The organism is Thiorhodovibrio winogradskyi, assembly GCF_036208045.1.
Lineage (GTDB): Bacteria > Pseudomonadota > Gammaproteobacteria > Chromatiales > Chromatiaceae > Thiorhodovibrio > Thiorhodovibrio winogradskyi.
In genome coordinates this window covers 2,122,264-2,237,606 of record NZ_CP121472.1, presented here as the reverse complement: position 1 = coordinate 2,237,606, position 115,343 = coordinate 2,122,264, and the positions used below count along the sequence as shown (strand labels likewise).

The following is a 115,343-nucleotide window of genomic DNA, read 5'->3' as shown; positions in this document are numbered from 1 at the left end:
GCGACCACGGGCGAGACAGTGGTGCGGAACACCATCCGTACCATCGATGCCCTGGCGCAGGAAGTGCACAATGCCTCTCAGGTGATGACAGAACTGCACGGAGACAGTGAAAACATCGGCAAGGTGCTGGACGTCATTCGCGGCATTGCCGAACAAACCAACCTGCTGGCCCTGAATGCCGCCATCGAGGCCGCCCGCGCCGGCGATCAGGGCCGCGGCTTTGCCGTGGTCGCGGATGAAGTGCGTACCCTGGCCGGCCGTACACAGTCTTCCACCACCGAGATACAGGCCACCATCGAACGCTTGCAAAGCGGAACATCCAGCGCCGTGAAGGTGATGGAAAAAGGGCGCGGCAAGGCTGGGCTAAGTATGGCTCAGGCGATCAAGGCCGGCGAGTCGCTCCAGGCCATCAGCAACGCCATCAATAATATCAGCGACATGAATGCCCAGATCGCCAGTGCCGCCGAGCAGCAGTCCGCCGTGACCGAGGAAATCAACCAAAACATTAGCAATATCGCGCTGGCCGTGGAGCAGACCGCGTCCGGATCCCATCAGATTGCAACAGCCAGCGATGAACTCTCCAGGCTGGCGGCGGAACTGCAAAACCTGGTTGGTCGGTTCAAGGTCTGAAGCACCGGGTCTGCTCACCGGGCCAGATGCCATCAAGGAGGCTGATCCGGCCTCTGGCCCGCTCCCGCCCGCCGCGTGCGTTAAGTCGTCAGTCCCCAGAGATTGGGATTGGGGTTGAGCCGAACCCGCACCCAGGGACAGATCCACGAGTGCCCAGCGAATGCAGCTGCGTGCCGAGGTGATTCGGGCCGCCGAAGCGGCCGCCCTACATTCACACGCTGGAGCGTGGGAACGAGTCAAGCTGGGTAGGCTATTGACCGTAAAGCTTTGAGATCAGAAGCTCGGCAAGCTTAATATTGGTTTCTTTGGGGTCGAGCTCCGGGAATACCTCGGGAACCCAAGAAATCATGAAGAAATGATCACCCTTGCGAATGAGCATTCGAGTCTCGGTTTTGTCTCCTAACTTGGCGTTGCCCATCAAAGCAACATCCCATCTCGGGCCTTCGATCTCGGTTGCATCGGTAATAAAGCCGACAGCTCTCTCGTATGCTTCCTGGCCGTCGGAAACATTGGCTTCAAAACGCACTTTGCTATAGGGGACGCCACCCAGGTTGTAGCTGCCAATGGGTCTTCCTTTAGACTTACTGCTGGCGGCTTCAGGAAAAACGGCAAAGCCGGTTGTTTTCATGACCGCTTCGACATCCTCCGCGGAGATGGCGTCGTCGATTGCCCATCCGTCGGGAAGAAGAATGCCGCTGTTGGACTCAGAAGCTGCCTTCCCCCCGTGCTCCGCAGAATCATTGGCGGCTGTCGTTATCGGTGCGCTTTCACCTCCGCCAGCACCGAAAGCAAAAACCGGGATGATGGCAAGTAGAACAATCAATAGTCTCATGATTTTCCCTCTTTTTCGTGATCACGCATGGCAGTGGTACTTCAGCCGCGTACAGGATACAAAAAACCCAAGGCTTGTAAAGCTTGAAAGCACAACAATTCCAAATATCGTTTTCCAGCGCCCGTTTATTGGCCCGGTTCTCAGTAGACCAGATGAAACACCCAAATTTGGAATTGCTGTGGTGTTGGCTGCCGCTTGCCGATCCGGGTACGCACACTCGATACTATAGGCTGCATCGTCACCCCAAAGGCACCTGTGCATGTCACAACCCACCGCTGGTCTGCTGGTTGGCGTCGGCGCCCTCTCGCTCGCCGCGCAGTGGTTGGCCTGGCAGGTACGCCTGCCGGCGATTGTTTTTTTGCTGCTCGCCGGTATCCTGGTCGGTCCGCTGACCGGCTGGCTGAATCCCGATGCCCTGTTCGGCGAACTGCTGTTTCCCATCATTTCCCTGGCGGTGGCGGTCATTCTGTTCGAGGGCGGCCTGACCCTGCGCCTGCACGAGCTGCGCGGACTCAAAGCGCCGGTGCGACGCCTGCTGACGCTGGGGGTGCTGATCACCTGGGCCAGCACCACAGCGCTGACCTGGCAGTTTACTGATTTATCACCGCCGATCGCGGTGCTCTTTGGCGCCATCACCGTGGTGACCGGCCCGACGGTGATCGGCCCCCTGCTGCGCACGGTGCGCCCGACCCAGCGGGTTGCTCGGGTGCTGCGCTGGGAGGGCACTGTCATCGACCCCATCGGCGCGCTCATGGCAGTGCTGGTGTTCGAGTTTCTACTCAAGGCCGGGGATGCCGGCAGCATCGGCGCCTCGCTGCTGACCTTCGCGCTGCTGCTGGTCGAGGGGGTGGCCATCGGCGCCCTGGCCGGCTGGCTGACCGGGCTGGTACTGCGCAATTATTGGCTGCCGGCCTATCTGCACAGTCTCGGCGCCCTGGTGGCGGCGATCACGGTGTTCTATCTGGCCAACCAGTTACACAGCGAGTCCGGCCTGCTGGCGGTGACGGTGATGGGGATCTGGCTGGCGAACATGCCCCGGGTGCCCCTGGATGACATTCTGCCGTTTAAGGAAACCCTGAGTCTGATGCTGATCTCCGGGCTATTCGTGCTGCTGGCCGCGCGCCTGGAACCCGCGGCCATTCTGGCGCTTGGCTGGGGGGTGGTGTTCTTGCTGCTGGGCATGCAGTTGCTTGGCCGACCGCTGGCGGTGCTGGTCAGCACCCTGGGCAGCTCCCTGAGCTGGCGCGAACGTGGCCTGCTGGCCTGGATCGCGCCGCGCGGGATTGTCGCCGCCGCGGTCTCGGCGCTGTTCGCGCTGCGTCTGGAGGAGGCCGGCCATGCCGGCGCCGAGGCGCTGGTGCCCCTGACCTTTCTGGTGATTATGTTCACCGTGATTGTGCAGAGCCTGACCGCCAAGCCGCTGGCCAAGTATCTACAGGTGCGCGAGCCGCCACCACGCGGGGTGTTGATCGTCGGCGCCAATCCGGTCGCGCGCGCCATTGGCGCGGCGCTCCAGCGCTTGGAAATCCCGGTGATGCTGGCCGATCCCAATTGGGATCACGTCGCCGAAGCGCGGCTGCGTGGCCTGCCGAGCTATTACGGCAATCCGACCTCGGAACATGCCGAACTGCACCTGGAACTCACCGGGCTGGGGCAACTGTTCGCGCTCTCCCCACGCACCGATCTCAACACCCTGGTCAGCCTAGAGCTGGGCAAGGTCTTCGGGCGCAACAAGGTCTATCGGCTGCCGCCGGGCGAGCGTGATCCGCGCCTGCCAGCGGAGATCCGCCGCCGCCACCGCCAGGACAACACCCTGTTCGGCCCCCAGGCGACCTACGCCAAGATCGCCAGTCTGCTGGCGCGCGGCGCCGAGATCCGCATCACCCGCCTGAGCGAGGAATTTGATTGGGAAGACTATCGTGCCCAGCATGGCACGCGGCTGATCGCGCTCTTTGCGCTGGATACCCAGGGTCACATCCGCCCCTTCGACGGCGGCGGTCAACTCAGGCCGGCTTCAGGCTGGAAGATCGTTGGGCTCATCGGCCCGGAGCCGGATGCGGATGCGGATGCGGATGCGGATGCGGATGCGGATGCGGATGCGGATGCGGATGCGGATGCGGATGCGGATGCGGATGCGGATGCCGACATCAAACCACAACTGTAAAATCAACGCCGTCATAGTGTTCGTCGGAGTCGAAGATGCTCCACGACACAGGCATCGACGCCTTCATCGCCCGCCGGGGCGGCGGTATCAGCCACGGCTGCAACGAGCGCGCCAACCTACGTTCGGCGGGAGGGGGCCGCGGATGGCTGGCTTCACCGCCTTGAGTTCCAGTCAACTTGGTTTATCATTTCGATACTCGATCTCCGCTTTGTTACCTTGGCTTCCTTTGTAACTTGCACTAAAACAACCCGTCATGGCCGACATACCGCACAAGGTCATACTCTCTGGCATCAAACCCGGCCAGGATCCGGCCGCGGTGCGCGAGCGCCTCGCCGCCATCTTTCGTCAGGATCCGGCCCGGGTGCGACAACTCTTGGATTCCGCGCCCGTCACCCTGAGCAAGGACAGCAGCGCTGCCAAGGCGCGCAAACTGCGCGATGCCATTCGCGCCGCCGGCGCCGTCTGTCGCACCGAGCCACCCCTGCCGAACTCGCCCGCGCCCAATACACCCCCACCCCCTGAGCGCCCGATTCTCAAGCGCTGTCCGAAATGCGGCTACGCGGCCACCCATGAGGATGATCCGCTGCTAACCGGCTTCGAGGGTCAGGGGGAATGCCCCAAATGCGGCGTCATCCCAACCAAATTCGCGGCCGCCGCCCAGGCAATGCCGCGCTTGGAACTGCCAACGCAACAGGGACCACTGGCGCCCCTGACCCAGCAACCAGGGCGAACCGGGCGTCGTCAGCCGGATTGGCGTGGCGCCCGACTCGCCTTCTTCACGCTTCTGATCGTCGGCTTACCGGGGCTGGCAATCTGGCAGATGCTCGCGTTTCTCAACAACCAAACACCCGCTCCCAGCGTGGATAGCGCATCGCCCGGTTTCGAACATCCGCGAGCAACACAAGCCACGACCGCGGCCAATACATCGCAAACCGAGGTCGAGGCAATCCACCAGCGCATCCAAGATGACGGACGCGCCAAATTCGCCTTGGCACCAGGGCAAACTGGCCAATTCGTTCTCAAGACCTGGTTACCGCTGATGCACAGCGAGGAGTTTCTGCCGCTCAGTTTCACGCCAGACAGCTATGAAGCCATGGTGGTGGCAATAAGCGACGACGCGGATGTTCCCGAGGATGAGCAGCTAAGAGCGGCTTGGCAAAGGCTTGGCATCAAACCGGCTGACATGCCCGCTCGGGTTGAGATCCAAAACGTGCGGATCGAGATCGCCTCCGAGCGCATCCCCCTGCGCGAGCGTTTGGTCAGTGTCGATGCCGGCTGGAAACTCGATGGAATGTCGCCCTATTGGGGCGTGAGACCAGTCAGCAATCACCCCAAGCCAAGCGCCCTTCTCAGCGTCAACCGCCCGTTCGATCTCATCGAAACAATCCGGCACAGCGCCGCCGAACCTGTCGACAGCAACCTCACTATGCGTCAGCGCCATTATCTGTTCTATGGCGTCTCGCTTCATTTCTCCCTGAGGGCGCCGGAGAACCCCACCGCCACCGAGGCGATCATCATGGCCGCCGCGCCACGAATCGCCTTCCATGCCGACGGCGATACCAGACGTCTACTCGACAGCGACCTTCCTATCCAAGGCGGGCTGCTGCGATCAGCCGATAATCGTTGGATGCTTGGGTTATTGCCCATGAGCGTGCTACGCCTGACGCATGCCAAGGATACCGATACTTGGCAACTGCGCCTTGATGACAAAATCACCAACGAGCAATGGCGACTGGAAACCACGCCCTGACCGCTCGCGCGCCGAGCCAGTCACCGCCAGCGGCCGCCGCGGCAATCCGCTTGATAGCATGGCAAGGAGGGTCTGGAGTCAGGTCGTCGGTGCGATGCGGCGACGATGGATTTCGACGGTCAGGTGAACCAATTCCTCGTGAACGCTCAGGGCTTGGCGCACCGCGTCCGATTCGAGCGGTTCGCTCACCACCAATGACAGGATGCAGGCATAGTGACCCTTGCCGACTCGCCACAGATGCAAATCGGCTATATCGGCCACGACGGGCAGCCCGGCCACCAGATCGTGGATCTCAGTGACCAGTGGTCGATCCATCTCCGCATCCAGCAACACCCGGCTGCTGTCGCGCAGCAGCCCGTAGGCCCAGGTCGCCACCAGGGTGGCGCCGATCAGACCCATGACCGGATCGAGCCAGACCGCGCCCCACAGCTTCCCGCCGAAGAGCGCGACGATGGCGAACAGCGAGGTCGCGGCGTCCGCCAGAACATGCAGATAGGCCCCACGCAGATTTAGATCCTGATGGTGGTGGTCTCCATCGTGAGGATGGTGGTGATGATGCGCATGGCCGTGGCCGTCTTTCAGCAGCCAGGCGCAGACTAGGTTCACCAGCAGACCCATCACGGCGATGGCAATCGCCTGGTCGAAGTGAATAGGTGTCGGCGCAAGCAGCCGCTCAAAGGACTGAAACACCATGAGTCCGGCCACACCGACCAAAAAGACGGCGCTGGTGTAGCTTGCCAGCACTTCAATCTTCCAGGTGCCGAAGGCGAAGCGCGGGTCATTGGCGTAGCGGCGCGCGGCGGTGTATGCCAGCACGGCAAGCCCAAGTGCCAAGGCATGGGAGCTCATGTGCCAGCCATCGGCGAGCAGCGCCATGGAGTTAAAGATCCAGCCCCCGGCGATCTCCGCCACCATCATGGTCGCTGTCAGCCACACCACCCAGCGAGTGTTGCGCTCGGCGAGCGGATTGCCCGGATCGAAGACATGGCTGTGTTGCCAATTCTCAAGCGCGTCCGCGTCTTGCATCACTGGGCACCTGCAAAATGGATCAAAACCAGATACCCTACCCCGGTATCGCCCACACAATCAAGGACAAAAAAGCCCTGCTCGCGCGTGTGCGACGGATTCAAGGCCAGGTCGCTGCCTTGGAACGCGCGCTTGAGCAGGACAGCGATTGCTCGGCGGTGCTGCAGCAAATCGCCGCGATTCGCGGTGCGGTCAACGGCCTGATGGCACAGGTGCTGGAAGGCCATCTGCGCGAGCACCTAGGGACGGAGGACCAAACACCCGAGGAGAGGCGCGATAACCTCAAACAGGTGCTGAGCGTCCTGCGCTCCTATCTCAAATGAGCTTGTGAGTCGCTCCGTCGGAAGATCGCCGTCAAAGCTTCTGCGCTTATCATCGAGTTCATCACGGGTGCGCCGAAAGCGCAGATGCGCGATGTCCGGCGGAGAGAACATCGCCCAGTTCCATTCCAGGTAGACGCGGATCTTGCGCGCCAGGGTCGGAATATAGAGCAGATAGAACCCAGCAATCTGGCAGCGCTCTGCAACGCGGAACTGAATGTCCTTAATGACCTGTGGACAGGCGTCGGCATCGACCCAGAAATGGCCGCGAAGAAGGCGTCGAGATCGACATGTAGAATCGGGCGTGAGATTGGGCGTTTGGTCTCTGGTGTATAGCACCGACGGCTGAAGTTCCCTTGCGCTTCGAGCAGCACATTGAGCGGGCGTGAAGTCTTCCAACTGGCATGCCAGGCATTTCATGGGCTTGCCCCGCCTGGGTCGACTGGTGAAATCGATGCCGTAAATCTGCATCCTTTGTGTTCTTGATGCCTGAGTGCGGGCAAGCGCGGCTTGGGCATCCCTGCTTCCAGTCAGTCCAATCAGCCCAACCTGTTACCAGTACCCGGTGCCCGGCTCGTCTTTGAACGGCCCGACCTCGTTATCGGTGATCCAGCCGCCACACTAGCCGCTGGCCTGGGGTCGAACGCGCTCGCCGGCGACAAAGCAAGCGAGCCGCGCCGGATAGCAGGAAAAATACCCGGCGATCACGGCCGCTTCGTCCCAAGCGCGCGGATAGCGCCACAGGGTATTGCAGATGAGTCCCTGCGGTCCTCTGACATGTAAATACTCAGCCTCAGCTTTCCATTCGCACAGGGTGCGACGCTCCGAGGGTTCCAGTAACGACGAATCGACTGACTCGGGTGGCAGGTAGACACTCGGCGTGCGTGTATAATCCCAGACCGATGCATGGCCGGATCCTGAGACTTGCGCTATGGGCGGCCCTTCCTGAACGCGATACTCCCAAGCGTTGCTGGCAGCTTATTAACTGTATCACTAAATAGACACAGTGTTATCTACTATGAATATCGGTGATGAGTCCGCGAATCTGGGGCGGACTTTGTTATCAGCAACAGCATGCGGAAGACGCTCGACACATGATCGATGCTCGCCTCTTGAATCCGTTTCAAATGATCGCATTGAAGCCCCATCCAACCAGGGTGAAGGAGATCGCCAGCACCGCGACATAAAGCGCCAGTGCCGGCCAGCGGATGACCTTGCGCAGAATGATCAGCTCCGGCAGCGAGAGCGCGGCGATGCTCATCATCAGCGCCAGCACAGTGCCAATGGCCACACCCTTGCCGAGCAGCGCCTCGGCGACCGGAATCACCCCTGTGGCGTTGGAATAGAGCGGCACGCCCAGGATGACCGCCGCCGGCACGCTGTACCAGGCGGAGGCGTCGAGATGGGTCGCCACCCAGTCCTCGGGCACATAACCGTGAAACAGGGCGCCGACACCAATGCCGAGCAGCACCCATTTCCACAGTCGCCGCAGAATCTCGCGCACCTCGCCCAGCGCATAGCGATGGCGACCGGCAAGCGAGCTGTCCGGTGCTTGAACCTGGGCCTCGCCGACCTGGATCTTCCACACATAGTCTTCCACCCAGCGCTCGGGGCGGAAGCGCTCCATGATCAGCCCGCCGAACCAGGCAACCAATAGCCCGGCGCCGACATAGAGCAGGGTCAGCTTCCAGCCGAGCAGGCCGATCAGAATCACCACCGCGACCTCATTGATCATGGGGCTGGCGATCAGGAAGGAGAAGGTCACGCCCAGCGGAATCCCGGCCTCGACAAAGCCGATGAACAGCGGTACCGAGGAGCAGGAACAAAAGGGCGTGATAGCGCCCAGGCCAATGGCGCTGGCGCGCGCCGCCCACACCGGCTTGCCGCGTACATAGGCGCGCACCTTCTCCGGTGACATGAGCGCGCGCAGCAGGCCCATCAGATAGATGATGACCACCAGCAGCACGAAAATCTTGGCGGTGTCCATCACGAAGAAGTGCACCGCCGCGCCCAGATGTGAATCCGGCGTCAGCCCAAAGAGGTCATAAGCAACCAGATTACCCAGGGTGACAAAAAACCCCTCAGCCATGGGCCGGCGCCTCTTTGGGGTTAGGTTTGGTGGCCGCCACTGCCGGCAGCGGGATGGACAAGAGCAGAGCGGCAAGCACGAAACCCGCCGACCACCACAGACAGCCGACCAGCCCCTGGGTTTGGTAAATCAGTCCCGACAGCACAGTGCCGATCAGCCGCCCGCCGGCATTGGCCATGTAGTAGAAACCGACGTTCATCGAGACTTTCTGGAAATCCGAATAGGCCAGAATCAGATAGGAATGCAGCGCCGAGTTGATGGCGAAGACAATGCCAAACAGCAGCAGGCCGATGATCAGGATATCACCCTGAAGCTGACCTGTGGTGAGGGTGGTGAGCCATGTCAAATCCAGCCCCGAGTTGGCGGTCAAGGACTCAGCCAGCGCCGGGAACCGATCCGGCCCGTACATCATCGCCAACGCCATGCCGGTCGGGATCAGCGCCAGCAGGAAGGCCCAGCCACGCGCCTCAGCGCCACCCGGGCTGGCGCACGTGCGGCGTCCCTGATCATCGCTAGTCACCCGCCCACGTAGCAGTGCCGGGGCGCCGGCCTGCACGAAACCATAGCCAATCACCCATAGCGCCAGGAAGCCGCCAACCTGGGTCGCCGACCAGCCGAGCACTTCATAGAGAAACACCGGCAAGGCGACCACGAACCAGACATCCCGCGCGCCAAAGAGAAAAAAACGCGCGGCTGAGAGCCAGTTGACCGCCGGGGTGTTGGAGAACACCTGGGTGAACTTGGCTTTCTCCTTCAGCTTACCAACGCCCGAGGGCAGCAGCAGGGCGGTGATGATCAACACCATAAACAGCACCCCGGCCATGGCGAAAAGCGCGCCACGAAAGCCGATCCCTTGCAACAGCGCCGCGCCGACGAAGAAGCCTGCGCCCTTGAGCGCATTCTTGGAGCCAGTCAGCACCGCGACGTATTTGAACAGCTTGGACTCGGCCCCCGCGCCCTGACCGGTCAGGCTCTTGACCGAGGCCTTGGCCGACATCTTGTTCAAATCCTTGGCGATGCCCGACAGCGCCTGGGCGGCCATCACATAGACCACCGACAGCCAGGGATCGGGGACGGTGAGCATCAGCAACGCCACCACTTGCAGCGCCATGCCGATGTGCATGGTGAGATTGAGCCCAATGCGCGCCCCCAACCAGCCGCCGACCAGGTTGGTCAGGATGCCGAACACCTCATAGAAGAGGAACAGCATCGCCACCTCGAAGGGCGAATAACCGAGCTGATGGAAATACAACACCACCAGCATACGGATGGCGCCATCGGTGATGGTGAAGGCCCAGTAGCCGGCCGTCACCGTTAGATAATTGCGGGTGGCGCTGTTCATGGCGGCTATTCTTGAATCAAACCCGCTGCATCAGAGCGAATGGGCCAGCATTATCGCAATATCGACCAGGCGATTGGCATAGCCCCACTCATTGTCGTACCAGGCGTAGATTTTCACCTGAGTGTCATCGATCACCAGGGTCGAGAGGGCGTCGACGATGGACGAGCGTGGGTCGTTCAAATAATCAACCGACACCAACGGGCGTTCCTCGTAGCCGAGAATTCCGGCCAATTCGCCCTCGGCTGCGTTTTTGAGCAGCGCATTGATGTCCTCGGCCGTCACCTTGCGTTCGGCCTCGAAGACAAAGTCGGTCAGCGAGGCATTGAGCAGCGGCACTCGCACCGCGTGGCCGTTGAGCTTGCCGGTCAGCTCGGGGAAGATCTTGGTGATGGCCCGCGCGCTGCCAGTTGTTGTTGGGATGAGCGACTGGCCGCAGGCACGCGCTCGGCGCGGATCCTTATGACCCAGATCGACGATGCGCTGGGTGTTGGTGATGTTATGCAGGGTGGTCATGCTGCCGTGACGGATGCCGACCTGCTCGTGCAACACCTTGACCACCGGAGCCAGGCAATTGGTAGTGCAGGAGGCAGCGGTGACCAGGCGATGTCGCGCCGGATCGTAGCGCTCATGATTGACGCCATAGACGATGTCGAGCGCGCCCTGGGTCGGTGCCGCGACCAGGACTTTCTTCACCCCTTGATCGAAATAGCCTTCCAGCAGTTGCGGCTGCTTGTGATGCTTGCCGGTCGCCTCGATGACGATGTCGCAGTCCGACCAGTCGACCTCGGCGATGGTTTTGACTGAACTGTAATGCAAGGGCTGGTCGTCGATGCTCAGGCGCTCGCCATCGCCCGCGCAGTCATGCCCCCAGCGCCCGTGCACCGAGTCAAATTCCAACAGATGCGCACTGCCCGCCGCATCGCAGGCGATCTCATTGATGCGGGTGAAGGCAAGCGGCTGCTCGCCCGCGCCCAGCCGATCCCAGGCCGCGCGCAGCCCAAGCCGTCCCATGCGGCCGAAGCCGTTGATACCGATGCGGATGGTCATCTTTCATTGTCTCCTGCGGCGTCGCTTGGCGAGCATAATATATCCTTTATCTGTTATATTTCAAGAAACAGATTAAACCACAACAAAAAGAGCCGGCGCCCCGGGCTTGCGGATCGCCGGCTCTTGATCGAATCTCGGCGCCGTGGCCGATGCAAAAAAAATCCGCAAGGCGCTAAGGGCTTGTCTTCAGCGCGCGATCCCACTCAGACCATCGAGCTCCAGCAAGCTCGCCCTGGCCAGAGTCTCCGGCAGGGGCACGAAGCCCAGATCGGCGGCCTGAGCTTGCCCTTCGGTCAGCGTCCAGCGCAGGAAGTCATGCACCGCGCGGGTGTTGAAGGGTTCCGGGTAGTCGGACCGCACCAGCGCCCAGGTGAAGGTGACAATGGGATAGGAGCGCGCGCCCTCGGGGTCGGGTACGGTGACGCTCAGATCCTCCGGCATGGCATCCGAGCCATCGGCCAGGGCGCGCTGGCCGGTGTCGGCGGTGGGTGCGATCAGTCCACCCGTGCGATTTTCCAGCCAGGCCAGTGGCAAATGCAGGCGGCGGGCGAAGCCGGCCTCGACATAGCCGATAGCACCGTGAGTGATTTTGACCCGCTGGGCGACGCCCTCGTTGCCGGATGCGAGCATGGTGCCGGACGGCCAGCCAATCTGCTTGCCGACACTGTATTGCTCGGCCCACGCGGGCGCGATGCTGGCGAGATGGTTGGTGAAGGCAAAGGTGGTGCCGCTGCTGTCGCGCCGGGCGACTACTTGAATCAATTTGCTGGGCAATGCCAAACCAGGATTGGCCGCCTGGATGCGTGGGTCATCCCAGCGGTGGATCTTGTTGAGGAAAATATCCACATAGACATCACGCGGCAGATTGAGCGGGCCATCGACACCAGGCAGGTTATAGGCCAGCGCGATCATGCCGCCGGTGATGGGAAGCTGCGCGAAGGCGCCGTCGATTTGGGCGATCTCCTCAGGCTTGAGTGGTGCATCGGTGGCGCCGATGGCCACCTCCCCGGCGATGAAGCGCTTAATCCCCTCGCCACTGCCAACCGAGGCATAGCTCAGCGCCAGATCGGGGTGTTGCTCGCCATAGCGTTTCATCCATCGACTGATCAGTGGCGCGGCGAAGCTGGAGCCGGCAGCCGTCAGGGCCGAGGCTGCCCGGGTTTCCGCCGCGCCGGATGCGGCTTTCTCAGAGGGGTCGGATGGGCCGCAGCCGCTTAGGCTAGCAACAAGGCTAGCGCCAATCAGCAACCCGGCCAGCAGAAAATGCTTGGATGTCATGGCGGAAACCTCGGTCTTCGGGAGGTTGAGAGTGGGATCTGGCGGCCTTGATGTCCGCTTGCCAGTCGGCTTTGGCCAGATTGTTCGCGCGCAGCCCGCCGATGCGATCCATCTCGCGTTGCAGCTTGAGCCGATCCAGCGAGGCGATGGGCAGGGCGGTGAAAATCTTGACGCGGTTGTCCAGTTCGCGAAAGGCGGTTTGGAACGCCGTCAGTCGGGTCAGGCGCTCGCCCTCGACGGTGGCAGGGTCGGTGATGCCCCAGTGCGCGGTCAGTGGCTGCCCTGGCCAGGTCGGGCAGAGCTCGGTGGCCGCGGCATCACAGACGGTGATGACAAAGTCCATCTCGGGCGCGTCCGGCTGGCTGAACTCCGCCCAATCCTTGCTGCGCAGGTGCTCGGTGGCGTGGTTGTACTTGCGCAGCACCTCGAGTGCGAACGGGTTGATCTCGCCGCGCGGGTGGCTGCCAGCGCTGAAGCCACGAAAGCGGCCCTGGCCCCAGCGTTGGATGAGGCATTCGCCAAAGATGCTGCGGGCCGAGTTGCCGGTACAGAGGAATAAGACGTTGTAAATCGGTTCAGCCATGAAACCTGTCCGGGTTGGAGCAGTATTGAAGTGAAACAACAGGTCATGGGCGGCAGAATATCTGTCTTTTGTTATATTTTGATGACACCAACCGCACCTTCGCCAACCGGACCGGCGTCGGGCCATGGCCAATCAGCGCGATCCATCATGGCATCAGTCCACCGCGGCTTCGCAGCGCGGCGCGCCGGGGCGATTGGCCAGCGCCGCCAGTGCCCTTTGATCATCGTCAAAGGGTGCTGCTCCTCTGAGTCCCGCCACTAGCTCGCGCAGGACCGCCTTGGCCCAGGGTGGCAGATCGGGGTGAATACGATAGTAAATCCAGGTGCCGGCGCGGCGGTCGGCGACCAGCGCCAGCTCGCGCAGTTGCGCTAGATGACGCGAGATGTGCGGCTGGGAGACGCCGATGGCCCCGGTCAACTCACACACGCACAGCTCGCCCTCGCGCAACAGCAACATCAGCATGCGCAAGCGGGTGTCGTTGGCCAGGGCGGCAAAGAAGGCCGTGGCGGCGATGGATGTGGGCGGGAGGGCTGAATGGGACATGAACAGTGGAGCGTTGGTGAGAGGGGATTGAGAGTGCCGCCGTCGCGATGATCTTGTCAACCAAGGCCGGGCGGCTTTAAACCGTCACGACTTGGCCGATATCCGCGGTCAGCGTAATAATCCGTGCTTGACGCTGGGCAATTCAATAGATATGTTTAATCCAATATAACGTATTCCGTATTTTGAGAGCCGCACTGCCCCCCCTCCCCCCCGGCGTCCATTCACCCAACACGGATCTTGTGCCATGAAAGAAATCAAAGTTTTAGGTTCCGGCTGCCGCAACTGCGAGATCACCGCGCAGGCCATCGCCAGCGCTGCCGAGCAGGCCGGGGTGGCCATTGATTTGATCAAGGTCACCGACATCGCCGCGATCATGGGCTTCGGCGTCATGTCCACCCCCGGCGTGGTGATCGACGGCCAGGTGGTGCACTCCGGCAGTGTGCCGGGGCCGGATCTGGTGCGCGGCTGGTTCAAGAACGAGGCAGGTGCATGAGCGTTCAGTGCGAAACGCTTGCCCGCCAGGAAGCCGGGGCCGCTGCCGATAACGGCTGGAACACCCACTCAACCGGACACGATGTCACCCCAGCCATGACCGACATCGCCTTTGCCAACGATCCGCGCGGCTTCGATTATGTGGAACGCCAGGCGATGAAAATCCAATTGCCGGAGCTGATGGAACTCCAAGCCAGCGGCCAGGCGCAAGTGACTATATCCGCTTACCCGAGGAACACGCCGCCTGGCAGGAGGGCATAGGTACCTATATTCCGCTCAATGAACTGCCGGATCGGCTCGTCGAACTGCCCAAAGACAAATTGCTGGTAGTCGCCTGCACGATGACGGATCGCTCCAACACCAGGCAAGCTGATCTCCAGAAATTTACGCTGAGCCTAATTTCAGCACCAGACGCAGATTGGTGCGGGAAATAACCATCTCGGTTTCATTCAGCTTCTCGCAGATTTTTGCAATGAGCCAATCATTCGCCACATTAGCGGAATGATACAGTCGCACTGTCAATATACCCGCCTCTGGATCAGGGACCGATTGCAGCACGAAAGGCTGCCAACCAGGCGCACGCCTCAGCGGGGGCATATCCCCAAGAGGTTGCGCACGGGCTTGAGGGGATGCACCACGACAGCACCCTGGCCCGAACCGCGCTCGAAGAAAAATCCCGTTGAAGAACCGCCGTCGAGGTTAATCGCACGCTCCACCGGCCAGTCGGTCAGACAGCCCAGACTGGCCAGGCAATCGGACAGATCGGCCAGGCTGATTGGGTTGCGCGTCGCGCCCAGCACCCAGTGACCGCGCCAGTCGGTCGCGGCGAAGCTGCGGCGCGCGACCGGCGCGGTTCTCAGCCCTCGCACGGCGCGGCCATATTCGACCAGATAGGGGCCGGTCTGCAAGAGGGCGTCAATACCGGCATGGTCATGAAAAGCCCCATGGCGCCGCAGATAGTTACCGTCAGCATCAGCGTAGAGCACGCCGCTCAGCAGCTTTGCCCGTTCAAGCCGATTAATGCGTTGTCCATCGGCGACCACCAGGCCCAGCGGACGGCCGTTTGGGTGAAAAAACCCGCCATTGATCCCGGCTGGGATTCCAGCGCCACGAAACACCGCATCGATGCGTTTTTTCGGGTTGGAGTCGATGGACGCAAGATCGACCACCGCGAGCCGGAAGGCGCGGGAATGAAAGAAAGCCAAATGGACGCCGATGCGCTGGCCGTCAGATTGCCGCTGGGCCGATGCTTCGGCGTAGGCCAAGTCCGCTTTGGCCAGTAACTCTGGTCGCGGCTCCAGGGGCTGCCAGTCCGACGCGGGTGCTGTCGTGGTGGTCAGCATCAGAGCGGGCAGCAGCCAGGACAGAGGGCGCGCCAGCCAGGGCCAGCCGCGCGACTGGCGCGCGCGTGGTTTTCCGCAACGGCCCGGGCGCCACTGCAACGCCGCGGCGAACAGATTCGCCCCTCCAAAGGAGCGGTCGTGGTCTTTGGTCCCGATCATGATCTCAGCCGCCATGCAGCATCTCCTCGTAGCGTCCCAGCAAATGCTCCACCCGCTCGCGCTCGCTGGCGAAACCGCCGCTGCGATAAAGCAGGTCGACCGCGCGGTCGAGCGCTTGATGCGCGCGGCGCAGCCTTGTGGGCATGCCGATGCTGTCATAAAGATCGGCCAGCGTGGCGGTGGGATACTCGTCGCGCGCATCCAGCACCGCCCGCGCCAGGGGCTCGAGTTTCACCAGGCTGTCCTGACCGACCTGGGGCAACGGGAAGGTGTTGTACACCATGCCGATGGAATAGCGGTAACGACTTTCCAGTCGCCCGCCGATGCGGCGCAGCCAGCTCATGTGCATGGCCGAGGTCAGAAGCGCGAACAGCGGCAGGGTCGCGCCTTCGAGAATGCGCACCAGATTGCTTGGGATGACCGGCGGCTCCAACCAGCCGATGGGGACATAGTCGCGCCGCTCGGAGCTGACTTCCGGGATGACCAGAAAGGGCGTGGTGGGGATGACATTCACATGATAAAGCAGCGGCGTCTCGGCGAGTTGTTGCGTCGGCTTGCTCTTGCTTTGCTGGCGAAAGGCGCGCACGGCGGCGACGCGCTCGCGCACCCTGGGCAGGCGCTTGAGCAGCGCCGGCTCGACCCGTTGCAGGGCCAGAATCCAACGCTCACCTCCGTTGAGGAACTCCTGGCTGCCGATGTAGGGTCGCAACAGGGGCTCGGCCTCGGGCTCGGCGGCCAGCAGTTCGGCGCGCTCGGCGGCGCTCAGGATGTAATGCCCGCCGTCGATGGGTTTGGAGCCAATGATCAGCTTCGGCAGGCCGTTGATGGGCGCGGGTGTCTCGCGCACCACCAGATGGGGGTCTTTGAGGCTGCCGGCGTCGGACAGATAAGGCGACAGCGCCTTGAGCGCGCTTTCATGCGGCTCCCCTTTGATGTCTGGATAGTCGAACAGCCGTTTGCGCACGGGCGCCTCATTGCTGCGCGTGAGCCCGAGGATCACCACATGCACATGGGCCTTGCCGCGCGCGTCCGAGCCCCAGGCAAAGGTGCGATGGGCAAAGGCGATCTCCAGCCCGCGCGCGAACAGCCGGGGCCAGAGTTGGGCAACCTGTTCACCCTGAATCACCGAATTGGTCGCCACGAATCCGATGCGCGGGCCGATGCGCGGGCGGTTGCGTGGCGGAACAGCCTGCAGATACTCAGCGGCGGTGAGAAACCAGGCGCTCACATAATCCAGCGTGCCGCCGGACTGCCCCAAGGCGGCGATGCGCCTGACCTGGGCGCGCTGCACGGCGCTCTGGTATTTGGCGCCAACAAAGGGCGGATTGCCGAGCAGAATATGGCAACGCGCGGGCGGCAGGAACTCGGCCCAGTCCATTTCGAGTGCATCGGCATTGAGAATCCGCGGGGCGGCGCGCAGCGGGATGCGCACATAGCTCTGGCCGAATTCCAGGCTGAGCCTGGTGTTCATGATGTGATCCATCATCCAGAGCGCCGTCTCGGCGATGCGCGCCGGGAACTCCAAAATCTCGATGCCGTGGAACTGATCGACATCGAGCAGGGACAGCTCGGCGGCATCCAGCTCCTGCTGACCGCTGGCGAGGCTGTCGGCACGCAGCTCGCGGATCACTTCGATCTCCAACAGCCGCAGTTCGCGATAGGTGATAATCAAAAAGTTTCCGCAGCCGCAGGCAGGGTCGAAAAAGGTCATCTCACCCAGCCGGCGCTGGAATGCCTGCAGCAGCTTGCGCCTGTGGGTATCCCGACGCGCCTTGAGTGCGTCAAGCTCGGCGCGCAGATCGTCGAGAAACAGCGGCGCTATGACCTTGAGAATATTTTGCTCGGTGGTGTAGTGCGCGCCCTGGCGCCGGCGTTCGTCCCTGTCCATCACCGACTGAAACAGGGAGCCGAAAATGGCCGGTGAGATTTTCGACCAGTCGAAGGCGCAGGCCTCGAGCAGCCGTTGGCGCATGGCGGCATTGAAAAAGGGAATCAGGACGGGTTCACGAAACAGCTCGCCATTAACGTAGGGAAAGCGCGCCAGATCGGCATCCAGATAGGGCGCGCGCTGCTCGGGCGGGGTGTTGAGCAGCTGAAACAGGCTGCTGATCAACACGCCTATGTCGCTGCCGTCTTCGCGGGTTCGCTGCTCAATGCAATCCTGAAAGCTGTCGCGTGGCTCGAAAATGCCGGTATCGTCGGCGAACAGACAGAACACCAGCCGCACCAAAAACAATTCCAGATCATGGCCAAGGTAGCCTCCCGCCTTGAGTGCATCGTGCAGTCGCCCGAGCAGCTCGGAGGCGAGGATATTGACCGGATCCTGATCCTTGAAGCGGCGCTTTTGCACGCCCAGGATAAAGCCGAGCTTCTCGACATGCTCGGGCAGCTCGGCCAGGGTGAAGCTGGCCTGCTCGTCTTCTTCCAGATCGTACAGCTCGAAACTCTGGAAGTCGCTTAGCAGCAGGTAGCGCGGCAGCTCGACATCCTTCAGACCGGGAAAGTAGCTGAATGCCTGCTCCTTGGCGGGTGTGAGATCCCGCCCCAGGCTTTTTTGCTCAACCAGCAGTACACCTTTCCAGAACAGATCAATGTAGCCGCGCTTCTGGCCGAGCTTGCGCACCGGCTCCTCGAAGCTCGCCACCCGCCGCACCGGCACGCCGAACACATCGAACAGATCGCGATAGAAAAGCTGGGTCTGGCCCTTCTCATAGCCCTGCCCGGCCCAGTCACGCGCGAAGGCGGCGGCGCGGGTGCGAATTTCGGTCCAGGTCAGGCGCATGGGGGCAGTGGCCAGTGGTCAGTGATCAGAGTGATCAGTGGTCAAGGGCGAAAACTCAGACGTTGAAGCGGAAATGCACCACATCGCCATCCTTCACGATGTACTCCTTGCCCTCGGAGCGCAGCCGGCCCGCATCCTTGGCGCCCTGCTCGCCTTTGTACTTGACGAAATCCTCGTAGGCGATGACCTCGGCGCGGATGAAGCCGCGCTCGAAGTCGCTGTGTATGACGCCGGCGGCTTGCGGGGCGGTGGCGCCATGCGGGATCGTCCAGGCGCGTGCCTCCTTGGGGCCAGCGGTAAAGTAGGTCTCCAGTCCCAGCAGTCGGTAGCCGGCGCGCACCACTCGGTTCAGACCGGGTTCTTTCAAGCCGAGATCGGCCAGGAACTCGGCGCGGCTGTCGGCATCAAGCTCAACCATCTCGGCCTCGATCGCGGCGCAGACAGCGACCGTCTCGGCGCCTTCGCTCGCGGCCTGCGCCGCCAGGCGATCAAGCAGCGGGTTGTTGTCGAACCCATCCTCGGCCACGTTAGCAATGTAGAGCACCGGCTTGGCGGTGAGCAGGAAGAGGTCGCGCAGGGCCGCGCGCGCGTCCGCGTCCAACCCCAGGGTGCGCACCGGCAACCCCGCGTTGAGATGCGCCACCACTCGCTCGAGCAGATCGCGGCGCGCGGCGGCTGCTTTGTCGCCGGTCTTAGCTGTTCGCGTCGCCCGGTCGAGTGCCTTTTCGACCGAGTCCATATCAGCCAGGGCCAGTTCGGTGTTGATGATGTCCATATCGCGCAGCGGATCGACACCACCCGAGACATGCACCACGTCATCGTCCTCGAAGCAGCGCACCACATGGGCGATGGCATCAGTCTCGCGGATGTTGGCGAGAAACTGATTGCCCAGCCCCTCGCCTTTGGAGGCGCCGGCCACCAACCCGGCGATATCGACGAACTGCATACTGGTTGGCACCACCTTGGCCGGCTTGACGATGCCGGCGATCACATCCAGGCGCTCGTCTGGCAGGGGCACCACGCCGACATTGGGGTCGATGGTGCAGAAGGGATAATTCTCGGCCGCGATGCCGGATTTGGTCAGTGCATTGAAAAGCGTCGACTTGCCCACATTTGGCAGGCCAACGATGCCGCATTTGAAACCCATGGCGCTGATTCTATTGCTGGTTGAAGATCAGAAAGCCGGCCATCATAGCCGATGCGGAGGGTCAATGTCCGCTGCGCGAACCCTCAACAGCAATTCCAAATTCGTTTTCCAGCACCCAGTTGTTGGCCCGGTTATCAGCAGACGCGCCATCTTGGCGTGTCATGAAGCGGCTGGAAGCCGCTTCTACACCAGATGAAACACCTAAAGTTGGAATTGCTAAACCCCTACCCATCCTCCCCACTCAGTTCAACGTATCAATTCCCGGCATTAGCGGAATCGACCTGTGCGAACGGCTGAAGCAGGATCCAGCCACAGAGGACATTCCGCTTATCATTCCGAGCACCATGAGCAGGCCCGCCGACAAATTGCGGGGTTTTCAATGTAGGGCCGCAGACTATGTCGCTTCGCCTTTCCATAAAGTGGAATTGCTCGCGCGCATTGGCAATCAGCTCAAATTGGTCCGCATGGGCGAAGCAATTGAAGCCCGGGCCGAGCACCAGTTCGACCAGCTCTTCGAACCCGGATACACGTCCGAGGAGCGACCTAGAAGGAACTCTGGGGGGAACTCTGGGAGGAACTCAGAATAACCGATCACTGGGAAGGCGAAATGTGTAACCACGCAAAATTTAGTGGGCCGTCAGGGATTTGAACCCCGGACCAAGAGATTATGAGTCTCCTGCTCTAACCGCTGAGCTAACGGCCCTTTGAGGTAAGAGGTGGACGCCATCCAGTTGCCGGGGCGAATTGGATGGCGCTGTGGATTCAGTCGGATTCAATGAAGCTACGCAGTTTGTCCGAGCGGGTTGGGTGGCGGAGTTTCCGCAATGCCTTGGCTTCAATCTGGCGAATACGCTCGCGGGTGACATCGAATTGTTTGCCGACTTCCTCAAGCGTGTGGTCGGTGTTCATGTCGATCCCGAAGCGCATGCGAAGAACTTTGGCCTCACGTGAGGTCAGACTGGCGAGCATGTTCTGGGTGGCCTCGCGCAAGCCCTCGGCGGTGGCGGAGTCGACCGGAGAGATGACGCTGGAATCCTCAATGAAGTCACCGAGATGAGAGTCCTCGTCGTCGCCGATCGGGGTTTCCATGGAGATGGGCTCCTTTGCGATCTTGAGCACCTTGCGCACTTTGTCCTCGGGCATTTCCATGCGTTCGGCTAGTTCCTCCGGAGTGGCTTCGCGTCCCATTTCCTGCACCATCTGCCGAGAGATGCGGTTGAGCTTGTTGATGGTCTCAATCATGTGCACTGGGATACGGATGGTGCGTGCTTGATCGGCGATCGAGCGAGTAATGGCCTGGCGAATCCACCAGGTGGCATAGGTGGAAAACTTGTAGCCGCGGCGGTATTCGAACTTATCCACAGCCTTCATTAGGCCGATATTGCCTTCCTGAATCAGATCCAGGAACTGCAGGCCGCGGTTGGTGTATTTCTTTGCAATAGAGATGACCAGCCGCAGGTTGGCCTCGACCATTTCTTTCTTGGCGCGCCGTGCCTTGGCCTCGCCGATGGACATTTTGCGATTGATCTCCTTGATCTCACCGATGCTGAGGACGTTTTCTTCCTCAAGTTCCATCAGGCGGCGCTGAGCACGACGGATTTCCTCGTCATACTCGCCGAGCCTTGCGGCGTATTTCGCGCCGGATTTCAGGTGTTGATCGAGCCAATCAGCGTTGGTCTCGTGATCGGGGAAAGAATCGATAAAGACCTTGCGCGGCATCCTGGCACCATCAATGCAAAGTCCCATGATGTGGCGCTCTTGAGCACGGATGCGTTCAATGGTCTGGCGCAGAATGCGGATCAGGTCGTTGAAAACACCAGCAACAAGCTTGAAACCGAGGAATTCTTCCGATACCCGCTCGCGCGCATATCGGGTGCGATCATCATCGCGGCCGTAGTCATGCAGGCAAAGAATCAGGCGCTCATAGTTATCGCGCAAGGCCTTGGCGCGCTGGGCGAATTCTTCCGGATCGGGACCGGTATCGACCACCTCCGCCTCTTCTTCTTCGCTGCCTTCATGATCGGCGCTGGCACTGTCGACGGCAACATTGGCCTCCTTGGCCGCGCCTTTATTGACGGGCTGGGCGATCTCGTCGCTCCCGTCGTCAAAGCCGGTAATAACATCGGTGATGCGGATTTCTTCGCGCTCAACCTGCTCGAGAAGTTCCAGCAGCATGCCGACAGTTTTTGGGTACAAGGAGAGCGCCTGCAGAACCTGATTGAGACCTTCCTCGATACGCTTGGCAATGCGTAATTCGCCCTCGCGTGTAAGCAACTCAACCGTGCCCATTTCACGCATGTACATGCGCACAGGATCCGTGGTGCGACCGAATTCGCTGTCAACCGAGGCGAGTGCAGCCGCGGCGGCTTCGGCGGCTTCGTCGTCAGCGATCGCGGAATCGCTGAGTTGGTCGACCTCGGAGGGCGCCGTCTCATGTACGGTAATACCCATATCGTTTATCATGCGAACGATATCTTCGATCTGCTCAGGCTCGACGATACCGTCCGGCAGATGGTCATTGACCTCGGAGTAAGTCAGAAAGCCCTGATCCTTGCCTTTAGCGATCAACTGCTTCAACTGCGACGCCTGGTGCTGTTCCTGGTCCATAAAGTACCTATTGAATCTGGCTAACGCTTATAGTCCCGACCACCCCTAAGGATGACAGCGTTGTTTCAGGGTAACGCTCATAACCCGATCATGCCCAATGCCAGCCCTGACTGTCCTGCTGATAATATTTTAAAATCAGCAGGATAGAACCTAAAGCGGCTGCGGATCATCACTATTGCGCGGGCGATGGAAAACTCACAATTATAGCATAGAAACCTGATTTACGGGGCCAACCATCAGCGGCGCCACGCAATAGTTTCACCGGCGCTCAATTCCCGGCGTCGACACCCTCTGACGGACTTCTGCCCGCACCCGCCAAGCGCCCAAGCTCCCCGCTGCTAAGCAGCCGATAACGCTGCTCGCGCTCAGCCTGACGGCAGAGGGCCGACAGCGCCCCGATGAACTCAGACTCAATACCTGCATCGGGGATATGTTGAGTCAGACTGGGGTCGGCAAGTTCCGCCACCATGGGCTCATCTGGGCTGCCGCTGGCATAATCTCGTAACATCTGCGCCGTGATATCGGGGTCGGCATCGGCATGAGCAAGTAGTTCACTGAGCAACCTAGTATCTTCCTCGGCAACCGCGTTCCAGTAATCCGGAATCCCGCGCGCCGCCAGGGCCAGTCGCGGGCGCTGCAGCAGCAGTGCGCTCGCCAGGCGCCCGGGGGTCAGCTGGGCGCGCATGGGGACGCGGTATAGTGCCCTCGCTCGCGTTTGCCCGGCTTGGGGCCTTTGAACGCGTCCATCGCCCGAGCCAGCAGTCCTGGACCCGTGTGCTCCCGCTGGCCAAAAGGCCGACGCACCTGGCGGCCCGGAAAGGATCGCAGGCTGCTGAATGCCAATCAGGTCCTCCAGCTGTCGCAGCAGTAGCTGCCGGTAAGTACCCTCGGGCGCCAGGTTGATCAGCTCGCGGGCCTTGGCATCGCATCGCGCGAGCCCCTCGGCTGAGCCCAGATCAAACTGTCCCCGCACTTCATCGAATAGAAAATCAGACAGCAGACGCGCCTGCTCCAAGCGCTTCTCGAACGCTGCTAGCCCCTCCGCGCGCAGCAGCGAGTCTGGATCATGGCCCGCCGGCAGCAGCAGGAAGCGCACTGTCAGCCGCTCGGCCGCATAGGGCAAACTCACGCGCAGCGCCTTGGCAGCCGCGGCCCGACCGGCTTTGTCCCCGTCGAAACAGAACACCAGCTCATCGCTGTGGCGCTTGAGCTGCTGGATTTGTTCTGGCGTGGTGGCTGTACCTAGCGTGGCCACTGCATAAGGCAGACCAAACTGGGTCAGCGCGATCACGTCCATGTAGCCTTCAACGATCAGCAGGCGAGTGAGTTGGCGCCGACGTTGCCGCGCCTCGAACAGGCCGTAAAGTCCCCGGCCTTTGTGGAACACAGGCGTTTCGGGCGAGTTCAGATACTTGGGCTCGGATTGATCGAGTACGCGCCCACCAAAGGCGATCGTGCGTCCGCGATGATCCCGGATCGGAAAGATAACGCGGTTGCGAAAGCGGTCGTAGCGACGGGTTGCGGCGGCTGTCTCCCGCTCAATAACGAGACCGGCATCAATCAGCGCCTGTTGTCTAGTCTCATCAGTGCCGAGACGACTGAGCACAAAATCCCATCCTGCAGGTGCGAATCCAAGACCAAATTCAGTCGCCATCTCACCGGTAAGGCCACGCCTTTTTAGATAGGCGACAGCCCGCGCCTCTTCTTGCAGCTGGCGTTGGTATAACTCGCCGGCCTCTTCGAGCACCTGATAGAGAGGATTGAGATCCACCTCTGGAACCTGTAGGTCGTCGCCAGACCCAGCATCAGGCAGCGCGATACCCGCGCGGGTGGCCAGTTCCTTGATCGCCTCGGGAAAGCTCAGGCGATCATATTCCATCAGGAAGCCGATGGCGTCACCATGAACACCGCAGCCGAAACAATGATAGGTTTGGCGCGCCGGGGTAACGATAAAAGACGGGGTTTTTTCCTGATGAAAAGGACAGCAGGCCTTGTAGAGCTGACCGGCCGGACGCAGGGGCACCCGCGCCCCGACAATCTCGAGGATGTCAGTGCGCGCGAGAATTTGCTCCTTGAGCTCGGGCGAAATTCTGCCGGCCATGGACATAAAGCTAGCAGATAATTTGGAAAAGTCTGCGGTCCTTTGACACTACGCGTTCGCTTTGCCACCCGAGCTTGCCTTTGCCTGAGCCCGACAGCATGGAGCACGAGTAGAGAGCAATCAGGGCAATGATGCCAAATAAGCTGGCCAGCGGTCTGGGCAAGTCTCGCTCAGGCGTTCAGGCGCTGCTTGATCCTGGAACTGACCTGGCCGATATCAGCCCGGCCCTGCATTTGGGGTTTCACCAAGCCCATCACTTTGCCCATGTCACGCATGGAGGTCGCGCCCGTCTCGGCCATGGCAGCGTCAATGCAGGCGTCAATCTCGGCCTCGCTCAGCGGATCGGGCAGATATTCCTGGCAGATGAGGATTTCGGCCTCTTCCTTCACTGCCAAATCCTCGCGCCCGGCGTCGCGATACTGGGTGACCGAGTCGCGCCGCTGCTTGAGCATTTTCTCAAGCACCGCAAGCACCTGGACATCGTCAAGGGCAATTCGCTCATCGACCTCGCGCTGCTTGATGGCGGCGTTGATCAGGCGAATGGTCCCAAGCCTGTCCTTGTTGCCGGCCTTGAGCGCGGCTTTCATGTCGTCTTGCAAACGTTGCTTGAGCATGATGGCCAGCTTCCTTATCAGATAGCGCGGAAGGATCAGATCGCGCGAAGGCTTTCTAGAACGGGCGCTCCCAGCGGCGCGACTCGCGCGAGAGTTTCTTATGATGACGTTTGACAGCGGCGGCTTTCTTGCGTTTCCGCTCGGAGGTTGGCTTTTCGTAAAACTCCCGACGGCGAACCTCGGCAAGAATGCCGGCTTTCTCGCAGGAGCGCTTGAAGCGGCGAAGAGCGACCTCGAAAGGCTCGTTTTCTTTGACACGAACGTTAGGCATGCAACAATCCCGTTGAGTGGCAGTGATAAGCAGCAAAACTGTTTGGAAGGAAACAACCGACAATGATAACGTGAGCGCTTGCCTGAGTGCAACGCATTCGTGCCCATCGCGGCATTCAACGCTGTACCCGGCTTGGTAACCAGCTAAGTCAACAGCTTGGTCTCTAGCACCGCTGCTTCATTTTCCGCAACGCCAGCCCATGTTTCACCCACTGCCGCTGTTCATCGGCCTGCGCTACACCCGCGCCAAGCGTCGTAACCATTTTATTTCCTTCATTTCGCTGATCTCAATGCTGGGCATCACCCTGGGCATGGTGGCGCTCATCGTGGTGCTGTCGGTGATGAACGGCTTCCACAAGGAGATTCAGGAACGCATCCTCGGTATGGCCTCGCACGCCACCATTAGCAGCGCGGAGCCAGGCGGACTCGCCAACTGGCGGGAATTGCTGGCCCGGGTGCGCGCCGCGCCCGATGTGGTGGGCGCCGCGCCCTTTGTGGAAATCGAGGCCATGCTCATGAGCAACGGCCAGACCAATGCCGCCATGCTGCGCGGCATTTTGCCGGCGGAAGAAGACCAGGTCTCGGACTTGCGCACCGATATGATGGCCGGGCGGGTCGAGCATCTCATCCCTGGTGAGTTCAACATTATTCTGGGCGTGGAACTAGCCAATGCGCTTGGCGTCGGGCTTGGGGACAAGGTCACAGTGGTCACGCCTCAGGTGAATGCCACGCCAGTGGGCATCATGCCGCGACTCAAGGCTTTCAACATTGTTGGCCTGTTCGAGGTGGGCATGGCCGAGTATGACCGCGGCGCGGCCTTCATGCACATGAGCGATGCCGCCCGGCTGATGCGCTTGGGCGAGGATCATGCCGAAGGCGTGCGGCTGAAAATCACCGACATGTTTCAGGCACCGCGCACCGCGCGCGCGATCGCGGCCACCCTGGAGGGTTACTACCGCGTCTCCGACTGGACCCAGGTCCATCGCAACTTCTTCGCCGCTTTGCGCACCGAAAAACGCATGATGACCATTATTCTGTTTTTGATCGTGGCCGTGGCGGCCTTCAACATCGTCTCCACCCTGGTCATGGTGGTCACGGACAAGCGCGGGGATATCGCCGTGCTACGCACCCTGGGCGCGTCTCCCGGCACGGTGATGGCCATTTTCATGGTGCAGGGCACCAGCATTGGCCTGGTGGGTACTGTGCTCGGCATCATCGGCGGGGTGCTGCTGGGCTGGAACGTGGAGACCATCGTCGCCAGCATCGAGCAGGCCTTTGGGGTGCATTTTCTCGACCCCAGCATCTACTACATCAGCGCCCTGCCCTCGGATGTGCGCGCGAGCGATGTGCTGCGCATCGCCGGCGGCGCCTTCGCCATGTCGGTCATTGCCACCATCTACCCGGCTTGGCGCGCCGCGCGCACCGACCCGGCCGAGGCCCTTCGCTACGAATAATGGCCATGAAAAGCCCCCAGCAGCCGCCCCCAAATGCTCCCCCACTCAATGCGCCCAATGACTGACTCCATCCCCGCCCTCGAAGCCATCGGCCTAACCAAAACCTTCCGCGAAGGCCCGCGGGAAGTGAGCGTACTGCGCGGACTCGACCTGCGTGTCGAGCCTGGCGCGCGCATTGCCGTGGTGGGCGCTTCAGGCTCGGGCAAGAGCACCCTGCTCCATTGCCTGGGCGGACTTGATCGCCCCAGCGCCGGCGAGGTGCGCTGGGCCGGAGAGCCCATCGCCGGGCTCTCGGAGCGCCGCCGCGGGCTGCTGCGCAACAAACGGCTTGGGTTCATCTATCAGTTTCATCATTTGCTCGGCGAACTGAGCGCGCTCGAGAACGCCGCCCTGCCCTTGCTAATTGGCGGCATGGGCGCGGCCGAGGCACGCGCGCGGGCGGGCGAATTGCTCGAACGCGTCGGCCTGGCCGCGCGGGTCGAGCACAAACCCTCGGAACTCTCTGGCGGCGAACGCCAGCGCGTCGCTATCGCCAGGGCGCTGGTGACCCGGCCCAACTGCGTGCTGGCGGATGAGCCGACCGGCAATCTTGATCGCCGCACGGCGGCGGATACCTACGAGCTGATTCTGGAACTGAACCGCGACATTGGCACCAGCGTGGTGTTGGTGACACACGATCTGGACCTGGCCGCGCGCGCCGATCAGGTTTGGCGACTGGAGGACGGCGGGCTGGTGGCGGACAAGGCGCGGCCATAACGAGCCTGGCGCCGTGCCTTGAGCCGTCGCACCAGATTCCAGCGCCACAAGCCCTGCACCGTCCAGTAGGCCACTAGAGCCCCCAGGGTGGCGCACACCAGACTGCCCAGCAGCACCGGCCCAAGAATGCCAAGCCAGTTGTGCCAGTCGAGCCAGAAACTGAACTCAAAGGGCAGAATCGGCCGCAGCAGCAAGAGACTGCCGACCAGATAGGCAAAGTAGAACATGGGCGGAATGGTCAGTGGATTACTGAGCCAGACCAGGGAGAAGGCGATGGGCAGGTTCACGCGCAGCTTGACCGCGCCAAAGGCCGCATAGAAGGGTTGCCCGAAGGGCGGCAGATAGAGAATGAAAAAGCCCAGCGCAAAGGCCCCGGCAACCGAGTGCCGGTTGAGCACCCACAGACGCGGTTCGCGCAGCAAATGGGCGACACCGCGCAGGGCCCGGTGCTTGAGCAGGGATCCTGGGTCAGGCAGACGCCGTTGCAACCAGTCCTTCATGCGCCAGCGCCCGTTCGGTTCAAATCCAACACCAGTCCTTTAACCAGCATCATCCAGCGTCACCCACGCTTCTCCTTTAAGTCTTGAGTATAACGGCAAAGCCTCGCCCTGGCTCACAGCAGTTGAGCACGCTCGACTTCATACCCGGTGGGCTGCCGCTCATGGCGGTGGCTTTCAGCGCTGGCATTGGGGCCTTTTTCCTGCAACAGCGGCTGCCATCGGGCCTGCTGGTCCTCGGCACCTGCGCGCTCCTAACTTTGGCGGCGCTGCGCTGGCGGTGGCCGCGGCTGCCCGCGCTGGTGGTGATTGGATTCGGCCATGCCTATTGGGCAAGCAGTCCGCTGCTGGGCCAGCCCTTTCCCGACTCCCTGCTGCGTCAGGATATTCTGGTTGAAGGGCGGATTGCCGGGCTGCCCGATCAAACGCCGGAGCGCGCGCGCTGGTTGTTCGATATCGACCAAGCCAGCCATCAGGGCCAACCACCGCAGCTGTCCAAGCGGGTGCGACTGAGCTGGTACCAGGGAGCGCCAGAGCTCCAGGCTGGCGAGCGCTGGCGCCTGGTGGTGCGCCTGAAACCGCCGCATGGATTTGTCAATCCGGCCGGTTTCGACTACGAGCGCTGGCTGTTTCAACAAGGCATTGGCGCCACTGGCTATGTGCGCGACAGTGAGCGCAACCAACGCCTGGAGACCGCGCCAGGCGGGTACTGGCTCAACCGGCTGCGCCAGCAGATACGCGCTCAAATCCTTTCTGTTTTGGGCGAGACCCGCGCGTCAGCGCTGGTGCGCGCCCTGGTGCTGGGTGATCGCGAGGGCCTGGGTCCGGCGGACTGGCAGGTACTCACGCGCACCGGCACCAATCATCTGCTGGCCATCTCCGGGCTGCATATCGGTCTGATCGCGGCGGCGGTGTATTTTCTTGGGCGTTGGCTGTGGGCACGCCTGGGCTCGCTCGCCCTGTGGTTGGCGGCACCACGCGCGGGCGCTGTCGCTGCCTTGCTGGCAGCCTTCGGCTACAGCGCCCTAGCCGGGTTCGCCATCTCGACGCAACGCGCGCTGGTGATGCTGGCCGTGGTACTGGTGGCCTTGCTCGCCGGGCGCCAGCCGCGCCCTCTCAGCGGCATCAGCCTCGCCTTGCTGGCTGTCCTGCTGGTTGATCCCCTGGCCGTGCTGTCCTATGGATTCTGGCTGTCGTTCGGCGCCGTTGGGGCCCTGCTCTACGCACTGGGCGGGCGGCTCGGGCAGCCGGGGATGATCGCCAGTTGGACGCGCGCGCAATGGGCAGTGGCGCTGGGACTCTTGCCCTTGCTGCTGTTGCTGTTCGGCCGCGCATCCTTGATCGCGCCGCCGGTAAACCTGCTCGCGGTGCCCTTGTTCTCGGTCCTGCTACCAGCCATCCTGCTGGCCAGTCTCATCAGCCTGGCAAGCGGCTGGAGCGGACCGCTGTTGCTGGTCGGCGCCATTCTGGAACAAGGCTTCCAATGGCTCACCATGCTGGCCGAGCTGCCCTGGGCGACCCTGGGCCTCGGCGAGCGTGCCCTCTGGGTGTGGGCCGCGGCCTTTGCTGGCGTGGCCCTGCTGTTGGCGCCGCGCGGCCTGCCAGGACGTTGGCTGGGATTGATCTATCTGCTGCCGCTCCTCCTGGTCCGGCCCTTGCCGCCGGCAGCGGGCACGGCGGCTGTCACCCTGCTGGATGTCGGTCAGGGTTTGGCCGTGGTGGTGCGCAGCGCACGCCACACACTGGTGTATGACTTGGGACCGAGCTTTCCGAGCGGCTTCAATACAGGCTCGGCCGTGGTGGCGCCTAATCTGCGGGCGCTTGGCATTGGTCGGCTTGATCTGCTGGTCATCAGCCATGCCGACCGTGACCATGCCGGCGGGCTAACCGGTCTGCTGGATGAAGTCGCGGTGGCGCGCCTGCTGAGTGGCGAACCAAACGAGCTGGCGTTGAAAACAACGGCTGGTGTTATCGCACAACCCTGCCAGGCGGGCCAGCGCTGGCACTGGGACGGAGTAGACTTTGCCATGCTGCATCCGCGCGCCCCAGATGCGCACGCCAAGCTGGAAGGCAACGACAGCTCCTGTGTGCTGAAAATCACCACCAGCGGTGGCAGCCTGCTACTGACTGGCGATGTCGGCAAAGACATCGAGACCGAACTGGCGATGCGTCACGGCGACGCGCTGCGCGCGGATGTGCTGGTGGCCGGTCATCATGGCAGCGCGACATCCTCCTCGCGCGCCTTCTTGGAGCAAGTCGACCCGCGTTGGGTGCTTTACTCGGCGGGTTTCGCCAATCGCTATGGCTTTCCGGCCCAAGAGGTGGTGGCGCGCATCGATGGCCTGGGTATTCCGACATTGAACACGGCTACCACTGGAGCCATCGCGCTTCTGCTGCCGGCGGAGCCTTCTCGGCTGGCACTGGACGCGCCTGTGTTGTCACGTCAGAAGCGAAATCGACTCTGGCGGCATCATCCAGCACCCCGATGAAACCGAGCAGCTTGGCGGCCAGGGGTTGGTTTTTCAGCCCCTGGGCCTGGTGGAGCGCGGTTTTGGCGGCTGGCCGCTGGCCGCTGGCCAGAGCCCTCAGGGCGATCTGGAGGTGTTGCTCGGCGGCCTGCTCAATGGCCGCGAGTCGGTCAAGCTCCATGCCGCAGCGGCGGCAGTGGGTGGTGCCGTCGGCGCGGGCGCGGCAGTTGGGGCAGCGGTCCATGATGGCGAGAAACCTCAGGATTCCAGGTAAAACACCAGGTCGGAGAGTTCAGCCAGGGTGCGCTCGATGGCCTCCGGGTCATTGGCCTGGAGCGCGTCGCGCAAGGCTTCGGTCATATCGACTAGGTCTTCCTTGTCATCGGCGCTGGCGGTTGCCATCAAGCGTTCGGCTTTTTCGATCATCGCCCTGGCCTGGACGCTTTCGCGCCGCCCGGCCGTATCGCTTTCGGCACCCGTACCGTCCTCAGTCACCCGCTCGGCCTCGCCGTCGATCAGCGCCGAGAGACGTTTGCGGGCCGTCTCGAGTTCCTGTTCCTCGAAGCGCGCGGTGGCATTATCGATGGTGATCTGCTTTTCGAGCCCGGTGCGCTTTTCGCGCGCGGTGACTTGCAAAATGCCGTTGAGATCGAGCGTGAAGGTGGTGACGATGACATTGCCAGCCGGCACATCGCTCAGACCCTCGACGTGGAAGGAGCCGATCTCGGTGTTGTTGAGCGCATCCGGATCCTCCCCCTGGTAGACATGCACCTCGATCTTGGTCTGACCGTTGTACATAGTCTCGAAGGCTTCGCTCTTGGTTGCCGGCAGTGGGGTATTTTTGCGGATCAGGGGCACATAGACGAAAGGATAGGGCTCGCCGTGCATCTCGGCAAAGGCGCTGGTGCCAAAGGTATAGGGCGTGACATCGACCAGCACCGAGGCCACTTTCTGCCCGCTGATGACAGCGGCCTGGATGGCCGCGCCAGCGGCGACACACAAATCAGGGTCGACCTCGGCGCGCGGCTGCATGCCGAGGATTTGCTCCAGCCGCTCTTGTATCAACGGCGTGCGGGTGCTGCCGCCAACGAGCAGCACCTCGTCGAGATCGGCCACCGCCAGGCTCGCGCCCTTGAGGGCGGTATGCACCGCCTCAAGTGTCTCGTCGATATAGCTGGCAATCATCTCCTCGTAGTCGGTACGCGAGATCTCCAACGAAAGATTGAGCGGTTGGCCCTGGTGCTCAAGCAGATACTCCTCGTCGATGCGGGCGAAGGGCGCGTCGCTCAGGGTGATCTTGGCCGCCTCGCAGGCGCGCTGGATGCGCGCGTGCGCGGCGCGGTCCCCGAGCTGCTCGATACCATGTTCAGTCTTGAGATGTTTGAGCACATGCTCGACCAGACGCGCGTCGAAGTCATCGCCACCCAACTGGTTGTTGCCGTGGCTGGCGAGCACCTCGGTGATATCGGCGGTCATGCGCACCACGGAAACATCGAAGGTGCCACCACCCAGGTCATAAACCAAAATGGTCTTGCTGCCCTGATGGTCGGCCTCGTAGGCCAGGGCGGCTGCGGTGGGCTCGTTGATGATGCGCACCACTTCGAGCCCGGCCAACTCGCCGGCATCGCGCGTGGCCTGGCGCTGGGCGTCGGAGAAATAGGCCGGCACCGTGATCACGGCCTTGCCAACCGGCTCGCCAAGATGCTGCTCGGCGACCTGCTTGAGGCGTTTTAAGATGAGCGCGGAGATCTCCTGCGGGCGATAGCTCTGCTCGCCCATGTCAAGATGCACATCCTCGCCCATGCGCCGTTTGACCGAGCGAATGGTGCGCTCCGGATAGAGGCTGTATTGGTTGCGTGCCGCCTGGCCGACCAGCAGCTGGCCGTTATCGCCAAGGCCGACCACCGATGGCAGCAGCTTGGCGCCTTCGATGGCGAGAATTTCCGGGTGCCCATCGCGCACGATGGCCACTTCCGAGTTGGTGGTACCCAGATCGATACCAATGATTATGTCGCTCACGATAAGGTTTCCGTGGGTTTGGGTGAATGTTCATTGGGCACGTCGATGCGGTTGACGACCACCTCGGCCAGCCGCAGCAGTTCGTCGTGCAGCAACCAACCCGGTCGCAGCTCGGCCATCACCTCGCCATGGCGGTATTGCGGGTCGCGGGTCAGCTCCGCCGCGTGCATGCGGTGGGGGTCGAACAGCCGCCCGATGGTCGGGATGGGCCGCACCTCGCGTCGCGCCAGGGTCTCCTCGAGTCGGCGCAGGTTCATCGCCATGCCCTCGGCCAAAGTAACGATCAGCTTGGCCTCGCGCCGGTTGCGCCCGTACCAATGAGGGCGAAAGCGCGCGGCCTGCTCCTGGCCGGCCTGCAGGCGATCGCGCAATTCCAGCAGTTCCAGCAGCATGTCGCGCCAGCCGGCGCGATCAGCCGCGCGGCTTTGCTCGCAGCGGCGTTCTTGTTCATTGCCCAGGCGGGTCTGGGTTTCGCGCAGGTGATCGAACAAGCCGCGAAATTCATCCAGCGCGCCCTTGACCTGGCGGGATTCCAGCTTGACCTCGTTCTTGAGCGCGGCCAACTCGGAGAAAAGCGAAAAGAGATCGGGAGCGGACATTGCGTCGATTTCATCATCTGGCCCGCTGGAATCATCCGCGACCGTATCGAGATAGGCGCGAAACTGCGCCGTCAGCGCCTCGCGAGTGGCTTCATCCATCGCCATCAGGTTGCTCCTCTGATCAGGCATTTGGCCGCAGCAAGGCCTGCAAGCTGGCCGCGTCTGGCCGTCTGGGCGCGCCGATGGGCGCGGCGCGATCGAGAATGTCCGCCGGAACCACCGGGGTGCGGTCAAAGAGCTCATACGCCAGGCGGTCGCGCTCGGTGCGCAGCGCCTCGAACGCCTCGCGAATGGCACTGAAGCGCTGGGCATCGCGTTCTGGTGGGCAGCGGCGGATGGCGTCATGGTAGGCGCGCTCCACGGCCGCGTCATCGGCATCTGGCCCGAGGCCGAGCATCAGGTAGGGGTCGCGAATCATAAGAACTCCATTTGCTTGGACGGTTGCAGGCACGGCCCGGCAGTCACCTGGCCGTCACCGCTTGGATTTTTTCTTCTTGGGCTTGCGTCTTGGGCCGCCCTCATCGGGAGGAAAGGGGAAATGGTCGAACGGACTGCCACTATCAAAACCTTGCTCAATGGCGGCTGCCACCATGTTCACCACGAACTCCCGACCGAGCGCCTGTTCGGTTTTTCGCAGATTATCAATCAGACTTTTGGGTGCCCCCAGGACCTCGAGCATCTTAATCGGGTCGTCTGGGTTCAGCCTATCGAAGAGCGAGCCTACGCCATCGAAAAAATCATCGATGGGATCAAAATCGTCATCATCGTCCCCGTCCTCTTCGCGGTCAAAGAAGGACGGCATCGGCCCCAGGCCAAAGATCGGCGGTCCGTGCGGCAGAACCTTCTCGATGCGGATGGCGGTGCGCACATCGCCGCGCTCGCGGGCGCGGTGCCAGGCTTCCTCGAGGTCGTGCAGGTCGGCCATGTTGTGATAATTGAAGCCTCGCGGATATTTCGCCTGAAACCGATACATCAGGAAAATTGGCTCGCTCGGCCATTGCTTCAGCGCCGCCTCCGCGGCTTGCTGGCACGACTTGTGCACATGGAATCGGTTCAGGGTGTCGCACGCCATTTCAAGCTCACCACGTTCCAGATCGCCCCAGGGCGCGGCGCTCAGGACTTTCTCCAGGGATGCGCCGATATCATTGGAGGTCGAGCCATAGTCATCGCTATGCCGGCGAATACGCCCGAGAGCAGCAAGCAGATCCTCGCGGCCCTGGCCTTGGGTTTTTTTGAACCCCACCAAACGCAGGAGATCCGAGGATTTGATTTTCAGGCGCGCGCAAGAGAGCACCAGCTCGACACCCGCGTCCAGGCTACTAATGCGCTCGCTATAACGCGCTTTAAGCGTCGCTCCCGCCTCCGCGGCAAGCTGCTTCTCGCCCACATCCAGCAGCAGCAATCCCAGGGAAATCTGATCCCGTGACTCTTCCGCGGTGGCCCATGCTTGGGCATCCGCGAGTTCCTTGCGCGCGAGGTCGCGACGGCGCTGGGCAATCTGCTTGCTGGCATGCGAGAAATGCGCGGCAATCAAGCGCCGGCGCACATCGCTGTTGATGGGATCGATCTCCAGCACCTTCTTGGCCAGGGTCGTCGCCTTCTTGAAGGCACCGCCATCGAGAGCGATCCGCATTGCCGCCGTGAGCAAGCCGAGATCCCGTGGCCAGCGTTTCTGACCAAGCTCGACAATCCGGCGCGCATCCTTGAGCTGACCCGCGCGACGGTGAAATTCGATCAGTTTGAGATAGGTGTCGAGGTCGTCCGGATCCCAATTCAGGCTCTCTTCGAGCTGCGCGGCAAGGTCCAGCGCAAGATCATCGCCGTCGTCCCGCTGGCCGCCCTCCAGAAGCTTCAGCACGGCCTCGGTGCGGCGCAGCATGAGCGCGACACGCAAACGCGGTTGGGAGAACACGGGCTCCCCAGGCGGTGCGCTTGCATGCCCGGTATGCGCTTTCACGATTTCCACACAGGCATCCCAGCTGTCGGCGATCTCGATGGGCTCGCTGTCGCGGTCGGACTCCGCCTCCCAAGCCATCACCAGCGTCGTTTCCCAATTCGTCAAGCCCGGCGCGCCACATTCGCGTAGCCAGGCTTTGGCGCTTGGCCCGTCGAAGGAAACCAGCGTCAGCGCCTTGCGTCGCACCCAGTCTTCTCCGAGTTCATTCACATGGCGGTAGAGGACTTTTAGCCGCTGGCGCGGCGTCGGCGCGGGCCCCAGCTGGCTAAGCTCCCGCCACAACGCCAGGCGCCCGTCCGCCCAGCCGCGCAGCGCGGCGGCGACCTGCAACTCGGCTGGCTTGGCCTGGCGCGCGGCCTCGGCAAATGGCTGCTCGGGCAGCAAAGCAAGCCGGATCGCGCCTTTGAGGGGCGCGAAGGGCGAGCTGTCCGGCACACGCTCGAGTTGCGCGACAAGGGTTTTCGGGGTTTCCTCGGCAACCTCCTCCCGCCGCGGCAACGCCTTGAGCAAGAGTACCCAGTCACGGTAGGGGGAGCGAAAGGGAATAGACGCGAGGGCTGCGCGCAGATCTTCATCGCGTCCCTCGCAGTAAGCATGCAAGGCCCTCAGCGCCGGCTCGGCATGCAGGCGAACGGGATCATCCGCCGGCAGTTGCTCGCGCAGTTCCTGATCTCCGCCCAGCACCCGCGCCGCAAGCTGAGCGCGCAACGCATCGCGCCACGCTGCCGGCATTGCCTCGGCGCGGCCACCACTGAGCGCATCGATCACCACCCGCGACTGGCCCAAGCGCAATAGTAGCGACCCATGCTCCGGGTGCATGGGCGCCTTGGCATCGAGCGCGGCGCGATTCTCCCAGATTGCCAGGGCTTCTTTCAGCATATCCTTGGCGGTTAGCTCCAGCGCGCGCCCGGCATAGGCATCGGCCAGGCCCTGTTGCCAGTCGGAACGGGTCTCGCGCTTGAGCAGTTCCTTGAAATCCGCCATGGCATCGCGCCAGCGCCCGCCATCAAGCGCGGCGCGCGCCTGCTGCTCGAGCACCGGCGTGTCAAGCTTATGCCTGGCATCACCGCCACCACGAAGGGCACGACTTTTTTGCTTTTTACTCATGTTGTATCTTTGATCTGATCGCCAGCTAACCCCGGCGCCAGCGGGTATCGCCCGCGCCGTCTTCAAGGAGGATGCCAGCCTGCCGCAGTTGCGCGCGGATACGATCAGCCTCGGCAAAATTCCTGGCCTCGCGCGCTTGAGTACGCTGCTGAATCAAGTCCTCGATCTCCGCGTCCTGTAATCCCTCCAGCCGAGTATTGGCGTCAGCGCCACCGCGCAGAAAGGCATCGGCTTGATCCTGCAGCAAACCAAGCACGGCCCCCAGAGCGCGCAGCTCCCCCCCAAGCGCGGCCGCCAAAGGCGGATCGCTGTCGCGCAGGCGGTTGACCTCGCGCGCCAGGTCGAACAACACAGCCAGCGCCTCGGGCGTGTTGAAATCATCATCCATGGCCGCGCTAAAGCGCTGCCGGTAACTCTCCCCACCATTGGGCTCGGCGGCTGGCTCGGCGGCTGGCTCGGTGGCGGGCAGACCGCGCAGCGCGGTATAAAGCCGCGTCAGTGCCGAACGTGCCTGCTCCAGGTTACTCTCATCGTAATTCAGTGGACTGCGGTAGTGACTGGCGAGAATGAAGTAGCGAACCTCCTCGGGTCTGAAGCGGTTGAGAATCTCGCGCACGGTGAAAAAATTGCCGAGGGATTTCGACATTTTTTCATCGTTGACGCGCACAAATCCATTGTGCATCCAGATGTTGACGAAGGGCTCGCCAGTCGCGCCCTCGGACTGGGCGATCTCGTTGTCGTGATGCGGAAACTGCAAATCCGCCCCGCCGCCATGGATGTCGAAATGATTCCCCAGGCATTGGGTCGACATGGCCGAGCATTCGATGTGCCAGCCTGGGCGCCCTGGCCCCCAAGGCGAGTCCCAGGATGGCTCGCCCGGCTTGGCTGCCTTCCAGAGCACGAAATCGAGTGGATCGCGCTTGTGCTTATCGACGTCCACCCGGGCACCAGCGCGCAGATCGGCCGGGTCCTTGCCCGACAGGCGCCCGTATCCGGAAAAGCTCGAGACCTGATAGTAGACATCTCCGCTATCGGCCAAATAGGCATGCTCGCGCTCGATCAGTCGCCGCACCATGGCCTGGATCCCGTCGATATGGGCCGTGGCGCGCGGCTCGAGCGTGGGCGGGCGCACGCCCAGCCGGGCGGCATCCTCGTGCATGGCGACAATAAAACGCTCCGTCAGTTGCTCAATGGGGATCCCCTGCTCCGCCGCGCGCGCGATGATCTTGTCATCAATATCCGTGATGTTGCGCACATAGGTCACCTCGTAGCCCGCCTGTCGCAGGTAGCGGTAAACCATGTCAAACACCACCAACACCCGCGCATGACCGAGGTGGCAGTAGTCGTAGACCGTCATCCCACAGACATACATCCGCGCCCGACCGGGCTCGATTGGGGCGAAAGGCTCCTTGTGGCGGGAAAGACTGTTGTAAATGTGAAGCATCTGGGTTTCCATGGCCAAGCGCGAAATTTTCGCTCTCCATGCTAGCAAAGCACCCCACCCAACACCAATTCCGCCCGCGAGCAGCCATTGCTCTCCGAAGCGTCTCGCCTGGCGCGACCGCGGCGCCTTCATCCGCCTTCTATGTGATCGGAATTCAGTCCAGCGCTTTCCTCCGCCGACAGAACGCCTTAGGATGCTCCCTTGCCCCCAAGGGTAAAACACAACAAACAAGCAACAGAGCCTGCAACACAGATGATTAAATTCAGCACCAACCACGGCGACATTCTGATTGAACTTGAGCACGAAAAGGCGCCCATCACTTGTGAAAACTTTGAGCAATATGTCCGCGACGGTCACTACGACGGGACTATCTTCCATCGGGTCATCGACGGCTTCATGATTCAGGGCGGAGGCATGACAGCGGATTTCAACCAGAAAAGCACACGCCCGCCCATCAAAAACGAGGCCAGCAACGGATTGAAAAACACCACCGGAGCCATCGCCATGGCCCGCACGGCTGATCCACACTCGGCCTCGGCACAGTTTTTTATCAATGTCTCGGACAACGGCTTTCTCGACCACCCAGGACAGGACGGCTGGGGCTACGCTGTCTTCGGGCAGGTCACTGAGGGCATGGAGGTCGTCAATGCCATCAAGGGCGTTCGCACCGGAAATCGCCACGGCCATCAGGATGTCCCGGTCGAGGATGTGGTCCTCCTCAAGGCCGAATTGGTCGATTGACAACTAGGGGAGACACGAATTTGGGGGAGACACGAATTGGGGGCGACACGAATTGAGGCTAGCTAGGCGGTGGAGAGGACTGCAAACGCGGCTTTGCGCATGACCGAGTCGGCAGCCACTGTTGACCAGATCAGCGATCAGACGCCCACCCCGAGAACACAGCGCCTGTTTATCTCCGACTTACACCTTGACCCCGATCAGCCGGAGATCCTTGCCCATTTTCTGGCCTTTCTGCGCGGGCGGGCACGCTCGGCGGGGGAACTATACATCCTCGGTGATCTCTTCGATGCCTGGATCGGCGACGATGCGCTGGATGATCCCCAGGTCGCTTCTGACTACCGGCGGGTCACGGCCAGCTTGCGCGCGCTCCATGAGGCCGGAACTCGCTGCTGGTTAATGCAGGGGAATCGAGATTTTCTGCTTGGGCGTCGTTTCGCCCGCGCCAGTGGCTGCCGACTGCTCGGCGATCCCAGCCTGGTGCGCATGGCCGATCAGTCCATACTCCTCATGCACGGTGACCTTCTGTGCACCGATGATATTGCCTACCAGCGCTTCCGCCGCCGCGTCCGCAATCCATTGATACAAAAACTCTTTTTGCTGAGGCCCAGGCAGCAGCGTCTGCGGATCGCGGCGGATTATCGCGGCCGTAGCCGCGCGGCCACGGCCGCGAAGCAAAGAGCCATCATGGATGTCAACCCACGGGCGGTGATCAAGTATATCGCCCGCTACCAGGCCGACCGTCTGATTCATGGACACACCCACAGACCAGGGGATCATCCCGTCTCGCTTGCACAGCATCAGTGCCTGCGGCAGGTCCTGGCTGACTGGCGTTACGCGGACGGGAAGGTCCAGGCCGAACTGCTGGTGGAGGAAAAAGGGCGCTGGTGGCGCGAGCCGGTGCGATCCGCCGTATGAGGCTCTGTCACAGCGGCCTCGATGGTACAATAATCCCATTGTGACAGCCACTAGCAACATTTCGCCATGATCTTCAAGCGCCTGTTCCGCAAGGCGCCGGCACCCGCGCCGCCGGACCCCCAACTGCTCGCCGATGCCGCGCTCAACGGCGCCGACCCAGTCACGCAGCGCCAAGCCTGCCGCACGATCGAGGACCTGGCCGTCCTGCGCCGGGCGGCCGAGGAGGCGCCGGATATCGGCACCCGCGATCTCGCCGCGGCGCGCTATCGCCACCTGCTCTGTCGGCTCGATTCCGGCGCCGCGCAGCTTGAGCAAGCCTTGGCTGAAATCACAACCATCAAGGATCCCGAACATCTCGGCGAGATCGCACGCGCCGCCCGGGCACCGGAGCTAAGGCTGGCGGCCATGGATCAACTGCCCACGGATGCGCCTGCTCTTGCCCGCTGCGCCATTGAAGACGACCTACCCGGCAATCGCCACCACGCGGTGGAACGCCTTTCCCAGCGTCATCTGCTGGAACAAGTCGTCAAGCAGATCGGCAAAAAAGACACCAAGGTTTACCGGCTCGCGCGCGAGAAAGCGCGCACACTGGCTCAGCTTGAGGATCGCCCGCGACGCGCCCGCCAGCGCTACACTGAGCTCTGTACTCAGCTTGAACGCCTTGGCCGCCACAATAACTGGATTCAGGACCGCGCCCGGCTCAAACTGCTCGATCAACAATGGGCCGAGATTGAGGCCGATATCGAGCCCCGGGACCGCGATCATTTCCAGAGTTTACGCGCGAGCTTCATCGCCGGCTTTGAGCAACACGCCCGCGCCAACGCCCAACTGGATGCGGACCGGCAGCGTCGCACCGAGCGCATTGCGCAAAGTCGTGTACTGATCACACGGCTACAAGCCTTGGCAACTGCCACCGATGCCGAACACCTGAGATCCGAACTCGCCGCCATCGGCGACGCATGGAGCGCCGTCGATGCTGAGCATCTTCCAAACGAGCCAGGCACGACCCCTGCATTGGACAACTTATCCGCAACGGGAGACCACGAACTTGACGCCCTTCGCTCAGCCGGCCAGCAGGCCCTTGAACGAGCACTGGCGCGCCAACGCCAGTTACAAGCTCAACTCCAGACTGGGCCAGGCTCGAGCGAACGCGACGCAAGTCAAGCAAGCAAGCCTGCGACCACACGGGAAGACCAGATAAGGCTGCGCGAACACCAGACCCAAGCTCTAGCCCCAAGGCTGGACCAGGTACTGGCCCAGGTACTGGCCTTGCTTGAGACCTCCGGCCCCATTGATGCCCCTTTGGCGCGCAAATGCCAACTGCAGTTAACAACCTTATTGACGTCAGAGCACGAGGCAGAGGCTCAAGCAGACAGCCCATCAGCTATCCAATGGGATCAGGCCCGCACCACACTTGAGAACCTGGACCGTCGCCTGGGGAAACAGCAGCGTCTGGCCGAGCGCAAGCTCGCCGAGGCCCCCGAACAATTGCAACGCCTGAGTGAACATCTCGCAGCCGGCGAATTGCGCAAAGCCGAAGCACTGTATCAAAAGACCAATGCCGCACTTGATCAGGCGCGCGCCGCTGGCCTATCCCGCTCCGACATCAACCGCATCAACAAGCAACTCAAGGCACAGCAGGCGCGGCTGCGCGAACTCCAGCGCTGGCGTCGCTGGAGCGCCGATCAGGGGCGCGAGAGCCTGTGTCACGAAGCCGAAAGTCTGGCTGCCCATGCCGACGCCGAGCAAGCCGAGGCCGAACTCGACAGCCTGGCCGCGCGCCTGAACCAACTGCGTCGTGACTGGCGGCGGATCGATCAATCCGGCACCCCGGCCAGCGAGAACTACTGGCAACGCTTCAAGCAGGCAACGGATCGGATCGCCGAACGCTGCGAGCCCTTCTTTCAGGCGCGCGCCGAGCGTCAGCGCGCCAGCCGCGAGGCACGCCGAACCCTGTGTGAGAGACTTGAGCATTTTCTCGCCGCCGTCGACTGGGAGAGCGTCGACTGGAAAGCCATGGTGCGCGCCGAGCGCGAAATGCGTCAGGCCTGGAATGCGCTGGATCCAATGGAGGATGGCACGCGCGGCGGACTCGAAGGCCGCTTCCGGCGCGGACTGGCGCGGGTCGATAAGGCACTGAAAGAAGAACGGGCACGTAATCAAGCGCACAAACGCGATCTGATCGCACGCATGCAGGCGCTGGCCGAGCTCGAGGATCTGGACGCGGCCATTAACCAGGCGAAACCCCTGCAAAAGCTGTGGCACACCACGGTCGCCGGGCGTCAGCAGGAAGAAAACGCGCTTTGGCAGCAATTCCGCACCGCCAGCGATGCCATCTTCGCCCGCCGCCATCAGGAACGCGCCTCCCGCGATCAGGAAGTCCAAGAGAACCTTCGCCACTGCGAGAGCCTGTGTGAGCAGGCCGAGGCGCTGCTGCAAGCGCCCGCCGAACAGGCAAGCCAACTCACCGCTGCTTGGGAGACTCTGGCGCAAGACTGGCGTGACAGCCTGAGTCTGCCACTGCACCACCAAGCCAAAAAGCGCCTGGATCAGCGCTGGAACCGCGCCGAACAGAGCTTGCGCGAGCGCTTGCAGGCACTGCGCGACCAGGCTGACTGGCAGGACATCGACCAGCTCCGACAGCAATCGGACTTTCTTAGCCAGAGCGCGCGCCAGATACTGGCTGGATCAGCACTGCCGTCACCGGAGCAGTTGGCCACCCAATGGTCAGCTCTGGGCGGCGCCGGACAGGCTGACGCGGTCTCCAAGGAGTTGAATCAGGCCTTCGCGACCCTGCTCGCCGCGCTGGAACAGCCCGACGCCAGCGACCAACCGAGCGCCCAACTAAGCGCCCAACTGGCCGAGTCGTGCGAGGCCCACCGCCGCGAGCGCGAGGAGATCTGCCTGCGCCTTGAGATTCTCACCCACATCGACTCCCCGCCAGACTGGGTCGCGCGCCGCATGGAACTCCAGGTTGAACGCTTACGGGAGAAGCTGCGTGACGGCGATGCCGACCCGCTGGCCCAGTCCAAACCTCTGCTCAAAAGCTGGTATCTGAGCACTCCCGCGGCAGCGGATACCGACTTGCAGGCCAGATTCGCGCGCATTGAATCGGCGCTGCGGCCTACGTCACCTGCTGGCCCGCCAAAGCCATCAGCCAAGCCCAGCGGCGAGCAGAAGGACTAGCCCCACCTCGATCATCTCCACCAGAGCGCCCGCGGTATCGCCAGTAAAGCCACCCAGGCGCTGGCGCATGGAAGCACGCCACAGCCACAGCAGCCCAGCGGCCAGCGCCAACCAGCCCAGGGCGCTCCAACCCAGCAGCAGTCCGGCCAACAGCCACCAGGTCGCCACCACAGCGCGCGCCGGCACCGGCGGCAGGCAGGCGCGCAGTGCCGCGCCCATGCCGGTCTCGGTCGCTGGCGGCGTGATCAGCGCCAGCAGCAATATCTGCGCCCGCGCCAGGGCGGGAATCAGCAGCAACGCGAGGGCGACCGCCATCAAGCCGACAGCGCCAGAATCCAACTGGGTGGCAATGGCGAACAAAGCGCTCCACTTGGCCACCAATGCCAACAGCAGCGCGACCGCCCCCATCACCCCGAGATGTGGATCTTTCAGAATCTCGAGCGTCCGCCCGCGATCTCCCAGGCCACCCACCCAGGCATCGGCGCAGTCCGCCAGGCCATCAAGATGCAAGGCGCCCGTACCCCAGACCCAGGCGATGAGCGCGAGCGTGGCCATGACTGGCGCCGGGGTCGCGCTGAACAACCAGACCGCCAGCCCGAGGATGCCCCCAAGCAACAGACCGACCAGCGGATAGAGCAGCGCGGCGCGCCCGGAATCCGCGCCTTGCCATTCGGCGCCTCCCCTCGGATCCGGCAGTGGAATGCGGGTCAGAAAACGCGTGGCGATGACAAAGGCCCGCCACCAAGGCACCAGATGAGTGTTAAAGAAAGCTTGCGCCTTGATTCCTAGCCTGATTGATTGCTGTTTCATTGATCGCGAAGACATCCTCACCGATATGGCGCCGGCGGCAGATGCGCGACCAGACTTGGCCGGCCGCCCCCCTCGTGCAGCCGAATGCGGGTGATGCCAGCCGGCGGCACTTCCAGCAGCAGCAGGGAGCTATCCGCCAAGCCCAGAATTTCTCCCAGCAGGATACGAATCACGCCGCCGTGGGTAATGATGAGCCTGTGCTGGCCAGTGTTTTGTGCCGAGTCAGCCTGATCCTGACCCTGACCCTGACCCTGACCCTGATTAGGGGCCGGGACCGGGGCCGCCGCGCTCAATCGCCGCCAGGCATCGGCCACACGGCGGCGAAAAGCGGCGAAAGGCTCGGCCTCCGGCGGATCGAAGGCCTGGGGATCCGCCCAGAAGGCCGATAGCTCGGCGAGCGGAATTTCGCTCGCGCGCAGTCCCTCCCAGGCACCAAAATCGCGCTCGGCCAAGGCCGGATGGATCATCAGCGGCAGCCCGCGCGCGCTGGCGAAGTCTTGCGCGAAGGCCTGGCAGCGGGTCGCCGGGGAACAGATCACCGCATCCCAGCAGGCACCCTGACCTTCGGCCAGGGCCGCCAGTGCCTCGCGCATCTGGCGCCAGCCAAGCGCGGTCAGCGGATCATCGCGCCGACCGCGAAAGCAGGGACCGCCCTGAACCTCCCCGTGGCGCAGCACATCGACCAGGCGCCCGCTCATTCGCCCTCCATTCCGGCCAGCGGTGGTCCCTTGAGCACCAGCGGCAGGCCGGCCACGCACAGTAATGCACGCTGGCAGTGGCGGGCGATGTCCTGATGCAGTTCACCAGCCAGATCGCAATACCGCCGGGCCAGGGCATCGACTGGAATAATGCCCTGGTTGGTCTCGTTGCCGACAAAGATGACCTGGCCGGGCAAGTCTGGCAAGAGCGCGCGCAACTCGGCCAGTTCGCGCTCCAGCAGGCGTTCATCCCCTGCCCACAGCAGATTGGCCAGCCACAGGGTCAGGCACTCAACCAGCACGCAGCATTCTGGGCCGGTGGCCGCGCGCAAGGCCGAGGCCAGATACAGCGGCTCTTCGATCAAGGCCCAGTCGGCCGGGCGCCGCCCGCGATGGACCGCGATGCGCGCGCGCATTTCCGCATCCTCGCCTGGGGTCGCCGTGGCCAGGTAAGTCACGGGCCAGCCGCGCCCTCGCGCCAGTCGCTCCGCCAGCCGGCTTTTGCCGGAGCGCACGCCGCCGAGGATTAGAATACGTTCCGCCGTCATTGGCGTGGGTCAAGGCGCATAGCGCAGGGTGACGAAGAAGCTCCGCCCGGGCTGATTATAGAAAGCAGCGGTTTCATAGTCCTGGTTAAAGAGATTTTCCACCCTCCCCTGGATCACAAGAGCGCGACTGAAAGCGTATTCCGCACGCAAATCCAGTAGCGCGAAACCATCGAGCCGAATCTGATTGGCAAAGTCATCATAGCGACGTCCTTCCAGCGTCAGAGTACCGCCGATACCGACCCGACCAAAGCGGCGGTCGGCATCCAAGCGCAGGCTTTGCTCGGGTCGGCGGGCAAGCAGTTTGTCATTGTCCGCCCCGCTGGAGGTATTGCGCGGATCGAGCAGCGTCAGATTGGCGTCCAGATCCCAGTCGGCGATGCGCGCCACCGACCACAACTCGATGCCGCGAATGCGAGCCGAATCCAGATTGGCCGGGGCAAAAGTGGTGGCATCGAAGGCGATTAGATCCTCGATATCCGTCTGATAGAGGCTCAAGCCCCAATCGCCCCAGGGATGCGGACCGCTGAGACCCAGTTCACCGCTGCGGGCGGTTTCCGGTTCCAGATCGGGATTGCCAAAGCCGGGATAATAGAGTTCGTTGAAGGTGGGCGCCTTGAAGGCTGTGCCAAGGGAGGCTGTCAGCCGCAAGCGGTTTGGCAACCGATAGCCCCAGCCAACACTTCCCGTAGTATGGCCGCCGAACTGCTCATTGTCGTCATGGCGCAGACTAAGCTGCCAGTCTTGCGGCCCAAGTGTGATCAGATATTCGCCAAACACCCCAAGATTGCGCCGGCTATCCCTTTCATAGCGAGGTTGCGTGTCGACCAGGTCATACTGGTAATCCAGCCCCAGGCCGAGCTGCTGCCCGGCGCTCAGGCTCAGCGTATTCAGCCAGCTCAGGCTGTCGCGGCGCGTATCGTAGCGATTGATCTCATCGTCGTCGAAATAAATCGTGGAGTCATCCCACGACCGCGCCAGTGAGAGCTTGCTTGACCAATGCTCCGAGGCTTGCAGGGTCAGATTGATACCGGCGACCTGCAACACACCCTTGCTGGCATTGCCGGCAAAGGCACTGCCGTCATAGTCGGTGTCGCTGGCGGCGCGCAGAACATGCACATCCGCCTCCAGCTGATCGGAAAACCGGTAACCCGCCCTGAGCGCGCCATTGTCGTTGCGATAGCCGTCAGGATCCGGCTCATCGACAAAGCAGCCGCCGACATTGGGCTCTCCGGAGCAGGCGTTGAAGCCGTCCGTGCGTTCAAAGCCCAGGCCCGCATCGAACCAGGCACGATCGGTGCTGCCCGAGAGCCCGAGATGCCCTTCAACCGACTGATAGCTGCCGGCACCAGCGGTCACTCTGGCCTTGAGCGGCTCGGCCGCGCCGCCACCCTTGCGGGTAAAAATCTGAATCACCCCACCGATGGCCTCGGAGCCATAGAGGCTCGAGCGCGGCCCGCGCACCACCTCGATGCGCTCAATCTGCTCCACCGGGATATTTTGCCAGGGGACAGTGCCAAGGGTGGCGGAGCCGATCTTGACCCCGTCAATCAACACCAGCGTATGGTCCGATTCAGTGCCGCGCAAAAACACCGAGGTGGGCTGTCCAGGTCCGCCAGAACGGCTGATGGCCACACCTGGCAGGCCGCGCAGAATATCGGTTAGGATGCCCGCCTGCCGGCGCTCGATCTCGGCCCGCTCAATGACGCTCACGGAAGAGAGCATCTGCCCCGTGGTTTCCGGCATCCGTGTCGCGGTCACCACAATGGGATCAAGGTTGGTCACATCCTCCACAGCCGCCAGCGCGAGCGAGGAAAACAGGGCGGCAGTGAGCAGCCCCATTGTTAGGGCGGCGGACCGCGGAAAGCCCGCAAGTCGATGGGTCATGATGGTCGTCGTCCCGCACCCGCTCACCCGCGGATGCTGTTGTGCCCGATGGCAAGATTCGGCGATCGCCGAGGACGAGACACAAGACGGGGGACCAGCATCACGGAATGCGCGCGACGCGGCCTGCCCCGGCCGCTGCCCTCCGCAACGCCGCACAGCAGACGCAGGCCGGTCTCCGGGCTCGCGAGTTGGAAACCAGTGGCAATGATGCAAGAAGATCATTGGCCAGTGGCATCCGGATCGCAACGCCTTCCCATGGTGCGACCGGGCCCCATCGAAACCGGGCCCGGTCAACCACAGTGACATCTGTCGCGATCACGACTCGCCTACCGTTGCGGGGGCAGCGCCGGACTCGCGGTGATTCTTGGCTGGCAACAATCACCGCTGAACCGGCTTCCCGTTTCAATCCGCACCCAGGGCAAGCCCAGTCGAGAGGCCAAACCCGAGTAAAAGAGTGCGAATCACCTAGCGTCAATAGGGGTTTAGCCTAAGCCCTGGGAACAAATGGGTCAAATGCGCGCGAGCGAGCGAATCGTAAATCCAACTATCGCTTTCCAGTGCCAGATTGTTAGCCGTTATCAGTAGACGCTCAAACCTGACGCGCCATGATTGGGCTAGAAGCCATATTTGCGCTTAATGAGACGCCCAAATTTAGAATTGCTGGCAGGCGAAACTAGCCTTGGAACTCGCAACCAAACCGGTCAGAGATGCCGCTGCAGCCAATACTCAAGCAGCGCCAGTTGCCACAATTTGCTGCCCTGGATGCGAGTGTGGTGCTGGTCTGGCGCGGCCAGCAGTTCAGCGACCATGCTCCGCTGATAGAGTCCGCGCTCGCGGCAGGCCTGGGAATTGAGAATATCGCGCATGAAATCCAGAAAATCTCCACGCACATATTTGAGCGCCGGCATGGGAAAATAGCCCTTGGGCCGGTCGATGACCGCATCCGGCAGTCGACCGCGCGCGACACCCTTGAGTAAATGCTTGCCACCCTCGCGCAGTTTCAGTTCCGGTGGACAACGCGCGGCCAATTCGACCAGATGATGATCCAGAAAAGGCACCCGCGCCTCCAACCCCCAGGCCATGGTCATGTTATCCACCCGTTTGACGGGATCATCCACGATCAGGGTGGTCACATCCAGGCGCAGCACGGCGTCGATGATGTCATCGGCATCGGGTTCGGCCAGGCGTTCGGCCAGCAGCGCCTCGGTGTGGTCGGCACCCGCGTAGGCCGCGCTCACCAGGCGCAGATACTCGGCATGATCGCGGTCGAAATAGTGCTGGCGCAACCGCTCGACCGGCGTGCCTGCAGTCTCGGTGGCAATGCGTGGATACCAGAAATAGCCACCGAACACCTCATCGGCGCCCTGCCCCGACTGCACCACTTTAATCTCGCGCGAGACCTGCTCGGCGAGCAGAAAAAAGGCCACGGCGTCCTGGCCGAACATGGGTTCGGCCATGGCATCCACCGCCTCGGGCAGACGGCGCAGAACTTCATCGTTCGGCACCAAAAAGCGATGATGGCGAGTGTCATAGCGCGCGACCACCTGATCGGAATAGAGGAACTCGCTGCCGGCTTCTTCCGGAGTGTCCTCAAAGCCGACCGAGAAGGTCATCAGATCCCGCGCCCCGGCCTCGGCGAGCAGCGCCACCAGCAGGCTGGAGTCGAGCCCGCCGGAGAGCAGGACCCCGACCGGCACATCGGCGATTTCCAGGCGCTTGCGCACCGACTGCATGAGCCGCTCGTGCACGGCATCAACCCAGTCGGACTCCGAGCGGGCAACCGGTTCGCGGGTGGCATTCAGTCGCCAGTAGCAGCCACCCTGCTCGCTGCCACCGGCATCGATGCGCAGCCAATGCGCCGGTTCGACCTTGCGCAGACCTTTGAGGACGGTGCGAGGTGCCGGTACCACCGCATGCAGGGTAAACAGATGATGCAGCGCGACCGGATCGATGCTGGTATCGAAGGCGCCACCGGCCAACAACGACTGGCTGCTGGAGGCAAAGCGAAAACTTCGGTCATCGCGCGTCCAATACAGCGGCTTGATGCCAAACCGATCACGGGCCAAAAAAAGCACCCGGCGGTTGGCATCCCAAAGCGCGAAGGCGAACATGCCATCAAAGCGTGCGACACAGTCCTCGCCCCAGGCCTGCCAGGCCTTGAGAATGACCTCGGTATCGCCGTCGGAGAAGAAGTCATAGCCCAGCGCGCGCAATTCCCCGCGCAATTCGGGATAATTGTAAATGGTGCCGTTGAACACCAGCGCGAGCCCCAGGCGCTGATCCACCATGGGCTGATTGGCGCGCACCGACAAATCAATAATGGCCAGGCGCCGATGCCCAAAGGCCATGGCGCCATCGCTATAGCTGCCGCCATGATCCGGCCCGCGCGGCACGAGCTTTTCCATCATGCGCGTGATGCGGCCAAGCTCCGCCGGGGCGCCATCAAAACGCAATTCGCCACAGATTCCGCACACAGTCGATCAGCCTCCTAAGCTTGGTTCAGGTCAACTCTGCCTCGGCGCCAAAGACATCTCGACCAAGGACGCCAGCCTGGCAAAACTGCAACTTCCAGCTTAACCTCCCTCTCCGCGGTAAACAATGAATAGGCTCTCTGATGCGCAGCGGGCTTCAAGGCCAAGAGATAGGCATTGAGATCTTGCCGCTTGGCGGAAATCTCACCATCAATCTATGGTCATCCCGCTCATCGGGCTGACCGCCGAAGGCATCTGTCAAGCTGCGTGACGAGACTCCCTGTCGCTCAATCCACGAATCCGCTCGCCGTGTCAGTCATCTCGCGCAGCAGTGCTAGTGCCAGGTCGCGCTCCGCCGATGCGCTATCGTCCGCATAGACCACATAGGCCGGCAGACGCAGTTGTGGGCTACCGGGAATTTGGCGCAGGCGCCCGGTGCGCAGATAGGGCATTGCCACCCGATCAGGCACGAAACAGCTACCACCGCTCGAGAGGATCAGTTGCAGTGCCAGCCAGCCGATGTTGGCGGTTCGCGCCGGGCGTTCCATCTCGGGATAGGCGCGCCGATGCTGGGCGTAGAAGGTAGGCCCCCAGTCGACGTAGATGTAGTCGTCATCAAGCGCCGCCGTGACAGGTTCGCGCCCGACCAAAATCAACTGCTCGTCAAACAAAGGCTCCACCCGCAGTCCGGCACCCTGACGTGGGCCGTACATCAGTGCCAAATCGAGGGTGCCGGCAACGACGCGCCGCATGAGCTCGTCCTCGAAGCCAATCTCGGTATTCAGCGAGACATCCGGCGCCATCTCCCCCAGCCTCCTTGCCCAGCGTGGCAGCCAGTCATCCCAGAGCGCGATGCGCGCGCCGACAGTCAGGCTGGCGCGAAAGCGGCTCGGCAGACCCACCTCGTGCCGCGCCTGCTCGAAGGTCAGCATCAGGGTCTTGGCGTGGCGCACAAATCGTTGCCCGGCAGGTGTCAGGGTCGCGCCCTGACGATTACGCACGAACAGCCGCGCACCCAATACCCGCTCAAGATTGCCGATGCGCGCACTCACCGTCGACTGGGTAACATGCAGGCGCTCAGCGGCTTGCAGAAAGCGGCCATGCGCAGCGACGGCTAGAAAAGTCTTGATCTGGTCGATATCCATGGCAATTCGCAATTGATCGAAAATTGCGATCATAACCGACGATAAATTCCGTTATTCTTTTTTCAATTTGGCACCTACACTTGACCTTTGTAAAGGTCTGTTTAAGCCAGAATTGCCGAGTATTGGTCGCCGCACCCTCTGTTTTCACCCGGCACCCCGCCCACGCCGGCACACACCAACGCATGGCCCAGCTCAAACTGGCACGACCTTGAAGGGGCGTTGTTCCAGCCGTTCGGTTCGGGAGGTTCACCATGTCCGCACGCAATTTATCCGCCAAGGCTGGCCCGTTTAACGCCCCGAAGGCCTCCGGCGGCACTGCGATGGCGCCCACTGATCAGGACGGTTATCTGCTGAATCCAGAGGACTGGTCCGAGGCCTTCACACATGCCCTGGCCGCGCGTGAAGGTCTGAGGCTGACACCCAGACACTGGGCGGTAATCTATTATTTGCGCGGCTGCTTTCAGGGCCAGCGTATTCCCGCTGGCTGTTGCGATCTCGATACCATCCTGCATTTTCGTGCTTACTGGCCGCGAGTGTCGGGACAGCCGCGCTGGTTCCCGGGACTGTTCCCGGGCGGCGGACTCCGTGAGCAGGGGCACCGACTCGCCGGACTCCCGCGCCTGGATAAAGCAAGCGGGTGCCGGCTCGACGCTTGAGCATGGACAATGGGTTCCGATCATATCCAACATGGAAGGCGCGGCCCGCGCCATGATCTACCCGCCGACTCCGGCAGCAGCCTGGCCTCCAGCCAAGAACCCCTCATTGTTACCCAGCCAGCGTTACCAGCGCTGCGCGCTGCACTCGAGGCCATCGAGAACCGCGGCACAGGCGTTCGCTCAGAGGTGGTGGGCCGCTATCGCGGCGCGTGACCACTGGAATCAGGTTATCGAATAAAACATCGCGCGGCAGATTAAGCGCGGCTTAACGCAAAGCCCGAGCGAACCGCGGACCTGGGCCAGCGTCGATTCAGTTGTGATCCCGCGGCGCGACTGGCCGCTGATCCGGCTAATTATCACCCCCATTATGCTCAAAGTGGCGCTCAGCCCTCCCGCTTAACGAGCAATCATTGCTACAGTATGGGGTAGGATCAGCGGACAAGCTTTCCCTGGCCTGCTAACGGCTCAACCTCTTCCTCTCCTGATCACTGATAAGAAACAAGTCCATGATACCGATCAACCGTCGCCTGTTTCATGCCAGCCTGCTGGCGCTGCTTTTTTCCACATTGTGGCCGCTCGCCGGCACCGCCGATAATCTGGTCGAGGGGCGTGACTGGATCCCCTTGGAAACGCCCGTCAAGGGCGATGATTCCGAGACAATCGAGGTGCTGGAATTTTTCTCCTACGGCTGCCCGCACTGCGGCCAGCTCAACCCCTTGCTGAAAGACTGGGCAGCGGAGTTGCCCGAGGATGTGAGCTTCCGCCGTGTGCCAGTCACCTTTGGGCGCGCGGCCTGGGCAAACCTCGCGCGACTCTATTACAGCCTGGAACTCGATGAACTGATCGACGCGCTGGATCAAGCCGCCTTCGATGCCATCGGCATTGAGCGCAAGCGGCTGTTCACCGACAAGGCGATTTTTGCCTGGGTCGAGGCACAGGGGCAGGACGCCCAGGCGTTCGAGAAAACATTCAACAGCTTCGCGGTCGAATTGGCGCTAGGCAAGGGACGCGATCTGGAGCAGCGCATGGCCATAGACGCAGTCCCGCGCATCATCATCGATGGACGCTATGTAGTACTCAATGAAGGCGTCCGCGATTACTCTGAATTGCTGCAACGCGCCGATGCACTGATTGCGCGAGCGCGAGAGGCACGGCCTTGAGCTGGTTGTCGCATGCCGCCCAGCAGGGGCTGAGAGTCCAATGATCCGGCTTGCGCCTCGCCCTGTCTGGATACTCCTGGCCCTGATCACGGCCGCCACCGCGCTGGCCAGCCTGGTGCTGACCCCCTGGCTGGATCTGGACCCCTGCCATTTGTGCATTTTCGAGCGCACTCTCTTCATGCTGCTGGCGTTGCTGGCGACCCTGACCGCCGCGCTGTGGCGGCCGGACTGGCGGCGCTTCGTGGCACGCGCAAGCGCGCTGCTGTTTCTCGCCCTCGCCGCGCTCGGCAGTGGCGTGGCGGCCTACCAAAGCTGGCTGCAATGGCAGCCGGTCGATACCATCTCCTGCATCGGTGGTCCACCCGGCCCAATCGAACGACTGGTGGAGTGGCTTGGCCAGCAGATGCCCGCGCTCTTTCTCGCCAGCGGCTTCTGCGAGGATACCGAGTTGGTGATTCTCGGCCTGTCGCTGGCCAACCTGGCCTTTGTGGTCTTCGGCGCGGCATTGGCCGCCGGCATTTGGGCGCTGTGGCGCGGCTGGCGCCCCAGTCAAGAGGGCTTGGACAGGCTGCCGAGCGCCAACAAGCCTGAGCGCCAAAACGCCTGAGCGCCAGCCGCAAAAACCCTTTTGGAGCCTGGGGCCGCCCCGAGAAGTGATTAGCGAACCACTGCCGAGAAATCACGCGAATGGACCACCTTTCACTGACCGATCCCTTTGGCCGCCGCATCGACTACCTGCGCCTGTCAGTGACCGACCGCTGCGACCTGCGCTGCGGCTACTGTCTGCCCAAGGGCTTCAAGGGCTTCGAGAAACCGGCCAACTGGCTCAGCTTCGATGAGATCGTCCGGGTGGTGGGGGCTTTTACCACCCTCGGCGTCCGTCGGGTACGCTTGACTGGGGGCGAGCCCTTGATGCGCCGCATGCTGCCTGACCTGGCCGCGCGTCTGTCTGCCCTGCCCGGTCTGGATGATCTGTCTTTATCCAGCAATTGCACCCAAATGGCCGAGCAAGCCCGCGCGCTGGCCGATGCCGGGGTCCGACGCCTGAATGTCAGCCTCGACAGCCTGCGGGCCAAGGTGTTTCGCCAAATCACCGGCGGCGATCTTTGTCAGGTGTTGCGCGGCATCGCGGCGGCGGCTGAAGCAGGCATGCAGCCGATCCGGGTCAATACCGTGGTCATGCCGGGGGTGAACGATGACGAGATCGAGGACATCCTCGACTACTGCGCGAGCCACGGCTTCACACTGCGCTTGATCGAGACCATGCCGCTGGGTCCAAGCGGACAAAGGGTTGCCGGCGCCCTTGGAAGCCTGGAGCCGATCAAACGACGCCTCGCGCGGCAGTTCGAGCTGATCCCGGATATTCTGCCGGGCGGGGGTCCGGCGCGTTACTATCGCGTCGGCACCACCGAAACTCGTATTGGCTTCATCACCCCCCTGTCGCGTCACTTTTGCGCCACCTGCAACAGGGTGCGATTGGCTGTCGATGGCACGCTCTATCTGTGTCTTGGTCAGGAACACAGTCTGCCGGTGCGCGAGCACTTGCGCGCCGGTCTTGGCGAAACCGAACTGCGCGAACTGATCCGCCAGGCGATTGCCCTCAAGCCCGAGCACCACAACTTCAACGAACAGCCTGGGAAGATTGTCCGCGTCATGAGCATGACCGGCGGCTAAGCCGCGGCAAGGCTCCAGTATTCTGAATGCAGCAGCTGCGCTTGGCGTGGCGATCGGGCTGCCTGGAAGCGCCCGTTGCAAGAGAGTCGGCACTCCCAAACGGAATCCAGCGGCGCGCGATAGGATGGGGCATATCAGTTACCATTTGAGGTTATTTGCAGATAGCTCGCACATCGCTGCGCCTGCGGTACGCAGGATTCAGCCTTCAGCCATTGTCAGGAGATTGCACAGGTGCTTTGGTACCAACTACCACCAGAAGACGTCCTATCCACCCTAGAGACCAACGACCAGGGCCTGTCATCGGACGAGGCGACCAAACGCCAGGCCATCCATGGCGAAAACGCCATCAGCGTGCGCAAGACGCCCGCCTGGGAGCGGTTCCTGAAACAATTCAAGGACCCCATGTCGCTGATTCTGCTGGCCACGGCCATGGTCACCGGCCTGCTGACGCTCTTTGGCGCCCATTTGCTGCCGGACACCATGGTGATTCTCTCGGTGGTGGTGCTCAATGCCTGTGTCGGCTTTTATCTGGAGGGTAAGGCCGAGAACGCCATTGAGGCACTTAAGTCGATGATGGTGCCCGAGTGCATGGTGCTGCGCGATCAGGGCCTGGTGCGCATCCCGTCAAAACAGCTAGTGCCCGGCGACATTATCGAACTGGAAGGCGGCGACAAAATTCCTGCCGATGTGCGCTTTATCCGTTTGCACAATGCGCAGGTCGATGAATCCTCCCTGACCGGCGAATCCGTGCCCGTGACCAAAACCACCACGCCCATCGAAGGCGATCAGGTGGTCCCCGGGGACCAGAAAAACATGGGCTTTTCCGGCACCTACCTGACCCAGGGCACCGCCAAGGCGGTAGTGGTGGAGATCGGCGACAAAACGATCTTTGGCGAGATCGCCGGCATGGTCAAGGCCGCGGCAGCCCATTCCACCCCCTTGCAACGCAAGCTCGCGCGCTTCATCAAAACGCTGATCATCGCCATCATGAGCATTGGCGCGGTCAACTTTGTCGTTGGCATCTACCTCGGCTACGAGATTTCCTACAGCCTGCTTGGCGCCATTTCCCTGGTGGTGGCCGCCATTCCGGAGATGCTCCCGGCGCTGGTCACCGCGGTGCTGGCCAAGTCCGGCAACGCCATGGCAGCCAAGAACGCCATTGTCGCCAATTTGCCAGCCGCCGAAACCCTTGGGGCGACCTCGGTGATCTGCTCGGACAAAACCGGCACCCTGACCGAAAACCGCATGACTGTGACCGATGTCTTCGCCGCCGGGCAGGCCTTTGGGGTCTCGGGTGTTGGCTACGACCTGCACGGCCAGTTCTCCCAGGACGGCGCGCCCATTGACGCGGCCGCCCATCCGGCACTGCGCCGACTGCTGGAGATCGGCTTTTTCTGCAACAACGCCCATCTCAACGACGAAGGCCACAGCATCGGCGACCCGACCGAGATCGCCCTGCTGATCTCCGGGGCCAAGGCGGGTCTCAACAAGGACCGCCAGCAGCGCGTCGAGGAGATCCCCTTCGATTCGACCACCAAATACATGGCGGTGCTGGCCGACTATCAGGGCGAGCGCTATCTCTTTGTTAAAGGCGCGCCGGAGATTCTGTTGGAGATGTGCGCCAGCGCCACGGACGCCGATGGGAGCGAGACCCATCTCAACCGCGAGGCCTATCTTGAGGCGGCCAGAACCTTCGCCCGCCAGGCGCTGCGCACCCTGGGCTTCGCCTTCAAGCGAGTGCCGAACGATCATGCCGATCTGCTACACGAGGATCTGCACGACCTCTGCTTCGCCGGCCTACAGGGCATGATCGACCCGCCCAAGGAAAGCGCGAAACAGGCGGTGGCCAACTGCAAGTCAGCGGGCATTCGCACCGTCATGGTCACCGGCGACCACCCCCTGACCGCCCAGGCGGTGGCCGCTCAGCTTGGCATTCCAGCGGACCGAGTCCTGGCTGGGACCGACCTCAATGACATGGACCCGGAGCAACTGCGCCGGGAGGTCGAAGCCGTCTCGGTCTTCGCCCGGGTCGCGCCCGAGCACAAGCAGCAAATCGCCGCCGCCTTCCAGGCCAATGGCCATGTGGTGGCCATGACCGGCGATGGTGTCAATGACGCGCCGGCACTCAAGCAGGCCGACATCGGCGTGGCCATGGGCAAGGAAGGCACCGAGGTGGCGCGTCAGGCCGCCGACATGGTGCTGGCCGATGATAATTTCGCCACCATCGTCACCGCCGTCGAGGAAGGCCGCCATGCCTGGAAGAACCTGCAAAAGGCCATTCTCTATACCCTGCCGACCAATGCCGCCCAGGCACTGCTGATCATGGGCGCGATCATTTTGGCCGCTTATGTGCCTCTGTTTGGCGAGCGCTTTGTACTTGAGCCCATTCAGATTTTGTGGATCAACCTGCTCGATTCCCTGCTGCTGACCCTGCCGCTGATGATGGAACCCAAGGAACGCGGTCTGCTGTCGCATCCGCCGCGCGACGCCAAGGCCAACATCATCGATGGACTCTTTATTCAGCGCGTCATCCTGCTCGGCATCGCCATCTCCCTGCCCGGCTTCGGCATCTATTACTTTTTTGGCTCTCCCGCCCTGGTCAACGGCGAACTGGTCGATCCGCTGCTACTGACCCAGGCGCAAACGGCCGCCTTCTGGGCCATTTTGTTCGCGCATTTTGGCTATGTCTTCTCGGCGCGTTCCATCGACCAATCGGTGTTCAGCTTCAGCCCTTACAGCAACAAGTGGCTGCTCGCCGGCGTGGGCCTTAGCATCGCCATCCGGCTGATTCCAACCTTCGCACCAGCGACCTCAAGCTGGTTCAAGACGGCCGATTTTCCCATCCTGTGGTGGCCGCTGATCCTACTGTGCTTCCTGCCCAGCCTGCTGGCAATCGAGGCCGACAAGTATCTGCGCCAGGCATGGAAACGCCTGCGTTCGCGGTTTTAGCCGAATTTTTAACATATCCCCCACGACAGCCGGAGAAGTCTCAATGTCACAACAATCCTTTCGTCTCGTCACCCGCAGCGATTTCGATGGTCTGGTCTGCGCGGTCCTGCTCAAGCATCTGGATTTGATTGACGACATCAAGTTCGTCCATCCCAAGGATATGCAAGACGGCAAAATCGAGATCACCAATCAAGACATCACCACCAACCTGCCCTATGTCGAGGGCGTGCATCTGGCCTTCGACCATCACCTGTCCGAAACACTGCGCAACGAAAAGCGCGACAACCACATCATCGACCCGGACGCGCCTTCGGCAGCGCGCGTGGTCTGGCGCCATTATGGCGGCCACGACGCCTTTCCCGTTGCCTGGGACGAGATGATGGCGGCGGTCGACAAAGGCGACGCAGCCCAGTTCGAGCGCGATGAAGTGCTACATCCTCAAGGCTGGGTGCTACTGAATTTCCTGATGGACGCGCGCACCGGTCTGGGACGCTTCAGGGAGTTCCGCATCTCCAATTACGCGCTCATGATGGATCTGATCGACTACTGCAAAAATCACGGCATTGATGAAATCCTCGCCCTGCCCGACGTACGCGAGCGAGTCGATTTGTATTTTGAGCAGGAGCCCAGGTTCAAAGAACAAATTCAGCGCTGCGCGACCGTGCACGGCAACCTGGTGGTGCTCGACCTGCGCGGCGAAGAGACTATCTGGGCCGGCAATCGCTTCATGATTTATGCACTTTTCCCCCAGTGCAACATCTCAATTCACGTGATGTGGGGGCTAAAGCAGCAGAATACGGTGCTGGCCACGGGCAAATCCATCTTTGATCGGAGTTCCAATACCAATGTCGGCGAGCTGATGCTTGCCTATGGCGGCGGCGGGCATCAGGCGGCCGGAACCTGTCAGATCGACACTGAACGCGCTGAGATTGTTCTGCAGGAATTGATCGCGCGCATTAATGCGGACGGTTGATACCTTGGGTGAGTCTCATGCGCGCGGAACGGGGGGGAAACGCCAGAACGCCGATGGCCTTGCTGGTGATCGGCGACTGGACGGACGCAGAATTGGTGCCGCGTCGAGCGAGATCAGAAGCGCAGCCCGACGCTCATTTCGAGTTCCCACTGGCTCATGGCGATATTGATTGAGTCGGCACCGCCGGAGAACGGCAGCGAACAGCCACAATCAACGTCGTTTTTGGGTGCGTACATGCCGGCAAAGTTAAGTTCCATGTTCTTGCCGATCTGCTTGGTCAAGCCCAGCGTGAAATGCTGTTCGATCACCGCCGGAGCCAGCACATTGAATAACACACTTTCCGAGGGGACGGGTTGCTCGCCGTAGCTATAGCCAGCACGGAAGGTGAGATCGGGCTTGTAGTCCCACTGGACTCCGAACTTATAGACCGTCATGTCTTCCCAGCCGAACCCAGGGCCATCGTTGGCGCCAAGGCAGTGCTGCGTCTGCCCCGCCAGGCAAAGACTGAGATTCGAGGTGGTATTGTTGCCAAGGGCGTCGACATCGCTGTACCAGATATGCTGAATATCGAAGGCAAGGGTGATGTCCTGCCGCGGCTTGAAGGCTAGGCCAACATTGACAAAGGCTGGAGCGTCCAGATCGCCCTTGCCGGCAAATAGATCGGAGTAATCGTCGAAGGGCTCGAAATCAATCTTGGTCTGGTAGGCGGCGCCAATTGAAAACTGTTCATTGACTTTCCACAACGCGCCTATTTGAGCGCCCCAACCAAAGACACCCTCATAGCCTTTGTTGCTGAGGTTATCCGGGTTGCCATCGCTCACCAGCATGCCAAAGGGGGTTAGTCCCCGAGCTTTGAAACGCTGATAGGACAGGATCAGTCCGCCACCAAGGGAGAAATCATCGGTCAGTTTGCGCGAGTAATTTAGATTGAGCGCAAGCTGTGAGAGGTCGACACCCGTCGAGGCCGCCGCGGGGGTTGCCATGGCGCCGCCATAGGTCCCAAGACCTGTCGCACCCGGTGTGCCGGGCAATGCGGTGGTATCTTTGCGATCATAGCTGGTGTTCATGCCCCCGTTGCCGTAGAGAGAGACCCCCAGAGCACTGCTATCATCAAGCGGGTGTGCATAGGCAAAATGTGGAATCAGGAAGAAATTTTCTTCGCTGTCGACTGTCCCGGTAAAGTCCGGGTTGCTGCCCACGGGAACTGGCCAAGGCGGTGCCATGCCACCAGCGATAGCCGCGGGCGGGAAGTTGTTAGTCGAGGATCTCTGGGTATATTCCCGGTGCGGGCTGAAGAGCGTCAGACCCACATCCATGCGTCGATCAACCCAGACGACGCCCGCGACATTGACAGCGGAGATCATCGCATCTTGGGGCAGCGCGGTACCCGCGCCGGCCATGCCCTTGTTCTTGGTGCCGTAGCCGTGTGAAAAATAGCCATTGGTGGCCTGAGCGATTGACGGTACGAGCACCGAACAGGCAACAGTGATGGCGGCAGCAAGTGTTTTAGACTTCATGCTCTTGTATTGCTCCTCTTAAGGCAGTGAAACTTCTGCAGTGACCTTCCGTTTTCTTTAATACTCAGGTACATGCCTACGTTGGAAGCGAGTGGTGCTCCAAGAGCAGGCCGTAACCCGGCCGTCATCATAGGCTGTATTCGGGCTTGCGTCGAGAATTGTCAATGAAAAAACTCAAGTATTCGATTATCGCCATGGTGACCCGAGTGAGTCGCAATCTCGCGCTCAACACGGAAATATTCATCATGGCGCGCCTGTGTCTGGTCGCCGAAGAGCATCTCGCAGGCAAGCAACCGCCCCTCCGCCTGCTGGATATGCTCGCGCGGCACCACCAAGTACACTTCATGCTTCATCCTTCGCCCAACCTTTGGCCAGCTCCACCGCGCGATGCCAGCGCTTGAACAACTTCTCGCGCTTGGCCTCGTCGATGCGCGGGTGATAGCGCACGTCCAGGTCCCATTGGTTCGCGATCTCATCACGGCTCTCCCAGAAACCGACCGCGAGACCGGCCAGATAGGCGGCGCCAAGCGCGGTGGTCTCGATGATGCTCGGCACCTCCACCTTCACGCCGAGGATGTCGGACTGGAACTGCATCAGCACGGAATTCACCGAGGCGCCGCCGTCGCAGCGCAGTTCCTTGAGGGTGATGCCGGAGTCACGCTCCATGGCCTCGATTACATCGCGCGTCTGATAGGCCATGCTCTCCAGCACCGCGCGCGCGACATGGCCGCGGCTGGTGCCACGGGTGAGGCCAATCAGCAGTCCGCGTGCATAGGGGTCCCAGTGCGGGGCGCCCAGCCCAGCCAGGGCTGGCACGAAGTAGACATCCTCGTTCTCGGGCACTGAGCGCGCCAGCTCGCGTGTCTCGCTGGCGTGCTCGATCATGCCTAAGCCATCGCGTAGCCATTGCACCGCCGCGCCGGTGACGAAAATGGCGCCTTCCAGTGCGTATTCGACCGGCTGGTCACCCAGGCCCCAAGCGATGGTGGTCAGCAGTTGCTCCTGGCTGACCACCGCATCGGTGCCAGTGTTCATCAGCACGAAAGAGCCAGTGCCATAGGTGTTCTTGGCCATGCCGCGCTGGTAGCAGGCCTGCCCGAAGAGCGCCGCCTGCTGATCGCCGGCGATGCCGGCAAGGGGAATACCCCGGGTGCCAAAGAACATCTGCGGATCGGTCTCGCCATGGACCTCCGAGGACGGCCGAACCTCGGGCAGCATCTTGGCGGGGATCTCCAAGAGCGCGAGCAGCTCTTGGTCCCAACACAGCTCGCGGATGTTGTAGAGCAGGGTACGCGAGGCGTTGGAATAATCGGTGAGATGGCGCTTGCCGCCGGTGAGGCGAAACACCAGCCAGGAATCGATGGTGCCGAAGCAGATCTCCCCGCGCTCGGCGCGTTTACGAAGGCCGGGCGTGTTGTCAAGCATCCATTTGACCTTGGTAGCGGAAAAATAGGGGTCGATCACCAGGCCGGTCTTGCGCTGGAACAACTCGGTGTGGCCCTCGGCCTTGAGCTCGGCACAGGTATCCGCCGTGCGTCTATCCTGCCAGACAATGGCGCGACCAATGGGTTTGCCGCTGGCGCGCTCCCACAGCACCACCGTCTCACGCTGATTGGTGATACCAATGGCCTGGATGTCGTTGGCCAGGATGCCGCCGGTACGCAAGGCCTCGGCGATCACCTTCATGGTGACCAGAATAATCTCCTCGGCATCGTGCTCCACCCAGCCCGGCTTGGGGTAATGCTGGCTGAATTCCGAGTAGGCGCGCGCGCGGATCTGCCCGGCATGGTCGAACAGCAGCGCCGTAGAGCCGGTGGTGCCCTGATCGATCGAGAGGATAACCCCGTCTTTCATGCTGTCTCTCCATTGGTGGTTCCACTCTAAACACTGAAGGCTAAACCCCTTCCCTGTGCTCCACCCCGGGCGATTGCTCAGTCCTCATGGCAAGAAAATCCTGGCGTCAGCAAGCCGAAGTGCCGGATAACCAAGCGTCATGCGCTGTTCGGGATTTCGCCAAGAAGTTGTCCAATCACTCCCAAGGTCTCATCCTTCAGAATAAAAAAATCAAATTATTCAATTGGATTCAAAGCTTTTATCGCTGTAGTATGAAGGCTCAACATGTATCGCGATTGAGCCTGATCATGCGCCTTATCGATTACCTGCGGCTAAAACCCTATGGAGACTCGCTGCTAACGCCCGCGGCAGCGGCCTGGATAGGTTCAGCGCGCGTGCTGATTTTTTTAATGGCCAGTATCGAGGGCTTTGTCTGGGGTGCCGTGGGTTTCTCGATGGTACCAGCGGCCAGCGCCTGGCTGGGGCCGCCCGTCGGCCTCTTTCTGTTTGCTCTGCTATTCGCGGTGATCTGGATCCTCGACAGCTCGCTCATTATGTCCGAGAAGCCCAGCCTGAATGCCCATCCCGGCAAGGCAAGGTTGAGAGCGGCAGGCCCCATGCTACGCTGGCTCATCGGTCTACTGGCGCGTGTCGCAATTGTGGCCATCTCACTCTATGTCACCGCGCCTTTTATCGAGAAGCTCATCCGCGCCGATGATATCGCCGCCTGGCATCAGGCGCGGGTTGAGCAGTATTTTGACCAGCGTGCTGGTGAACTCAGGGAGCAAGTCGAGGCCCGCGCCGCCCAGGAGGGCGCTGGCTACCCCGCCCGCATTCAGGATTTGGAGCAACAAATCAGCGCAACCCGTCAGACGCTTGAGGACGAGCGCGCACGTCGGGAACGGCTGAGCGCCGAGTATCAGCCGGAAGTGCAAGTGCTGACGCAAGACCTGGCCGAGGCGCGCAGGCGCGTGGGGGACGAAGTGCTTGGGCGCGATGGTCGACGGGAAGGATATGGCCCTGAGGCGCGCAAGTGGACGGAGCGCGCGGATCAACTGGCGGATACCCTGGCTAGCAAGCGCGCTGAACTGAGCGAACGCATGGCGCCCATCGACGCTAGTATCGACGCGCTGCAACAGCGGCTTGATACCCTCAATGACGCCCTAACCGAATTAAGAACGCAACAACAAGCCCTGCTGGGGCGCATCACCACCGAGGTCGAAGCCGAGCAACCGCCGGCCGCACCGCCAGCACTCACCTTCGCGGCGCGATCCAAGGGGCTGAATGCGCTGCGCGAGAGTCCCGCCGAAAAAGGCGTCCCGCATTTCGAGACCGTCGATGGCTTTGCCCAGGCCGCGCTCGGCATTCTGTTTTTCTCCCTCATCGCGCTTAAGTTGTTCGAGCCACGGGCGGTGCAAACCTATTACAGCGAAAGCATCCAGACCCAATATCCCCAGTATCTCAAAGGCGGACTCGCGGATATCCCTGGTTTCGAACAGCATGACGACCCGGCGCGGCGCCTGACCCCCAGCGACTTCGCACGCCTTTGGCGGCAGTGGCAGCGCGACCCCGAGGCCTTTGTCGCGACTCACCGCGCCAAGATCGAAGCCCAGAGGCGCCTGGCGCGCATGCATGCCGACCAGGCGCATGAGCGCGAGTTACTCAGCCGCCGCCGCGAGGGAATCGATGGCCAGCTGGCGCTCGAACAACGCCAGCGCGAATCGGAGTTCGCGGCGCGTGAGCGTGAGCTGGAGATGCGTCTGGAGCAGATGCGCGCGCGCCTTGGCGATGAAACCGAGCAACTGCGTGAGCGCGACAAGCTCCAACTCGCCCGCGAGACCGAGCAGCAGGCCGCCGCCAGAATCCAGGCCGAGCGGGAGCAACGCGAAGAACAGATCCAGACGCTGCACAGTGAGCTTGAACATCTGCGCGCTGAGCTTGAGGCGCAGCATGAGCATCAGCTGGGACTCGCGCGCGAACTTGCCGAGACCGAGCGCGCGATCAGCGCAAGCAAGCAGTCGATTGCAACCCTGGAGGCCGAGGTCAGCGCCAAGCAGCCAAGGTTGCACAGATTGCGCGACGATCTCGCGACCCTGGAGGATCAGCGCGCCGCGACCGGCGCGCTCGGCCGCTTTGGACGCCTGGGTCGGCGCGCGGCGCGGCTGCAAGCAGCCATCCGGCGTGCCGAGCGGTCACTGGCACCCGATCAAAAAGCACTGACGGAACAACAGGCTCAGCTTGGCGTGTTTGAACTCGGAGCCGAGCAATTGCGCCGCGCACTGAAAGAGAGCCAAGCCACGGAGCTGACACTGCGTCACCGCGCCGACAGCCAGCGCGCCGCGCTAGACACACTGCTGCTCGCGAGCGTCTACCCTTCTCCCTCGAGACAATCCGCTCGGACCCAATCAGTCGCCGACCGGACCTGAGCAACAGCTGAAACACATCACTGCGGTGGATGACCGATCAATGGCTGATATTGGCGCTCAATGATCAGCGGACGCGGCAACCAAACGCTTGAGGGCAGGCAAATCGACCGCTCGACACATGCGCGCGATGGCCTGCCACATCAGCTCGCGCGCGAGATCCCGGCTAGCCATGGCCTCCGCCCATTGCAGCAGGGCAACTACCTGCCCCATGGCAACCATGGCTTGCATGCGCCCGCGTTCTTCGTCAGTGAGAAACCGCGCTAGGGTCAAGGGATCGGGTTCTGGCTCTGGCTCTTCTAGCATCGGAGGTTCGGCAGCGTATTCCCATTCCAGCGCAAGGGATTCACCCAAGAGACGCGCCAAGGTCGACTCACCAAGGGGTTTCATGACAAATTGGTCAAAGTCCAAGTCTTCGGGATAGCCGTCGGGCTTTCGTGCTGGCCCAGCCGAGATGAGGATGACCGGGAGATGGCGACCAGGCTCCAATGAACGCAGCGCCCGCAAGCATCCCCAGCCATCGAGATGGGGCATGTATTGATCGACCAAGACCGCATCGACGCAACCCGCGATTGCCCGAAAACCTTTGATCGCGTGAGCGCCATCGACCGCCTCGATGACATCGAAGCCCCAAGCGCGACAACATTCCGCCAAGAATTCGCGACTCGTGGATTGGTCATCGGCGATCAGCAAGGTGCGCCGGCGCCCGGCGTAACCCAGGATATTCGCTTCCTCGTCGGCAGCTTGCTCGACCTCGGTACAAATGGGCAAAGGCAAGAGCAAATGAAAGGTACTCCCCGCATGCCGGGCCGAGCTAACGTGGAGTCCGATGCTGCCGCCCATTGCGGTCGTCAGTTGCCTTGCGATCGCGAGTCCAAGTCCGACGCCCGGCACGCCTCGGTGGCGCTCGAGCCGCCGGTAGGGTTGAAAGATTGCCTGTCGCTCCGAGACCGGAATACCGACGCCGGTATCCCTGACAATGAAGCGGACCAGGGCAGCGGCATCCATTTCCATCCCGCCTGTCTTCATCCAATCAGCCTCCATCCAATCAGCCTCCATACCTTCAAGCGCGAGCGACTCGCCCTGCCTGACGACTGGTTCGATGACCAGTTCGATCAGCCCATCTTGGGTGAACTTGAAGGCATTATCCAAGAGGTTGCGCAGGATCTGGGTCAGTCGCAGCTCATCCGCTATCACCCAGTCCGGACCCTCGGCATCGCGCTCGACGATGAAGCCATTGTTGGTGCGTGTCGCGAGTGGCTGGTAGGCAGCAGCCAGGTTGCGCGCCAAACGGGCGAGCGAGACGGGGCCGGGTTCGAGCACGATAGGTTTTTCCTCGCCACGGCTATACTCCAGAATATCGTTGATCAGCCGCAGCAGCTGATTACCGCTGTCATGGATGATGTTTAACTGATCGCGCGCCTGGGGCGGTATCCGGTGCGCGAGCAGGCGCGCGTAGCCAAGAATGTCGTGCAAAGGCGAACGCAGTTCGTGGCTCACCGCCGAGAGAAAGGCCGACTTGGATTGGCTGCTCTCCTGAGCGCGCGCCGTTGCTTCGCTGAGGACACGGGTGCGATCCTGCACGGCGGCCTGCAACCGCCGCTCCAGGGTGGCATTCAGCTCCTGCAAGGCCGCTTTCTTTTGCTTCAACTCGGACTCGACTCGCCGTCTGAACGCGATTTCTCGTGCCAATCGCCGATTCCAGAAAAAGAAGGCGATGACGGCAAGCGCAGCCGCCGCCAGGATGCTGTAAGCCAGCCGATAGTCCTTTTGTGGCCGCATCTCGATACGAATCCACTTTCCAAGAATGATGTTGCGATCATCGGCCGTCATCGCGGCAATGCCTTTGTTGATCAGGCTCGCCAGTTCCGGCCAGTCTCGTCGCACCGCCATCGCCTGGGTATTGATGCCAAAATGCGTCGGTGCGGCTACCATTAGGTTCCTGAGCCGATGCTCCTTAACGAGGAAAGCTCCGACAGCCAGATTGCCGACATAGGCATCGGCTTGTCCCGTGGCCACGGCCGTTAGCGCATCCAGAGCCAAGGGCACTTCAAGGATGCTGATCCGGGGAATATCCCGCTTCATCTCCGCGACGATCCAGAAACCTTGTTCCGCCGCGATCGTTTTTCCCGCCAGACTTTCCAAGCCAATCAGATAGGGGCTGTCCTGGCGCGTGAAAATTACCCAAGGGGCGTTCAGGTAATCATCGGTGATGGCGAAGTGTTTCTCCCGCTCAGGCGTCCGCGTAAAGGTGGGTAGCACATCATAATGGCGTCGCGGACCTTCAACATCGGTCACGGCCGCGCCAAAGGTCATGGTGGCGGGGACGTATTGGATATCCAAGCCGAATTGTTGCGCGATATGGTCGAGATAATCGACCGCCAGGCCCGCCGGTTGGGGCTCCCGCATCATATAGGGCGGATAGTCGCTGATGCGCACGCGAACTCGATGACCAGCGGCCAGCCAGGCGCGTTCCTGATCCGTCAGTCGTGACGGGCTTGAGACCGACATTTGCAGGCTTGCCGCGCCGGGGTTGGCGAGCCCCAAGCTCATGGCGATCAGCAACAGGCGCTTGATGCACGGCATCATCCAGACTCATTCTTGATCCAGAAGCGGCAGTGGGTCTTGGTCAAACGGATATCATCAGCCTGCAAGCTCAGTGTTTCTTTCCCGCCGCGCGCGATTGCTCCTGGCTTGCCCCTTTGGGCGTATCCGACTCTGGTATAGTTTAGCCCCGATATCCCCGGCATGCGCTGGCATTCCTCCGCATCCAAGTGTTAGAACCGACTTTCCGCTGCCTTGACCATTTTGGATCGACGCTGGTGACCCGCCTGATGACGCGCCAAGTGAAGCGAAAAACGCGCCGCATCGTCATACTTCTCGGACTCTTGGCCGCAATACTGCTGGGCTTGGTTGCTTATCTTTACTTTGTTGGCACCCGCACCCTGCTCGAGCATGCCGAGGGGTTGAAATTCAGCCGGATGCAGGCGGCGCGCTTACCGGAGTCGGACAGCCTACGACTGTTCTATGCCTCCAATCGGGCGCCCAGTCCCGATACCAAGACCGGGATACCCGATCAGCGCTTCTTGTCGCGCCGGCGCGCCGAGCTGGAGCTCGGCAGTTTCGACATCGCGCTGGAGCCAACCCTGGGGCTCGGTATCCTGGTCAATCCAAGCGACTGGCTGATCAACGAGGAGATTCAGCTGCGCGCGGTTCGTTCGCTGCCGCGACCGGCCTTCAGCGGTGAGCTGCGCGAGCAAGTCCTGGCCTCGGCCTATCAATCCTTGCTGGTGGTGGTGCATGGCTACCGCGAGACCTTCCCCTCGGCGCTGCGCAAGACCGCCTTTCTGAGCCATGTGTTAGATCTTGACACGCCCGTGCTGCTGTTCGACTGGCCGGGCGATCAAGGCGCGTCCCTGTCCGGTTACCGTCGGGCGCGTCAGGTCGCCACGGCATCGGGCGCTGAGTTGGCCACGGTCCTTTCACTAGTGGTGGAACAGGTCCAGCCCCAGCGCATCTGGATGATCGCCAACAGTCTCGGTGGCCAGGTGGTGGTGGACGCCTTGCATCAGCTTGCCGCGCAAGCGGACTTTGGCGATGGTCAGCCGGCATTCGAGAACATCATCCTCACCGCGCCCGATGTTGATCGCGGCGAGTTCGATGCGCGCTTGCGCGCCGAGATCGAGGCGCTGGCGGACAATCTGACGGTCTATCTATCATCCAACGACCGCGCCTTGCTGGTGAGTCGGCTGCTCAACCGCGGCCGGCGTCTCGGCGAGAGTAGCCTGGATCCGCGCGATCCCGATCAAGCACAGGTGGCGGCCAGCTTCGCGGGGATCATGGAGCCCGCCGACCGGCGCCTGACCTTGGTGGACGTGACCCCTGTCAATCGCACCCGGAATTTCCACAATTTTGGCCTGGAAACACCGGAGTTCTTCGACGACCTATTCCAGCGCCTGGTGGATACGGATCTTCCGCGGGGGCGCCGCTTGTACTTTGTGGAGACCCCGGACCGACGTCGCTACTTTGTCCTTACGCGCGGGCGATAATCGCCCGCGCCAAGATTCTGATGCCATTGATGACTCATCCAGGGGCACCCGGCACCACGCAAAGCGGTCAGCACGAGCCGGCGCGCGTGTCCTCCGCAGTCTCGGCGTCAGCATCCGCATCGGTTCCGGCTTTCAACTCGGGGCCAAGCATGATGGCCAGCGGACGCGTGTGCGGGCTGGCATCGAGCGCGGCGATCAGCGCAGCCGTCAGGGGCACGGCCAGGAACATGCCGACCAGACCGAACAACCAGCCCCAAAATAGCAGCGATACAAAAACAGCCAGGGTCGAAATCCCGAGTCCACGGCCCATCACGCGCGGTTCGACGAAGTTGCCGATACCCACGTTCACGACCATGAAACCCAGCGTGGCCAAGAGCGCTCCCTGCGGACCGAGTTGAACCAAGGCTAGGAGCACCGGAGGGATACCGGCAATGATGGAACCAACGGTGGGAACGAAGTTCAGCAGGAAGGCAAGTATGCCCCACAAAGGCGCGAAGTCGACGCCCACAAAGGCAAGCCAGATCCAAATCAGTGCACCCGTCGCCAGGCTGGTGAGCGACTTGATGGACATGTAGCCATTCAGGCGCGAAAACAGTTGGCCAATGCGTGCCTCGGCCTCTGGCGACGGCTTGAAGGCGGCGCGCAACTTGGCCTGCAAGCTGGGTGCCTCGAGCAGGATGAACATCACCGCGAGCAGCACCAGGAGACCGGTGGCCAGCACGCCGCTCGCATTCGAGAGCATGAGTCGTACCACGCCCATCACCTTCTTGGGGTCTAACAGATCCGGGATGGCTTCCTGGGAATGCTCCATGCCGAAGCGCTCGAGCCAGCCACCCGCTTGCTCGCTCAGCATCAGAAAGCGCTCCTGGTAACTCGGGAAGCTGTCGCGGAAGCCTTCAAGCGCTCCGGTGGTCAGCAGGGCCAGGAGGCTGCCGATGTCCAGCAAGACAAAGATGATCAGTCCAAGCGCCGCCCATTTCGGCACCCCCTTGCGTCTCAGCCAGCGCAGCGGCGGGGTCGCGATGACAGCGATGAAAACGGCAAGCAGCAGCGGTGCCAGGATAGGCGCCGCCAAATGCATGAGGCTGATGACAAGTGCGATCGCGCCGGCGATGATCAGCCCACGAGCGGGCGCGGAAAATTGACCCGTGATCGACATGGTTTGGTCCTCTTGCGAATGGATCGGGGTGCGTGGGGCTAAGGGACTTTAGCTGACTCTAGGTGACTTTAGGTGACTTTTGACGCTTATCGAATCCTTGAATTCTCCAATTGTGCCGCCAGGGCGCGGGCATGGGTGTCTGCGCCATTCCTGGTTTGTCCTTGTGCGACATCCATCAGAATGATGCGCTTGATTTCGTCCACCGCCGCCGGATGACCGAAGCCACCGTGGCCGGTCGGGACCACCAGCTCGGAGCTGGCACTCGGCAGTCGCGCGCTGCGCACGGGCACCACGCCATCGGATCCACGACTGCCGTCACCACGGCCGCGATTGCCGATAATGGAGTGCGTCGGCACGCTCGGGGTCGTGGTGTTCAGCGCACGCATGAAGGCGGAACGCGGTGACAGTCCATGGATGCTCGTCGGCAGGCGCTGGCTTTGGTGTCCAGCGAGCTGTCCGAAGGCATACTCCGTCTCCTTGAGAAGGGTATCTGGGAGCCGAATCAGACGGATGGCCAAGGCGCCAAGACCATTGGAAGCAAGCGCGCTGCCGCGGTGGGGCACGAAGAGAAAGACCACCCGCGAGACATCGGCGCGAGGCACGAAGATCAAGGCCTGGCGCACGCGGTTGTCTGCGGACAGCTCGGAAACACCTGGAAAGACCTGCTCGGCGCGAGCGGGCTCAAGGCGCGAGACCTGTACGCGTGACAGAATGCCGCCCATGCTGTGGCCGATGAGAATCATCTTGCGGTTCAATTGCGTGCGTGCGACCGCATCGTCGAGCGCTTGACGCAATTGCAGCGCGGACAGCGGAACGGGCTGACCGGTTGGATAGTAGAAGAACCAGAACTGGCAGCAATCACGGATGCGCGGATCGCCCAGCAGTTCGGTGACCAAGGGCTTCCAAACCCAAGGCGTTGACAGCAGACCATGAACCAGCACGACTGGGGTTTTGTTCGCGTCGAACGGCTGCAGGAAGATGATGCGCGGCTCGTCGGTGAAGCGACCCGGACGTAAGAGATTGCCCACGGCGGCCATGGGTGCGACATTCGTGGCTCTTGTGGCCTGGATGGGCGCATAGAGATCCATGGCCACCGGCAGTGTGCCCGTTGTGGTTGGCACTCGCGCCACCCGCCGTGGGTCCACAAGGTCAACCTGGCAGCAGCCAGCGGCCTCACCCGTTGTTTCCCCAGATATTTCCTCAGGCACCTTCGCCGTTGCGCCCCCGACGGGCCAAGTCTGTCCGACGACCTGCCTCTGGTGATCCGGCTTCTCGTCCGGCTGGGCGACAAGGGTGGCCGCCAGGTGATAACCGAATCGCGGCGCGTTCGGATCATCGCGTGCCGCTCGCCTAACCACCAAGGGCACACCGATACCGGCGCGTTTGAGTCCATCGGGCGATCCTCCGGAATCAACGACGGACGCGATCTGATCGAGCTCGTTTGAATCGGGTGACGGATCCGCCTTGTCGCTGCCTTCCGCCTTCGCCTCCGCAAGCAGTCTCGGCAAATGCCGCGCCAGAAGATGTCGATGTCGGACCTGGGCGCGCGTCAGTGCATCCGAACGATGGCCGCTGTGCGCGATCACGTCAATGGATTCCGCCAGCGCCGGGCCAAGCTGGCTGTCGTTCATGCTCCGGTTGCCATGCGGCGACGGTAGCGATTGACACCCAGCCGCGATCAACGTCAGGAAAGGGAACGCCAGGGTCAGACCGAACGAAGGCTCGCGCATGAATGCTTTGCTCGATGGTTGCGGATCCATGATTGCGTTGGCCAGGCAGGGCATCATGCGCTCATCCTAAGCGTCCTCGCCCTGCATGGCGTCCTGGCGGTACTGCCGAGGCGTGACGCCAAAATGGCGGCGGAATGCCCTGGTAAAATCGCCGGCGTTGCGGTAGCCAACCCGGTCAGCGATGAGTTGCACCTGCAAGTCGGTGTCATTCAGCAAGCCGCGACCGCGCTCCAGCCGCAACTGTTGCAGATATTCATAAGGGCTCATGCCGACCTGCTCACGAAACACCCGGGTGAGCCGCTGCTGATTGGTGCCGACCTGATGGGCCAGATCGATACCGCTCGGTGGCTGGGTCAGCTGACGGGTCAGAATGGCGATGGCCTGGTTTAGCATGCGCCGATCCCGTTTGGCGCTGGATGCGAAAGACGCTTCGCCAAGCCCCTGGTCAACCGATTGGCTGGTCAGCGCCCGCAGCCGCTGCTGGTCGCCGAGTTGCACCAAGACCCGCGCGAGCACCTCCTGCTCGAAGAAAGGCTTGGTGATGTAGTCAGCCGCGCCGGCGGCGAAGCCGCGCAGCTTGTCCTCGGTCTCCATCGCCGCCGAGAGAAAAATCACCGGAATCCGCGCGGTCCGCTCCTCGGCCTTGAGCCGCGTGCAAATCGCGAAACCGTCGCCGCCCGGCATCATCACATCGAGCAGGATCAGGTCGGGCATGCCATCGGCGGCGATGCGCAGCGCGTCCTCGCCGTTTTGCGCGACCAGCAGATCGATCTCGCGATCCTTTAAATAGGCGAGCAAGAGATTGATGGACGCGGGCTGATCGTCGACCACCAGAATGCGAGCGATGAAGTGTGGCATCCCCTGTGACTCTCGAGAAGTAACGGCGCGGCCATTGTGCCGTTTTCGCGGGCAATAAAAGGCCGGTATTTCAGCTATTCAGCCTCTCTGCACAGCATTTTGTCGTTCAAGCTGATTCGGCGTACGACGAGCGATCCTAGTCGCATGCTAGCTTCACCCGCGTGCCAAGCCGCCCCTCCCTTGCTCCCGGCCATCAGGTGGCCGTCGGGCCGCGGAGCCTGGTTGCCGCGCTGACGTTGGCCTTGATCAAGCCCGGCGAGCATGACCTCCTTTTTTCTCGGTGATGCGGAGAGAACGCACCGGAACCGGGCCAGATCAAGGGCTTTGAAGTGCACCTTCAGATGACCTGATCTCGACCTGCCGCTTGATTTGACCTGACTGGCGGAAAAATGTGTTGAATCGGCCTATTAGAAAGCCACACCGGGACCGAGCCGGTCGCAAAGTCACAGCGTTGCTGGATTTTGCGAAGATACCCTTGCAGCGCCGCGGAGGAGCACGCGGCGAGTCCGATCCCACTTGCGCCTTGCATCCAAACCGATGCCACAAATGCAGTTGCCGTTATTTCCCCATGGAGTCACGGAGATCACCGACAACTTGGCTTTCAGCGAAGAAGACGGGGCCATTTGGAATTGCCCCAATGTTATTACAGTCTCGATAGCCTCTTGCTGCTGCTTGGCTTCATGGCCTTAGCCCGCCTGCCCTTTATCGAATCGCTTCGCTATCGACAACCGAGTGGGATCAATGGCACCGAGGTGATTTCCGACCCCATCGAGGTGGTGAACCCTGACTACCGCCAACTTGATGGGGAGGTTCGCTCCGTTACCGGAAAACTCACCCGGCGTCTGGCGGGTTTCGGGGAGATGACGCTCGATGACACCATGGAGCCCAAGCATGTCGAGCCCTTTGTGCGCAAAAAAGCGGCGCTGCAGGAGGAGATCGAAAGGCTGCAAGGGTTGTCGGAAGTTAGTGCTGAAATCAGGTTCAGCGTCGATTCTAGGAGATCAGGTTGCCTGAACATCTCGAAGGCGATTCTCTTCATACTGCCCACCAACGTCGCCCAGGCGCTGGTGATCGCGGCGGCCATCTTTGTCGGTTTCACCCTTCCGATCACCGCTCCGCAGGTGCTCCGGGTCAAAATGGTCACCTCGGTGGCGCTGGGGCTGGTCATCGCCTTCGAGCCCCACGAGCGTGATGTCATGCGCCGCTCCCCGCGCGCGGTGGACCGCCCGATCCTCACCGGTTTTGGCATCTGGCGGGTGGTTTTCGTCGGCCTGGTACTGCTCGGCTACACACTCGCCGCTTCTTCTGGATGGTCGGGCAAGGCGCCTCAGATGAGTTGGCGCGCACCGTCGCCGTGAATGCCATCACCATCGGCCAGATTTTCTATCTGCTCAACAGTCGCTACCTGGTGGATTCGTCCTTGTCGCTGCGCGCCCATCTTGGCAATGGCTACCTGCCGCTCGGCATCCTGGCCGTGGTGGCGCTGCAAGCGCTCTTCACCTATGCTCCGCCCTTGCAGCTGTTGTTCAAAACCGAGGCGGTTCCGCTGCACGTCTGGCCCTGGCTGTTCCTCGGTGGTCTGCTTTTCTTCCTGGTGGTCGAGGTGGAGAAGCTGATCATCCGCCTGTTACCCGGCTTGCGGCGCGCGGTGACGGCGGTCGAGACCGGAACGCCGGGCGCCCAGGTCGCTAAGCGGTGAAACCCGAGTTGGCGATCTGCTCGCCACGCTGGGCCTGATCAAAAAGGGCTGGCCTTGAGCCAGACGCTTGTTCGCGTCATTGATTCAGATCAATTGCAACCGCCAGCGCGAGTGGGACACTAGCAGCCCCCGATGCTTTGCAGACCCCGGGGTGGAGGAAACCTTCGCTGGCATTGAGTAACTCAGCGCTCAGGCGCTGCAGTTGCAGAAGTCCTTGGTTTTTTTCACGCTCGGTTAGGTCGGGAAGGTTGACTGATTCAACCGCAGCCCGATTAAGGATTTACCGCGAGGTAAGCCCGCCAGCCGATGACCTTGTTCGCTGAGTCCGCCTGCAGGAAAGAGGTCGGGAAACCAACGCGGCTGACCAGCGGCTCGTGGCCATCTGGCACGGAAATGCAATATCGTATCCAGATCAAGACAGCTCATGGGCAGCCCATGCCGGGCGTAACATCCGCGCAGATGACGAATCACCGCCCAGTGCCTTGGTGTCAACCGCAAGCCTTCGCGCGCCGCCTGGATGCGGGCGAAGGTCTCCGACCAATCAGCCGGGTCGCGCAGGTAACCTTGGGCGTCAGTCTCGGCCTGATCCTCGTGGTTTGAATGATCGATTAGAATCTCCGTGGCGAACTGTTCCGGGAATGCCATGGCCCTGTCCATGCTTCGGCGCGGAACGGATGAGGCGTGCTCAGGCATCGAATACCTCCTTTATCGTGACAGCCGGACAGTGCGGGCGGCTCCGGCTGGGCCGCGGCGACGCCGATTCAGTGCTCCCCCTTGGTACGCAGCAAGCCGGCCAGCCGGTTACCTTGCTTTTGCGGCCCGCCGCGCGGAAACAGACGATGCAGGCCACGATTGCCACCCACCTCAGCGCCCCACAGCGGGCGAAAATGAGCGATCATCTCGCGCACCGTCGCCTGGGTGCCATGACGAGCGAAATGCGTACGCAGAAAGCGAATCATCTCCCAGTGGCGGGCGTTCAGACTGAGATCCTCTGCCGCCGCCTGGGCGCGCGCGAAGGCTTCCGACCAGTCGCCGGGATCAACCAAATAGCCTTCGCTGTCAGTCAGGATGGCACGCCCGCCGACCTCAAGCGAGCGTGTGCTCATGCCAGGATAGGCATTGCTGCCATTGGGAAACTCACCCGGCAGCCCCATCGAGCTGCGCTCGGATTGGGTGATGGACCAGAGTTCGATGCGAATCTCGCCATCCAGACGCCCCTGGTAGCGTTCCACACCGGACACCAGTACCTTACCACTGGCAGCTGACGCATCGAAGCGTGCCCAGCCCTCGCGGTCGGTCAGCACTGGCGGCGAAGGGTTTTCCTCGGTGTCGAGCCAGAGCGCAACCGGGGTGCGTTTGAGCGGTTCATGGTTGGTTTTCATAGCGATGCTGACCGCGATCATGCGGATGCCCTCCTTAGAGACTGCGGTCGGCGCAAGGGTAAACGCCTAATGGGTGCACTTATCAGCACCCTGGGACGCTCGCGGGCGCCGCCGGCAAAACTTGACGAGATGACTCAAGCATAGACCCCAGAGTTAGAAAAGAACAACGAAAGTTATCGGCATTTATCATCGAATTTTTCGATTGATTGTGCTTTGTCATGGATCTCGATCAAATCAAGACGTTCTTCACCGTCGCCGCCCACGGACGCTTTCTCGAAGCCGCCGAGCGTTTGCATATCATCCAATCGGCGGTGAGCGCGCGTATCGGCAATTAGGAACGGGCGCTCGGCGCGCGACTGTTTACGCGCGGTCCTCAGGGCACGCCCCTGACCCCAGCCATCCGGTGCTTTTTGCGCCATGCCAATAGTATTTCCAAGGATGATGCTGAACTGCCAGCAAACGGCGGCCTCCGTCCGACTACGCAGAACCACCTCTGGGAATTTGCTAGCTTAATCCTCGCTTTGATCATCACTGGCCCGACCGTCATTAAGCGACCAACCCTCGCGATCAAAGAACCCGCGGGCTGATGTCGCACGAGCCTTCACGCACACCACCAGCTTGAGGGTATGTAACACCTCGACCAGGTCACTCTGGTTGGCCATGACCTGGTCAATGTCCTTATCGATAGAAGCAATGGAGCTGACAATGTCTGATGTCTTTCGCGTTATGATGATACGCACCGCGCAAGAGCGTACCTTGCATTTGGAACCCTTGGTTCCTTCGATCACAGTCCCCCTGACTGATGCGTGTCGAGGGTGCTGGACTAACGGCCAAAGTCGCACAGGATAGAAGGCCATTTAATGGAGAAGGGTGATGACGGCCCCCCCCCTTGCCTACGTCGTTGATGATGAGCCGGACGTTCGCGAATCCATCGCTATGCTGCTGCGTTCAGTCTCGATCAAGACCGAGACCTACGCCAGCGCATCGCGCTTTCTGGAACAATTCTCCGGTATCACGGAGCGACCGGCGATTCTTCTGCTTGATGTGCGCATGGGCGATATCGGCGGCATGACAGTGCTCGAACTGTTGCGCGCCGAGCATCCCCGTCTCCCGGTCATCATGATCACGGGCCACGGCGATATCGAAATGGCGGTCACGGCGATGAAAATGGGTGCGAGGGACTTCCTCACTAAACCGTTTCGCGCACAGTCTTTGCTTGAGCGCGTGCAGCAGGAATTGCGCAAGAGCGACGAAAGCCATAGCTCGGACCTGCGGATTATCGAAGGCAGGGAGCAGCTGGAAACACTCACCAAGCGCGAACGCGCGGTCTTTGATCGCCTGGTTCTTGGCGACTCCAACAAGCTGATCGCCATCGATCTTGGGATCAGTATCCGCACCGTCGAGGCCCACCGCGCCAATCTGAAGGAGAAACTCGGCGCCAACAATCTGGCTGACCTGGTGCGGATATCCATCCACTAACCCAGCTACCCGAAACCCGATTGTTCTTGTTCCGTTCACTGTCTCCTTAGAACTCGTAGAGCGGGAAAGCGAAGTGCATCCCGCCAAAGCATTCGACATGCTGTCGTAACAGGGGCACCTTCTTCATTTGCCGTCCCTCTTGTCGATGAAGTCGTGGATTTTATTTCACGAGTCCGGATCTGATTTTCTGTCATGAGTCCAGGTCTGGCAGGAATCGGCGAGATGCGCTTCGCTTTCTCGCCCTATCCCACACCATGGCCCATCATCAGTCAGTCATCCGTCAGCCAGTGTTGCCAGATTCGGGGGTTACAAGGCTGCGATCCTGTTGCAAGCTTGGTGGTCGACGATGAGTAAATCCAACATGTGCGGCACTCGGCGATCAGCAGCGGCTGAGACATGAGTAATGTTATGTCCTCTAACCCCCTGCCCAAAAACCAATTTCTCTTGTTCTGTTCACTGTCTCCGTAAATCTACCTAGACCGCTTTGCGGAAAGTCCGAATGTCTCAATCCTCGACCTGCGCCTATGCTGCAAATCACGGGATGTCGAGGAGGAAGGGAAGTAGAGGAGGAGCGAACAATAAACATGGCGCTGGGGGGATGGCGGTCACGCGACCGCCATCCTTCGCCATGACATCCTGGAGCGCGGCTCTGTCGACACTCCACTAATCAAAAGCACTGTTCTGTGTAGCGGATCAACTCGCAACGGCAACGCGCTTCAGTTCGTGGCGGCAACCAATCTCAGCCATGTGGCCACAGCCATGTGGCAAATCTGATACTAGACGCTGCTGAAACAGGTAAAGGCACATGCTAAAGGATTCCGAACATGACCAGGCTGTCGATGGGGTTGCTCAAAAGGTCTATCTGCCGGTATATCGGGATGGAGCAGTTCCCGCAACCTTTCGAGAACAGGTGCTATCGAAAATCATCAACCTAATGCATACACAGGCATACACAGAAGAACAGTACTCTGACTCATCCATCAACACCTCGCGACCTAGGCGATCACCCTTGACGTAGCATTGTGTCCTGTTTTTCCTTTAGCTCCATTTGGCTGGTACTGACAGACAAACAAAGAGAGAAACCCACCATGACAGAACGCCGCCTATTCCAATTGAAATGGCTATTGGTCTCGGTCACGATCATCATTACATTATTCTTCGTGGCGCTCCTCGAGCATCGCGGCATTCTCCTTGGCTGAATCGCGGCGCCACGATTGATTGTTCCCTCCAGGCGATCAGTCTGTCTCGTGAGCACTAGGCGCACACTTTCGTAGGTGTGGCTTGAGTTGTTCCAAGCGAAAAGGTTTCTGCAGCCAAGCGTCGAAATCGCTTGTGCCTGCAGCGGCGGCCAGATCCGCATCGACATACCCGGTAATGGCGACCACGCTAAATTCAGCGCGTTTCGGCTCTTGCGCCAACAGGCGCGCCACCTGATAGCCGTCCAGATCTGGCAGGCCAATATCCAGCAACACAAGATCCACTGGGTTATCGCGCACCATGTCAAGCACACGGGATCCACCATCCATGACCCGAACCCGGTGACCGAGTTGCCGCAACAATCCGGCGACAGATGACAGAATGTCGAGATTGTCATCCACCACCAACACATCCAAAGTCAACTCCCCCTTGTCGCATGCGATCCCCGAGGAAGTCGCACCCTGGTGGAAGACCGCGGCGCTATCGTCGCGGGCCTTGGTTCGGCTCGCCAAAGGCAGAGTCACGCGGAAACGGCTGCCCTGATCCAACCCTGGACTGCTGGCCTCCACCTGCCCATCGTGCAAGCCGACGATCTGCTTCACCAGTGTCAAACCCAAACCCAGTCCGGCGTGCGCTCGGTCCGGGTGGGAAACGGCGCTGTCGAAAATATCGAACACGTGCGGCAATAGATCGCTTGAAATCCCCTTGCCACTGTCCGACACCTCGGCACAGACTTGACCGTCATCGGTCAATCCTAGTGTCAGATTGATCTGTCCATGATCAGGGGTATAGCGCACCGCGTTGTTGAGCAGGTTTGAAAACACCTGAACCAAGCGAATACGGTCACCAAACACCTTCAAAGGTTCCTCCGGCATCACGCAAGTGAGTGCCAAGTCCTTTTCGGAGCATGCGAGGGTGATCGCCTCGACACACTCCTGAAGCACCCCCTGCAGGGGATGCTCCTCGCAGGTCAAGCTCAGGGTTCCGCGCCGGACCCGCGCGACATCAAGCAGATCGTCGACCATGCGCTCAAGGTGCGCGACCTGTCGGTCGATCATCTCCCCGATCCAGGCCAGATCGACGCCGGGCGTGGGGTTCGTGCTCAGCAGATAGACCGCCGTGCGAAGGGGGGTCAGGGGATTGCGTAATTCATGGCCGAGCATGGCTAGGAATGCATCCTTGCGATGATTAATGGTTTCCAGATCCCGCGTCTGCCGACGCAGACGGGCCTCCAGACGCTTCTGTTCGCTAACATCCACGAAAGTGCCCACACTGCCGCGCACCTGCCGATTATCATCGTATAGCGGCGCGGCATGGGTCAGCAGGTTCACCTCGGCGCCATCGGGAAAGCGGATATGTAGCTCCATCCCGCCGATGACGCGTCCCAGCGCCGCAGCCTGCTGCATCGGCAGCTCCTCGGGGCGCAATTCGCGCTCGGAATGGAAGACACGAAAGGCCAGTTCCTCGGCTCCTGGGCCCGACTTGGATGGGTTGGCATCCGGTGGCCCGCGCAACAGCGCCGCCCCGGCTTGATTCATGATCATGTCTTGGCAGGCTGGATCGCGGGCGAAAAAGATGCCGATCGGCGCGGCATCAAGCAGCGCTTGCAGCTCATCGAGATGGCGTTGGTTGTCTTGGCGGAGTCTCTCCAACCCCTCCTCCGCCTTGCGTCGCACTGTGATATCGGTGACGAGGGCAAAAAAACCACGCGTAAACCCCTGGCTGTCGGTATCTGGAATATATTCCGCCGAAACGCATCGCTGACCGCCAGAGGCATACTCAAGCCAGCCTTCAAAGTGCGCGGTCTCGCCAGAAAGCGCACGTTGCATCAGCGGCTGGACCTCCGCGAAGGCATTCTCACCGATCACATCACATACTCGATTTCCCTGCGCGGCACCGGGATCGACTCCGAACCAGTCTCGGTAACGAGCGTTGTTGAAGCGATAGCGCCCAGCGCGATCCACGTAGGAAATCAGGACGGGTAATGCATTGGTGATCCTGCGCAAATGCTCCTCGCTGTCACGCAGGGCGACTTCAGTGCGCTTGCGTGAGGTGATGTCCATGAAGGTCACCACCACTCCCTGAACCGTCTCATCGTCGGCACGATAAGGCCGAACGCGGCGCAGAAACCAGCGTCCAGCCTCGCTTTGGATCTCGCGGACTTCGAGCGCCTGGCCCTTGAGAGCGCGTTTGAGATCGCGTGGCAACGCGTCATCGCGAAACGGCCAATGCATCGCTGTCAGCAAACGCCCCTGGTCCTCCGCGACCAGGGATATCAAGGCAGCGGCGGCCGGTGTATAGCGGCGAATGCACAGCGAGCGATCAAGAAACAGGGTTGCAATGTCTGTACTGACCAGAAGATTACCCAGATCGTCGTTGAGCTCCTCGAGTTGCTGGACCTTGTTCTCCAGCTGGATATTGACGCTGACCAATTCCTGAGTCAGGGAGTCCATCTCCTCCCGCGAGCTTTCCAACGCTTCCTCTGTGGCGGTTGGAAAATTCCCTGCTAGCCACGGTTGTTGCAATGCCTCAGCATCCGCGGCACAAGTCACGTGGCACCAATCGTGTCCGGTGATTGCGTGAAAACTCACCAGCAATAAATCATCAGATTCCCGTGGGTTCTCCACCGGAACGACGGCCAAGCTCAACTGATAGGTGTCGCGGGAAGTCACCGGAATCCCGATACCCGCTCGATAAACCGGCTCGCGCCGCGCCAGCGCGCGATGCAATAGCACCCGCAACGGCGCCCGCAATGCCGGTACCGCGAGCGTCAGCAGATCCTCGGTGGCATCTGAAACCGCGGGTTGACTCAGAAAGCCATCCAGCTCGCCATGACGATGGAGCACCTTGAATGACCGGTCGATCAGGACCGACGGCGGCGTGGCATGCCCGAGGAGTGCGCGCTCGGCGACCCCACCATAGCCGTTGTTGTCATCCGGCCGAACCGACGATGATTCTGGACCTTTTCGACGCGGCGGTCTCGCCGCGTCGGCGAGCGCGCGACGCCATGAGCGTGCGGTGTTTTCCGCATGTTCCTGGCGCTGATACAAACCCAAAGAGTTAACAATGGGAGCGAACAGGATCTGACTCTCGCCCAGGCATTCGGTGCGGCCAAGAAAGAGATAGCCGCGCGGGCGCAAGGCGAAATGGAACCCGGCAAAGATACGTTGATGATTGTCTTTATTAAGTATACTTAGCACACCTCGGCAACTTATCAACGCCAAATGATAGAACGGTGGATCGAACAACAGATCATGAGGGGCGACAATGACCTTCTCGCGCAAGCGCTGTTTGACACGAAAATGCTCGCCAGAGCGTTGAAAATGCCGCCCCACGCGCTCCGGCGACAGATGATTGAGTCGATGCCTAGGGTAAACCCCAGCGCGTGCCCTCGCGAGGGATTCTTCGACGACATCGGTCGCAAAAATTCTCAGCTTGCACGGACAGCCCGCCGCCTTGGCTGCGTCCGTAAGGAGGATCGCCAAACTGTAGGCTTCTTCCCCGCTCCCACAGCCAGGCACCCAAACTCGCACCGGGTGTTGGTCTTTGATTAACTGGCTTAGAAGACTTGGCACGACATGTTCTTCCAATGCCAACCAAGCTTGCCGATCACGGAAAAAGCCTCCGTCCGGATCGCGCTGTTCGATAGTATCACCCACGGCTCAGGCATCCCCCCAGCCGCGACGCGTTTGGCCACGGAAATCGATGGCAATTGCCGTCTCCGCGGCACAAAAGATACCTACGAAACCTTTCATTTGCTCAACCAATCCCCCGCATCGGCAAATCTCACGCATGGATCACTGGCAACATAGAATGACACTTGCCCCGCGAGTCCCCTGCCATGATCACCATTTGAACTTGGTACTTGACCGTGTTCACCACCCTTAGTATAGCGAATACATCAAGTCAGCGATTCCCTGATCGTTCATTGGCCCTGGTTGATTCAACACATTGGTCTGAGTCCCTTTTCACCACTGGTTACGCCTGGCTGCTGGCTTGCGCGAACGGTCACTTTATGGGTACGTCGTTTCGACTACGATAAACTGGTATCATTGCTGGAAAAACCACTGGCAGCATACGCTAAAGCAACCCATCGGCCGATCTCCGTCGTGACGAACATCAACCTGGCAGCGAATCCCGCCTGGATCCACCGCTTTATCCCCGCATCAGCTGACCTGAGAGGGCAAGCATGACCACTCCATCCGCGCGCGAGAGCGCCGATCCAGCCCGTTCCGCTTTCCCCATCGCTGGCATCGGCGTCTCTGCCGGTAGTCTGGATGCGCTGACAATTTTTCTCGATCACTTAACCGCCGATCCGGGTCTGGCCATCGTTCTGGTCACCCATCTTAACCCACACCACAAGAGCCTGATGAGCGAACTGCTGACCAAGCACACGAGAATGCGGGTCAGCGAGGTGACCGATGGTCAGCAGGTGCGGGTCGATACCCTGCATGTGATCCCGCCCGATCGTGATATGGTCATCGTCGATGGCCGTTTGCAATTGCAAGCGCCAACTGCCGCACGCCAGCCGATCAACACCTTTCTGCGTTCCCTGGCTCGCGAGGCCGGCGAGGATGCCATCGCCATTATCCTCGCTGACACCGGCAGCGACGGGATCCTGGGCATCAAGGAGATCAAGGGCCTGGGCGGCATGGTCATCGTCCAGGAGCTAGCCGAGGCCGCACACGACGGCGTGCCGCGCACCGCCATCGCCACCGGCATAGTCGATCTGGTGCTGCCCATCAAGGCTATCCCCGGCAAGCTCATCGACTATGTGCGCGGCGCGCGCAATCCGCGCGAGCAGCCGCCAACGCCGCCGCTCGAGCGCATTCTCGACCTGATTCACGAGCGCCTCGGGTTCGACTTCACCCACTACAAGCGCAACACACTAGAGAGGCGCATCCACAGGCGATTGCTGCTGCATGGCCTGGATGCACCCCAGGCGTACTTCGAGCGCTTGCGGCGCGATCCGGAACAAAAGGAGCTCCAGGCCCTGGTCAAGGACATGCTGATCGGGGTGACCAGCTTCTTCCGCGATCCGGAAGTCTTCGATCAACTCCAGAATCAAGTGCTGCCCCACCTGCTGCAAGCCAAGAAACCCGGCGAGGTCATCCGCGTCTGGGTTCCCGGCTGCTCCACCGGCGAGGAGGCCTTCAGCCTGGCGATCTTGCTGCGCGAGAGCCTGGATCGGCTCCAACGTGTCCACGAAGTGCAAATTTTTGCCACCGACATCGACACCAAAGGAATCGATACCGCACGGGCCGCGACCTACCCATCCAGCATCGTCGCCGATCTGAGTCGAGAACGCCTGCGACGCTGGTTTCGCACCAAGAATGATCAATACGTGGTAGCCAAGTCCATCCGCGAAATGATTCTGTTCGCGCCGCACGACCTGCTGCGAGACCCGCCGTTATTGAACCAGGACTTGATCAGCTGCCGCAATCTGCTGATCTATATGACCGCCGAGGCGCGCAAACAACTGCTGCCGACCTTCTACCAAGCCTTGCAGCCCGGCGGTTATCTGCTGCTCGGCCCCTCCGAGAGCGTAGGTCAAGCCACCGATCTGTTCCTGCCGCTCAACAAGAAATGGAAGCTCTTTCACCGCAATACCCTGGAGAGCAAGCCGCACCGCTGGATTCCGCCGCTCAGCTCCCGTTACCCGCGCGAGAACTGCCTCGACTGCACGCCCAGCCCCAAGCCACACAGCCCGGCGCAACTGCTCGACCGGCACTTGCTGCGTCGCTACGGCCATCCGGCGGTGCTAATCGACGGCAATATGAATGTGCTCTACTACTTTGGCGACACCTCGCCCTTTCTGACCGATCCGGAGGGTGAGCCCACCGCCAATCTGATCCACAAGGCCCGCGAGGCACTGCGCATACGCCTGCGCACGGCCGTGCATCGCGCCTTTAAGAACAATCAATCGGTTACCATCACCAACCTGCGTTTCGCCGAGCAAAACGCCGTCTATCAGGTGCATGTCGAGCCGCTCGTTGCTCCCACCACCGACGAATTTGCCGCCGTCATTTTCGAGCCAGACCAGGGAGAACCCAGCGCCAGCGCGCCACCGGCCACCGACGCCGAGGAAGACCGTCTGGCGCTGCATCTGGAGGAAGAACTCAAGATCGCCAGCGAGCAGCTGCGCGGCATGGTCGAGGAACTCGAGACCGCCAACGAAGAGCTCAAGTCCTCGAACGAAGAGCTGATGTCGATGAACGAGGAGCTGCAATCCTCCAACGAGGAGCAGGAACGCTCCAAGGAGGAGTTGCAAGCGCTCAACGAAGAGCTGACAACGGTTAACGCCGAGCTCAACAGCAAGGTCGAGGAACTGCGTACCGCAAACAACGACATCGAGAATCTGCTTTTTAGCAGTAACCTCCCAACACTTTTTGTCGATAAATCTCTGTGCATTCGGCGTTTCACGCCGCCGACACAAAGGGTATTTCATATTTTGCCGGCGGACATCGGGCGCCCCCTCGCCCACGTCGCCCACCGGCTGCAAGAAGTCGACTTGTCCGCGGACGGGAGCCAGGTGCTAAAGTCGCTCGACAACCTGGAGCGCGAACTGGCAGCCGACGATGGGCGCCATTATCTGATGCGAGCCAGCCCCTACCGCACACTCGACGATGTGATCGACGGAGTGGTGCTGGCTTTTGTCGATATCACCGAGCGTCGGCGCGCTCATGAATTGCTGGAAGAACGCGTGGCCGCGCGCACCCAGGAGGTCTACGAGCGCGAGTGTCTGCTCAGCGCCACCCTGGAGGCCTATCCTGATGGCTGGATTCAGTTGCTCGATGCCGACCTCAAGACGCTCTACATCCAGGGACAAGGTCTGAGTGTGCTGGACCTGGAACCCGAGCAGGCCATCGGACAACCACTGCGCGCCATCTATCCGCAACATGCCCTGCGGTCGTTGAAGGAAGGCGGCGAGCGCGCACTGAACGGCACCGCCATGGAACTCGAGGTGAAGCTGAATCAGCGCACCCTCACTCTGGCGTTGTCCGCAATGGACCCGGCCGGCAAGAGCAAGGGGCGAGTCATCCTGGTGGCACGCGATATCACCGAGCGCAAGCGCGCCGAGGTGGCACTGAAACATACAACCTGGCGTCTGTCCGAGGCGCAACGCTGCGCGCATGTTGGCGACTGGGAGTGGAACCCAGATCACAATAGCATCCAGTGGTCCGATGAGCTCTATCGCATCATGGGGCTGGAAGTCGGCTCGCCGCTGCCGGATTACCAGGGCAATCTTGCCCTCTACCCAGCTGAAGACGCCGCGCGACTGGATGCAGCCGTTCAAGAAGCACTAGAGCAAGGGCGCCCCTATGAGCTCAGGCTGCGTCGGGTACGCCCGGATGGCAAGGAAGTACTCACCCTGGCCCGGGGCGAGGTCCAGACCGATGCCGATGGGAAGGTGATCCGGCTCTATGGCTCTGCGCTCGACATCACCGCTCTGACAGATGCCGAGCGCCAAGCGCGCGAGGCGCACCAGCATGTACTGGCTGTATTGGAAAGCACCACAGACGCCTATTTTGATGTCGATCAGGACTTTAATCTGGTCTACTTGAACAACAAGGCCATGACGTTGCTCGGGCTGACCAATCGGGATGACACACTAGGCCGCAATTTGTGGGATCTATTTCCGCGGGCCGTGGATACCGAGTTCTATCACAACTACCTCCGCGCCTTGCGCGAGCTAGAACCCATCGCCTTCGAGGCTTACTTTGAGCCCTTCAATACATGGTACGAAGTCCACGCCTACCCGTCTTCGACCGGGCTGGCAGTCTATTTCCGTATCATCACCGAGCGCAAGCGAATGGAAGAAGCCCTGCGCATTTCCAGCGATGAGGCGCGGGCGGCCAGTCAGATCAAAAGCCGTTTCCTGGCCAACATGAGCCATGAGCTCCGCACTCCGCTGAACGGCATTATCGGCCTACTTGATCTGCTCGCCGATTCTGAGCAACGCGACGAGCAACGCGAATATATCGAGCATGCCATCCTGGCTTCACGCCGCTTGACGCGTTTAATCAGCGATATTTTGGATCTCTCCAAGGTGGAATCCGGCCATCTTTCATTGGCGAAAGATCCGTTCGAGATGGAGCTGTTTCTCCGCTCCCTGGAACAGCTCTTCTCCCCCGTCGCTAGCCGCAATCAGGTCACATTGACAATCACACTGGCCTCCAATGTCCCGCCACGCCTGCTTGGCGACGCAACTCGTTTGCATCAAATTCTTGGCAATGTCGTTGGGAACGCCATCAAATTCGCCCAAGGCGGACAGGTAAGCCTCGACGTCTTGTCGCTTGGGCACGGTCGGGGCAATGAGTGGGTGATGTTATTCATCATCAAAGACAACGGTCTCGGCATGGCCGAAAAGCAGTTGGAAAGCCTTTTCGATGCCTTTGTGCAAGCGGAAAACCGGGTCACCAAGTCAGCCGATGGCGTAGGACTCGGATTGTCGATTGTCAAGAACCTCGTCCAACGCATGGACGGATCCATGTGCGTCGGCAGCGAACCGGGCAAGGGAACCGAATTCGTTATTTCGCTGCCCTTCGCCGAGGCGCCGGCCGACACCCTGGCGCAAACCCCGTCCCACCTTGGCGAAAAGACCAGCATGCGGCTCGCAGGAGTGCGCATCCTTGGGGTCGACGACGACAAGACCAATCGACTCATCCTTTCGCGCCTGCTGACCAAACTTGGCGCGGAGATTACCCTGGCCCAGGACGGCGCCGCCGCTCTCAGGGCACTGCAGGCGTCAGATGCGGATTTCGACCTAATGCTGCTGGATATCAATATGCCCGCCCCAGACGGCCTGACCACCACCGCCGCCATTCGCGGCGGCGAGGTCGGTGATCGCCATCGGCGGATTCCGATCATCGCCCTCACCGCCCATGCCATGCGTGGCGACCGCGAGCGCTTCCTCAACGCCGGCATGCAGGCCCATGTCACCAAACCCATCGACCTGAATGAACTGCAGCAAGCCATCGCCGAAGTGCTGGCCAAACCACGGTGCTGACGGGTTGGAAGACAGTGCGACCATCATCGTCACCAATGCCAACTCGCTGGTGGCGGCCGTTCATGACCGCATGCCGGTGATGCTTGATCCCGCGCACTGGGCAGAATGGCTTGATCCAGGTCATCGGGAAAGGGCTACTCGCTGGCCGATGACCAGGCCAAGCGCATCGCCGAGTTGGCGCACAAGACGCCGGCCTTCCGCGGGCTTCGCGTGAGGCTCTTCGTCGGCTCCAGTCAGGCCAGGTTCAAGCTTGGCGAAGCAGGCAGCTCTCCCACGCCGGATGCCTGCGTGATGGGGCCGGACCAGATCATCGCCGATAAGGATGTCATCGGGGCGCAGGACTGGATTGCTGGCGGATTCCGACCTCCACGCCACGCAGTCCAATATGGACAGGCCTGAAAGCAGCCGTGGTGCTGGGAAGGTGGTTTGCCGGACTTTGGGCTGCTATCGCCGCAAAATTAACACGAAGACCATCAGTGAGCGACCCCGGATGGCCAATGCCTCAGTCAGCTTGCAAGCACTAATACGCGACCTATCAATGCGGCCGCTCTTACCTCCTCGGATAATCCTGAGTGGATTCATCGGAAACAGCGAAGCGGAGGTTACAACATGCCCCAGCAGCAACAAAGACAAAATGAGTGCCGGCGGCACCTACATCTGCTCGAAGTGCGACTTTCACGGCGCGCATCTGGGCGGTTTTATGACCTGGCGACTCAACCGCGATGTCGTCGCCATCAAGGTGGACCGCGAGATGCACCCGGATGTCGATGAGACCTACATGCGCGCGCTGCTGCTGATCAAGGGTCAGGGCGGCTAGCCGATATCGAGGTTTCCATCGCTACGCCACCGGCGATCACTGGCTGGTGCCCCACTTCGAGAAGATGCTCTAAAGCCAGACGTATCTACCTGAGCGTAGACGAGTTCCATCCGGCCAGCATGGGACGGTCGCATCGGGGCGCTGGTCGCGAAAACATCGCGCAGGGGATTGTCGGAATTTCCACGCGGATTCACTCGCGGAATAGCGCCTTGCTCCGGGGTGTCGTTGCGGTCGAACCAGTAGAGTACACAAAGCCCATCAAGGTCATCGACGCCAAGCAGTGCCGGACGAGACTGCTCATAGATGTCGATAAAGGTGCGACCCTCTTGCTTGCGAATCCAACCAATCGACTGGACCCCTGTAGGTCGGCGGTGGATCGGGCATGGCGGACGCAGTGCCAGGCGATGCTGTTTGGATGGGATCGGGATCCGCGAGGCTCGCGCCTGTGATCGAACAGCCGAGCAAGACAAGGGCGAGGAACATCATCGGTTTGGCATCCGTGGTAAGACGAGTCGGATGGGGTTTGGGGTTGTCCGCAACGCGCCAGCGCCGCGTCGGACACCCGTTCGCGGTCGTGCGTCCTGAATCATCGCGACCAGCTTCTGCGCGGCCAGTGCATAGATGAGCTTTACGCCGCCAACGCTCACCGCCGTGATGGCCATGATGACCAGCATGCCCGCCGCCTTGAGCTGATCGACCTGGACCACCAAGGGAAAACAGCGTCCTCGCTCAGACCGTGAAGAAATGCGCGATAATCCATTTGACTTTCATTCACCCAATTCGAACATCCAGGGGAATCGCCATGAGCATCTCACGAGTTTTCCCGTCGGCTTTCTTGACGATGGTAGCGCTGATCACCGCGTCGATCAGCCTCCCGCTTGCGCAAGCCGGCACCGAGCCGTTGGTCAAGCAGGGTGCTTGCCCAAGCGGCTATCGCACCCAAGGAGACTACTGTGTTCCCGGCTCGAACGCACGCGCGACCCTGCCGAAATCCGGCAGCTGCCCGGCCGGCTATTACACCAGTGGCAGGTATTGCGTGGCTGGCAAGAATGCCAAGTCCGCCATTCCAAAGATCGGCTCCAGCTGCCCGGCGGGTTGGTACACCAGCGGCAAGTATTGCATGCGCTCACGCTAATCGGCTTGCCTCAGGGCAGCGGCCGTCACCACCTTGGGCACCATGCGCCCGCTGGGGCCGGGGCGCATCAGCACAATCTGCCGGCTGTGCTCGGGGCCGTGGCTGACATGCAGCGGCAGGTCGCGGCCATGGACATATAGCCGATCAAAGGGCGTCTCGGTGGCGATCCAGTGGGCCACCTCGCGCATGTCTTCGTCTTGAATGAGGAAATCCACCGCCGCGCCCAAACGCGGGCAGATGGGGTAGCCGAGTCGATTGCGCTCATGCGCAGCGTTCGCCAGTTCGGTTTCATGGCTCAAAGACTGGCACCCTAAACCACTGATCAGGTGAAACTCACCGACAGCCTGGTTCCAAACCATTCTATTCTCCATACAACGCCAACGCCTCACGCAACCGCTCTTTCACCGTCAGGCGCAGCTCCCGTGGCGCCAGCACCTCGCAGTCAGGGCCATATTTCAGAATATCCATCACCAACTCAGGCGCGTGGGTAAAGGGCAACGTCAGTTCATAGGAGCCGTCACCGAGCCAGCGCCCCTGCTGGCTCGTATGCCAGCATTCCTCGGCCACCCAGCGCGCTCGGTAAGGGGTAAATCGCAGCACCGCGCACTGCTCGGCCAGCCCTGAAAAGACTCCGAAACCACTGCCAAAGACCTGATCAAGCAACGCCTCGTCAATCTCCTCCGCCACATCTTGCATGATCTCTGGCGCAACGATGCGCTCCAAGGCGAATCGGCGCAGCCCACCCGCCAGGTGACACCAGGCATCAAGGTACCAGTTACCCCGATACCAGGTCAGCCGCTGCGGGGAGACTTCTCGAACCGAGTCTGCTCGATCAGCGTCCGCGGGCGGGGCCAACCGGCCTCGATTCCGATAGCGCAGCCGCAAGCGGTTGCGAGCAATTACCGCCTGAGCCACGCAGGCAAACGCTGGCCCCGGCGTTTCCCGCACGCCAATACGTACCAGACGGACACGCCGAGAAACCTGCTTAGGGCTGATGCCCCGTTTCTCCAGCAACTGCTCAATCCGCACCGCGATCGGCGCGATCTCATCGCGAATCAAGCCAGGCTCAAGCTGGCGCAAGAGTTCGTTGGCGGCGATCAAGGCATGCAGTTCGCGCGGCGAGAACCAGCCTCCGGGGACTTCCTCCGCCACCCGGCCATCCTGAACCAACCGCCACCCGCCGGCCTGACGGTCAAACACCAAGGGCGCGTTGTAGTCATCTCGGTAACAGTGCAACAAGCGCCTCGTAGTGCTCTCGGAACACTCCAGTGCTTGCGAAAGTTCCGCAAGGGAAATCGGCCGACGGCGCGACTTCAAAACCCGGACCAATGCTGTAATGCGATGAAATTTATCCACGGCTCACCCACTCAAGACCCCGGATGGCCAAGTCCACAAACGGCGTCCATCTGTAAATAACCAGTTTCCTGTCACGTTTTGCCAGGGTGGCTTTGTCACAGTAGCGCGACCAGTCCAGCTCCGGACGGTATCGCCACACGCTCTTGTCGGCGGACTCATCGGCGCCGCGGTTGACGCCGGAACCGGCGCGATGAACGACCTCAAGCCCAACCCAATCCAGATCAAGCTGGAGAAAATCGACGGGCTCGACTAGAAAAAACCCGCCCCGTAGCATTTGCACCCGCTTTACTGTGAGTGTAGCCTACGGGGCGGGCTCATGCTCTTAAAGGGTCGTGTGCGACACCCCGGCTATCCGGATTTCGCAAGCCGTATCGAATCCGTTTATGACAATGAATTTTTTTGCTGATTTCTGGCATATTTTTGCCTCAAAAGTCATTACTGAACACTTTGACGTGAAAACTAAGCCAGCGTCGGACTGATCATCAGTCAGTCTTTCAGCTCAGGGGCTTAAACCAACATCGAAACGTACCAAAAGATTAGACGACAAACTGAAGATGCAGCGACCGCTCTCGCATAACCCCGCTGCTACAGAACAACCTCATGGCTCAAACGGTAATACCGCACCCGCCTGTGGCGCACCCAAACCACGCCTCCAGCGCCGCCTACTATGAGCGCCACGCCCAAGCCTTACTTTCAGGAAACCATCGGCGTCGACATGCGCCCGCTCTATAAGCGCTTCCTGCCGCTGCTACCGGAGGGCGCGCGCATTCTCGACGCCGGCTGCGGTGCCGATCGCGATCTGCGCGCCTTCCGCAACCTGGGTTACGCGGCGATTGGCTTCGATGCGTCCCCAACCCTGGTCGCCTTGGCGCGCCAGCACGCAGGCGATCCAGTGCACTGCCTGACATTCCAAAGCATGACCTGGCAAGCGACCTTTCACGGCATCTGGGCCTGCGCCAGCCTGCTGCATGTCCCGCGCGCCGCGCTCGGCGACAGCCTGCGACGACTTAGCACGACGCTGCTCCCCGGTGGTATCCTTTACGCGTCCTTCAAATACGGCAGCGGAGAGCGCGCAAAGGATGGCCGCACCTTTACCGATCTGGACGAAGCAAAACTGGCGTGTTTACTCATCGTGCAACCCCTGCTGGCGCCCTTGGAAGTCTGGACCACGGCCGACCGCCGCCCCGACCGCGACCATGAGCGCTGGCTCAATGTGCTCCTGAGAAAAGCCGCCCCCCAAGCCTGATGGCCTGAACGACTAAACCCCTGAACACCTAAACCAATGAGTCAGGACAGGAACCCACCGTCGTCCCAGCACCAGTCCACTCAGCCGGAGGACGACTTCATCAGCCTCTTTGCCAAACTGTTCGGACTGGAAAAGAAGCAACTCCTGGTCCCCGAATTCCCTGTCCGCGACATCGAAGGCACCGCCCGTTATATCGACTTCGCCCTGCGCGCCGGCAGCAAAAAGATCGCCTTCGAGGTCGACGGCCCCACCCATTACCAACCGCCCGCGTTTGATCGCACCAAGTACGAAGACGACCTGCTGCGCCAAAACAGCCTGATCCACCAAGGCTGGCAGGTTTACCGATGGACTGATCACGAACTGGACCAACGCCGCGAGCGCGTCAAGGAACAACTCGCGCTTTTTCTGGAGCGCATCCCCGGCCTGCTCGACATGGACGACTTCCTGCCCAAGCAACGCGCTTACCAGGCCGACTTCAACCTGCGCACCCACCAACAAGACGCACTCGATTGGCTGGCACGCATCCGCGCCGAAGGCACTACTATCGCCTTGCTTGGCCATGCCACCGGCGCTGGCAAAACCGTCACCACCATGGAAGACGCCAAGTGCATTGGTCCACCGGTCCTTTACGTCGCCCACACCAAGCACCTGATCCGCAAGACCGAGCGCGCAGTCACCGCGCAATGGCCCGAAGCCAGCACCGGCATCATCCAGGGGCAGCGTTTCGAGCCCAACGCCGATGTCGTGCTCGCCACCGTGCAATCGCTCAGTAACCGCCTGAGCGAGATCGATCCCAGCCAATACCGCTACCTGATCATCGACGAAGCCCACCACGCCGCCGCCGACAGCTACCAGCAAGTGCTGGCCTACTTTCGCCTGGTCTTCACCCTGGGCCTGACCGCCACCCCCGAGCGCTCCGACGGCAAGCCCATCCTGGACATCTTCCGCGACACCGCCCATCGCCTGAGCCTAAAAGACGCCATCGAGCAGGGCGAGCTGGCACCCATCCGCTGCGTGCGCGTCAAAACCAATGTCGACCTCACCCGCGTGCGCTTCAACGAAGTCCAATACCACCGCCAGGATCTCGAACAAGCCATTACCATCCCGGCGCGCGATGAATTGATCGTTCAGACCTATCTGGAGCATGTGCGCGGTCGCAAAGCCGTCACCTTCGCCGTCAACATCCGCCACGGCGAGGCGCTGGCCGAACGCTATAGGGCAAGCGGCATCCCCGCCCGCGCCGTCTCCGGGCAGATGCCCAACAAAGAACGCGACGCCATTCTTGATGCCTTCGCCCAAGGCGACCTGCATGTTCTGTGCGCCTGCGACCTACTGAACGAAGGTTGGGACTGCCCGGACATTGAAGTCCTGCTGATGGCTCGCCCGACGCTGTCGAAAATCATCTACATGCAGCAACTCGGGCGCGGCACCCGCAAAGCCCCCGGCAAAGACTGCCTGCTGGTGTTCGACTTCGTCGACAACGCCGGCCGCTACAACCAGAGTTGGAATGTGCATCGCGCCGTCGGCAATCGCACCTACCGCCCCGGTGGCTACGCCGCTGCACCCAAAGACCGAATCGAAGAAGAAGCACAAAGCGGCCCGCAAGACCCCATCATCCTCAACCTCGAACTCTGGACCGAGGACTACGAAGAGATCGACGTCTTCGATTGGCAAAGCACCGTGAAAGACATGCTCCCGGTCGCCGAGCTGGAACGCCAACTCGCCGCCTCCGAAGGCTACCTGCGCAACAAGGTACTGCAAGGCGAATTGACGCCCGATCATGACCTCTGCCTCGGCCGCCGTCGCTACTTCTACTTTGCCAAGGAGCGAAAAGAAGCAATTGCCCAACAGTTTGGGCTCAAGCCCGTGACCGCCACCAACATCCGCGAGCGCTTCTTCGAGTTTTGCGAAGACATGGATATGAGCGCCAGTTACAAGCCAGTGTTGTTGCGAGCATTGCTCGATACGGTCGATGAGGATGGCAACGTCTCACTCAGTCTGCTGACCCTGGCATTTCGGGATTTCTATCTGGAGCGAATCAATTGCGGCTTGCCGGCGGAGAAAGGCAATTTGCGCATGGCGCGGGTCAAGGAACTGACCGAGAGCGAGATTACGCAGCTGATACTTGGGATGCCGTTTAAGAAAAATGCCCAGCGCGGCTTTGTTGAGTATGCGCGGGATTTATCGCAGGTGCGGATTGTTCCAGTATTGTGGAAGCGATTGGACGCGGGGTGCCAAGCGCGATTACGCAGCGTCGCTGAAAAGGCGATTGCTGCTTATTATGCGAGATAACCGCCGCGTCTGTCCCGACAATCAGAGCCCGACGCATTGAACACACGGCCCGCGTCAAAACTACCTTGACCAACCCATCAACCAAGTTAATGAACGAAACCGAGGTCTTGACTGAGGCAAATCGTCTCGTCGCCATCGGCTTTCGCCATGCGGCGATCGATTTGCTTCGGGAGTGCCTCAAATCTCGCCCCGATTCACCTTCACTGAACAGCTCGCTCGGACGTATCTATCGTCTTGTAGGTCAGCCTGGACAGGCGGTTGTACATCTTAAGAGAGCACTTGAGGTCCGCCAAAACAAAAATCAGGCTCCTCACTTATCACCTAATGGCCACGATGACGATTTCACGGATGATGATCTTGCTTTCGTCACTGCGCAGGCCGAGCAGCATAATGAGATCGAGACTCTGCCATACGATTTCCTTTCAACAGAAAATAGCCAAATCAAGTTGTCAGATGCGCCTCAAACACTGCCGAACCCGGTATTGCGCAATGCGACTAGAAACAAAGGTTATAAGGCTGGTAAACCAAACAAAAGCGAGACCAAAGTTGAATACCGAGGGCAACATCGCAGTCGTCCCCAGGACAATTCAGCTCCGCAAGTTCAAAAGGCCGAAATAGATCGTCCTGAAGATACTCGGTCGGTACTAACCTCACCAATCCCAGAATCGCCGCCTGAAGAGGGTCCTTTCTCCCGCGAGAGGCGCATCAGGCAAACCCCTCCCCCGGAGCTGCACACTGCTATCAGGCAAGAGCGATTGATAGGGCCTTACCAGGCTACCGTCCGATATCCGCTGGGGGAGGCGTCACTTCACAATGACAAGCTAACTGAATATCAACTTGATTCTGCAACAGCTGACGAACCGCCTAGTGAACTTCTTAGCGATGAAATCGCCGCTGATTGTGGCTTTGAAGAATCAGACGGCGACGAAGACGATATTTGCAACATCTGCGAGCCCTTTGCCACAATTTCGGATGAAGAAGAGACCGACGCGCTCTTCTGGGTTGATACCGATGATCTCGACGAATTCGATGACCAGGCACGGCCCTACGATAACGAGCCACCAACGATCAACGACTTCGTTACGCGGGCTATGCGAGCCCGCCAGGTTGCCGTAGAGGTACTTATGGAATGTGATTGGCCTTCGTCGGCGGTAGATCTGCTCCAACAAGTTTTCATGGAGAACGGCTGGAGCGCGACGCGCGTGGCTGTAGAAAGGGAGATAGATAAAGGGTTATTGCCTCAAGAGCTTGAGTTGGCAATGGATCTTCGGCATTTTTGGTTGGAGAGCCCGTGCTTCTGGACAACCTACCAATGGATTAAGTCTAATACCCCATGCATGTACTCTGCTGCGGCCTATCGACACATAAGCTGGGCGCAGGCGCTGCGCATCGTGCGGTGTTTCCCCGCGATTCCCGACGTCGAAGAGATCATCATCTTAATCGAGGACAGCTATGATAGGTGGTACAGTGACGATGAGTTGCGTCGCATATTCAAGAGCTTCCTCGAGTTTTTGAAGTATCGCACTGGATCAATGCCAAGAACGCTCCCTGGTCAGTGTTTTTTTGGTTTTCTTCCGTATTGGGAAGACGATTAGGGAATTCAATGTCATCGCCTATGAATTTGATTACCTACCATTGCCATTTTCAGCAGGAACCTGGCAACAAATCACCTCACAACGGCGAACCCAGCCGAGGTACGCGATGAGCAAACATCTGATACCGGTGCACCACGCTTGGGTCAAACAGGTTCACCCGGATGGGACAGAGCGGCTAGGCCGGGTCAAATCCGCGATTGACAGGGGAGACCGGGTTGACGTCACCGTTATCTGGCACGGAGCAAACGAAACCTCTACAGTCCCACTCTCGACACTGCGCTGCGGTTTCCGGCCGATGATGGAGGTTCAGGACATCCCCGACAGCCGGACTCGCAAGACCATGGGCGAAGGCGTGGTCATAAAGACACGCACTTTGGGGGGGCGCGATCAGGTATTGGTCGATTTCCCGCAGGCTGGCAAGCAACTCTGGCTTCCCTACGAAAACATCAAGCAGATTAAGGGCAGCAAGCACCGATTCATTCTCGGAGACACTGGGCCGGAAGACAGCGCCGAGCGATTCCGCCTCAAATCTCTAGCGCACGCACTGGAGATGTGGAACGAGAATACCGGCTCGCTCTCGCACCTGGAGATCGATCCGCTGCCGCACCAGATCCATCTGGTCCATCACATCCTGGCCTCAGGTAATCTCAACTGGCTGATTGCAGACGATGTCGGCCTGGGCAAGACCATCGAGACCGGCATGCTGCTGGCGGCGCTAGCGCAGCGCGATAGCCTTAAGCGTGTGTTGCTGATCACTCCGGCAGGGCTCACCAAACAATGGCAGGACGAGCTCAACAACAAATTCCGGATGGGCGAGTTTCTGATTTACGGTGATGACTTCCGAATCAACGAGCCACGCCACTGGAAGATGTACGACTTTGTCATTGCATCGATGGACCGACTCAAAGAAGAACGCCACCTCAACGCGCTGCACGACGCCGGCAGCTGGGATCTAATCGTCTTCGACGAGGCCCACCGTCTAAGTCGGCGCCAGTACGGCATGAAGATGGATGCATCCCAGCGCTTCCAATTAGCTGCGCACTTGCGCCGCCAAACTGATGCCATGGTCCTGCTCACTGCCACGCCCCACCAGGGGAAGCAGGACATGTTCCAGGCCCTATTGGAGCTGCTTCGCCCCGAGCGCAGGGACGAGATCACCACGCTGGCGTTGAATCCCGAGATCATCGGTGACATGGTCTTCCGAAACAACAAGTCCGATGTCACCGACGCAGATGGCAACTTCATCTTCAATGGCAAGACCACCAGAGCATTGACGGTTACCGTTTCCGAGGCGGCGATCATGTTCGACAGAACTCTGCAGGAATATCTCCGCAAAGGCTACGCCGCTGGCGCGGCGCTCGGTTTCAAAGGTAACGCCATCGGCTTTGTGATGACCGTGTATCGCAAGCTAGCCGCTTCCAGCGTGGCCGCTATACGCAATGCTCTAATCAACCGACGCACACGATTGCAGGACCAGGTCGGCGAAGACACAATCCTCGATCCAAAAGAGGCGGACCAACGCTTTTTCGGTGAGTGGGAGGAACAGCTTCGGACCGACGCCAAGGAATTCTTCGACGGCGAGTTGGCGTTGCTCAATGAGTTGATCGACGAGGCCGAGCGGCTGCGCGCGGACGACCGCAAACTCCGGCACTTTCTCGACGAGTTGATCGCGACCATCCTAGGCGGCCATCCCGAAGAAAAGGTGCTGATCTTTTCCGAGTACAGAACCACCCAGAGCTACCTAAAGGAGGCGCTGGAAGCTCGTTTTGGCGCTGGCTGCGTAGAGCTGATCAACGGCTCCATGCACCATCAACTGCGGCGCCAGGCGATCGCGCACTTCGAGGACTCGGCCCAGTTTCTGATCTCCACCGAGGCTGGCGGCGAGGGCATTAACCTGCAGCGTAATTGCCACATCATGGTCAACTACGACCTCCCGTGGAACCCGATGCGCCTGGTGCAGCGCATAGGCCGGCTCTACCGTTACGGCCAGCAGCAGCGCGTAATCGTCTTCAACATCCACTCACCCGACACCGTCGATGAGCAGATCATGGAAATGATGTACAACCGCATCGACCAGGTGGTTACCGACCTAGCCGGCATCAGCCCTGAGTACAACCCCCAACTCCACGACGACATCTTAGGCGAGGTAGCCGACCTCGTCGATGTCACCAACATCCTCGAAGAGGCTACCACTGCGGGCATCGACCGCACCCAGCAGCGGATCGACGAGGCTCTAGCCCGAGCCAAACAGGCCGCGCAGAAGCAGCACGAGCTATTCGCGCACGCCGCCAGCTTCGATCCCAACGCGACCAACAACGAACTGCGTATCACCGCCGAGCACGGCGAGGCTTTTGTGACCGGCATGTTCCGTCAACTCGGCATCAAGATCGTCGACACCAGCCACAATGGCCGGCTCTGGCATATCCGCCTTCCTGAAGCGGTGCAGACCGCGCTCGGCAAATCCCGCGGCCGCCTTGAGGTAACGCTCGATCGCATCCTCACCGTCAATCGCCCCAACACCCACATGCTTGACCTGGACTCCTACCTAATGCGGTATCTGCTGCAACAGGCCAAGCGTTCCGAGTTCATGGGCCTGAGCGCGGTAATCCGCGGCGACCTGCCGGACACTGCGGCCCTGACTACCAGTATGTTGCGATGGCAGAACGACCAGGGGCAGCGCCGGCGCCAGGAATTTACTGCATACGGTATCGCGGCTGATGGCCGCGTGCGCATCAACCCAGACGCGTTCAGTGAGTGGCTCAAGCAGCCGGGCGAGACTGGTGCGTTTTCTCCCGACCGCAAGCAGAACGAGCAATTGTTCAAGGCTGCTGAACAGGCGGCGGACCAGCGGCTGGCAGAAGTAAGTAACCGCCACCTCCACCCGGAGAACATGCAATGGGTCTCTGGCGCCTGGGTCGAGTAGCCTTTCAGGTCGCGCATCAATAACGAAAGTACCTATAGATGGCGAGAAAAAAAGCCTGGCACGAAAGTTTTTTTCCAGCATGATCTAAGCAATCAAAAATCAAATGCTGTCTGTTTGTTACGTAATATACCACACCAGAACCTCATTAACGGTCAAGTTGAAACCGTGGCATACATGCTTGGCAAACCCTTTTCGTAAGTTGCCAAAAGCGGCCTGGATCGCATTATTTTTTTCGGTTTCCGAAATGGATGAAAGAAAAACATCCGGCGTCAATATTTCCGGATAAAAAACCATCTGGGATTTGCTTTCCCAACAGCAGTGGGATTTGCTTTCCCAACAGCAATGGGATTTGCTTTCCCAACAGCAGTGGGATTTGCTTTCCCAACAGCAGTGAATTAGGCTCTCAAACTCGTCCACCTGGGTTCTCCACAACCGTGTGCGTTGCGGTTCATGCCACGGAGTCTCTGAGATAAAATCCAGGTAATTTATCACTTTGACTATTAGCCCGGCAGAGCCGAGGGATTAACCGATTAATTTAATTTAAATAGATAACGCTTTTCAACGAAAGCACTTCTTTCTTCCGAACATCAGACCTCCCAAAATCGCCCCAAAAGCCCCCTGATTTTTGGACATCTCCCAAAGCGGCGTCGCATTAAAGTGGCGCGTCGCCGACCTCAATGCGCAGCCACTTCCCGCCGGGAATCCGCGCGCCCAGACCGGTGAGCTTGCGGCACAGCTGCTCCTGAGCAGCGCGGCGCGCCGGTTGCTGCAGCGGCTCCAGACGGACCACCACCCAACGGCCATCGCTGCGAATCCAGCCGTGGCAGTTGAGAATCGCATAGAGCAGATCGACCCGATCACTGTCTTTGGCATAGACCGGCTCGAGCCAATCGATGAGCTGGCAGCGGGCATTCCAGACCGAAGAGGTGACGACATCGAACAGATTCTTGCCTTCATTGTCGATCGCCTGAAAGGAGCGGTAATCGCTCAAGGTGCCCACATCGACGCGCTCGGGTAACTGATCGCGTTCGTCCTTCAGCCGCGCCAGCTCCGCCTCGGCGGCGGCGATCTCGGCGGCGATGCGCCGGTGTTTGCTGTTCGCGCGCAGGGTCCCGTCTTTCTTGATCCCAGGCTTGCACTTGGTTTGTTGCTTGTAGAGGCGATTGAGCCGGGTCTTGATGGCTTGGCGTTGTGCATCGATGGCCTTGATCGCCGGATTGGCGATGTCCTGTTTCTCGCTCTCGCTGACCCCAAACCCCGGATGATAATGATAAATCAAAGGTTCCAGGCTCGAATTGTTTGAATTGTCTTCTAAAATTTTAAATCGAGCCTGGTCCCTTTTTTGTCACTTTTTTCTCACCTTTTTTCTCAATTCCAGCCTCCGGACACCCTTCCCGCTCCGGCGTAGCCGTTTCAATACCCCCAGGAGGCCTGTGATCGTGAGTGGAAAACCGCTCGCGAGGGATGGCAACTGCCGTTTTTAGTCTGAACCGTCTGCGTGCGCTGAGCGCCGACGAAGAAGTCCGCCGCGTCGCCTTCGTGCGTGAGCGCGCACTGCACGATGAGGTTTCCTTTCTGAATGAAGCCAAACGCGAAGGGCGCATGGAAGGGCACAAGGAAGGGCGCGAGGAAGCTCGCCGGGAAATGGCTCGCAATCTACTGGCCATGAATAACCTGACCGATGAGCAGATTGCAACCGCCGCCGGTTTGACCGAGGCGGCCGTCAAAGCGCTGCGGTAAGCGTCCGCTGGCGTGCATGAAGCGACGATGACGCAGCAACCCGCGCGCAGGGTTGGTGCGAGGCGACTTAACGGATGTCGGGGAGGCCGTTCCTACCCGGCGAGGAAGATGAGCCCCCCGGATACGCCAAGACTTTCTGCCTGCGCTGATCGGGCAGACTTAAAACAACGGCGCGATCAGGTAACACAGCAGCCGATGGCTGATCAGTGAATCACCGCTTCCGGCCTGTCCGACGTGAGGATGCGCTCGGAGCATTCGAGCAGGGTATCGGTATCGGGTCGGAAAGCACCGGGCACGACCACCAGCGGCATCAATCAGCCGACACAGGCCATCCACCTAATGTGCCGGTCGGGTTATCAGAAAACTCCGTCCGCGCAAGTATGTCCCGCTGCGCGCTTCGCATGGCGTGCTGTCACTGAGAATGATGGCGAGGCTGTCGGCCAGTTCGTCGTAGAGCGGATGCGGTCGGAGAAATAACCCTGGGCGCGGAATGCCCAGCAACACCATCGCGCTACCCTGCGCGAGGGTTCGTATCACGACCAACTGTCGCAACAGAAGCTTCAACATTAGGGACTGACCACAATGCGCGTTTATCTGGACTGTTGGCCCTGGGTCCGTTTCGGTCGGGCAGAAAGACGGCCAGTCTCTTCCGGTGTCGAATGGCGGACCAGCATTGGGCTGTCGCCTGGTGACTCAGGCCTGGCCGCGCTGAGCGCCTGTCAACCGCCCCCGGCTCGCATAACCCGCGCCTCGACCTCGTTGCCCGCGCCCAGGTACTCCAGGCTATCGAAGGCCAGTTGACGCGCCATGGCGATGCCGCGTCCATGGCTGTCGAACAGCCGTTCGGGGTCGATGTCCAGATAGCGCGCCCAATCGAAGCCGGCGCCCTGATCCTTGATGTGGTAAATCACTTGCTCGCCCTCGGTGCGCACCCACACCTCGGCGACGCGGTCGCGGTAGCGCGGATCGCTCAGGCGGCGCTCCAGTTCCTCGCGCCATTCCTCGGCGGCGAGCGCGGCGGATTTGCCGGCGTAGCCGAGTTCGAGATTGCCGTGTTCGACGGCGTTAAGCAGCAATTCCAGCAGACCCAAAGAGACCTTCCCCGGCTCCTGGGCGGGAATGGCCAGCAGCGCGGCCAGTTGTTCGGCCTCGTCGAAGCGGCGCAAGGCAAAGCGTGCCTCGCGCAGCATGCCCCACACCGAGGCGCGTTCCTCGCGCATGCGCCGCAGTTCGAGCCGGGTGTGCCGATCCCGCAGGGCGATGTTGATCAAGCGTTGCAGCGAGGCTTCCTGATAGGGCTTGGCCAGATAGTGCCAGGCGCCGGCGACCAGGCCCTCCCGCACCTCGGTCGGGCTGACCGCGCTGGTTTGAATGATCATCGGCAGGTCGTCGAAGCGATGATCAGCGTTGACGCGGCGCAGTACCTCGATGCCATCCATGCGCGGCATCATCCGATCTAGGATCACCAGATCATAGCGTTCAGGCTCGGCATCCAGCCGCTCCCAGGCCTCGAGTCCATCGCTGGCGGTTTCGGCACTCCAGCCTTCGCGCCCCAAGAGTTCGAGAATCAGTCCGAGGGCGATCTCATCATCATCGACGACCAGAAAAGGACGCATACAGGCAACTCCAAGTGTGGTGGTGAAGACGGTGGCTGTCAGACCTGTTGTGTTCCTTGGCATCCCAAGCCGCCTTGATCTCCAGAATGCGGGGCAACACCACCTCGAATTGCTCAACTAGACGCGGCTCGAAATGACTGCCGCTGCTGGCGCGCACTGTCTCCAGGGCTTTGTTGATCGGCCAAGGATCTTTGTAGGGGCGACGCATGGTGAGCGCATCAAAGACATCGGCCACCGCCACGATACGAGCGGATTCGGGAATCGCCGGCCCCGCCAACCCCTCGGGATAGCCGCTGCCATCCCAGCGTTCATGGTGAAAAAGCGCGATCTCGGCGGCGAGCCGAAACACCGGCGCCTGGCTCATGGACAGGATGTCATGACCAATGCGCGAGTGGGCGCGCATGATCTCCCACTCGTCTTCATCCAGCTGGGCGGGTTTGCGCAGGATCTCGCCGGGAATGCCGATCTTGCCCATGTCATGCATGGCGGCGGCCTGTTCCAGGCGTTCGCAATCCGCCGCTGTCCAACCGCAAGCCTCCGCCAGCACCCGCGCGAAGCTGGCCATGCGCCAGACATGCACGCCGGTATCGGTGTCGTTGTAATGCCCGGCCTCGCCCAGCATGGTCAGCGCATCTCGATAGCTTCGTTCCAGCAGCGAAGACCGCACCAACGACAGATGGGTCTTGACGCGCGCGCGCACGATGGGCGGCGAGAGCGGTTTGACGCTATAGTCCACGGCGCCAGCATCAAAGCCTTGGGCTTCATTGCCGACATCCGACAGCCCGGTGACGAAAATCACCGGTATCGCCTCGGTGTCGGGATTGTCCTTCAGCGCCCGACACACCGCATAGCCGTCCATGTCCGGCATCTGGATATCGAGCAGGATGAGCGCCGGGCGGCATCGTTTGGTGGCCGCAAGTGCCTCGCTGCCATTGTGCGCGAACAGTAACCGATAATGATCGCTCAAGATCTGGCGCATGGCAGCCAAATTATGCGTTTCGTCATCGACAATGAGAATCACGGATTCTTGGTTCATCATGCAGTCTCCAATTCGATGCCAAGCTGTTTTGCCAGCGCGCACACCGCCGCTTCCCCGGCGGCAGCATCCAGGTTATCAATGGCCTGCTGCAGCTCAGTGAGCGATTGGGGGCGCAGATGGCGGGCAAGCTGACTGACCGCTGGTTCAGCCGCGATGGGGTCGAAATTGCCAAAGGCGCTGTGAGCGGCACGCAGCCAGGGTCTGATGACCTCCACATCAAGTTGGTGTGGCACGCCCTGGCTCAGCGGTGCGACCGCGACCGGCTCCGCAGTATAGGCCGCGATGGAGGCCAGCGCCGTCTCAAGCGCCACCTGCAACGCCGCCCCGGCCACCGCGATCTGTTCCGTTGTCGCGTCCGTTGCATGCAGTTGATCGAGGGCGGCGGCAGCGGCGGCGACCGCATCGAGTCCCAGAGTAACTGCGGCGCCCTTGAGCTTGTGCGCGAGCCGGCGCGCCTCCCGCGGCGCGGCGGCGGCGATCCGCTCGGCGACATCCGCCTGTTCGGCGGCGAATTTGCGCAGATAGCGGCGATAGACCTCGGCATCCTTCCAGATCGCCAGCGCCCGATCGACCGCCAGCCCCGGCAGGTCGGCCGTCATGGCCGGTTCAGAGTCGGATGGAGGCGCGGCCTGTTGCGCGACTGCCAGTTGCTCGGGGTTTGCCTCCTGCCCCGTGAGTTGCCGGATCAAGGCGAGCGCTCGCTCAACATCGAAGGGTTTGGGCAGGAAAGCGTTCATTCCCGCCGCATGCGCCGCCTGTTCCTGCTCCGGCAAGGCGCCGGCGCTGAGGGCGACAATCGGCAACCGGGCGAACTGGGGATGCTGGCGGATCGCGCGCGTGGCATCGCGCCCATCGAGCACCGGCATCTGCACATCCATCAGCACCAGATCGGCCGCCCCGGGATGGGCCAGCAGCCAATCGACCGCTTCTTGGCCATTGTCAACGCAATGCACAGCGGCCCCTTGATCGGTGAAGATGCGCTCGGCCACTTCGCGATTGATGTCGCTGTCATCGGCCACCAGCAGGCGCAGACCAGCCAGCGCCTGTGTCGGCGCCTGCTCAGATGCGGCCGCGGGGGTATCGGCACGCTCAAGCCCGGCATCTTCGCTCAAGCGCTCGAAGCTCAGCTCGAACCAGAAGCTACTGCCAACACCCGGCGTGCTGTCTAGTCCCATCCGCCCGCCCATCAGTTCGACCAGTCGGCGACAGATGGGCAAACCCAGCCCGGAGCCGCCGAAACGCCGGGTGGTGGAGGTATCCGCTTGCATGAAGGCATCGAACATTCGCGGCTGAATGGCGCGATCGATGCCGATCCCGGTATCACTAACCGTAAAGCGCAGCCGAACCTGCGTGGCGCTGGTGTCGATCGGCTCGACACGGATCTCGACCCGACCGGCATCGGTGAACTTGATCGCGTTACTGGTCAGATTGGTGAGAATCTGGCCCAGGCGCAGCGGATCGCCGCGCAGCAACCAGTCGTCGCCGTCCGGTGGGATGATTGCCAATTCAAGGCGCTGGGCTTGGCCGCGGTGCCGTGCTTTCTCCTGGGCTGTCATCGTCATCAGTGTGGTCAGGTCCTGAAGCACCGTGGCGAGGCGGAACGGAACCCGCTCGAGTTCGATCTTGCCCGACTCGATTTTGGAAAAATCCAGGATGTCATTGATGATGCCGAGCAGGCTTTGCCCGGATCCACGCAGCTTACGCGCCAACTCGCGCGCCTCCGCGGGCAGTTCCTGGCGCTCCAACAGATAAGCCAGCCCCAGAATGGCGTTCATCGGGGTGCGGATTTCATGGCTCATATTGGCCAGAAAGAGACTTTTTGCCTCAACCGCGCTCTGTGCCTGTTTGAGCGCGGCGCGCAATTTGGCGGTGCGACTTGCCACGCGCGCCTCCAGATCGGCATTGAGACGCAGGATCTCCCGCTCCCCGATCTTGCGCGCGGTGATGTCGCGGATGGTCGCCTGAACAAAGGGTTGGCCATGGCGCTCCATGCGCGTGAGCAGCACATCGGTGTCAACCAATTCGCCATCCAAACGCCGGTGCTGCCATTCGAAAAAGGCGGAACCGGTCTCCATGGCCTGCTGGAGCAGCACCGCGATACGTTCGCTGGAAAGACGCCCATCCGGCTGTCGCTCCGGCGAAACATCCCAGGGGCCGAGGGTGGTGAACTGCTCTAGACTCTCGGCACGAAACAACCGCAAGGTCGCGCGGTTCGCGGTGCGGAAAGACCAATCCGGGAAAGTCACTGTCATCAGCGCGTCCTGGGAGGACTCGAATAACTGCTGATAACTCTGCTCGGTCTCGCGCAGGCTGGCCTCGGCGGCCAAGCGCTGGGCGATATCCTGAGCGAGTTGGGTCGCCACGCGGTGCGACCGGATCGCCAAGGTCACGGCCCCGGCGACCGCCAGCGCCATGGTCAGGCCAAACACCAGCACCAGCCAGGCGGCGCGATCTTGCGTTGCCTGGTAAGGGGATACTTGCAGCGATTGCCAGAGCGCCAGATTGATGGTGGCCAGCAAAATGGCCACGACAGCGAAGACCCACGTCTCGCGGGATCTGCCCCGCCGCCACACCAGCGCGATCATGGCGGCGCCAAGCACCGCCAAGTTCAGCGCGGTCTGCGGCGCCATTTCGGTCAAGCGCGCCCAGCCATAAGCGCTGGGTAGATCGAGCAAATAGCCAAGCAAGGCGACAGTGCCCAGACCGGTTAGGATGCCCGCGGCAATTCCCGCCAGGATCCAGCGCCAGCTTCGTTCGGCGCCGGACATCAGCAGCAGAATGGCAGCGATGAGCACAAAAGACAGGGCGGTATTTGGCGCCATCCGACCCGGATCAGGCGTCCCGACGGTGATGAAATGCGCCATCAGCAGTTGATCGATGCCGAGGTCGATCCCCAGGAGATATTGCGCCAGCGTCAGCAGACCAAGCAGGCCGACCAGAACAGCGGCGCCCAAGACCAGCGCCCGCCGCTGCTCGATGACCGCCCACAGACCGACTGCCGTCAACAGCAACCCAAGCGCGGTGTTGTACTGCATCGGCACGAGTTCAGACAGCACTTGGATCAGCCATGGCAGCTTCAGATGCCAGCCGATGATCACGGCCATGCCTTGTAGCAGGACCAGGATGGCGCCCAGGCGGGCGAGGCGTTCCATACTTATGGCTCCTCCGCGAGCTGGATACCGAACTGCGCGGCCAGCGCGCGCACGGCGGCCTCCCCGGTCGTGGCATCGAGATTGTCGATGGCTCGTTGGAGATCGCTGAGTTGTTCGGCGCGCAGATGACCGGCGAGCTGGCTCAGCGATGGTCCGGCACCGTCCGGGTCGAAATTGCTCAAAGCGGCGTGGACGGAACGGAACAAGGGGGCGATGACGTCGATATCCGGCTGTTGTGGCGCGTCCTGGGCCGGTTCCGGCGCGACCGCGACCGGCTCCGCGGTATAGACCGCGATGGAAGCCAGCGCGGTGTCGAGCGCGGCTTGCAGGTCGGTGGTCGCTGAAACCAGCGGCTCGGTTGTCTCGGGTGTCGCGCCAACGGCATCGACGCGGGCCGCGCCGGCGGCAACGGCATCAAGCCCCAGATTGCCCGCCGCACCCTTGAGTTTATGCGCCAGCCGCCGCGCCTCCTCGGGATCGGCGGCACGCATGTGCGTCACCACATCGATGTATTCGGCGGCGAATTTGCGCAGATAGCGGCGATACACCTCGGGGTCTTTCCAGATGTTGAGCGCCTGCGTGACCGCCAGCCCCGGCAAGTCCTCGTCGGTGCAGCCAGCCGTGGGCGGCGGCGCGGCCACCAAGTCGGACACCGCTTGCGGGGAATTCCTGGGCGTCAGGCGCAGAATCAGTGCCACCGCCGCCTCGACATCGAAGGGCTTGGAGAGGAAAGCATTCATCCCCGCCTGCTCGGCGGCGATCTCCTGTTCGCGCATGGCGCCGGCCGTCAGCGCGATGACGGGTAATTGCGCCAGCGCCTCATGCTGACGAATACGGCGGGTGGCTTCATAGCCGTCCATCACCGGCATCTGCACATCCATCAACACCACATCGACCTGATCGGCCTGATCGGCCTGATCGGTGAGCCAGTCGAGCGCCTGCTGGCCGTCGTTGGCGAGACTCACCAGCGCCCCCTCATTGGTGAAGATGCGCTGGGCCACTTCGCGGTTGATCTCACTGTCATCGACCACCAGCAGGCGCACACCAACCAGCCGCAGCGACTGATGCATCGGCCCCAAGGGCGTGATCGGCTCACCTAGGCGGCGACCGCGCGCTCGCCCCACGGCGTCGTAGAGTGGCGATGGCGTCAGCGGTTTGCCAAGCACGGCATCGACCATGCCGGCATTCAGACTGCCCTGGAGTGGCGTTAAGGACTCCGAACTCAGCACCATCAGCAGCGGCCAGCGCTCGGGCGGCAGCGTCCCATGAATGGCGTGCGCGGTGGCTAGCAGATCGCATCCAGGCATTTGCCAGTCGAGCAGCACGACCGCATCCGGCCCTTGCAGGGCGGTGTCGTGTAGCACCCGTTGCAGCGCTGCCTCCGCGGTCTCGGTCGCGGTCACCGTCCAACCCAGGGCGGTAATGGTCGCTAAAAGCCCATCGCGCACGCACGGGTCATGCTCAACAACAAGTACATGCATGGGCACCGATACGCGCCCTTGCAGGGCGCTAGATGGCAACCGCCTGAATGACAGTTCAAACCAAAAAGTGCTGCCCGCGCCCACCTGGCTGCTCAGCTGGATACGCCCGCCCATCAGCTCCACCAGCCGGCGCGAAATCGCCAAGCCCAGGCCAGAACCGCCGAAGTGACGGGTCGTGGATGCATCCGCCTGGATGAAGGGTTCAAACAGCCGGTTCCGCGCCTCGGTGGAGATCCCAATGCCGGTGTCCTTGACCGCAAACCGCAGCCGAACCTGGGTGCCGTTGGTCTCCACCGGTTCAATACGCACCTCGACCAGCCCCTTCTCGGTGAATTTGATCGCATTGCTGGTCAGGTTGATCAACACCTGCCCTAGGCGCAGCGGATCGCCGAGCAGCGGCCAATCGCTGCACGCCGGGGGGACAATGACCAGTTCCAGCGCCTTGCTTTTGGCCGTGGTGGTCATGATGGTCGCCAGGTTATCCAGCACCCTGGTGAGCTGGAAGGGAATGCGCTCGATCTCGATCTTGCCCGACTCGATCTTGGACAAATCGAGGATGTCGTTGATAATGCCGAGCAGACTTTGGCCGGAGCGATGGATTTTGCCCGCCAGATCGCGTGCATCCTTGGGAAGATCTTGGCGCTCGAGCAGATAGGCTAGCCCGAGAATGGCATTCATCGGGGTGCGAATCTCATGGCTCATGTTGGCCAGGAAGCGGCTTTTATCCTGGGTCGCCTGCTCGGCCTGTTCCTTGGCCTCAAGCACTGCTTGCTGGACCTGCTTCAAGGGTGTGATGTCGATGTGAGTACCCGCCATCCACAACGGCTGGCCCTCCGCATCACGACAAACCAGCTTGCCGCGCACCAGCACCCAAATCCAGTGGCCATCGCGGTGGAGCATGCGCGCCTCGCACTCGTAGTAGTCGAGTTTGCCGGCAAAGTGGTGCTCCAACAGCGTCTTGGCGTGTTGCCAGTCCTCGGGATGCGCAAAGTGCGTCCAGGTGTTGAAATCCACCGGCGCCAATTCTTCCAGACGGTAGCCGATGATCTCCGCCCAACGCTCGTTGAAGCGGGTCTGCCCAGTCTGAACATTCCACTCCCAGGTGCCGGCGCGGGTGCCTTCAAGGATATTGGCCAGCCGTTGGCGCTCCTCGGTCAGTGCGCGGGTGCGCTCCTCAACCAGCTCTTGCAAATGGCTGCGATGCTCGGCGAGTTCCTGTTCGATCTGCTTGAGTTGGGTGATGTCGCGCGCAATGCCAAGCACGCCAATGACCTGCCCCTGCTCGTCATGGACAGGGGTTTTGATCGTCTGTAACAGCGCCGCCCGCCCATCGCAGGCAAACACCACCTGATCCTCGTTGACTTTCGCCTGCCCCGAATCCATGGCGGCCTGGTCATGGGTACGAAAGGCATCCGCCAAATGCTGCTCGACCAATGCATCGTCGGTTTTGCCAATGATCTCGGTCGCCGGGGCGCCAAAGAGGTCTTCCACGCGCCGGTTGCAAAACCGATAATGGCCCTCGGCATCCTTCAACCAGACCGGATCGGGAATGGTTTGCAACAGAATGCGCAGATGACGCTCGCTCTCGCCCAGGGCGGTTCCCTGCGCCTCCAGGGTGGCATTGGCCTGCTGAAGATCCGCGGTGCGCGCCCGAACCTGGCGACGCAGCTGGGCAGACCAGACCAAGCCACCCAAACCGAGCGCGAGCAGCACGACGATCACCAGGACCAAGGACCGCATGTTGATCGGATCATCAGGGCGCGGCATCTCGCCAAACCACTGCGCCTTCAGCGCCTGTTGTTCAGCATCGCTAATGGCCGCCATGCCGCGTTCGATCAGCTGTAGCGTCTCCAGGTTTCCCTTGGGCACGGCGCGCCGCAAGGCTCCGGTATAGAGGGTGAATGACTGATGGAAGTCATCCTGGAGTCCCAGCCGGTACAGGTAGAAGGCCGCCGGATACTGGTCAAGGCAGAAAATCCGAATCTCCTTGCGTTCGGCGGCCGCCAACAGCTCGGTATAATCCGGGTAATGCACCTGATCGTTGATGCCCTGCCGGGTCAGCTCCTCGGCACAGGCATCCCCGGCCTGGACACCGATGCGAAATCCCTTGAGCGCATTGACATCGGCGATGCCGGCGATGGAGTTGTGGCTGTAAATGTTGACGGGCAGTTCAGCGTAAGGCGGCGCGAAGTCATACAGCTCATCGCGCGCCGGGGTCTTGAAGATCATGTCGATGGCATCGGCCGCACCCGCCAGCACCGCCTGCTGGGCTGCTAGCCAGGAGATGCCACTCAGCTCAACCGCCACGCCGGTCTTGTTTTCCCAAAGCCTCCAGTAATCCACCAGATAGCCGGTCAACTGACCATCGACGGTGCGAAACAGAAAGGGCGGGTAATTGTCGGCGGTAACCACGCGCAGCCGAGGCGGCACATCCGCCGGCGCGAGGGCTGGAAAGAGGACGAGGGCGAGCAGCCCCAGCAGGGCGAAGCGAAGTCGGGCATGCCATGGCGCGGACTGCATCGCTGTTTACATTGCAAGTTTTAACCACATACCGCAGCACGATATTGGTTGGCAAACAGCGCAACAATCCCAACTAAAGGTGAAGGTGATAACCCATTAGGGTGAATTGCTCACCCCTGCGCACACTAATTGTATTCTATTGCGTAGCGAATCAACTCGGCTTTGTTGCGCAATCCGAGCCGGCGCATGAGGTTACGGCGATGACTTTTGACGGTTTCTGGTGAAATGAACAAGCGTTGTCCAATCTCCTTTGCCGTGAGTCCCTGGGCTAGCAGTCCAAGCACCTCACGTTGACGCGCGCTCAGGTGTGGCGCTTCTGGCGCGTGATACTCATGGCGCTCCTCCGCGGGCCTGTTCAAGGTGTCTATCAAGGTCGCAACACGAGACAACAGGCTGACTCCCTCGGTGGCATTCGGCCTGAGCGCCATGATGTCTCGCGCCACCGACACCACCCCGACGTCCTTGCCAGTGTGATCTTGCACCCGTGCCAGGCGAATCTGGCGATAGCGCAGCTCACCGCTCGCGGGAAAGCGCACGATCTCCTCAACTGTTTCGATCTCTTCTCCGCGCAGGACGCGCAGTGGCGGCGCCTGCTCCAGCGGACGCGGACTGCCATCGGCATTGAAAATCTCAAGGGTACTGGCCAGACTTTCCACAGTCACTGGCTGCTTTGGTTCCAGAGCAAATCTCTGCGAAGCCGCCGGGTTAAACAGGGTGAAGCGTCCTTCCAGATCGGTAAACCAGACCTCGTCCGGTATGCTGGCGAGTATCGTCGACAACTGGTCGCATTCCTCGCGCAAGGCTGATTCAGAATCGTCCTTTGTGTTCATCGGCTTTCCGCTAGTCTTTAAGCAACGCAATCGCCTCGTTTAATTGCGCATCAAAAAAATCACTGGCGCGCTTCGATCTCCGCGACAGCTGCCTTGGCAGCTGCTTCATGTTCGCCAAACACGGAATTCAGCACACGGACGTCACCCGGGCCGCCGATCTTGGCCAGTGCTTCGATGGACTCCTCAGTTCGCTCCCGGGTCATGATTGCCATGCTGAGTCGGCTGCGGACGTCCTGTCGGTCGTCACCGGCCGCGGCCATTATCAGCGCTGCCTCGAGCGAGCGAGGCGTGTAGTATTCATCCAGCGCCTCAAGCGCATTCTCCAGGGTGACAGGCTCGGGCGCGGTGGAAACGGTGTCTGTCAATGCGTTCGCGCTTATCTCTTGGGCGGCTACGGCGGCGGCACGAACCCCAGGCAAAGGATCCTTCTCAGCTCGTTCGCGAAGCGCCGCGTTTTGATCACCTTCAAACCGCAGGGCCCGCGCCGCGGCGAGCCCAGTATCCAATAAGGCGCCTATCTTCTTCGCGCTTGTCACACGGCCGGATTCGCGCGCGCTCCAAGTGAAATCCTCAAGCGCCCAGCCGGCTTCAGTCGCGGCAATGACCGCGGACCGGGCCTCGGCATCGAGATGCGCGAGCAAGCTAGCCGGATTGCCCTCGAGAAAAACGGCCTCGTCAAAGGCCGCATCACCGGTGACCAGCGATTTTGCCCCCTTCATGCCGGCAATGACTTTCTGTCGCAGGCCTGCAGCGACAATTCGGCCAGTCGGCTGATCGGGCGCGCGAATTTCGAAATCCGTGAAGTACTTGATATCGCCAGCCAATCTTTCGCTTGTCGTTCCGACGACAATGTCAATGTCCTCGATGCGACCGCGTAACTGGTGTTTGCGCCCCTTCTGGTGCACTTGGAGCCCCAACTCCGAGGCCACCTCGGCCATCGCATCGCCGCTGGCATCGATTTTCCAATGCGTCACCCAAGAACCCAGCCCAATGGCGACGATCACGGCGATGCTGAGCAGGACGATGCGCCGCACGCTAGCCAAGGACTTCACATTCGATTTCCGCTCACCCATGCTAACCTCCAATGGTCTTGGCGCCAGTGGCGTCGAAAATTTCGATTACGATTAGGATATTGCAACCCACCCCGAGTTACAATTCGGCAAAGTCAGCAGGCACTTGGGGAGCTGGACGGACAGCAATCCTTCAAGCGTGTAACCGTAGCTTGGATCAAAGGGATTGGGATGCGTCAAGATCGGAGGATTCTACTCTGTGATCGCCATGCGGAGTTTCTCGGTGTCGATGGGCTTACTGAGGTAATCATCCATGCCAGCGGCGATGCATCTTTCGCGATCCCCTGCAAATGCATGCGCGGTAAGGGCGATGATGCGAACTGGCGAGCGCTGCTGTTCTTTTTCTTGACTGCGGATGTGTCGCGTCGCCGCGAGTCCGTCCATGTCCGGCATCCGTACATCCATCAGCACTAGATCAAAGGATTGCTCGGTTAACCTGTCAATGGCCTCGCGTCCATTCATTGCGGTGCAGACAAGATGGCCCCATTGGTGGAGCGCCATGACCAGAACCTTGATGCTGGCCTGATCATCATCGACCACCAACACGCGCAATGACCTGGTGGAAGAATGCTCGGGACGGACAAGCGCGGGCGCCGCGGGGGTGTCGTTCGTGGTCTCGAGGGAGAACACAGCGACAGGGATGTCGAAGCAGATCTGGGTACCATGGCCTGGCTCGCTCTCGATGCTGACCTGCCCGTCCATCAGAGCGGCCAACCGCTTGACGATCGCCAAACCCAGGCCGGTGCCCTGAAAGCGGCGCCGCGATGAACTATCCACTTGGGTGAAGGGTTTGAACAATTCACCGAGCATTTCCGCCGGGATACCGATGCCAGTATCGCTCACGGAGAATCTCAGACGGACATGCTCGTGATCCATCTGTTCCAGTACCGACACCTCAATTCGCACTTCTCCCTGGTCCGTGAATTTAACGGCGTTGCCCACCAGGTTGAACAGCACCTGATGCAATCGTGTCGCGTCGCCGATCACGGCGGTCGGGGTTGCCGGAGCGATGTGGGAATGGAGCAGCAGATCCTTGGACCGGGTTTGGTGAGCAAAGCTGGCGATCACCGTGCGCAGCAAGGATTCGAGGGCGAGGGGTTCGGGATGAATCGAGAGTTTTCCAGCCTCGATCTTGGACAGATCGAGGACATCATTGATAATCCTGAGCAGGCTTTGCGACGACTCCATGGCGATGTCAATGCATTCGGCCATGGTCGGTTCCGGGTCGAGTTCCCGCATGAGCTGGAGCATGCCTTGGACGCCATTCAAGGGGGTGCGAATCTCGTGACTCATGTTGGCGAGAAATTCGGACTTGGCGCGGTCGGCGGACTCGGCCTGTTCCTTGGCTTTCAGCAAGGCTTCGTGGGCCTGCTTCAACGGTGTCAGATCCATGGTCTGGGTGACCGAGTAGAGGAACTCCCCGCCAGCGTTTCTCACCTTGGAAACCACCAGCATTCCCCAGCGAACCTGGCCATTCTTGGTGAGGTAGCGGGCATCGCAATCATAGCCGTCGAGATCCTGCTCGACATAGCGCAGATAGCGCTGAACGCATTGCTCTCGGTCCAGAGGGTGGGTGATGTCCAGAATGGAGGCATCGAGAAGCTCTTGGCGGCTGTGGCCGTACATCCGACAAGCCGCGTCGTTGACATCCAGAAAGCGTCCATCCGTGGCAACCAGGGCCATGGCAACCTGACTGTTGCGGTAGGCAAGGGTGAACCGTGCCTCGCTTTCCCAGCGAGCGTTCTCGGCCAGTTTGAGGTCTGTGATATCCAGCATGGACCCATAAAGGCGGATCACCCGCCCGTCTGCGTCCCGCTCGGCAATACCATTGACTTTGAGCCAGCGCTCGCGCCCATCCGGCGTCGTGCGCCGCAACTCGAGTTGGTAGGGCGTCCCATCATCCAGCACCCGTGTCACGGCTTGGTGTAATGTCTGGGCGTCCTCTGGATGGTAGAGCGCGAGCTGGCCTTGATAGTTTGGCGGCGGCTGATTCGGCTCCAAGCCGAAAATGTGGTAGAGATTCTCCGACCAGGTGACGGTGTCGGTTGCCGGGTCCCAGTCCCAGTCACCCAAGCCGCCAAGCCGTTGCGCTTCCTTAAGGCGTTGCTCAGAGCGCTTCGAGGCGTTTTCTTGATGCTTGTGGTCAGTGTTTTTTTCAAAAACACCCACGAGCTTCACCATCTGTGGTGATTCGCGAACTTGGTGAGCTTCCACTGTTTGGCGCGCCTCCAGCACGGAAATGCATAGCTGAATCGGGATCCATCAATAGGGGCTCGTCTAGCTCCAAGGGTCTAGCTCCAAGGGGCTGTCGCCATCGGCTAAGAGAATCCCGGCTTTGATGCCACGGACCATTCCCGCATCGTCGATAAATAAGAAATTCCCGATCAAAAAATGGTGCTCGAACGACGAGGCAACACCGGGGTAATGCTACTCCCAAGCTGTTACGATTTGCAGCAACGAGAGGGTGTGTTCCAGTCGTTGCTCGGGCCAAGCCGCTCAAAAAGACGGGGAGATTCTAGTAACGGCGTCTCGGATGGACCGCGCCGGCTCTTCGAGTATGTTCGAATCGTGTGTAGCGGCATTGTTCCCGCTGGGCTAAATTTCACCCTTCATGCGCAGGCAAATACTCTTTTTCTAACTGCATTGTCTTTGCTTACCAATTGGAATAAAAAGGGAATAAAAAGGTACCAGGATTAAAATCTTCTGTCACCCAAGCGATGATCGAACAAACTAAAGTCCGCCATGCCGGAGTCGTCTTGGACACGCTAATCTAAGCATTGAAACGGGCCGCACTAGCCAGCGAAGAAACAATGAACACCGCACCAATGGGATTTGTTTGAGTAAGATGAGGGTGAATCATGGCAGCTTTCTTTGCCGTGCAGCCGAACGGTCGTCATCTAATGAAGGTCGCCGATCTCTGGTCGCATGGCACGCAGCCTCACCGCGTCTTGACCGACATTCCGGTTCTCGTTAGTCTCTCAAAGCAGTTCGACTTGCACGCACAGGGTCGCTCAGAGTTCTTAATCCCTCATAAAGTATACAAAAAGAGGCCGAATTTTGCGAAACACGATGGGAGAATTCGCGAACCGGATCCGCGACTACTACGAGGACCCTCTCGCCCCGCTGGCAAAACAGTTCATGTTCCGACGTCCACCCACTGTGGGCGAGTTGCGGCGGCCGCCACAGGTCTTACTATTGGGCAATCACTCATCGGGAAAGTCCACTTTTGTCAATCATCTCCTGGGCGACGATGTTCAGAAGACTGGGGTTGCACCCACGGATGACGGGTTCACCATCATCACTCACGGCTCGACCGCGACCGAGCGAGATGGACCTGCTGTCGTGAGCAATCCTGATTTGCCCTATGAGGGACTCCGGCAATTTGGCGACCAATTGGTCTCGCATGTGCGGCTAAAACTGCGCCCCGCCGAACTCTTGCAAACCGTGACGCTGATCGACAGCCCGGGCATGATCGACGAGGCCAAAGCCGAGAACGGCCGTGGTTTTGACTTCCCCGGCGTGGTGCGTTGGTTCGCAGAACGTGCCGACCTTGTGATGGTCTTTTTTGATCCTGATAAGCCCGGAACGACGGGCGAAACGCTTCAAGTCTTCCGCGAGTCCTTGGCCGGCATCGACCATAAAATGTTGATCATCTTGAACAAGGTGGATCAGTTCCAGAGCTTGCACGACTTCGCGCGGGCCTATGGGGCGCTCTGCTGGAACCTGGGAAAGGTGATCCCGCGCAAAGACTTGCCGATGATCTATAACACCTTTGTACCCCTGGCCGACAAGCCGAAGTCGCGCCTGCCGATGGAGGACTTCGAGAAGGCGCGCAACGACCTGATCGCTGAGTTACGCCGTGCCCCGACCCGGCGGATGGACAACCAGATCACACAGCTACAGGCCTATGCCGAGCGGCTCCGGCTGCACGCCATGGTGATCGACAGGGCTGCCGAAAAGTTCAAATCCATCCGCGCGCGCTGGCGAGGTTTCTTGTTGCTGCTCTTCGGCGCACTGGGCGCTGCCGCCTTTGGCACCGGCATGGTTGTGGCCTTGCCAGCGGTTGCAGTGACCGCTGTCCTGGCTTTCGTAGTCATTGAGTACATGAGTCTCCCGCGGACCCAAAGGCGCCTGATTGCTCGCTTCGACCAGATTTTTGAAACACTCCATGATCAAGAGTTGCTGGTGCGCGAACGAGCGGAGGACTTGCGCATGATGTGGGAAGATATCAGCCCACGCGCCCGCGAGATTGCTGAAAAAAGCGGCCTCCAGTCATTCGAGAAGATGAGTTGGCACAAGCGTGAGCATCTTGAGGAAGTGACGGGCGAGTTGATCCCGCGGCTAAGGAGCAGACTCTACAACGCCATGCGTAATAGCGAGGCACCCGCACCCGCTTTGGAGCAGGATCGGCCGACGATGTTCCCTGCATCAGCATCAGAGCCGCTCCATCCGCGGCTGGGCGAAGGTATTAGACCCACGAAACCTAAGCGTAAAACGTTCTTCTGAGCTGAGAAGGCGCACCGGGTTGGGTTGGGTCGATGGTCGTGTCGGGTTCCAAAAGGATCACTTCGCGGGTGTCGGTCAGCGCAACTCGGAGGCGGATCCCATCATCGCAACGTCATCCAATGTAATAAGTTTGGCTACTTTAGTTGAGCTCTTCCCTAAGAGATTTTTTCCTTTCGCGCCTGCGACGTCAAACAATGCCGGCCCGCGCTGAAGCCCGGGCCTCGGGCGTCCGGCCTTTGGTCTTCGCCGTCGCGGTTATCTCGACGAGCTTTTTCTTGTTTCTTCTGATGGCCAAAACCCTAAGCCCGGGCGGGCTTGATGGGCTGGATTGGGCGCTGCTGGTCTGTTTCGTTTTCACGCTGCCTTGGACGGCCATTGGCTTTTGGAACGCGGCCATTGGCCTGTGGCTGATGCGCTTCTCTCGCGATCCGGTGGCCAGGGTGTTTCCCCTAGACCAAG

General features: G+C 60.9%; 87 protein-coding genes, 1 tRNA gene, 2 pseudogenes and 1 riboswitch (2 of these 91 only partly in view). Of the genes and pseudogenes, 36 read left to right on the top strand and 54 right to left on the bottom strand.

What is annotated here, in order from left to right; translation table 11 throughout:
- Positions 1–630: the 3' portion of a methyl-accepting chemotaxis protein gene (locus Thiowin_RS09930; protein WP_328987568.1), read on the top strand. Its footprint begins 1,026 nt before the window's first position; 630 of the gene's 1,656 nt are visible here — the last part of the coding sequence; its start codon lies beyond the left edge, outside the window; it ends in the stop codon at positions 628–630.
- 250 nt (positions 631–880) lie between these two features.
- Here Thiowin_RS09930 and Thiowin_RS09925 read toward each other — a convergent pair whose 3' ends face one another.
- Positions 881–1,462, bottom strand: coding sequence for a hypothetical protein (locus Thiowin_RS09925; protein ID WP_328987567.1), 582 nt, complete (start codon positions 1,460–1,462; stop codon positions 881–883).
- Positions 1,463–1,721: 259 nt separating this feature from the next.
- On the opposite strand from Thiowin_RS09925, the gene Thiowin_RS09920 reads away from it, so the two are divergent.
- Entirely contained in the window at positions 1,722–3,626 is a 1,905-nt protein-coding gene (locus tag Thiowin_RS09920; RefSeq protein WP_328987566.1) for a cation:proton antiporter, read from the top strand.
- 253 nt (positions 3,627–3,879) lie between these two features.
- Positions 3,880–5,376 carry a hypothetical protein gene (locus Thiowin_RS09915; RefSeq protein WP_328987565.1) on the top strand — a complete coding sequence of 499 codons (1,497 nt, stop codon included), beginning with the start codon at positions 3,880–3,882 and terminating at the stop codon, positions 5,374–5,376.
- Between the two features lie 78 nt (positions 5,377–5,454).
- Here Thiowin_RS09915 and dmeF read toward each other — a convergent pair whose 3' ends face one another.
- Positions 5,455–6,402 carry a CDF family Co(II)/Ni(II) efflux transporter DmeF gene (gene dmeF / locus Thiowin_RS09910; protein ID WP_328987564.1) on the bottom strand — a complete coding sequence of 316 codons (948 nt, stop codon included), beginning with the start codon at positions 6,400–6,402 and terminating at the stop codon, positions 5,455–5,457.
- A gap of 17 nt (positions 6,403–6,419) precedes the next feature.
- On the opposite strand from dmeF, the gene Thiowin_RS09905 reads away from it, so the two are divergent.
- Positions 6,420–6,725 carry a metal/formaldehyde-sensitive transcriptional repressor gene (locus tag Thiowin_RS09905; RefSeq protein WP_456243450.1) on the top strand — a complete coding sequence of 102 codons (306 nt, stop codon included), beginning with the start codon at positions 6,420–6,422 and terminating at the stop codon, positions 6,723–6,725.
- 618 nt (positions 6,726–7,343) lie between these two features.
- Here the strand turns inward: Thiowin_RS09905 and Thiowin_RS09900 are convergent.
- The 7 genes from Thiowin_RS09900 to Thiowin_RS09870 form a co-directional block, all read right to left on the bottom strand.
- On the bottom strand, positions 7,344–7,589 hold the full coding sequence (locus tag Thiowin_RS09900) for a DUF427 domain-containing protein (RefSeq protein WP_408034209.1): 246 nt from the start codon (positions 7,587–7,589) through the stop codon (positions 7,344–7,346).
- Positions 7,590–7,845: 256 nt separating this feature from the next.
- Positions 7,846–8,811 (bottom strand): permease, encoded by a 966-nt coding sequence (locus tag Thiowin_RS09895; protein ID WP_328987562.1) that lies wholly within the window; start codon positions 8,809–8,811, stop codon positions 7,846–7,848.
- Positions 8,804–10,153 (bottom strand): organoarsenical effux MFS transporter ArsJ, encoded by a 1,350-nt coding sequence (arsJ, locus tag Thiowin_RS09890; protein WP_328987561.1) that lies wholly within the window; start codon positions 10,151–10,153, stop codon positions 8,804–8,806. The genes Thiowin_RS09895 and arsJ overlap by 8 nt, the downstream gene beginning before the upstream one ends.
- A gap of 30 nt (positions 10,154–10,183) precedes the next feature.
- A complete protein-coding gene (locus Thiowin_RS09885; RefSeq protein ID WP_328987560.1) occupies positions 10,184–11,200 on the bottom strand; it encodes an ArsJ-associated glyceraldehyde-3-phosphate dehydrogenase in 1,017 nt (338 codons plus the stop codon).
- Positions 11,201–11,386: 186 nt separating this feature from the next.
- On the bottom strand, positions 11,387–12,478 hold the full coding sequence (pstS, locus tag Thiowin_RS09880) for a phosphate ABC transporter substrate-binding protein PstS (RefSeq protein ID WP_328987559.1): 1,092 nt from the start codon (positions 12,476–12,478) through the stop codon (positions 11,387–11,389).
- Entirely contained in the window at positions 12,432–13,061 is a 630-nt protein-coding gene (locus tag Thiowin_RS09875; protein WP_456243449.1) for an arsenate reductase ArsC, read from the bottom strand. The genes pstS and Thiowin_RS09875 overlap by 47 nt, the downstream gene beginning before the upstream one ends.
- Positions 13,062–13,214: 153 nt before the next feature.
- A complete protein-coding gene (locus tag Thiowin_RS09870) occupies positions 13,215–13,604 on the bottom strand; it encodes a metalloregulator ArsR/SmtB family transcription factor (RefSeq protein ID WP_328986564.1) in 390 nt (129 codons plus the stop codon).
- Between the two features lie 244 nt (positions 13,605–13,848).
- Between Thiowin_RS09870 and Thiowin_RS09865 the strand changes: the two genes are divergently transcribed.
- Both Thiowin_RS09865 and Thiowin_RS09860 read left to right on the top strand, forming a co-directional pair.
- Positions 13,849–14,097 (top strand): thioredoxin family protein, encoded by a 249-nt coding sequence (locus Thiowin_RS09865; RefSeq protein WP_328986565.1) that lies wholly within the window; start codon positions 13,849–13,851, stop codon positions 14,095–14,097.
- A complete protein-coding gene (locus tag Thiowin_RS09860; protein ID WP_328987558.1) occupies positions 14,094–14,357 on the top strand; it encodes a hypothetical protein in 264 nt (87 codons plus the stop codon). Before Thiowin_RS09865 ends, Thiowin_RS09860 begins: the two co-directional genes overlap by 4 nt.
- Positions 14,358–14,480: 123 nt before the next feature.
- Here Thiowin_RS09860 and Thiowin_RS09855 read toward each other — a convergent pair whose 3' ends face one another.
- From Thiowin_RS09855 to ychF, 4 genes are read right to left on the bottom strand one after another with little or no spacing between them, the layout of a single operon-like run.
- Positions 14,481–14,654, bottom strand: a complete 174-nt coding sequence (locus Thiowin_RS09855; RefSeq protein WP_328987557.1) for a hypothetical protein — start codon at positions 14,652–14,654, stop codon at positions 14,481–14,483.
- A gap of 26 nt (positions 14,655–14,680) precedes the next feature.
- Positions 14,681–15,613 (bottom strand): phosphodiester glycosidase family protein, encoded by a 933-nt coding sequence (locus Thiowin_RS09850; protein WP_328987556.1) that lies wholly within the window; start codon positions 15,611–15,613, stop codon positions 14,681–14,683.
- On the bottom strand, positions 15,603–18,380 hold the full coding sequence (locus Thiowin_RS09845) for a DNA methyltransferase (RefSeq protein WP_328987555.1): 2,778 nt from the start codon (positions 18,378–18,380) through the stop codon (positions 15,603–15,605). The genes Thiowin_RS09850 and Thiowin_RS09845 overlap by 11 nt, the downstream gene beginning before the upstream one ends.
- 55 nt (positions 18,381–18,435) lie before the next feature.
- Positions 18,436–19,527: a redox-regulated ATPase YchF gene (gene ychF, locus Thiowin_RS09840; RefSeq protein ID WP_328987554.1), complete on the bottom strand. Its 1,092-nt coding sequence runs from the start codon at positions 19,525–19,527 to the stop codon at positions 18,436–18,438.
- 20 nt (positions 19,528–19,547) lie between these two features.
- Here ychF and Thiowin_RS09835 point away from each other — a divergent pair, with 20 nt between their 5' ends.
- Positions 19,548–20,114, top strand: coding sequence for a response regulator (locus tag Thiowin_RS09835; RefSeq protein ID WP_328987553.1), 567 nt, complete (start codon positions 19,548–19,550; stop codon positions 20,112–20,114).
- Between the two features lie 43 nt (positions 20,115–20,157).
- Here the strand turns inward: Thiowin_RS09835 and Thiowin_RS09830 are convergent.
- From Thiowin_RS09830 to rpsU, 5 genes are all read right to left on the bottom strand, one after another.
- A tRNA-Ile gene (locus Thiowin_RS09830) sits at positions 20,158–20,230 on the bottom strand.
- Positions 20,231–20,289: 59 nt separating this feature from the next.
- Entirely contained in the window at positions 20,290–22,134 is a 1,845-nt protein-coding gene (rpoD, locus tag Thiowin_RS09825) for an RNA polymerase sigma factor RpoD (protein ID WP_328987552.1), read from the bottom strand.
- Positions 22,135–22,402: 268 nt separating this feature from the next.
- Positions 22,403–24,235, bottom strand: coding sequence for a DNA primase (gene dnaG, locus Thiowin_RS09820; RefSeq protein WP_328987551.1), 1,833 nt, complete (start codon positions 24,233–24,235; stop codon positions 22,403–22,405).
- A 170-nt stretch (positions 24,236–24,405) separates the two neighbouring features.
- Positions 24,406–24,849, bottom strand: coding sequence for a GatB/YqeY domain-containing protein (locus tag Thiowin_RS09815; protein ID WP_328987550.1), 444 nt, complete (start codon positions 24,847–24,849; stop codon positions 24,406–24,408).
- A 55-nt stretch (positions 24,850–24,904) separates the two neighbouring features.
- Positions 24,905–25,120, bottom strand: a complete 216-nt coding sequence (gene rpsU / locus Thiowin_RS09810; RefSeq protein ID WP_009151539.1) for a 30S ribosomal protein S21 — start codon at positions 25,118–25,120, stop codon at positions 24,905–24,907.
- Positions 25,121–25,319: 199 nt separating this feature from the next.
- On the opposite strand from rpsU, the gene Thiowin_RS09805 reads away from it, so the two are divergent.
- Both Thiowin_RS09805 and Thiowin_RS09800 read left to right on the top strand, forming a co-directional pair.
- Complete coding sequence (locus Thiowin_RS09805) at positions 25,320–26,573, top strand: lipoprotein-releasing ABC transporter permease subunit (protein WP_328987548.1); 1,254 nt, start codon at positions 25,320–25,322, stop codon at positions 26,571–26,573.
- Between the two features lie 57 nt (positions 26,574–26,630).
- On the top strand, positions 26,631–27,329 hold the full coding sequence (locus Thiowin_RS09800; protein ID WP_328987547.1) for an ABC transporter ATP-binding protein: 699 nt from the start codon (positions 26,631–26,633) through the stop codon (positions 27,327–27,329).
- On the opposite strand, the gene Thiowin_RS09795 is transcribed toward Thiowin_RS09800, so the two are convergent.
- Entirely contained in the window at positions 27,275–27,829 is a 555-nt protein-coding gene (locus Thiowin_RS09795; protein WP_328987546.1) for a DUF2062 domain-containing protein, read from the bottom strand. The two genes, Thiowin_RS09800 and Thiowin_RS09795, sit on opposite strands and share 55 nt — an antisense overlap.
- Positions 27,830–27,951: 122 nt before the next feature.
- On the opposite strand from Thiowin_RS09795, the gene Thiowin_RS09790 reads away from it, so the two are divergent.
- Complete coding sequence (locus Thiowin_RS09790; RefSeq protein WP_328987545.1) at positions 27,952–30,315, top strand: DNA internalization-related competence protein ComEC/Rec2; 2,364 nt, start codon at positions 27,952–27,954, stop codon at positions 30,313–30,315.
- 25 nt (positions 30,316–30,340) lie between these two features.
- Entirely contained in the window at positions 30,341–30,568 is a 228-nt protein-coding gene (locus Thiowin_RS09785) for a hypothetical protein (RefSeq protein ID WP_328987544.1), read from the top strand.
- On the opposite strand, the gene Thiowin_RS09780 is transcribed toward Thiowin_RS09785, so the two are convergent.
- The 5 genes from Thiowin_RS09780 to cysS are packed head-to-tail and all read right to left on the bottom strand — an operon-like array spanning position 30,553 to position 37,420.
- Positions 30,553–32,313 (bottom strand): Hsp70 family protein, encoded by a 1,761-nt coding sequence (locus Thiowin_RS09780; protein ID WP_328987543.1) that lies wholly within the window; start codon positions 32,311–32,313, stop codon positions 30,553–30,555. The two genes, Thiowin_RS09785 and Thiowin_RS09780, sit on opposite strands and share 16 nt — an antisense overlap.
- The gene (locus Thiowin_RS09775; protein WP_328987542.1) at positions 32,310–33,011 is read right to left on the bottom strand and encodes a nucleotide exchange factor GrpE; all 702 of its coding nucleotides are present in this window, start codon (positions 33,009–33,011) and stop codon (positions 32,310–32,312) included. Before Thiowin_RS09775 ends, Thiowin_RS09780 begins: the two co-directional genes overlap by 4 nt.
- A 22-nt stretch (positions 33,012–33,033) precedes the next feature.
- On the bottom strand, positions 33,034–33,330 hold the full coding sequence (locus tag Thiowin_RS09770; protein ID WP_328987541.1) for a J domain-containing protein: 297 nt from the start codon (positions 33,328–33,330) through the stop codon (positions 33,034–33,036).
- Positions 33,331–33,384: 54 nt separating this feature from the next.
- Positions 33,385–35,976, bottom strand: a complete 2,592-nt coding sequence (locus Thiowin_RS09765) for a tetratricopeptide repeat protein (protein WP_328987540.1) — start codon at positions 35,974–35,976, stop codon at positions 33,385–33,387.
- Positions 35,977–36,001: 25 nt separating this feature from the next.
- Positions 36,002–37,420: a cysteine--tRNA ligase gene (cysS, locus tag Thiowin_RS09760; protein WP_328987539.1), complete on the bottom strand. Its 1,419-nt coding sequence runs from the start codon at positions 37,418–37,420 to the stop codon at positions 36,002–36,004.
- 252 nt (positions 37,421–37,672) lie between these two features.
- Between cysS and Thiowin_RS09755 the strand changes: the two genes are divergently transcribed.
- The 3 genes from Thiowin_RS09755 to Thiowin_RS09745 all read left to right on the top strand — a co-directional run bounded on the left by Thiowin_RS09755 (position 37,673) and on the right by Thiowin_RS09745 (position 42,262).
- Positions 37,673–38,161 carry a peptidylprolyl isomerase gene (locus Thiowin_RS09755; RefSeq protein ID WP_328987538.1) on the top strand — a complete coding sequence of 163 codons (489 nt, stop codon included), beginning with the start codon at positions 37,673–37,675 and terminating at the stop codon, positions 38,159–38,161.
- A gap of 99 nt (positions 38,162–38,260) precedes the next feature.
- Positions 38,261–39,076 carry a UDP-2,3-diacylglucosamine diphosphatase gene (locus Thiowin_RS09750; protein WP_328987537.1) on the top strand — a complete coding sequence of 272 codons (816 nt, stop codon included), beginning with the start codon at positions 38,261–38,263 and terminating at the stop codon, positions 39,074–39,076.
- A gap of 66 nt (positions 39,077–39,142) precedes the next feature.
- A complete protein-coding gene (locus tag Thiowin_RS09745) occupies positions 39,143–42,262 on the top strand; it encodes a DUF349 domain-containing protein (protein ID WP_328987536.1) in 3,120 nt (1,039 codons plus the stop codon).
- Here Thiowin_RS09745 and Thiowin_RS09740 read toward each other — a convergent pair.
- From Thiowin_RS09740 to Thiowin_RS09715, 6 genes are all read right to left on the bottom strand, one after another.
- Positions 42,230–43,072, bottom strand: a complete 843-nt coding sequence (locus tag Thiowin_RS09740) for an adenosylcobinamide-GDP ribazoletransferase (protein ID WP_328987535.1) — start codon at positions 43,070–43,072, stop codon at positions 42,230–42,232. The two genes, Thiowin_RS09745 and Thiowin_RS09740, sit on opposite strands and share 33 nt — an antisense overlap.
- A gap of 17 nt (positions 43,073–43,089) precedes the next feature.
- On the bottom strand, positions 43,090–43,770 hold the full coding sequence (locus Thiowin_RS09735) for a histidine phosphatase family protein (RefSeq protein ID WP_328987534.1): 681 nt from the start codon (positions 43,768–43,770) through the stop codon (positions 43,090–43,092).
- Entirely contained in the window at positions 43,767–44,318 is a 552-nt protein-coding gene (gene cobU / locus Thiowin_RS09730; protein WP_328987532.1) for a bifunctional adenosylcobinamide kinase/adenosylcobinamide-phosphate guanylyltransferase, read from the bottom strand. Before cobU ends, Thiowin_RS09735 begins: the two co-directional genes overlap by 4 nt.
- A gap of 9 nt (positions 44,319–44,327) precedes the next feature.
- Positions 44,328–46,202, bottom strand: a complete 1,875-nt coding sequence (gene btuB, locus Thiowin_RS09725) for a TonB-dependent vitamin B12 receptor (protein WP_328987531.1) — start codon at positions 46,200–46,202, stop codon at positions 44,328–44,330.
- Positions 46,203–46,351: 149 nt separating this feature from the next.
- Positions 46,352–46,658, bottom strand: a riboswitch (cobalamin riboswitch).
- Between the two features lie 245 nt (positions 46,659–46,903).
- Positions 46,904–48,676 (bottom strand): N-acetylglutaminylglutamine amidotransferase, encoded by a 1,773-nt coding sequence (locus Thiowin_RS09720; protein WP_328987530.1) that lies wholly within the window; start codon positions 48,674–48,676, stop codon positions 46,904–46,906.
- Between the two features lie 284 nt (positions 48,677–48,960).
- The gene (locus Thiowin_RS09715) at positions 48,961–49,818 is read right to left on the bottom strand and encodes a LysR family transcriptional regulator (protein WP_328988053.1); all 858 of its coding nucleotides are present in this window, start codon (positions 49,816–49,818) and stop codon (positions 48,961–48,963) included.
- 251 nt (positions 49,819–50,069) lie between these two features.
- On the opposite strand from Thiowin_RS09715, the gene Thiowin_RS09710 reads away from it, so the two are divergent.
- From Thiowin_RS09710 to Thiowin_RS09680, 7 genes are all read left to right on the top strand, one after another.
- Positions 50,070–50,474 carry a TusE/DsrC/DsvC family sulfur relay protein gene (locus tag Thiowin_RS09710; RefSeq protein ID WP_328987528.1) on the top strand — a complete coding sequence of 135 codons (405 nt, stop codon included), beginning with the start codon at positions 50,070–50,072 and terminating at the stop codon, positions 50,472–50,474.
- A gap of 9 nt (positions 50,475–50,483) precedes the next feature.
- On the top strand, positions 50,484–50,687 hold the full coding sequence (locus Thiowin_RS09705; protein WP_328987527.1) for a P-loop NTPase family protein: 204 nt from the start codon (positions 50,484–50,486) through the stop codon (positions 50,685–50,687).
- A 293-nt stretch (positions 50,688–50,980) separates the two neighbouring features.
- Positions 50,981–51,634: a thiol:disulfide interchange protein DsbA/DsbL gene (locus Thiowin_RS09700; RefSeq protein ID WP_328987526.1), complete on the top strand. Its 654-nt coding sequence runs from the start codon at positions 50,981–50,983 to the stop codon at positions 51,632–51,634.
- 40 nt (positions 51,635–51,674) lie between these two features.
- A complete protein-coding gene (locus Thiowin_RS09695) occupies positions 51,675–52,241 on the top strand; it encodes a disulfide bond formation protein B (RefSeq protein ID WP_328987525.1) in 567 nt (188 codons plus the stop codon).
- A gap of 80 nt (positions 52,242–52,321) precedes the next feature.
- A complete protein-coding gene (gene moaA, locus Thiowin_RS09690; RefSeq protein ID WP_328987524.1) occupies positions 52,322–53,308 on the top strand; it encodes a GTP 3',8-cyclase MoaA in 987 nt (328 codons plus the stop codon).
- A gap of 231 nt (positions 53,309–53,539) precedes the next feature.
- A complete protein-coding gene (locus Thiowin_RS09685; protein ID WP_328987522.1) occupies positions 53,540–56,257 on the top strand; it encodes a cation-translocating P-type ATPase in 2,718 nt (905 codons plus the stop codon).
- 43 nt (positions 56,258–56,300) lie between these two features.
- Positions 56,301–57,230 carry an exopolyphosphatase gene (locus Thiowin_RS09680; protein ID WP_328987521.1) on the top strand — a complete coding sequence of 310 codons (930 nt, stop codon included), beginning with the start codon at positions 56,301–56,303 and terminating at the stop codon, positions 57,228–57,230.
- Positions 57,231–57,343: 113 nt separating this feature from the next.
- Here the strand turns inward: Thiowin_RS09680 and Thiowin_RS09675 are convergent, their stop codons facing one another.
- The 3 genes from Thiowin_RS09675 to glpK form a co-directional block, all read right to left on the bottom strand.
- Complete coding sequence (locus Thiowin_RS09675; protein WP_328987520.1) at positions 57,344–58,747, bottom strand: OmpP1/FadL family transporter; 1,404 nt, start codon at positions 58,745–58,747, stop codon at positions 57,344–57,346.
- A gap of 161 nt (positions 58,748–58,908) precedes the next feature.
- Complete coding sequence (locus tag Thiowin_RS09670) at positions 58,909–59,100, bottom strand: hypothetical protein (RefSeq protein WP_328987519.1); 192 nt, start codon at positions 59,098–59,100, stop codon at positions 58,909–58,911.
- Positions 59,090–60,601, bottom strand: coding sequence for a glycerol kinase GlpK (gene glpK, locus Thiowin_RS09665; RefSeq protein ID WP_328987518.1), 1,512 nt, complete (start codon positions 60,599–60,601; stop codon positions 59,090–59,092). Before glpK ends, Thiowin_RS09670 begins: the two co-directional genes overlap by 11 nt.
- Positions 60,602–60,888: 287 nt before the next feature.
- On the opposite strand from glpK, the gene Thiowin_RS09660 reads away from it, so the two are divergent.
- Entirely contained in the window at positions 60,889–63,006 is a 2,118-nt protein-coding gene (locus tag Thiowin_RS09660; RefSeq protein ID WP_328987517.1) for a DUF4407 domain-containing protein, read from the top strand.
- A gap of 57 nt (positions 63,007–63,063) precedes the next feature.
- Here Thiowin_RS09660 and Thiowin_RS09655 read toward each other — a convergent pair whose 3' ends face one another.
- The gene (locus Thiowin_RS09655) at positions 63,064–65,592 is read right to left on the bottom strand and encodes a hybrid sensor histidine kinase/response regulator (RefSeq protein ID WP_328987516.1); all 2,529 of its coding nucleotides are present in this window, start codon (positions 65,590–65,592) and stop codon (positions 63,064–63,066) included.
- Positions 65,593–65,837: 245 nt separating this feature from the next.
- Between Thiowin_RS09655 and Thiowin_RS09650 the strand changes: the two genes are divergently transcribed.
- Positions 65,838–67,052 (top strand): alpha/beta hydrolase, encoded by a 1,215-nt coding sequence (locus Thiowin_RS09650; RefSeq protein ID WP_328987515.1) that lies wholly within the window; start codon positions 65,838–65,840, stop codon positions 67,050–67,052.
- Between the two features lie 67 nt (positions 67,053–67,119).
- Here the strand turns inward: Thiowin_RS09650 and Thiowin_RS09645 are convergent, their stop codons facing one another.
- The 3 genes from Thiowin_RS09645 to Thiowin_RS09635 form a co-directional block, all read right to left on the bottom strand.
- Positions 67,120–68,211, bottom strand: coding sequence for an AI-2E family transporter (locus Thiowin_RS09645; RefSeq protein WP_328987514.1), 1,092 nt, complete (start codon positions 68,209–68,211; stop codon positions 67,120–67,122).
- A gap of 86 nt (positions 68,212–68,297) precedes the next feature.
- Positions 68,298–69,941 carry an esterase/lipase family protein gene (locus Thiowin_RS09640; protein WP_328987513.1) on the bottom strand — a complete coding sequence of 548 codons (1,644 nt, stop codon included), beginning with the start codon at positions 69,939–69,941 and terminating at the stop codon, positions 68,298–68,300.
- A gap of 66 nt (positions 69,942–70,007) precedes the next feature.
- Positions 70,008–70,799 (bottom strand): response regulator, encoded by a 792-nt coding sequence (locus Thiowin_RS09635; protein WP_328987512.1) that lies wholly within the window; start codon positions 70,797–70,799, stop codon positions 70,008–70,010.
- 680 nt (positions 70,800–71,479) lie between these two features.
- On the opposite strand from Thiowin_RS09635, the pseudogene Thiowin_RS25265 reads away from it, so the two are divergent.
- Positions 71,480–72,498, top strand: a pseudogene (locus Thiowin_RS25265) (cation transporting ATPase C-terminal domain-containing protein).
- Positions 72,499–72,732: 234 nt separating this feature from the next.
- Here Thiowin_RS25265 and Thiowin_RS09620 read toward each other — a convergent pair.
- From Thiowin_RS09620 to Thiowin_RS09605, 4 genes are all read right to left on the bottom strand, one after another.
- Entirely contained in the window at positions 72,733–73,143 is a 411-nt protein-coding gene (locus Thiowin_RS09620) for a TusE/DsrC/DsvC family sulfur relay protein (protein WP_328987509.1), read from the bottom strand.
- Between the two features lie 116 nt (positions 73,144–73,259).
- Positions 73,260–73,901, bottom strand: coding sequence for a TusE/DsrC/DsvC family sulfur relay protein (locus tag Thiowin_RS09615; protein ID WP_328987508.1), 642 nt, complete (start codon positions 73,899–73,901; stop codon positions 73,260–73,262).
- Between the two features lie 152 nt (positions 73,902–74,053).
- Positions 74,054–74,299 (bottom strand): hypothetical protein, encoded by a 246-nt coding sequence (locus Thiowin_RS25570; protein WP_328987507.1) that lies wholly within the window; start codon positions 74,297–74,299, stop codon positions 74,054–74,056.
- A gap of 90 nt (positions 74,300–74,389) precedes the next feature.
- Positions 74,390–74,542: a hypothetical protein gene (locus tag Thiowin_RS09605; RefSeq protein WP_328987506.1), complete on the bottom strand. Its 153-nt coding sequence runs from the start codon at positions 74,540–74,542 to the stop codon at positions 74,390–74,392.
- Positions 74,543–74,753: 211 nt separating this feature from the next.
- Between Thiowin_RS09605 and Thiowin_RS09600 the strand changes: the two genes are divergently transcribed.
- Positions 74,754–75,359, top strand: coding sequence for a response regulator transcription factor (locus Thiowin_RS09600; RefSeq protein ID WP_328987505.1), 606 nt, complete (start codon positions 74,754–74,756; stop codon positions 75,357–75,359).
- 1,235 nt (positions 75,360–76,594) lie between these two features.
- On the opposite strand, the gene Thiowin_RS09595 is transcribed toward Thiowin_RS09600, so the two are convergent.
- The gene (locus Thiowin_RS09595; RefSeq protein WP_328987504.1) at positions 76,595–80,215 is read right to left on the bottom strand and encodes a CheR family methyltransferase; all 3,621 of its coding nucleotides are present in this window, start codon (positions 80,213–80,215) and stop codon (positions 76,595–76,597) included.
- Positions 80,216–80,745: 530 nt separating this feature from the next.
- Here Thiowin_RS09595 and Thiowin_RS09590 point away from each other — a divergent pair.
- From Thiowin_RS09590 to Thiowin_RS09580, 3 genes are all read left to right on the top strand, one after another.
- Entirely contained in the window at positions 80,746–85,566 is a 4,821-nt protein-coding gene (locus Thiowin_RS09590) for a CheR family methyltransferase (RefSeq protein WP_328987503.1), read from the top strand.
- Positions 85,517–85,780, top strand: coding sequence for an SOS response-associated peptidase family protein (locus Thiowin_RS09585; RefSeq protein ID WP_328987502.1), 264 nt, complete (start codon positions 85,517–85,519; stop codon positions 85,778–85,780). Before Thiowin_RS09590 ends, Thiowin_RS09585 begins: the two co-directional genes overlap by 50 nt.
- Positions 85,781–86,200: 420 nt before the next feature.
- Entirely contained in the window at positions 86,201–86,383 is a 183-nt protein-coding gene (locus Thiowin_RS09580; protein WP_328987501.1) for a DUF255 domain-containing protein, read from the top strand.
- 482 nt (positions 86,384–86,865) lie between these two features.
- Here Thiowin_RS09580 and Thiowin_RS09575 read toward each other — a convergent pair whose 3' ends face one another.
- Complete coding sequence (locus Thiowin_RS09575) at positions 86,866–87,090, bottom strand: hypothetical protein (protein ID WP_328987500.1); 225 nt, start codon at positions 87,088–87,090, stop codon at positions 86,866–86,868.
- A 95-nt stretch (positions 87,091–87,185) separates the two neighbouring features.
- On the opposite strand from Thiowin_RS09575, the gene Thiowin_RS09570 reads away from it, so the two are divergent.
- Entirely contained in the window at positions 87,186–87,518 is a 333-nt protein-coding gene (locus Thiowin_RS09570) for a hypothetical protein (RefSeq protein ID WP_328987499.1), read from the top strand.
- Here the strand turns inward: Thiowin_RS09570 and Thiowin_RS09565 are convergent.
- The 3 genes and pseudogenes from Thiowin_RS09565 to Thiowin_RS25255 all read right to left on the bottom strand — a co-directional run.
- Entirely contained in the window at positions 87,515–87,817 is a 303-nt protein-coding gene (locus tag Thiowin_RS09565; protein WP_328987498.1) for a hypothetical protein, read from the bottom strand. The two genes, Thiowin_RS09570 and Thiowin_RS09565, sit on opposite strands and share 4 nt — an antisense overlap.
- 61 nt (positions 87,818–87,878) lie before the next feature.
- Positions 87,879–88,754 carry a helix-turn-helix transcriptional regulator gene (locus Thiowin_RS09560; RefSeq protein ID WP_328987497.1) on the bottom strand — a complete coding sequence of 292 codons (876 nt, stop codon included), beginning with the start codon at positions 88,752–88,754 and terminating at the stop codon, positions 87,879–87,881.
- Positions 88,755–88,799: 45 nt separating this feature from the next.
- A pseudogene (locus Thiowin_RS25255) lies at positions 88,800–88,874 on the bottom strand (hypothetical protein); the annotation flags it as partial.
- A 667-nt stretch (positions 88,875–89,541) separates the two neighbouring features.
- On the opposite strand from Thiowin_RS25255, the gene Thiowin_RS09555 reads away from it, so the two are divergent.
- The 4 genes from Thiowin_RS09555 (at position 89,542) to Thiowin_RS09540 (ending at position 96,930) form a co-directional block, all read left to right on the top strand.
- Positions 89,542–90,120: a class I SAM-dependent methyltransferase gene (locus Thiowin_RS09555; protein WP_328987496.1), complete on the top strand. Its 579-nt coding sequence runs from the start codon at positions 89,542–89,544 to the stop codon at positions 90,118–90,120.
- A 36-nt stretch (positions 90,121–90,156) separates the two neighbouring features.
- Positions 90,157–92,412: a DEAD/DEAH box helicase family protein gene (locus Thiowin_RS09550; protein ID WP_328987495.1), complete on the top strand. Its 2,256-nt coding sequence runs from the start codon at positions 90,157–90,159 to the stop codon at positions 92,410–92,412.
- A gap of 89 nt (positions 92,413–92,501) precedes the next feature.
- Positions 92,502–94,007, top strand: coding sequence for a tetratricopeptide repeat protein (locus tag Thiowin_RS09545; protein WP_328987494.1), 1,506 nt, complete (start codon positions 92,502–92,504; stop codon positions 94,005–94,007).
- Positions 94,008–94,113: 106 nt separating this feature from the next.
- Positions 94,114–96,930, top strand: coding sequence for a DEAD/DEAH box helicase (locus Thiowin_RS09540; protein WP_328987493.1), 2,817 nt, complete (start codon positions 94,114–94,116; stop codon positions 96,928–96,930).
- Positions 96,931–97,582: 652 nt separating this feature from the next.
- On the opposite strand, the gene Thiowin_RS09535 is transcribed toward Thiowin_RS09540, so the two are convergent.
- Positions 97,583–98,209: a hypothetical protein gene (locus Thiowin_RS09535; RefSeq protein ID WP_328987492.1), complete on the bottom strand. Its 627-nt coding sequence runs from the start codon at positions 98,207–98,209 to the stop codon at positions 97,583–97,585.
- Between the two features lie 185 nt (positions 98,210–98,394).
- Between Thiowin_RS09535 and Thiowin_RS09530 the strand changes: the two genes are divergently transcribed.
- The gene (locus Thiowin_RS09530; protein ID WP_328987491.1) at positions 98,395–98,670 is read left to right on the top strand and encodes a hypothetical protein; all 276 of its coding nucleotides are present in this window, start codon (positions 98,395–98,397) and stop codon (positions 98,668–98,670) included.
- 719 nt (positions 98,671–99,389) lie between these two features.
- Here Thiowin_RS09530 and Thiowin_RS09525 read toward each other — a convergent pair.
- From Thiowin_RS09525 to Thiowin_RS09495, 7 genes are all read right to left on the bottom strand, one after another.
- Positions 99,390–100,286: a response regulator gene (locus Thiowin_RS09525; protein WP_328987490.1), complete on the bottom strand. Its 897-nt coding sequence runs from the start codon at positions 100,284–100,286 to the stop codon at positions 99,390–99,392.
- Positions 100,261–101,322: a response regulator gene (locus tag Thiowin_RS09520; protein ID WP_328988052.1), complete on the bottom strand. Its 1,062-nt coding sequence runs from the start codon at positions 101,320–101,322 to the stop codon at positions 100,261–100,263. Before Thiowin_RS09520 ends, Thiowin_RS09525 begins: the two co-directional genes overlap by 26 nt.
- Positions 101,322–104,477, bottom strand: a complete 3,156-nt coding sequence (locus Thiowin_RS09515) for a hybrid sensor histidine kinase/response regulator (protein WP_328987489.1) — start codon at positions 104,475–104,477, stop codon at positions 101,322–101,324. Before Thiowin_RS09515 ends, Thiowin_RS09520 begins: the two co-directional genes overlap by 1 nt.
- A gap of 2 nt (positions 104,478–104,479) precedes the next feature.
- On the bottom strand, positions 104,480–108,478 hold the full coding sequence (locus Thiowin_RS09510) for a PAS domain S-box protein (protein ID WP_328987488.1): 3,999 nt from the start codon (positions 108,476–108,478) through the stop codon (positions 104,480–104,482).
- 125 nt (positions 108,479–108,603) lie between these two features.
- A complete protein-coding gene (locus tag Thiowin_RS09505; protein ID WP_328987487.1) occupies positions 108,604–109,308 on the bottom strand; it encodes a LuxR C-terminal-related transcriptional regulator in 705 nt (234 codons plus the stop codon).
- 59 nt (positions 109,309–109,367) lie between these two features.
- Complete coding sequence (locus Thiowin_RS09500) at positions 109,368–110,381, bottom strand: hypothetical protein (RefSeq protein ID WP_328987486.1); 1,014 nt, start codon at positions 110,379–110,381, stop codon at positions 109,368–109,370.
- Positions 110,382–110,570: 189 nt separating this feature from the next.
- The gene (locus tag Thiowin_RS09495) at positions 110,571–112,559 is read right to left on the bottom strand and encodes a hybrid sensor histidine kinase/response regulator (protein WP_328987485.1); all 1,989 of its coding nucleotides are present in this window, start codon (positions 112,557–112,559) and stop codon (positions 110,571–110,573) included.
- An 876-nt stretch (positions 112,560–113,435) separates the two neighbouring features.
- Between Thiowin_RS09495 and Thiowin_RS09490 the strand changes: the two genes are divergently transcribed.
- Together Thiowin_RS09490 and mdoH are read left to right on the top strand one after the other, a co-directional pair.
- Complete coding sequence (locus tag Thiowin_RS09490; protein ID WP_328987484.1) at positions 113,436–114,884, top strand: dynamin family protein; 1,449 nt, start codon at positions 113,436–113,438, stop codon at positions 114,882–114,884.
- A gap of 194 nt (positions 114,885–115,078) precedes the next feature.
- Positions 115,079–115,343, top strand: the 5' end (the start) of a protein-coding gene (mdoH, locus tag Thiowin_RS09485) for a glucans biosynthesis glucosyltransferase MdoH (protein WP_328987483.1). The gene runs 1,511 nt beyond the window's last position; 265 of the gene's 1,776 nt are visible here — the first part of the coding sequence; the start codon lies at positions 115,079–115,081; its stop codon lies off the right edge, out of view.

Bases quoted from the DNA above. Each gene is read 5' to 3' on its own strand.
- Thiowin_RS09615 (WP_328987508.1), bottom strand. From the start codon at position 73,901: ATGATCGCGGTCAGCATCGCTATGAAAACCAACCATGAACCGCTCAAA.
- Thiowin_RS09715 (WP_328988053.1), bottom strand. From the start codon at position 49,818: ATGGATATCGACCAGATCAAGACTTTTCTAGCCGTCGCTGCGCATGGC.
- Thiowin_RS09770 (WP_328987541.1), bottom strand. From the start codon at position 33,330: ATGATTCGCGACCCCTACCTGATGCTCGGCCTCGGGCCAGATGCCGAT.
- cysS (WP_328987539.1), bottom strand. From the start codon at position 37,420: ATGCTTCACATTTACAACAGTCTTTCCCGCCACAAGGAGCCTTTCGCC.
- Thiowin_RS09505 (WP_328987487.1), bottom strand. From the start codon at position 109,308: ATGAACACAAAGGACGATTCTGAATCAGCCTTGCGCGAGGAATGCGAC.
- ychF (WP_328987554.1), bottom strand. From the start codon at position 19,527: ATGGGTTTCAAATGCGGCATCGTTGGCCTGCCAAATGTGGGCAAGTCG.
- Thiowin_RS09670 (WP_328987519.1), bottom strand. From the start codon at position 59,100: ATGAAGCATGAAGTGTACTTGGTGGTGCCGCGCGAGCATATCCAGCAG.
- cobU (WP_328987532.1), bottom strand. From the start codon at position 44,318: ATGACGGCGGAACGTATTCTAATCCTCGGCGGCGTGCGCTCCGGCAAA.
- dmeF (WP_328987564.1), bottom strand. From the start codon at position 6,402: ATGCAAGACGCGGACGCGCTTGAGAATTGGCAACACAGCCATGTCTTC.
- Thiowin_RS09700 (WP_328987526.1), top strand. From the start codon at position 50,981: ATGATACCGATCAACCGTCGCCTGTTTCATGCCAGCCTGCTGGCGCTG.
- Thiowin_RS09815 (WP_328987550.1), bottom strand. From the start codon at position 24,849: ATGCTCAAGCAACGTTTGCAAGACGACATGAAAGCCGCGCTCAAGGCC.
- Thiowin_RS09650 (WP_328987515.1), top strand. From the start codon at position 65,838: ATGACGCGCCAAGTGAAGCGAAAAACGCGCCGCATCGTCATACTTCTC.
- Thiowin_RS09495 (WP_328987485.1), bottom strand. From the start codon at position 112,559: ATGGTGAAGCTCGTGGGTGTTTTTGAAAAAAACACTGACCACAAGCAT.
- Thiowin_RS09800 (WP_328987547.1), top strand. From the start codon at position 26,631: ATGACTGACTCCATCCCCGCCCTCGAAGCCATCGGCCTAACCAAAACC.
- Thiowin_RS09905 (WP_456243450.1), top strand. From the start codon at position 6,420: ATGGATCAAAACCAGATACCCTACCCCGGTATCGCCCACACAATCAAG.
- Thiowin_RS09735 (WP_328987534.1), bottom strand. From the start codon at position 43,770: ATGAGCGGGCGCCTGGTCGATGTGCTGCGCCACGGGGAGGTTCAGGGC.
- Thiowin_RS09750 (WP_328987537.1), top strand. From the start codon at position 38,261: ATGACCGAGTCGGCAGCCACTGTTGACCAGATCAGCGATCAGACGCCC.
- Thiowin_RS09620 (WP_328987509.1), bottom strand. From the start codon at position 73,143: ATGGCATTCCCGGAACAGTTCGCCACGGAGATTCTAATCGATCATTCA.
- Thiowin_RS09635 (WP_328987512.1), bottom strand. From the start codon at position 70,799: ATGCCACACTTCATCGCTCGCATTCTGGTGGTCGACGATCAGCCCGCG.
- Thiowin_RS09850 (WP_328987556.1), bottom strand. From the start codon at position 15,613: ATGGCGGCTGAGATCATGATCGGGACCAAAGACCACGACCGCTCCTTT.
- Thiowin_RS09705 (WP_328987527.1), top strand. From the start codon at position 50,484: ATGGGTTCCGATCATATCCAACATGGAAGGCGCGGCCCGCGCCATGAT.
- Thiowin_RS09590 (WP_328987503.1), top strand. From the start codon at position 80,746: ATGACCACTCCATCCGCGCGCGAGAGCGCCGATCCAGCCCGTTCCGCT.
- Thiowin_RS09845 (WP_328987555.1), bottom strand. From the start codon at position 18,380: ATGCGCCTGACCTGGACCGAAATTCGCACCCGCGCCGCCGCCTTCGCG.
- Thiowin_RS09915 (WP_328987565.1), top strand. From the start codon at position 3,880: ATGGCCGACATACCGCACAAGGTCATACTCTCTGGCATCAAACCCGGC.
- pstS (WP_328987559.1), bottom strand. From the start codon at position 12,478: ATGACATCCAAGCATTTTCTGCTGGCCGGGTTGCTGATTGGCGCTAGC.
- Thiowin_RS09675 (WP_328987520.1), bottom strand. From the start codon at position 58,747: ATGAAGTCTAAAACACTTGCTGCCGCCATCACTGTTGCCTGTTCGGTG.
- Thiowin_RS09580 (WP_328987501.1), top strand. From the start codon at position 86,201: ATGAGTGCCGGCGGCACCTACATCTGCTCGAAGTGCGACTTTCACGGC.
- Thiowin_RS09775 (WP_328987542.1), bottom strand. From the start codon at position 33,011: ATGGATGAAGCCACTCGCGAGGCGCTGACGGCGCAGTTTCGCGCCTAT.
- rpsU (WP_009151539.1), bottom strand. From the start codon at position 25,120: ATGCCTAACGTTCGTGTCAAAGAAAACGAGCCTTTCGAGGTCGCTCTT.
- Thiowin_RS09605 (WP_328987506.1), bottom strand. From the start codon at position 74,542: ATGGCCAACCAGAGTGACCTGGTCGAGGTGTTACATACCCTCAAGCTG.
- Thiowin_RS09795 (WP_328987546.1), bottom strand. From the start codon at position 27,829: ATGAAGGACTGGTTGCAACGGCGTCTGCCTGACCCAGGATCCCTGCTC.
- Thiowin_RS09805 (WP_328987548.1), top strand. From the start codon at position 25,320: ATGTTTCACCCACTGCCGCTGTTCATCGGCCTGCGCTACACCCGCGCC.
- Thiowin_RS09660 (WP_328987517.1), top strand. From the start codon at position 60,889: ATGCGCCTTATCGATTACCTGCGGCTAAAACCCTATGGAGACTCGCTG.
- Thiowin_RS09585 (WP_328987502.1), top strand. From the start codon at position 85,517: ATGAACTGCAGCAAGCCATCGCCGAAGTGCTGGCCAAACCACGGTGCT.
- Thiowin_RS09515 (WP_328987489.1), bottom strand. From the start codon at position 104,477: ATGGAACGCCTCGCCCGCCTGGGCGCCATCCTGGTCCTGCTACAAGGC.
- moaA (WP_328987524.1), top strand. From the start codon at position 52,322: ATGGACCACCTTTCACTGACCGATCCCTTTGGCCGCCGCATCGACTAC.
- Thiowin_RS09755 (WP_328987538.1), top strand. From the start codon at position 37,673: ATGATTAAATTCAGCACCAACCACGGCGACATTCTGATTGAACTTGAG.
- Thiowin_RS09875 (WP_456243449.1), bottom strand. From the start codon at position 13,061: ATGGCTGAACCGATTTACAACGTCTTATTCCTCTGTACCGGCAACTCG.
- Thiowin_RS09510 (WP_328987488.1), bottom strand. From the start codon at position 108,478: ATGCAGTCCGCGCCATGGCATGCCCGACTTCGCTTCGCCCTGCTGGGG.
- Thiowin_RS09680 (WP_328987521.1), top strand. From the start codon at position 56,301: ATGTCACAACAATCCTTTCGTCTCGTCACCCGCAGCGATTTCGATGGT.
- Thiowin_RS09695 (WP_328987525.1), top strand. From the start codon at position 51,675: ATGATCCGGCTTGCGCCTCGCCCTGTCTGGATACTCCTGGCCCTGATC.
- Thiowin_RS09745 (WP_328987536.1), top strand. From the start codon at position 39,143: ATGATCTTCAAGCGCCTGTTCCGCAAGGCGCCGGCACCCGCGCCGCCG.
- Thiowin_RS09640 (WP_328987513.1), bottom strand. From the start codon at position 69,941: ATGCGCGAGCCTTCGTTCGGTCTGACCCTGGCGTTCCCTTTCCTGACG.
- Thiowin_RS25570 (WP_328987507.1), bottom strand. From the start codon at position 74,299: ATGGCGCAAAAAGCACCGGATGGCTGGGGTCAGGGGCGTGCCCTGAGG.
- Thiowin_RS09525 (WP_328987490.1), bottom strand. From the start codon at position 100,286: ATGCGTCCTTTTCTGGTCGTCGATGATGATGAGATCGCCCTCGGACTG.
- glpK (WP_328987518.1), bottom strand. From the start codon at position 60,601: ATGAAAGACGGGGTTATCCTCTCGATCGATCAGGGCACCACCGGCTCT.
- Thiowin_RS09740 (WP_328987535.1), bottom strand. From the start codon at position 43,072: ATGAAACAGCAATCAATCAGGCTAGGAATCAAGGCGCAAGCTTTCTTT.
- Thiowin_RS09885 (WP_328987560.1), bottom strand. From the start codon at position 11,200: ATGACCATCCGCATCGGTATCAACGGCTTCGGCCGCATGGGACGGCTT.
- Thiowin_RS09530 (WP_328987491.1), top strand. From the start codon at position 98,395: ATGGCAACTGCCGTTTTTAGTCTGAACCGTCTGCGTGCGCTGAGCGCC.
- Thiowin_RS09555 (WP_328987496.1), top strand. From the start codon at position 89,542: ATGAGCGCCACGCCCAAGCCTTACTTTCAGGAAACCATCGGCGTCGAC.
- Thiowin_RS09865 (WP_328986565.1), top strand. From the start codon at position 13,849: ATGAAAGAAATCAAAGTTTTAGGTTCCGGCTGCCGCAACTGCGAGATC.
- Thiowin_RS09860 (WP_328987558.1), top strand. From the start codon at position 14,094: ATGAGCGTTCAGTGCGAAACGCTTGCCCGCCAGGAAGCCGGGGCCGCT.
- Thiowin_RS09520 (WP_328988052.1), bottom strand. From the start codon at position 101,322: ATGAACCAAGAATCCGTGATTCTCATTGTCGATGACGAAACGCATAAT.
- Thiowin_RS09920 (WP_328987566.1), top strand. From the start codon at position 1,722: ATGTCACAACCCACCGCTGGTCTGCTGGTTGGCGTCGGCGCCCTCTCG.
- Thiowin_RS09765 (WP_328987540.1), bottom strand. From the start codon at position 35,976: ATGAGTAAAAAGCAAAAAAGTCGTGCCCTTCGTGGTGGCGGTGATGCC.
- Thiowin_RS09540 (WP_328987493.1), top strand. From the start codon at position 94,114: ATGAGCAAACATCTGATACCGGTGCACCACGCTTGGGTCAAACAGGTT.
- dnaG (WP_328987551.1), bottom strand. From the start codon at position 24,235: ATGGCCGGCAGAATTTCGCCCGAGCTCAAGGAGCAAATTCTCGCGCGC.
- Thiowin_RS09655 (WP_328987516.1), bottom strand. From the start codon at position 65,592: ATGATGCCGTGCATCAAGCGCCTGTTGCTGATCGCCATGAGCTTGGGG.
- Thiowin_RS09710 (WP_328987528.1), top strand. From the start codon at position 50,070: ATGTCCGCACGCAATTTATCCGCCAAGGCTGGCCCGTTTAACGCCCCG.
- Thiowin_RS09545 (WP_328987494.1), top strand. From the start codon at position 92,502: ATGAACGAAACCGAGGTCTTGACTGAGGCAAATCGTCTCGTCGCCATC.
- rpoD (WP_328987552.1), bottom strand. From the start codon at position 22,134: ATGGACCAGGAACAGCACCAGGCGTCGCAGTTGAAGCAGTTGATCGCT.
- btuB (WP_328987531.1), bottom strand. From the start codon at position 46,202: ATGACCCATCGACTTGCGGGCTTTCCGCGGTCCGCCGCCCTAACAATG.
- arsJ (WP_328987561.1), bottom strand. From the start codon at position 10,153: ATGAACAGCGCCACCCGCAATTATCTAACGGTGACGGCCGGCTACTGG.
- Thiowin_RS09600 (WP_328987505.1), top strand. From the start codon at position 74,754: ATGACGGCCCCCCCCCTTGCCTACGTCGTTGATGATGAGCCGGACGTT.
- Thiowin_RS09925 (WP_328987567.1), bottom strand. From the start codon at position 1,462: ATGAGACTATTGATTGTTCTACTTGCCATCATCCCGGTTTTTGCTTTC.
- Thiowin_RS09645 (WP_328987514.1), bottom strand. From the start codon at position 68,211: ATGTCGATCACGGGTCAATTTTCCGCGCCCGCTCGTGGGCTGATCATC.
- Thiowin_RS09550 (WP_328987495.1), top strand. From the start codon at position 90,157: ATGAGTCAGGACAGGAACCCACCGTCGTCCCAGCACCAGTCCACTCAG.
- Thiowin_RS09570 (WP_328987499.1), top strand. From the start codon at position 87,186: ATGAGCATCTCACGAGTTTTCCCGTCGGCTTTCTTGACGATGGTAGCG.
- Thiowin_RS09895 (WP_328987562.1), bottom strand. From the start codon at position 8,811: ATGGCTGAGGGGTTTTTTGTCACCCTGGGTAATCTGGTTGCTTATGAC.
- Thiowin_RS09870 (WP_328986564.1), bottom strand. From the start codon at position 13,604: ATGTCCCATTCAGCCCTCCCGCCCACATCCATCGCCGCCACGGCCTTC.
- Thiowin_RS09500 (WP_328987486.1), bottom strand. From the start codon at position 110,381: ATGGGTGAGCGGAAATCGAATGTGAAGTCCTTGGCTAGCGTGCGGCGC.